Source organism: Erwinia sp. INIA01, from assembly GCF_025947915.1.
Lineage (GTDB): Bacteria > Pseudomonadota > Gammaproteobacteria > Enterobacterales > Enterobacteriaceae > Erwinia > Erwinia coffeiphila.
In genome coordinates this window covers 109,648-202,839 of the sequence record NZ_JAPDNC010000012.1, presented here as the reverse complement: position 1 = coordinate 202,839, position 93,192 = coordinate 109,648, and the positions used below count along the sequence as shown (strand labels likewise).

At 55.8% G+C, this 93,192-nt stretch carries 82 protein-coding genes and 2 pseudogenes (1 of these 84 only partly in view); 55 read left to right on the top strand and 29 right to left on the bottom strand.

All coding sequences use genetic code 11. From position 1 onward, the window contains the following. The 3 genes and pseudogenes from OMR58_RS26070 to OMR58_RS20705 form a co-directional block, all read left to right on the top strand. Positions 1–105: pseudogene (locus tag OMR58_RS26070) on the top strand (DUF2280 domain-containing protein); the annotation flags it as partial. Positions 106–574: 469 nt separating this feature from the next. Then, on the top strand, positions 575–1,705 hold the full coding sequence (locus OMR58_RS20710) for a DNA cytosine methyltransferase (RefSeq protein WP_205065451.1): 1,131 nt from the start codon (positions 575–577) through the stop codon (positions 1,703–1,705). Continuing rightward, the gene (locus OMR58_RS20705) at positions 1,662–2,645 is read left to right on the top strand and encodes an HNH endonuclease (protein WP_264546819.1); all 984 of its coding nucleotides are present in this window, start codon (positions 1,662–1,664) and stop codon (positions 2,643–2,645) included. The genes OMR58_RS20710 and OMR58_RS20705 overlap by 44 nt, the downstream gene beginning before the upstream one ends. A gap of 97 nt (positions 2,646–2,742) precedes the next feature. On the opposite strand, the gene OMR58_RS20700 is transcribed toward OMR58_RS20705, so the two are convergent. The 3 genes from OMR58_RS20700 to OMR58_RS20690 form a co-directional block, all read right to left on the bottom strand. After that, a complete protein-coding gene (locus OMR58_RS20700; protein ID WP_264546818.1) occupies positions 2,743–4,032 on the bottom strand; it encodes an MFS transporter in 1,290 nt (429 codons plus the stop codon). A 306-nt stretch (positions 4,033–4,338) separates the two neighbouring features. Continuing rightward, positions 4,339–4,884: a hypothetical protein gene (locus OMR58_RS20695; protein ID WP_264546817.1), complete on the bottom strand. Its 546-nt coding sequence runs from the start codon at positions 4,882–4,884 to the stop codon at positions 4,339–4,341. An 87-nt stretch (positions 4,885–4,971) separates the two neighbouring features. Continuing rightward, entirely contained in the window at positions 4,972–5,322 is a 351-nt protein-coding gene (locus OMR58_RS20690) for a DUF1304 domain-containing protein (protein WP_105590898.1), read from the bottom strand. 377 nt (positions 5,323–5,699) lie between these two features. Between OMR58_RS20690 and OMR58_RS20685 the strand changes: the two genes are divergently transcribed. From OMR58_RS20685 to OMR58_RS20650, 8 genes are all read left to right on the top strand, one after another. Continuing rightward, entirely contained in the window at positions 5,700–6,161 is a 462-nt protein-coding gene (locus OMR58_RS20685) for a PTS sugar transporter subunit IIA (RefSeq protein ID WP_264546816.1), read from the top strand. Continuing rightward, positions 6,158–6,481, top strand: a complete 324-nt coding sequence (locus OMR58_RS20680) for a PTS fructose transporter subunit IIB (protein WP_105590900.1) — start codon at positions 6,158–6,160, stop codon at positions 6,479–6,481. Before OMR58_RS20685 ends, OMR58_RS20680 begins: the two co-directional genes overlap by 4 nt. Before the next feature lie 13 nt (positions 6,482–6,494). Beyond that, positions 6,495–7,601: a PTS fructose transporter subunit IIC gene (locus OMR58_RS20675; RefSeq protein WP_200545473.1), complete on the top strand. Its 1,107-nt coding sequence runs from the start codon at positions 6,495–6,497 to the stop codon at positions 7,599–7,601. A 27-nt stretch (positions 7,602–7,628) separates the two neighbouring features. Next, on the top strand, positions 7,629–10,262 hold the full coding sequence (gene mngB, locus OMR58_RS20670) for a mannosylglycerate hydrolase (protein ID WP_264546815.1): 2,634 nt from the start codon (positions 7,629–7,631) through the stop codon (positions 10,260–10,262). Between the two features lie 9 nt (positions 10,263–10,271). Beyond that, positions 10,272–12,182, top strand: coding sequence for a BglG family transcription antiterminator (locus tag OMR58_RS20665; protein ID WP_264546814.1), 1,911 nt, complete (start codon positions 10,272–10,274; stop codon positions 12,180–12,182). 82 nt (positions 12,183–12,264) lie between these two features. Then, the gene (locus tag OMR58_RS20660; RefSeq protein ID WP_105590904.1) at positions 12,265–13,443 is read left to right on the top strand and encodes a carbohydrate porin; all 1,179 of its coding nucleotides are present in this window, start codon (positions 12,265–12,267) and stop codon (positions 13,441–13,443) included. A 101-nt stretch (positions 13,444–13,544) separates the two neighbouring features. After that, complete coding sequence (locus OMR58_RS20655; RefSeq protein WP_264546813.1) at positions 13,545–14,474, top strand: ROK family protein; 930 nt, start codon at positions 13,545–13,547, stop codon at positions 14,472–14,474. Between the two features lie 139 nt (positions 14,475–14,613). Then, the gene (locus OMR58_RS20650; protein ID WP_264546812.1) at positions 14,614–14,916 is read left to right on the top strand and encodes a cupin domain-containing protein; all 303 of its coding nucleotides are present in this window, start codon (positions 14,614–14,616) and stop codon (positions 14,914–14,916) included. Between the two features lie 21 nt (positions 14,917–14,937). Here the strand turns inward: OMR58_RS20650 and OMR58_RS20645 are convergent, their stop codons facing one another. Genes OMR58_RS20645 through OMR58_RS20630 form a run of 4 tightly spaced genes read right to left on the bottom strand, consistent with a single transcriptional unit; the run spans position 14,938 to position 18,881 of the window. Continuing rightward, the gene (locus tag OMR58_RS20645) at positions 14,938–15,213 is read right to left on the bottom strand and encodes a YkgJ family cysteine cluster protein (protein ID WP_200559956.1); all 276 of its coding nucleotides are present in this window, start codon (positions 15,211–15,213) and stop codon (positions 14,938–14,940) included. Further along, entirely contained in the window at positions 15,210–16,781 is a 1,572-nt protein-coding gene (locus tag OMR58_RS20640) for a cobalamin adenosyltransferase (RefSeq protein WP_264546811.1), read from the bottom strand. The genes OMR58_RS20645 and OMR58_RS20640 overlap by 4 nt, the downstream gene beginning before the upstream one ends. Positions 16,782–16,829: 48 nt before the next feature. Beyond that, a complete protein-coding gene (locus OMR58_RS20635; RefSeq protein WP_200559954.1) occupies positions 16,830–17,927 on the bottom strand; it encodes a chemotaxis protein in 1,098 nt (365 codons plus the stop codon). Between the two features lie 51 nt (positions 17,928–17,978). Then, complete coding sequence (locus tag OMR58_RS20630; RefSeq protein WP_200559953.1) at positions 17,979–18,881, bottom strand: helix-turn-helix transcriptional regulator; 903 nt, start codon at positions 18,879–18,881, stop codon at positions 17,979–17,981. A 112-nt stretch (positions 18,882–18,993) separates the two neighbouring features. Here OMR58_RS20630 and OMR58_RS20625 point away from each other — a divergent pair, with 112 nt between their 5' ends. From OMR58_RS20625 to OMR58_RS20595, 7 genes are all read left to right on the top strand, one after another. Next, entirely contained in the window at positions 18,994–19,224 is a 231-nt protein-coding gene (locus tag OMR58_RS20625) for a putative hemolysin (protein ID WP_264546810.1), read from the top strand. Between the two features lie 368 nt (positions 19,225–19,592). Next, entirely contained in the window at positions 19,593–20,282 is a 690-nt protein-coding gene (gene dgoR, locus OMR58_RS20620; RefSeq protein WP_200545478.1) for a D-galactonate utilization transcriptional regulator DgoR, read from the top strand. Further along, positions 20,279–21,157 carry a 2-dehydro-3-deoxygalactonokinase gene (locus OMR58_RS20615; protein WP_264546809.1) on the top strand — a complete coding sequence of 293 codons (879 nt, stop codon included), beginning with the start codon at positions 20,279–20,281 and terminating at the stop codon, positions 21,155–21,157. The genes dgoR and OMR58_RS20615 overlap by 4 nt, the downstream gene beginning before the upstream one ends. Beyond that, positions 21,141–21,758 carry a 2-dehydro-3-deoxy-6-phosphogalactonate aldolase gene (locus OMR58_RS20610; RefSeq protein ID WP_200559951.1) on the top strand — a complete coding sequence of 206 codons (618 nt, stop codon included), beginning with the start codon at positions 21,141–21,143 and terminating at the stop codon, positions 21,756–21,758. Before OMR58_RS20615 ends, OMR58_RS20610 begins: the two co-directional genes overlap by 17 nt. Beyond that, positions 21,755–22,903: a galactonate dehydratase gene (gene dgoD, locus OMR58_RS20605; protein ID WP_105590909.1), complete on the top strand. Its 1,149-nt coding sequence runs from the start codon at positions 21,755–21,757 to the stop codon at positions 22,901–22,903. The genes OMR58_RS20610 and dgoD overlap by 4 nt, the downstream gene beginning before the upstream one ends. Before the next feature lie 71 nt (positions 22,904–22,974). After that, on the top strand, positions 22,975–26,076 hold the full coding sequence (locus tag OMR58_RS20600) for a beta-galactosidase (RefSeq protein WP_264546808.1): 3,102 nt from the start codon (positions 22,975–22,977) through the stop codon (positions 26,074–26,076). A gap of 27 nt (positions 26,077–26,103) precedes the next feature. Beyond that, positions 26,104–27,390 (top strand): MFS transporter, encoded by a 1,287-nt coding sequence (locus tag OMR58_RS20595; protein ID WP_105590911.1) that lies wholly within the window; start codon positions 26,104–26,106, stop codon positions 27,388–27,390. Between the two features lie 76 nt (positions 27,391–27,466). Here the strand turns inward: OMR58_RS20595 and clcA are convergent, their stop codons facing one another. Both clcA and rpiB read right to left on the bottom strand, forming a co-directional pair. After that, positions 27,467–28,801, bottom strand: a complete 1,335-nt coding sequence (clcA, locus tag OMR58_RS20590) for a H(+)/Cl(-) exchange transporter ClcA (protein WP_264546827.1) — start codon at positions 28,799–28,801, stop codon at positions 27,467–27,469. Positions 28,802–28,938: 137 nt separating this feature from the next. Next, positions 28,939–29,388 (bottom strand): bifunctional allose-6-phosphate isomerase/ribose-5-phosphate isomerase RpiB, encoded by a 450-nt coding sequence (gene rpiB, locus OMR58_RS20585; RefSeq protein ID WP_200559948.1) that lies wholly within the window; start codon positions 29,386–29,388, stop codon positions 28,939–28,941. Between the two features lie 349 nt (positions 29,389–29,737). Between rpiB and OMR58_RS20580 the strand changes: the two genes are divergently transcribed. The 10 genes from OMR58_RS20580 (at position 29,738) to OMR58_RS20535 (ending at position 40,789) form a co-directional block, all read left to right on the top strand. Continuing rightward, positions 29,738–30,628 carry a MurR/RpiR family transcriptional regulator gene (locus OMR58_RS20580; RefSeq protein ID WP_105590914.1) on the top strand — a complete coding sequence of 297 codons (891 nt, stop codon included), beginning with the start codon at positions 29,738–29,740 and terminating at the stop codon, positions 30,626–30,628. A 61-nt stretch (positions 30,629–30,689) separates the two neighbouring features. Further along, on the top strand, positions 30,690–31,625 hold the full coding sequence (gene alsB, locus OMR58_RS20575; protein ID WP_264546807.1) for a D-allose transporter substrate-binding protein: 936 nt from the start codon (positions 30,690–30,692) through the stop codon (positions 31,623–31,625). Between the two features lie 26 nt (positions 31,626–31,651). Continuing rightward, complete coding sequence (gene alsA / locus OMR58_RS20570; protein WP_200545486.1) at positions 31,652–33,184, top strand: D-allose ABC transporter ATP-binding protein AlsA; 1,533 nt, start codon at positions 31,652–31,654, stop codon at positions 33,182–33,184. Further along, positions 33,163–34,143, top strand: coding sequence for a D-allose ABC transporter permease (alsC, locus tag OMR58_RS20565; protein ID WP_200545487.1), 981 nt, complete (start codon positions 33,163–33,165; stop codon positions 34,141–34,143). Before alsA ends, alsC begins: the two co-directional genes overlap by 22 nt. Positions 34,144–34,153: 10 nt before the next feature. After that, positions 34,154–34,849 carry a D-allulose 6-phosphate 3-epimerase gene (gene alsE, locus OMR58_RS20560; protein WP_264546806.1) on the top strand — a complete coding sequence of 232 codons (696 nt, stop codon included), beginning with the start codon at positions 34,154–34,156 and terminating at the stop codon, positions 34,847–34,849. Beyond that, the gene (gene alsK / locus OMR58_RS20555) at positions 34,833–35,768 is read left to right on the top strand and encodes an allose kinase (protein ID WP_264546805.1); all 936 of its coding nucleotides are present in this window, start codon (positions 34,833–34,835) and stop codon (positions 35,766–35,768) included. Before alsE ends, alsK begins: the two co-directional genes overlap by 17 nt. A gap of 158 nt (positions 35,769–35,926) precedes the next feature. Beyond that, positions 35,927–36,760 (top strand): MBL fold metallo-hydrolase, encoded by an 834-nt coding sequence (locus OMR58_RS20550; protein ID WP_264546804.1) that lies wholly within the window; start codon positions 35,927–35,929, stop codon positions 36,758–36,760. Next, the gene (locus tag OMR58_RS20545) at positions 36,761–37,996 is read left to right on the top strand and encodes an MFS transporter (protein ID WP_264546803.1); all 1,236 of its coding nucleotides are present in this window, start codon (positions 36,761–36,763) and stop codon (positions 37,994–37,996) included. Between the two features lie 924 nt (positions 37,997–38,920). Then, positions 38,921–40,318, top strand: a complete 1,398-nt coding sequence (locus OMR58_RS20540) for a sugar porter family MFS transporter (protein ID WP_200559942.1) — start codon at positions 38,921–38,923, stop codon at positions 40,316–40,318. Between the two features lie 39 nt (positions 40,319–40,357). Next, positions 40,358–40,789 (top strand): PTS sugar transporter subunit IIA, encoded by a 432-nt coding sequence (locus tag OMR58_RS20535; protein WP_264546802.1) that lies wholly within the window; start codon positions 40,358–40,360, stop codon positions 40,787–40,789. Positions 40,790–40,833: 44 nt separating this feature from the next. On the opposite strand, the gene OMR58_RS20530 is transcribed toward OMR58_RS20535, so the two are convergent. Beyond that, complete coding sequence (locus tag OMR58_RS20530) at positions 40,834–40,992, bottom strand: hypothetical protein (protein WP_172606527.1); 159 nt, start codon at positions 40,990–40,992, stop codon at positions 40,834–40,836. Positions 40,993–41,170: 178 nt separating this feature from the next. On the opposite strand from OMR58_RS20530, the gene OMR58_RS20525 reads away from it, so the two are divergent. Beyond that, a complete protein-coding gene (locus OMR58_RS20525) occupies positions 41,171–41,473 on the top strand; it encodes a hypothetical protein (protein WP_264546801.1) in 303 nt (100 codons plus the stop codon). A gap of 76 nt (positions 41,474–41,549) precedes the next feature. Here OMR58_RS20525 and OMR58_RS20520 read toward each other — a convergent pair. Next, positions 41,550–43,262 (bottom strand): annotated as a pseudogene (locus tag OMR58_RS20520) (flagellar biosynthesis protein FlhA); the annotation flags it as partial. Here OMR58_RS20520 and OMR58_RS20515 point away from each other — a divergent pair. Next, positions 43,243–44,019 (top strand): OmpA family protein, encoded by a 777-nt coding sequence (locus OMR58_RS20515; RefSeq protein ID WP_264546800.1) that lies wholly within the window; start codon positions 43,243–43,245, stop codon positions 44,017–44,019. The pseudogene OMR58_RS20520 and the gene OMR58_RS20515 overlap by 20 nt on opposite strands. Positions 44,020–44,081: 62 nt before the next feature. Here the strand turns inward: OMR58_RS20515 and OMR58_RS20510 are convergent, their stop codons facing one another. The 8 genes from OMR58_RS20510 to OMR58_RS20475 form a co-directional block, all read right to left on the bottom strand. After that, on the bottom strand, positions 44,082–45,098 hold the full coding sequence (locus OMR58_RS20510) for a GGDEF domain-containing protein (protein ID WP_200559902.1): 1,017 nt from the start codon (positions 45,096–45,098) through the stop codon (positions 44,082–44,084). Positions 45,099–45,559: 461 nt separating this feature from the next. Beyond that, a complete protein-coding gene (locus tag OMR58_RS20505) occupies positions 45,560–45,661 on the bottom strand; it encodes a YoaK family small membrane protein (RefSeq protein ID WP_172606533.1) in 102 nt (33 codons plus the stop codon). A 115-nt stretch (positions 45,662–45,776) separates the two neighbouring features. Further along, positions 45,777–46,661, bottom strand: a complete 885-nt coding sequence (locus OMR58_RS20500) for an alpha/beta hydrolase (protein WP_200559901.1) — start codon at positions 46,659–46,661, stop codon at positions 45,777–45,779. After that, the gene (locus OMR58_RS20495) at positions 46,658–47,101 is read right to left on the bottom strand and encodes a hypothetical protein (protein ID WP_200559899.1); all 444 of its coding nucleotides are present in this window, start codon (positions 47,099–47,101) and stop codon (positions 46,658–46,660) included. Before OMR58_RS20495 ends, OMR58_RS20500 begins: the two co-directional genes overlap by 4 nt. An 18-nt stretch (positions 47,102–47,119) precedes the next feature. Next, a complete protein-coding gene (locus OMR58_RS20490) occupies positions 47,120–47,377 on the bottom strand; it encodes an acyl carrier protein (RefSeq protein WP_200545495.1) in 258 nt (85 codons plus the stop codon). Continuing rightward, complete coding sequence (locus OMR58_RS20485) at positions 47,377–48,606, bottom strand: beta-ketoacyl-[acyl-carrier-protein] synthase family protein (RefSeq protein ID WP_200559897.1); 1,230 nt, start codon at positions 48,604–48,606, stop codon at positions 47,377–47,379. The genes OMR58_RS20490 and OMR58_RS20485 overlap by 1 nt, the downstream gene beginning before the upstream one ends. After that, positions 48,597–50,102: a phytoene desaturase family protein gene (locus OMR58_RS20480; protein ID WP_264546799.1), complete on the bottom strand. Its 1,506-nt coding sequence runs from the start codon at positions 50,100–50,102 to the stop codon at positions 48,597–48,599. The genes OMR58_RS20485 and OMR58_RS20480 overlap by 10 nt, the downstream gene beginning before the upstream one ends. A gap of 1 nt (position 50,103) precedes the next feature. Further along, entirely contained in the window at positions 50,104–51,321 is a 1,218-nt protein-coding gene (locus OMR58_RS20475) for a beta-ketoacyl-[acyl-carrier-protein] synthase family protein (RefSeq protein ID WP_264546798.1), read from the bottom strand. A gap of 403 nt (positions 51,322–51,724) precedes the next feature. On the opposite strand from OMR58_RS20475, the gene fabG reads away from it, so the two are divergent. Next, positions 51,725–52,483, top strand: coding sequence for a 3-oxoacyl-ACP reductase FabG (gene fabG / locus OMR58_RS20470; RefSeq protein ID WP_264546797.1), 759 nt, complete (start codon positions 51,725–51,727; stop codon positions 52,481–52,483). On the opposite strand, the gene OMR58_RS20465 is transcribed toward fabG, so the two are convergent. The 3 genes from OMR58_RS20465 to OMR58_RS20455 form a co-directional block, all read right to left on the bottom strand. Next, entirely contained in the window at positions 52,469–52,975 is a 507-nt protein-coding gene (locus OMR58_RS20465) for an acyl-CoA thioesterase (RefSeq protein WP_216364334.1), read from the bottom strand. The two genes, fabG and OMR58_RS20465, sit on opposite strands and share 15 nt — an antisense overlap. Then, positions 52,966–53,397 carry a hypothetical protein gene (locus tag OMR58_RS20460; protein ID WP_264546796.1) on the bottom strand — a complete coding sequence of 144 codons (432 nt, stop codon included), beginning with the start codon at positions 53,395–53,397 and terminating at the stop codon, positions 52,966–52,968. The genes OMR58_RS20465 and OMR58_RS20460 overlap by 10 nt, the downstream gene beginning before the upstream one ends. A 294-nt stretch (positions 53,398–53,691) precedes the next feature. Then, complete coding sequence (locus OMR58_RS20455) at positions 53,692–55,716, bottom strand: TonB-dependent siderophore receptor (protein WP_264546795.1); 2,025 nt, start codon at positions 55,714–55,716, stop codon at positions 53,692–53,694. A 125-nt stretch (positions 55,717–55,841) separates the two neighbouring features. Here OMR58_RS20455 and OMR58_RS20450 point away from each other — a divergent pair, with 125 nt between their 5' ends. The 12 genes from OMR58_RS20450 to OMR58_RS20395 all read left to right on the top strand — a co-directional run bounded on the left by OMR58_RS20450 (position 55,842) and on the right by OMR58_RS20395 (position 69,258). Beyond that, the gene (locus OMR58_RS20450; protein WP_146114107.1) at positions 55,842–56,741 is read left to right on the top strand and encodes a helix-turn-helix domain-containing protein; all 900 of its coding nucleotides are present in this window, start codon (positions 55,842–55,844) and stop codon (positions 56,739–56,741) included. Positions 56,742–56,776: 35 nt separating this feature from the next. Next, complete coding sequence (locus tag OMR58_RS20445; RefSeq protein ID WP_264546794.1) at positions 56,777–57,832, top strand: hypothetical protein; 1,056 nt, start codon at positions 56,777–56,779, stop codon at positions 57,830–57,832. Positions 57,833–57,847: 15 nt separating this feature from the next. After that, positions 57,848–58,249, top strand: coding sequence for a hypothetical protein (locus tag OMR58_RS20440; protein ID WP_200559883.1), 402 nt, complete (start codon positions 57,848–57,850; stop codon positions 58,247–58,249). An 18-nt stretch (positions 58,250–58,267) separates the two neighbouring features. Continuing rightward, the gene (locus tag OMR58_RS20435; RefSeq protein ID WP_264546793.1) at positions 58,268–60,031 is read left to right on the top strand and encodes an ABC transporter ATP-binding protein; all 1,764 of its coding nucleotides are present in this window, start codon (positions 58,268–58,270) and stop codon (positions 60,029–60,031) included. Further along, positions 60,018–61,721: an ABC transporter ATP-binding protein gene (locus OMR58_RS20430; RefSeq protein ID WP_264546792.1), complete on the top strand. Its 1,704-nt coding sequence runs from the start codon at positions 60,018–60,020 to the stop codon at positions 61,719–61,721. Before OMR58_RS20435 ends, OMR58_RS20430 begins: the two co-directional genes overlap by 14 nt. A gap of 130 nt (positions 61,722–61,851) precedes the next feature. Further along, a complete protein-coding gene (locus OMR58_RS20425) occupies positions 61,852–62,283 on the top strand; it encodes an OsmC family protein (RefSeq protein WP_264546791.1) in 432 nt (143 codons plus the stop codon). 177 nt (positions 62,284–62,460) lie between these two features. Next, complete coding sequence (locus tag OMR58_RS20420) at positions 62,461–62,919, top strand: RcnB family protein (protein WP_200559880.1); 459 nt, start codon at positions 62,461–62,463, stop codon at positions 62,917–62,919. Between the two features lie 329 nt (positions 62,920–63,248). Then, positions 63,249–64,157 (top strand): homocysteine S-methyltransferase family protein, encoded by a 909-nt coding sequence (locus OMR58_RS20415; protein WP_264546790.1) that lies wholly within the window; start codon positions 63,249–63,251, stop codon positions 64,155–64,157. Between the two features lie 58 nt (positions 64,158–64,215). Then, a complete protein-coding gene (locus tag OMR58_RS20410; RefSeq protein WP_264546789.1) occupies positions 64,216–65,760 on the top strand; it encodes an ABC transporter substrate-binding protein in 1,545 nt (514 codons plus the stop codon). A 37-nt stretch (positions 65,761–65,797) separates the two neighbouring features. Continuing rightward, complete coding sequence (locus OMR58_RS20405) at positions 65,798–66,787, top strand: ABC transporter permease (protein ID WP_264546788.1); 990 nt, start codon at positions 65,798–65,800, stop codon at positions 66,785–66,787. 74 nt (positions 66,788–66,861) lie between these two features. After that, on the top strand, positions 66,862–67,671 hold the full coding sequence (locus OMR58_RS20400) for an ABC transporter permease (protein ID WP_200559876.1): 810 nt from the start codon (positions 66,862–66,864) through the stop codon (positions 67,669–67,671). Between the two features lie 3 nt (positions 67,672–67,674). Beyond that, a complete protein-coding gene (locus tag OMR58_RS20395) occupies positions 67,675–69,258 on the top strand; it encodes an ABC transporter ATP-binding protein (RefSeq protein WP_264546787.1) in 1,584 nt (527 codons plus the stop codon). A 28-nt stretch (positions 69,259–69,286) separates the two neighbouring features. Here the strand turns inward: OMR58_RS20395 and OMR58_RS20390 are convergent, their stop codons facing one another. The 4 genes from OMR58_RS20390 to OMR58_RS20375 all read right to left on the bottom strand — a co-directional run bounded on the left by OMR58_RS20390 (position 69,287) and on the right by OMR58_RS20375 (position 72,297). Further along, positions 69,287–69,736 carry an RcnB family protein gene (locus OMR58_RS20390; RefSeq protein WP_264546786.1) on the bottom strand — a complete coding sequence of 150 codons (450 nt, stop codon included), beginning with the start codon at positions 69,734–69,736 and terminating at the stop codon, positions 69,287–69,289. A gap of 163 nt (positions 69,737–69,899) precedes the next feature. After that, entirely contained in the window at positions 69,900–70,676 is a 777-nt protein-coding gene (locus OMR58_RS20385) for an SDR family NAD(P)-dependent oxidoreductase (protein WP_264546785.1), read from the bottom strand. Positions 70,677–70,739: 63 nt separating this feature from the next. Next, the gene (locus tag OMR58_RS20380) at positions 70,740–71,879 is read right to left on the bottom strand and encodes an iron-containing alcohol dehydrogenase (protein WP_264546784.1); all 1,140 of its coding nucleotides are present in this window, start codon (positions 71,877–71,879) and stop codon (positions 70,740–70,742) included. A gap of 22 nt (positions 71,880–71,901) precedes the next feature. Further along, complete coding sequence (locus tag OMR58_RS20375) at positions 71,902–72,297, bottom strand: hypothetical protein (protein WP_234480048.1); 396 nt, start codon at positions 72,295–72,297, stop codon at positions 71,902–71,904. A gap of 523 nt (positions 72,298–72,820) precedes the next feature. Between OMR58_RS20375 and pqqU the strand changes: the two genes are divergently transcribed. Together pqqU and OMR58_RS20365 are read left to right on the top strand one after the other, a co-directional pair. Further along, positions 72,821–74,929 carry a TonB-dependent receptor PqqU gene (gene pqqU, locus OMR58_RS20370; RefSeq protein WP_347710576.1) on the top strand — a complete coding sequence of 703 codons (2,109 nt, stop codon included), beginning with the start codon at positions 72,821–72,823 and terminating at the stop codon, positions 74,927–74,929. Between the two features lie 168 nt (positions 74,930–75,097). After that, a complete protein-coding gene (locus tag OMR58_RS20365) occupies positions 75,098–77,482 on the top strand; it encodes a glucose/quinate/shikimate family membrane-bound PQQ-dependent dehydrogenase (RefSeq protein ID WP_200559872.1) in 2,385 nt (794 codons plus the stop codon). Positions 77,483–78,594: 1,112 nt separating this feature from the next. Here OMR58_RS20365 and OMR58_RS20360 read toward each other — a convergent pair. The 3 genes from OMR58_RS20360 to OMR58_RS20350 all read right to left on the bottom strand — a co-directional run bounded on the left by OMR58_RS20360 (position 78,595) and on the right by OMR58_RS20350 (position 80,843). Then, entirely contained in the window at positions 78,595–79,065 is a 471-nt protein-coding gene (locus OMR58_RS20360) for a pyridoxamine 5-phosphate oxidase (RefSeq protein ID WP_264546783.1), read from the bottom strand. A gap of 151 nt (positions 79,066–79,216) precedes the next feature. Continuing rightward, entirely contained in the window at positions 79,217–80,203 is a 987-nt protein-coding gene (locus tag OMR58_RS20355) for a LacI family DNA-binding transcriptional regulator (protein ID WP_205065631.1), read from the bottom strand. 109 nt (positions 80,204–80,312) lie between these two features. Further along, positions 80,313–80,843 carry a D-lyxose/D-mannose family sugar isomerase gene (locus OMR58_RS20350; RefSeq protein ID WP_200559869.1) on the bottom strand — a complete coding sequence of 177 codons (531 nt, stop codon included), beginning with the start codon at positions 80,841–80,843 and terminating at the stop codon, positions 80,313–80,315. Positions 80,844–81,065: 222 nt separating this feature from the next. On the opposite strand from OMR58_RS20350, the gene OMR58_RS20345 reads away from it, so the two are divergent. The 10 genes from OMR58_RS20345 to arnT all read left to right on the top strand — a co-directional run. After that, positions 81,066–82,100 carry an NAD(P)-dependent alcohol dehydrogenase gene (locus tag OMR58_RS20345; RefSeq protein WP_105590991.1) on the top strand — a complete coding sequence of 345 codons (1,035 nt, stop codon included), beginning with the start codon at positions 81,066–81,068 and terminating at the stop codon, positions 82,098–82,100. Positions 82,101–82,103: 3 nt separating this feature from the next. Then, a complete protein-coding gene (gene xylB, locus OMR58_RS20340) occupies positions 82,104–83,618 on the top strand; it encodes a xylulokinase (RefSeq protein ID WP_264546782.1) in 1,515 nt (504 codons plus the stop codon). Further along, on the top strand, positions 83,615–85,120 hold the full coding sequence (locus tag OMR58_RS20335; RefSeq protein WP_200547331.1) for a sugar ABC transporter ATP-binding protein: 1,506 nt from the start codon (positions 83,615–83,617) through the stop codon (positions 85,118–85,120). The genes xylB and OMR58_RS20335 overlap by 4 nt, the downstream gene beginning before the upstream one ends. A gap of 83 nt (positions 85,121–85,203) precedes the next feature. Continuing rightward, a complete protein-coding gene (locus tag OMR58_RS20330; protein ID WP_264546824.1) occupies positions 85,204–86,241 on the top strand; it encodes an ABC transporter permease in 1,038 nt (345 codons plus the stop codon). Between the two features lie 78 nt (positions 86,242–86,319). Further along, positions 86,320–87,309: a substrate-binding domain-containing protein gene (locus tag OMR58_RS20325; RefSeq protein ID WP_444861331.1), complete on the top strand. Its 990-nt coding sequence runs from the start codon at positions 86,320–86,322 to the stop codon at positions 87,307–87,309. Positions 87,310–87,753: 444 nt separating this feature from the next. Beyond that, positions 87,754–88,893 (top strand): UDP-4-amino-4-deoxy-L-arabinose aminotransferase, encoded by a 1,140-nt coding sequence (arnB, locus tag OMR58_RS20320; protein WP_264546780.1) that lies wholly within the window; start codon positions 87,754–87,756, stop codon positions 88,891–88,893. Position 88,894: 1 nt separating this feature from the next. After that, positions 88,895–89,869 (top strand): undecaprenyl-phosphate 4-deoxy-4-formamido-L-arabinose transferase, encoded by a 975-nt coding sequence (gene arnC / locus OMR58_RS20315; protein ID WP_200559865.1) that lies wholly within the window; start codon positions 88,895–88,897, stop codon positions 89,867–89,869. Next, a complete protein-coding gene (gene arnA, locus OMR58_RS20310) occupies positions 89,869–91,851 on the top strand; it encodes a bifunctional UDP-4-amino-4-deoxy-L-arabinose formyltransferase/UDP-glucuronic acid oxidase ArnA (RefSeq protein ID WP_264546823.1) in 1,983 nt (660 codons plus the stop codon). The genes arnC and arnA overlap by 1 nt, the downstream gene beginning before the upstream one ends. Further along, positions 91,848–92,744: a 4-deoxy-4-formamido-L-arabinose-phosphoundecaprenol deformylase gene (gene arnD, locus OMR58_RS20305; RefSeq protein ID WP_264546779.1), complete on the top strand. Its 897-nt coding sequence runs from the start codon at positions 91,848–91,850 to the stop codon at positions 92,742–92,744. The genes arnA and arnD overlap by 4 nt, the downstream gene beginning before the upstream one ends. Before the next feature lie 6 nt (positions 92,745–92,750). Next, positions 92,751–93,192, top strand: the beginning of a protein-coding gene (gene arnT, locus OMR58_RS20300) for a lipid IV(A) 4-amino-4-deoxy-L-arabinosyltransferase (RefSeq protein ID WP_264546778.1). The gene runs 1,220 nt beyond the window's last position; 442 of the gene's 1,662 nt are visible here — the first part of the coding sequence; its start codon is at positions 92,751–92,753; the stop codon falls past the right edge of the window.

Sequence of the window (93,192 nt, the reverse complement as noted above, 5' to 3'; positions counted from 1 at the left end):
AGGATGGCCGCAGATGCAGAAAGTCGGAGCAACTATGTGATGACGGCCCAGCTACTCGAACAGGCCGCCCGGGAGTGTGGTGACGCCTACGTGAATCGGAAGAAGTAAGGCAATGCGGCTGATGCTGGTATCCACCAGCGCGGTATCCATCCAGGTATCCAGCAAAACCTTGGTTTCTAGGCATGAGGTTTCCACGATGGTTTCCACCAAAAAGCAGATAGAACTGGTGACTGGTGATCTGCTAGTGGGTATACTCCTCAGCGCGATAAGGGGGCTGGAAATGTGCCACACAAAAACATTTGGGGGTATATTTGGGGGTATGTGGATAAGTTTAATGTGAAAAACATCATTATTTACAGTTGGTTGGATGCTAATGTTGAATCCTGTAGGGCCATTAAATATCAATGAGTTAAGCGATTCTCAATCCTGCCTGATTTGCTCCTTGTGTCGTTTTTATATAACCGATAGCCTCACTTCTGATTCATAGAAACGCCAAATACTGTAAATGCATACAGTTCTATTTTGTGGTAGAATAACCCGTTGATATGAAATTCAGAACCAGGAGCTATTTTTAATGAGTAAAATTAGCAAGTTGAAAGTCATCGATTTATTTTGTGGTGCCGGTGGTTTGTCCTACGGCTTCATGAAAGGTGATAATAGCGCTCATTTTGAAGGTATTCTGGCACTTGATAATGATAGTGCTGCGATCAAAACCTACAATGCTAACTATGGTGAGCATGGTGTAGTCGCAAATATTGAGGAATGGATTGCTGAAAATCCCGTACCTGAAGCAGATATCGTTATTGGTGGTCCCCCTTGCCAGGGGTTCAGCTTATTAAATAAAAACCGTGATGGTGACCATCGTCGTGCACTTTGGGAACCTTACATGGATATCATTGAGAAGTCATCGGCCTCAATTTTTGTTATGGAAAACGTTCCCGGGCTTTTATCGAGTGATGAGTTTCAGGATATCACGGCCCGTGCTGAAAGACTGGGTTTCACGCTTTTAAACCCTTCAATACTGAATACCGCTGATTATGGTGTACCTCAGACGCGTAAGCGCGCTATTGCCATTGGCATTAAGAAAGAGCGGTTTTCTCTGGATAAAGTATCAAACTTTCCGCCGTTGCCTTCGCATCAAAATCCGGATAAACCCGGTAAACTTCCTTCATGGCTAAACGTTAAAGATTTTATTAGTGATTTACCAGAACCCGTGGGAACAGAAATTCGGGACGTCCCACCTCCATTGGATCTCCACTTCGGTCGGAACCCAACTGCTCTGTCTCAGGAGCGTTATCGCGCTGTTCCGATAGGGGGTAACAGATTTGACTTGCAAAATAACAGGCCAGATATTACCCCTGATTGTTGGATTAGAAAAAAATCCGGTGGTACGGACCTCTTTGGACGCTTATGGTGGGAACGCCCTTCCGTTACCATACGTACAGAATTCTTTAAGCCTGAAAAAGGACGTTATCTCCATCCGGAAGAACATCGTCCAATAACACATCGTGAAGCTGCCCGGTTAATGAGTTTTAATGATAGCTTTGTTTTCACAGGTACTAAAACAGAAATCGCTCGCCAGATTGGTAATGCGGTTCCTCCTGTTTTTGCTGAAAAAATAGCTAGTTATGTTATTCACTTGATGGAATGCAGAATTCAAAATGGTGCGAAGATCAAAGAAGAACGAACCGGAAACGCTGCGTAAACAGCTTGCAGTATTAATTGCTGATTTTGAGAGCAGATTATTAGAAAGTTCTTTGCGGGAGCAGGTTTTGGCTCTCGTACCTGCAACTCACGTGTTACGTGATTTAGGGAGCTCTCTTATTAATGATGAAGGCTGTAATTCTGCGCGAGAGCGTATTTTGGCATATCTAATGAAATACCCAAGGGAAATTATTCATGGCGATGAATTAATGATAGTCGCTGGGATAAGCGAATATGCAAGGAGGATAAGAGAATTAAGGGTTGAATTTGGTTGGTCAGTATTAAGTGGTAATACACTTAAAGAAATGATCGAGCAACAGGAAATTTCTATAGAAGATCTCAATGTCAGTGACATTAGCTGCCTCAAAACTGATATTTATGCACTGATGTCTTCTGAACAAGATAGAGAAGCTGCGCTCCGTTGGAATGAAGTCAATGAACTTCGCCGTACTAAGGTTTCAACCAAGGAAAAAATACTGACCTATCTGAGGAAGAATGTTGGTCGCCCGGTAACGGGTGAGGAGTTGAGATATTTAGCTAACGATAGTAAGGAGTGGGCTCGTCGTACCCGCGAATTACGCACTGAGGATGGCTGGCCGATTGCAACTAAAAATTCCGGTCGCCCGGAATTGAATGTAGGTGCCTACCTGCTTGAAGAAGATCGGCAAGCGGAAGTTCATGATAGAAAAATACCCGATCCTGTCCGAGTCAAAGTGCTGGAACGAGATCGCCATGCTTGTCGAATCTGCCAATGGTCCCATACAAGAAAAATTCCCGGAGATCCAAGGACTTTTCTTGAATTACATCATATTGAACACCATGCTGACGGTGAGGAAAATGTGTTAGGAAACCTAATTACACTTTGTAATGTTTGCCATGATGATGTGCATAGAAAAAAAATCTCAAACAATTTTTTATTTGAGTTGATTCATTCTGAATGAATCTGCGTTACCTAACCAACAGTAACCTGACGAAAAATTATGATTATCGTAAGGAAAAAACGGTGCTGATACACCGTTTTTCGCAAAGCTCAAATCATCAAGCCTTAGCCCCAATCGCCGTTACCGACTTACCATCCTGCTTTGTCTGCGGACGCACCGAATACATGATTGCCACCGAAACAAACAGCGATACCGCCATCAGCACAAACGACAGGTTCGGGTTGCCGGTCAGGCCGTTCAGTAATCCCACCAGCCAGGCACCGGTAAAGGCACCCAGCGCGCCAAAGCTGTTGATCAGGCCCATTGATACACCGGCCACGCTTTTTGGCAGCAGTTCGGGGATCAGCGCAAAGAACGGACCGTAAGGTGCGTACATACAGGCGGCAGCAAGAATTAACAGCCCGTAGGAGATCCAGAATGAATCACTGCCCAGCAGCCACGAACCGGTGAAGGCCAGTCCCGCGACCAGCAGCAGCGGCCAGACAAACAGTTTGCGGTTCTGAATTTTGTCAGACAGCGTTGAGACAATCAGCATCAGCACGATCGCGGCCAGGTAAGGCACGGCGGCCAGCCAGCCAACGGAGACGATATCGCGATTGGCGCCTGCCTTAATAATCGACGGCATCCACATCATAAAACCGTACACGCCAATGCTCCAGAAGACGTGCACCAGGCACAGGCAGATCACGTTGCGTGAGGTGAAGGCTTCGCGGTAATTCTTTACCGGCTTGATGTCCTGCTGTTCGGCGGCCATCGCCTGCTCTAAATCGCGTTTCTCGCTCGCTGACAGCCACGACACCTGTGACGGCTTATCGCGCACCGCCCACCACCAGAAAAAGGCCCAGGCAACCGCCGGGATACCTTCGATGATAAACATCTCGCGCCAGCCCCAGGCCTGGATCAGATAGCCGGAGAGAATCGACATCCACAGCACGGTCACCGGATTGCCGAGTATCAGGAACGTATTGGCCCGCGAGCGTTCACCTTTAGTAAACCAGTTGCTGATAAAGATCAGCATCGCCGGCATCACCGCAGCTTCCACCACGCCGAGCGTAAAGCGGATAATCATCAGCATCGGAATATTCGCCACCAGGCCGGTGGCGGCAGCCAGTGCTCCCCACAGCAGCAGACTGACAAATACCAGTTTGCGGACGCTGCGTTTTACGGCATAAACCGCGCCGGGAACCTGAAAAAAGAAGTAACCGAGGAAGAACAGAGCACCTATCAGCGATGAAATATTCTTGGTAATCCCCAGATCTTTATCAATACCGGCCGCAGCGGCAAAACCGTAGTTGGCGCGGTCAAGATAGGCAAGACTGTAGGTAATGAATATTACCGGCATTAAATAGAGCCAACGTTTTTGCGATAGTTTGACGTTTTTACTCATTGGGCATCCTGGTATCAAATAACGTTTATTTAGCGACGATGGATTGCTACCCATAGACACATCACCTTCAGGCATTCCACGGTCTTTTTAGCGGCAGGCAGCGTTTACTGTTACCGATAACAGTAAATAACATGACACAACGGATGCGCGACAAACAGCGCAGTTGATGGATTTAAAACAGAGTTGTGATAGCGCTTAGAAAGTTTGGAACATGGATAAGTAACATGCGGAAAGTGGGATTGCAGGGAAGGGCGCATTGATGAACGCGCCCTGGGGGGCCGGGTGGGTAATTGGTGGCTAACCCCGCTAGTCCCACCCCCCCACCGGCAGCGAATACTTCAGTTCAATTTCCGGCGCGCCCGCAACATAGCGATTGGATGCCGCCATCAAATACCCGCCCATTTCCTCGGCGGAAAGACTGATATGAAGATTCGTCTCATCCTTAAACCACTCATTCGGCCAGAACATCAGATCGGAGGGGTTCGCCGTAAAGTTTTTCTCCAAAAGACGCAGTGCAAAGTCCACATCGGCTTCGCTACCTTCCGCCTGATAAATAAATGTAATGAGCTGCACCAGTTCTTCCCAGGTTAAATCCTCATAGAATTTTTCCTGATTAAAGGCGATTTTTGTGAACTGTTTTGCGCTGGTCCAGGACGAAAAATCCCTGAAATCTGAATACGCATACGGATTCGGAACCTGGCTATTCCACTCAGCAATAAACGCATTTAACGTTTCGTCATTTTCATCTGAACCGGTATCAATCATCGCGAGGATCTCGTCGGCTTTTTCGGCCAGCGCTTTAATTTTCATGCGGCTGGCTCGGACGGGTTTCATACGGGCGGGGAGTGGCATTTCAGGGTTCCTTGTTGAAATTCAAATTATCCACAGAGGCGGGAGCAGTTTTAGCGCCTACGACCGTCCAGCCAGAGGAGGAAAACATTAACCATACAGCAACGCCGCCAGCGCAATCAAAGCGGGAATCGACTGCACGTATAAGATCTTCCGGCTCGCCGTCGCAGCGCCGTAGATGCCTGCAATCATCACGCAGCTGAGGAAAAACAGCTTAAACTGGAATCCGCCCTCGCCAAGCCACAGCCCCCACAGCAGACCGGCGGCCAGAAAACCGTTGTACAGTCCCTGATTTGCCGCCAGCACGCGGGTGCTGCGGGCAAACTCCTCGCTCAGGTTAAACGCCCGGCGGCCGGTTGGGGTATCCCACAGAAACATCTCCAGGATCAGGATATAGATATGTATTGCCGCCACAAGGGCGATAAGCGTATTGGCTAGCATGGCGAGTCCCGGTCAGCACGTTGTACTAAAAGTATAGGCAATCCTTGTTCACTGCTGCACAAAGTTGCACTCCTTGGGTTTGATACGGCGATATTTTCACCGATAACCCTATTAAACTGAGTGAAATAGCCTGACTAAAATCAAAATAAATATCATCCACCTCACAAAATCCCCTTATTCATTTCCGCTAATTACCCCGTCAAAAATAAGCGTCACATCACAGTTATTCCACCTTTTGAGAAGTAAGTCTCATTTTATTATCCGCAATAACAAGCTGTTTCCCCCTGGCGGAGGAAACCGGTTCTCTTTTCGCTTTCGTTAATCCGCTTATTATGTTGCCAGGACATGCTGAAGACAAAAGTGGAGACGTCGCAATTATGTTGATTGCCAGAGAGAACATTTTTCTGAATAAGAATTTTAGTAGTAAGGGGGAGATATTTCGGTTTCTGTCGCAGCAGGCGGTTGAGCGGGGCTGGGCGGCGGATGCAGAAAAAATAGAGGCGGATTTGTGGACCCGTGAAAATCAGTATTCCACCGGCTTTGAAGGCCAGATTGCCATCCCGCATGCCAAAACGGTCAACGTGACCGAGGCGGGGGTGATCTTTATCCGCCTGCAGCAGGCGCTGGACTGGGAAAGCCTGGACGACAGCCCGATAAAAATCGTTTTCGGCCTGTTTGTGCCGGAATCCGGTGCGCAGCTGCTGCACCTGAAAATCATCAACAGCCTGGCCAGCCAGATCGTCGAGGACGACTTCCGTCAGCAACTGTTTGATGCCAAAAGCGAAGATGAACTGTTCAACTACATGCAGTCGCGTGTGGTTATTGAGGAGGACGCATGAATATTGTTGGAGTCACTTCCTGCATCGCTGGCCTGGCCCATACGCCAATGGCGGCAAAATCGCTGGAAAAAGAGGGCGCAAAGCTGGGCCACAACGTCAAAGTGGAACAGCAGGGTGCGATGGGCATGATGAACAAGCTTTCCCCGGCGGACATTAGCGCTGCCGATTTTGTGCTGATTGCCGCCGATCGATCCATAGAAGAAGAGGAGCGTTTTGAAGGGAAAGTCATAATCCGGGTAAAAATTGGACAGTGCGTCAGCCACGCCGCTGAAGTCATTAAGAAATGCGTCGCCGCCGTTGAAGAACGTAAAAATAAATAACTCTGGTGATCCTATGAAAAAAATAATGGTGGATATTAAGAACCATCTGATGACGGGTATTTCCTTTGCCCTTCCGGTGATTATTGCCGGTTCACTGATGGTGGCCGTAGCAAAAATTATCGGCATTGCCTTTGGTGCTTCCGATCTTAATCAGTTTGCCGACGTGCAGGGAATTAAAAACTGGCTGTATCAGACTCAGGAAATAGGCTTCAAAATAATCGGGCTGATGAATTATATCCTCGGTGCCTATGTGGCCTATTCCATCGCCGGGAAAAAAGGGCTGGCGGCCGGTTTTGCCGCCGGGCTGATCGCCTCCATCACCGGTTCCGGCTTCCTCGGCGCGGCAATCGGCGGCCTGCTGGCGGGCTACTCCTCCGACTGGGTGGCGCGCAAAGTGCGGATCACCGGCTCGGCGGCGACCTCGGTGCCGTTGATTATCCTGCCGTTTATCACCGTCGGCCTGCAAGTGCTGGTGATGCTGCTGCTGCTGGGAGATGCCCTGAGCTGGCTGAACAGTTCGCTGATGTCCTGGGTGCAGGAGATGACCAAAGATGGCACCAGTACTGTGGTACTGGCGGCGGTGCTCGGCGGCATGATCTGCTTTGACCTCGGCGGCCCGGTGAACAAAGCGGCGTGGGGTACGGCGAATGTGCTGTTCCTCAGCGGCGTGTATCTGCCCGCTATCCTGGTCAACGTGGCAATTATTATCCCGCCGCTGGGCTATGCCGCCGCACGTTTCCTGCGCCCGGCTAACTACAGCCAGACGCTGAAAGAGGCCGGCAACGGCTCGGTGATTATGGGAATCCTCGGCATCTCCGAAGGGGCGATCCCCTTCACGCTGAAAAACCCGGCACGCCTGATCCCACTTAACGTTTTTGCCGGTATCGCTGGTGCTATGACCGTGGCCCTGCTGAAAGCCTATCCGATTATGCCGCCGCTGGGCGGGCTGTACGGCGGGTTTACCGTCGGTAACGCCTGGGCCTACTTCGCCGGGGCGCTGGTCGGCACGCTGGTTATCGCCTTCGGCGCCAACCTGCTGGTCAACTTTAACGATGAACCGACGGGCAGCGCGCAGGCCGATGACTTTGCTGCGGACAGTATCGAAATCAAATTTGATTAATGACCCGAGTGGTTTAGGGACGATGTAATGAACAAGAAAACCGTACATGTTTATACCCACACGCACTGGGACCAGGAGTGGTACTTCACCACCTCGCGCTCGCGTATTTACCTGTTCAGCCATATTAAAAACGTGCTGCGCGTGCTGGAAAATAACCCGGATTTCCCCAGCTACCTTCTGGATGCACAAAGCTCGCTGATTGAAAGCTATCTGCAGTGGGCACCGGAAGATCGCGATCGCCTGCATCATCTGATTGCCGAACAGCGCCTGGTTACCGGCCCGTGGTACACCCAGACCGACCAGCTGGTGATCCACCAGGAGTCCGTAGTGCGCAACCTGTATTACGGTCAGCGCATTGCCGCAGAGGCCGGTCACAGCCTGCCGCTCGGCTACGTGCCGGACTGTTTCGGCCAGGGCGGCAACATGCCGCAGATTTATCGCCAGTTCGGCATCCGCCACGCGCTGTTCTGGCGCGGCATTGCCGATAACACCCTGCATGAAACCGAGTTTCTCTGGCAGGGTGATAACGGCGATAAGGTCTTTGCCGTACAGATGCCGTGGGGCTACCACTATGGCGGCCTGATCGACGAAACGCCGGCGACCATGAAGGCGTTTCTCGACGAGAAAATGGCACCGATCGAAGCCCGCAGCACGCGCCAGCATCTGCTTTATCCGCACGGCTTTGACCAGGCCCCGGTACGGGAAAACCTGCCGGAGCTGGTGCGTTCGTTCAATGAATGCGACAGTGCCCGCCACTACCAAATCAGCAGCCCGCTGGAGTTTGTGCAGGCGGTGGAAAACGAGTCAGGCGGGGAAGTGCGCGTATTGCAGGGTGAGCTGACCGAGGGCAAACACTCCCGCGTGCACAAAACCATATTCTCCTGCCGCGCCGACCTTAAGCTGCTGAATAACGAAGTGGAAGCGCTGTTGGTCAACACGCTGGAACCGGTACTGGCGATCGGTCGCGGCCTGGGGCATGACTATCCGTCGCGCATCGTGGCGGATATCTGGAAGCTGATGTTTTATAACGCCGCACACGACAGCATTGGCGGCTGCAACAGCGACGATACCAACCGCGATATCGCCTTCCGCTATAAGCAGGCGCGCGATCTGGCGACCAACCTGCTGGAGTCGGCCACCCGGCAGATTAGCATCCGCATTCCGCGCGATCACGACTACAGCTTTACCGTGTTCAACCCGCTGCCGAACCCGGTCACGCAGCAGATCACCTTCGAGGCGTGGCTGCCCGGCCTGCCGTTTATCCTGCGGGATGCCGACGGCAATGCGCTGCCGTGCGTCATTGAAGAACAGGAAGATCTGACCCAGTACGTGCTGAATCAGACCATCCGCCTGAACCCGGGAAAATCGTATCACCGCCCGGAAAAAGTGTTCCGTACCCGCCTGACGGTGGCCGCCCGCGATCTTCCGGCGCTGGGCTACACCCGCTGGCATCTGGATTTCGCCACCGATGGCATCAGCTCACGCCAGGTGGATGCCGGGACGGTGATTGAAAATGCAGCCTATCGCATTGAAGTGGAGGGCAACGGCCTGCTGGCGATTACCCACAAGGCCAGCGGCAAACGCTATCAGCGGCAGATGCTACTGGTGGAAAACGGCGACGATGGCGACTCCTACAACTATTCGCCGCCGCGTCAGGACATGTTCATCACCTCGGAAAATGCGCTGGTGCAGGCCAGCCGCCAGCAGGACGATCTGCGCCAGACGCTGCATCTTGAGTATCTGCTCTCGGTGCCTGCCAGCCTGGAAGAGCGAGCGCAGGGTATTGCCCGTTCACCGATGAAAGTGGCGGCGACCGTCACCCTGCAGGATGACGATCTGATCCGCTTCAGGGTGGATGTGGAAAATGATGTGCTGAGTCATCGCCTGTGCGTACACTTCGCCACGGATATTCTGGCCAACGTCTCCTGCGCGGATCAGCTGTTTGGCGTGGTCACCCGGCCGGTGCAGCTCAGCAACGCGCTGGCGGTGTGGGAAGAGGAAAACTGGCACGAGAAGCCGATCGCTATCGAGCCGATGCAGAGCTATGTCAACCTGCACGACGACCAGCACGGTTTCACCCTGCATACCAACGGCGTGCGCGAGTATGAAATCGTCGGTGACGGCTTTGATACCATCGCCGTGACGCTGTTCCGCACCTTCGGCTATATGGGCAAAGAAAACCTGCTGTACCGGCCAGGACGCGCCTCCGGCGAGTCGGTAATTGCCACGCCGGATGCTCAGCTGCTGGGATCGCTCTCGTTCAGCTTCGGCTGGCGCATCCACAGTGGCAGTTTCAACCAGGGACAGCACGCAAGGGTGTCGAAGCAGCTGCTGACCACCTTCCCGGTGTATCAGGACAGCGATTTCCTCAACGGGCGTCTGCGCTTCTGCCTGAACGACGAAGTACGCGACTACCCGGAAACGCTCAGTCTGCTGACGCTGCCGCACGGCGAAAACGATGCGCTGATCAGTACGGTGAAATGCGCTGAGCAGGAAGAGGGCTACATCGTCAGGCTGTACAACCCGAACCTGGAGCAGGCGGTCAGCCTGGCGGATCTGGCGAATGCTCGCCCGGTGATGCTGGATGAACGTACGCCGATGCCGGTACGCCAGCAGCTGCAACAAAACGATGTCCAGACGCTGTATATCACCAGGGATTAAGAGAGAAATATGAGACTGTTCACCAATAAACGGGTCAGAGATATTTTCGTACAGATTGCCAAAGGTCCGGCGACGCAGGCGTTTCTTGCCAAAGAGATGAACGTGTCAACGCGTACCATTCGCAGCGATCTGAAAGAGTTAAGCGATATCATCCCCCGCTACGGCATCAGTCTCTTATACGATCGCAAAACGGGGTTTGAAGTGAAATGCGACGACCCCGCCAGCTATCACGCCCTGCTGGAAGAGTCCGACAGGCCGGTCAACCAGACCCGATCCGCGGCGGATCGCAGAAAGCAGCTGATGGCGCTGCTGCTGCGTCAGCAGGGATACGTGGCGCTGGAAGAGCTGGAGTCGGACTGGTTTATCAGCATCTACAGCCTGAAAAACGACGTGGCGCTGCTGAAACGCCACTTCTCCTTCTATCAGATTGCGGTGAACGCGGTAGGGAACGAACGATTAAGGATCGCCGGGGATGAAGTGAATATCCGCCGCTGCATCTACGATCACCTGCTGCGCTCAACGGAAACCGAAAGCGACTACCGCGAGCTGTTTGCCTGCGAAAGCGCCTTCTCCGAAATCAAAAATGCGCTAAGCCAGCTGCTGGTGAATAACCAGCTGCGCTTTAGCGACGTGAATCTGCGTTCTTTTACGCTCTGCTGCGGCATTGTGCTGGAAAGAATACGCGGCGGCAACTGGCTGCTGGATTACGATTTTAACCAGTGCGACACGCTGTGGAAGCCTATTGCGCGTCAGGTTCTGCAACTGCTGCTGGCGGATCAATCCGGCAGCGTACCGCCGGGCGAAGTTAACTATATGGCGATGAACCTGTCGGCGTTCTGCTCGGTTAGCGGCGACAGCGATCTGCCGGATCGCTGCTACGATGCGGAACTGACGGTGATGAACCATTTCTTAAGCTACGTCAGTTCCGTCTGGTACTGCGACGTCAGCTACGACGAGCAGTCGAAAAAGAACCTGCTGAATCACATTAAGGCGATGCGCACCCGGGTGAATCACGGCATCACCATTATCAACCCGCTGCTGGATCAGATTAAGCGCCACTATCCGCTGATGTACGAAATGACCCTGACCGCCTTCAGCGAGCTGGATAACTTTTTCACCGGCAAGCTGAGCGACGATGAAATCGGTTATCTGGTGATGCACATTGGCGCGGTGCTGGAGGATACCCTCTATCAGCATCAGGGCAGCGCGGTCAGTGCGCTGATCGTCAGCGATCAGGGCATGGCCTCTACGCGGATCGTCAGCCAGCGGATCGTACGCATGTATCCCAATATGGCGATTGGCGAGCCGATCTCCGTTCAGCAGTATCAGGCGATGGAAAACATCGCCGAGGACGTGGTGATCAGCATGGTGCCGGTGGCGGAGAAAAACCGAAAGGTGATTAATCTGCCCGCGCTGCCGGAGCGCTGGCAGCTGGAGAACATCAAATATTACCTGACCAATCATCGCTCCCCGGCGGATACGGTGATGAACTATTTCTCCCCGGCGCATTTCTTTATTTTTGAGCAGTCCGAACATAACAAGGACTCGCTGATTGAATTTCTTGCCCGTCGGCTGGAGTCCACCGGCAAGGTGGACGCCCGCTACTTGCCGTCGGTGGTGGAGCGTGAAGCCCATGCCTCCACGCTGCTGGCGGATAAAATCGCTATTCCTCATCCGATGGGGCTGGTGGCCTCCACCACCCAGGTGACCGTGGCGGTATTCCCGCAGGGCATCGAATGGGATGCGGGGAAAGTAGTGAAATTAGTGTTCATGCTGGCAATCAGTGAAGACGCCTTTGTCGATAGTATGATTATTTACGACTATCTGACCAATATTCTCGATGATGACATTATCGATAAATTAAGCGCGTCCGGCACCTTTGCCGATTTCATGTGTTTATCCGGGAGGTATTTCATCTAATAAAGAAAGGCAGAGTCATAAATGTTGATGGCAAATTAAATAATAAAAACCCAATCCGATTAAAATAAGAAAGGAATTAATAATGAAATTTAATCATTATCTCTGTAGTCTATTCCTGTTTTCCGTTCCGGCTCTTTCTGCAATCACCGTGGATACGCCGGAAGGTAGCCTGAAGTTTTATGGCGACGTGGAGTTTAACGTGGATGCCGCGAGTAAGACCGGCCAGTTAACCTCGCTGCGTACTAATTCAGGCAATAACTGGAATGCCGGAAATACCGAACGCTGGGACGTCAATGGCCGTATTTTACTCGGCGTGGATGGCTATCGCAGCGTGGCGAATAATAAGTTTGCCGGATTCACCGTCCAGCCGCTGGCCGATCTCTCCGGTAATATGAATCTTGACGATGCCGCCTTCTTCTTCGGTCAGGAAAAAGACTGGAAGGTGAAAGTGGGGCGCTATGAAGCCTTCGATATGTTCCCGCTTAACCAGGATACGCTGATTGAGTATTCCGGTAATACGGCAAACAACCTCTACGACGACGGCTTCGGCTACATCTATATGATGAAAGAGGGCCGTGGCCGCAGCAGCGCCGGTGGCGCTATCCAGCTGAGCAAAACGAGCGGGCCGTTCTACTTTGAGCTGAACACCTTCGCCAGCGACGGCACCAAACTGTTCCAGGATCAGGCCTATCACGGCAACGCGCTGGAGAATAAAAAGAACGTTATCTATCTGCGCCCGATCGTGGCCTGGTCGATGAATGACGTCACCGCCGCCATCGCGATGGAAACCAACGTGGTCAGTAATGCCTACGGCTACAATGACGCTAACGGCAACTTTAACGACCAGTCAAAACGTAACGGCTACGGCGCCACCTTCAGCTGGAACGGACAAAAATCTAACCCGGACGACGGCGTGGTATTTAACCTGAGCACCGCTTATCTGGATGCTACCGACGAGAAGGACTTCAGCGCCGGAACTAACGCCCTGTGGCACGATTTTGAACTGGGCTATATTTACGCGAAAAACGACGTACAGAAATTTAATTTCGCCAATACCGATGTTGTTAATGCCGATGAAGTTATTCTGGGTAAATATGATATTCACACCGTGCATGCCTCATACCGCATTCGCAACGTGATGGAAATGGATAACTTCGATGTTTATTTAGGCGCCTACTGGTCCAGGCTGAGCATGGATAACGAGCAGGGTGATGATAAAGATCGCTATGGCGCTCGTGTAAGATTTAAATATCACTTCTAATTAAAATAACCGTTTTCCCGTGCGCGCTGTTCATCAGTGCAGGACGCTTGCTGCCTGAATAACGGTGGCGCACGGGAATGTATTTCACAGCAGGGGACATTATGCATTATCTCGGTCTGGATATTGGCGGCACCAAAATGGCGGCGGTGGTGATGAATCCCACGGGCGAGGAAATAGCCCGCTACCGACGCACCACGGTAAAAATCGACTATCCTGCATTTATTGATGAGCTGTGCGATTTCGTGGCGGAAATACGTACACAGAGCCAGCAGTCATTATCGATGGGTATTGCGCTACCCGGCGGTATTTCCCCCGCCAGTGGCAAAATCAAAAACTCCAATATTCTGGTGCTTAACGGCCAGGATCTGAAAACCGATCTGGAGCAGCGTCTGGATACAGCGGTGGTGATTGCCAACGATGCTAACTGCTTTGCACTGTCGGAAGCCTGCGATGGAGCAGGAAAGGGCGCAGAGGTGGTATTCGGCATCACCCTTGGCACCGGCTGCGGTGGCGGGATGTCGGTTAAGCAGCAGATATATACCGGGGCGTGGGGCAACGCGGCGGAGTGCGGTCATATCACCCTGCCGGACTACGCCGAACAGCAGGATGGCCCGCTGGCGATCTGCTACTGCGGCAGGCAGAACTGCGTGGAGTCATTTGTTTCCGGCACCGGGCTGGCGGAGCGCTACTTCCGGCTGACCGGCGAGCAGCGCTCGGCCCCGGGTATCATCCGGCTGGCGCAGCAGGGCGATCCGCAGGCGTTACAGCAGATAGCACGCTTCAAAAGTCAGCTGGCGCGGCTGCTGGCGACGATCGTTAATATCGTCGATCCGAACATCATTGTGATCGGCGGCGGGCTGTCGAATGAGCCGCTGCTGCTGGAGGGGCTGGCGGAAGCCACCGGCGAGCGGGTGTTTACCGACCGGTTCCTCACTCCGATCGTGGTGGCGCAGCACGGCGACAGCAGCGGTATGCGCGGCGCGGCCTGGCTGGCTATTCGCTCGCAGAATGACCGTTCTTTTGCTGGCTGACGGTTCTCTTGCCGGACGGTTAATGGTTCACCGGCTGGCTGCTCGCTCGCGGCGGCGGCATAGCTTAGAACAATGACGAATTTGCGTTCGGACAGAAACAGGGTAGTGATAGCGTTTTACTTAGCAAAAGGAGCACGCGGTGAGTCACGGAAACCTGGCAACGCTGGCCGCAGATTTACCCGCCGTCTGGCGGTCAACCCTCCTCGGCAGCGTCGGCAATGCCAATATCAAACTGATCAAAATGGGCGGCGAGGGGATTCCTGAAGAATCCCACGCCGAATTTGATGAACTGCTGGTGGTTATCGACGGTGAAATGCCGCTTATCGTCGGGGATAAGACCGTCTTGCTCAGCCCCGGCGACTATTATCTGATCCCGGCAGGAGCAACACATCGGGTGCCGCCGGGCAGCTATGGCACGTTGCTGCTGGTAGACAGGGAGTAATGCGAGTCAGCGAACGACAGCTTAGCCGTTATCCATATTTTCCAGAATACGGCAGGCGATCTGATTCAGCTCGATGAATTCCAGCCAGCTGTACTGCTGCTGATAATTCAGCAGAAACTGTTTTTCCACCTGACAAATGAGCGGACGCGTAGCATAAATCGCACAGCGTTTTGTTCCCATCTGATAGTGACGGCAGATGCCGTCACCCCGATCGAGAAACTGTGTTTCGCTGGCCCGGTTAACGTGGCGGCAGCAGGCACCGCACTGGTTACAGGGAAAGTCCGGCGTCAGCGTCACAGCGTGTTTAACCAGTCGCGCACCGAGGCGGTACTGCCAGCTTCGAAAGGCAGCTCAATCTTACGCCGCTCCACTTCAGCCTGCAGCAGCAGCCCACGCTCAACCTCGCCGTTGACCGCAGCCAGATGCCGGGAAAACTCCGCTAATTCAGCGGTATTAATGGCAAACTCCAGAGCCGACAGTTCCAGCAGATAACGGTCCAGTTCAGCATTCACCCGCTGATAGTATTCCAGCGCTTTCTGACTCTTATCTTTGAAGGCGTCCAGAAACGCCCACACTTTCTTCATCATCGAACTGTGTTCGAGGAAGTAGTTCATCACCAGCGTCAGCAGGCCGGTAGCCAGCGCGCTGCAAAATGCGGCCAGTTCGGGCCCGAAGGGAAACAGAAACATTTTGGTCAAAGCTTCATTCACGATGACCCCGGCGACAACTGCCAGCCCGGCAGCAAGCAGCTTACTGACCGCTTTTGCCAACTGCCCCGGCGGCAGCCCTTCGGGGTTAAATACCATGACTTTGAAGGCCTGCACCAGACTGTTCCACATCTCACGGATCAGCCGCACTATCGATCGCTGCGTGGTAAAGACGATATTCAACAGCGTGGTGGTTACGCTTGAAAGCACTCCGCCGATGGCACCGTCTTTAAAGGTGGTGAGAAAAACATGGAATTTCGCCTGTATCCGCGCCCAGACGGCACGCAGAGCGTCGCCCATATCGGAGAGTAAATTCCCGGCATTGAAGGCGTGGCGATGGGTATCAATCATCGCCGGAATGCGTTCCCGAAACTCAAACCAGATTTCGGCCAGAACCAGTCCCAGCATCTGGCGGGTACCCATGCGCAGACCATTGTTCAGCGCGGCACCGGCTACGTTTTTGGCAAATTTGCTGCTGCCGTAATAGGCCTCGTTGACGGTACTTTCGTATTTTTCCCGCGCCTGCCGGTCAGCGTCTTTCATTCGTTCAAAATCGGCAGCAGCTTTATTTTCCAGCTTGCTAAGATGTTTTTGTTCCTGCTCGCTGAGGGCGGGTTTACTGCGCAGTGCCGCAATCTCTTGCGTGGTCGCCTGATGCTGTTTTTGCAGCACCGTAACGAAATCCGCCATCGTCTTCGCTTTTTTTGACTTGTTAAGCGATTCATTGGTAAAGGTCAGGTTGCTGGCATCGTTCGCCAGATCGGCACCGTCCTGCCCGGCAAGAATCCGTCCCGCATCGTGATGGATCTCGTGAGCGGCAATAATATGGTCGAGGTTTTTGACATCCTCGGGGGCAAACTGTTTACCGGTATAGGTATCGGTTAGCGTGCCCGCTTCATGCTGGCGCTTACCTTCTCGGTTAGTGGCGATATAACTTTCGTGGCGGTGATAGTGGTGTGAATCATAATCGCCGCGTTGTTCATAACGCTGGCGCTCCGCCTCTGTCGCATAGATACCCTGGCGAGCATTGTGAATGGTGTTAACATCACCACCCTGCTGGTCGTTCAGCAACAGAAAATCAAGCCCGAATGACGTGGTCAGACTTTTCACCACCGTCTGATGCAGTTCTTCGGCCCAGTCGAATTCGGTTGTGCTCATGGCATTCAGTCCCTTATCAATCCGGGCCTTTGCGGCCCGGTCAGTAGGTTAAGCGTTAATCTGGAACTGAACGAAATCGGTACCCGATTGTTGCAGCGCGGCATCCAGCTCGTCGTTATTCAGCACGTTCATGCCATCGCTATCCACCTTGAGCTTGATTGCACCATTCTCTATCACGGCTTCCCCGTCGCTGGTTTTCATCGGTTTAAACAGCGGTGTGGTGATCACGTCGGCCATGATCGCGGCCAGCTTATAACCGTTCCCGATGGTCCGGATAATGTCTTCAGACAGGCCGTCTGCCGCTTTCGCCTGCGTTCCTTCGCTGGCAATAATTCGTTGATGCATCTCTTTGAGCGGCGCGAAATAGTGCTCGGTGAAGATGTCATGCATTTCGGAGATCAGCAGAGAAATACTCTCAGCGTATTTTCTGACTTCTACTAATTTTTTGATAATCGAGGACATTTTTTCTACAGCTTTGTCAGCTTCTTTCACGGATTTGCGGGCATTCTCGAGCGCTTTGTCAGCATGGCTGTCATAGGCCCATCCGGCAATGGCAATCAGCGGTGCCACTACAGCTCCGCCCAGCACCATCGCCCCGCCGGCCATCCCCCAGCCGCCAGCCGCCAGCGATCCGCCGCCAATCGCCGCCATGGTGGCGTTATAGGCTGCCGCCCCGGAGAGGGCGGCAATTGGCGTGCCGGTTGACGCGGCAGCAAACGCCATGACCCCGCCGTAGACCGCAAAACCTGCCGCTGCACCCGATGCACCCGCACCCAGTACGGTCGTCATATATTCGGTGGCGGAAATCGCCAGATTTTGCATCTTGCTGATACTGTGCTGCGGTATGCTCAGCTTGAGGTCTTTATGGCCCTCTTTTTGCAGGCGGGCCAGCAGCTCTTTGGCCACTCTGTTGAATTCATCAAAATCCTTACCGATAGCAAGTTCTTTCATGCCCAGCGCATTGAGTTTATCCGTACATACCCCACGGGTATATTCAAGGTGCTTTTCTCGATTTTCATATCGACTTTTAGCGCTGGCCAGCATCTTGTCGGCTTCCGACTTTTTCTGATAACCGTCATAGGCTTTTTTACCGCCAAACGCGGACGCTGCCGCAGCAACGCCAAGAATAATAAAGGGTAGGGCCATACTAACTCTCCTGTGTGTATGTCTGCGTTTACCGAAAAACTACTCCGCTGCTTAGGCAGACGGTAACGGCTCGTTCCCGGCTAAGTAGTCGTGAAGCATGTTAACAAGGGTGGTTTTCAACCATGCCGGCTCCAGTATTTCAATATTGGGAAGCCAGAACAGAATGAGCGGAATAATCTGGTTCTGATGTGCAGCCCGGCAGAGCAGCGTAATACTGTGCCGATCTTCTTCCACCAGCTGCTGCTGGGGCAGCAAATCTCGGCGCTGGAAATAAACAGCGATGTTCCGTTTCACTTTGAGGCGGACTTCAAACGTCTCCTCACTAACCCAGGGATCCTGATGCTGATTAATCAGCGCCAGCGTGGCTTTATCAACGGTGAAATGTTCTTTTCTGATATCCAGCCAGTTAAGCTGACTCAGCGCAAACGATTTAAGTTTGCCGTTTTCGGTGGCCTGTAAATACCAGATACTCTGCTGATTAGTGAGCTTATAGGGATGAATAATCCGCGTTTTATTTTTATAAACGATCTGGCAGACGCTGTTCTTGTGAATTGCTTTTTCAATTAAATGCAAATAACGCTGTAGGTCGACTTTAACGCTATGCTCCGCACTGACGGGATGAACCTGGATGTGATTTGCAGCGACGCGCATCTCCAACTTCTGCCAGAACTCGTCGGGGCGTTCCGGGAACCAGGTATCGGCGCTCATCAGATCGGCCAGCGGTTGATGCAGGCCAACGCCGATATTAAGCGGGCGCGGTGAAATCAGACGGTATTGTCCGTCAGCGCAGATCTCCACAATCGAAGAGAGTGCGTTCAGATCGCGATACACCGTACGCTCGGTAATATTAAATTTTTTCATCAAAGCATGCCGGTTTACCACACCTCGCGTATGTAGTTCCGAAAGAATATCGACTAACCGATCTGCCGAGCGGCTCCTTGATGAAGTTGTCATGGTATCCTGCCATTCACTGTGCGTAAGACGTACATTGTGCATACGCGACTGACATCATTTGTCAGTCACTTTACCAGTACACATTTTTTTGTCAGATAATTGCGGGATTATTGTGAAGAAAACATTATTGATGGTAGCCATTATTTCTCTTTCCGCCTGCGCGACGAAAAAGCCATCGCCAGATCAGGCACCGATTGGATTCGCCAACCCGGCTTCCGTTTACTGTAAAAATCTGGGGGGCAGGCTGGATATCGTAAAAGAAGAAAAAGGGGAGGTAGGCTACTGTACGCTCCCGAACGGAGAGCGTATTGAAGAGTGGGCGCTGTACCGCAGAGCCAGATAAACGTTTGTGCCGCAGCAACAGCCAAAGGCCGGATCTCAGTATCCGGCTAACAGCTCACGCCTTGCCGTTTCAGCCAGAAAGTGGCTGCGATCGCGGTAATCCCCTAATTTTCCCCATCTTTATCTCTCCCTCTACTAAAACAACGGCAAACATGCCTGGCTCCATCACGGACATATCTCCGTCAGTCGGCTGCGAGTTCCCAATAGTAATTGTTCTTTTTGTGATCCAGATTGTAGTACAACTTAAATAATTAGTACTACAATCTGGCGCATGGCAAGGCGAACACGATCACGTTTGTACTGCAATCGTGAGGGAAAAACGGGCATTCAGGGTAAAGTAACTCGGGACAACGACTCAAAGGACACACCATGACCCTGAATAAAACCGACCGCCTGATTGTGGAACTGGGCCGACAGATCGTCGGCGGAAAGTATGTGCCTGGTGCATCGCTACCGGCAGAGGCCGAGCTGTGTGAAGAGTTTGAAACCTCACGCAACATCATTCGCGAAGTGTTCCGTTCGCTGATGGCGAAACGGTTGATTGAAGTGAAGCGCTATCGCGGCGCCTACGTGGCACCGCGCAACCAGTGGAACTATCTCGATACGGATGTATTGCAGTGGGTGCTGGAACAGGACTACGACCCGCGACTGATTGGCGCGATGAGCGAAGTGCGAAACCTGGTAGAACCCTCTATTGCCCGCTGGGCGGCGGAGAGAGCCACTTCCAGCGACCTGGCTCAAATCGAACTGGCGCTCAATGAGATGATCGCCAACAACCAGGATCGGGATGCATTTAATGAAGCGGATATTCGCTATCACGAAGCGGTACTCGCCGCTGTGCATAACCCGGTACTACAGCAGCTGGGTGTGGCCATCAGTTCGCTACAGCGGGCCGTATTTGAACGCACCTGGATGGGCGATGAGGCCAATATGCCAAAAACGCTCCAGGAACATAAAACACTGTTTGATGCCATCCGCCATCAGGACAGCGATGCGGCAGAACAGGCGGCGCTGACGATGATCGCCAGCTCAACACGAAGGCTAAAGGAAATTACATGACATCTCGCTACATCGCCATTGACTGGGGTTCGACCAACCTGCGTGCCTGGCTCTGCCAGAACGGCACAGCAACACAAAGCAGGCATTCGCAACAGGGCATTACGCGCCTGAATGGTCAAACCCCGCAGGCGGTGTTAGCGGAGTTGACCCACGGTTGGTGCGACAGCGACACGCCGATAATCATGGCGGGCATGGTCGGGAGCAACGTCGGCTGGAAAGAGGCTCCCTACCTGCCTTTACCGGTGACGCTTAACGGTATCGGCGAACGGTTAACCCACGTTACCGGCCAGGTGTGGATCGTTCCTGGTCTGAGCGTCAATCGTAGCGACAACCATAACGTCATACGCGGGGAAGAAACGCAGCTTCTTGGCGCGTATCAGCTGGCCCCATCCTCTCTTTACGTCCTGCCGGGCACCCACAGTAAATGGGTGCAGGCCGACAGCGAATGTATCAACGATTTTCGTACCCAGATGACCGGTGAACTGCACGATGTTCTGCTGCGCCATACGCTGGTGGGCGCGGGCCTGCCTCCGCAGGTCATCGCCCCGCAGGCTTTTAGCGAGGGGCTGACGCATGGCCTGAACGATCCTGCCGTACTGCCGATGCTGTTTGAAGTTCGCGCTGCGTACGTGCTTGGCGCACTGCCGCGCGAGCAGGTCAGCGAGTTTTTATCCGGCGTGCTGATCGGCGCCGAAGTGGCTGCGATGGCCACTCTGTACTCCGGCCAGCAGGCCATGACGCTGGTAGCGGGAGCGAATCTGGCCGCACGCTATCGGCAGGCGCTGGACGCCATCGGACGAAACGTCACGGTGGTGGAGGGCGACACGGCATTTCAGGCAGGAATAAGGAGCATCGCTTATGCAGTGGCAATCTGAACTACCGCTTATCGCTATATTGCGCGGTATCACGCCGGAAGAAGCGCCGGAGCATGTTGGGGCGGTGATCGAAGCCGGTTTTGACATGGTTGAAATTCCGCTGAATTCCCCGCGCTGGCAGCAAAGTCTCCCCACTATCGTGGAGGAGTTTGGCAACAGAGCGCAGGTGGGTGGAGGTACCGTACTTCAGCCGGAGCAGGTCGATGTACTGGCGGCGATAGGCTGCCGCCTGATCGTCACGCCGAATACGCATCCCGGGGTGATCCGCCGTGCGGTGGAGCACGGCATGACGGTCTACCCCGGCTGTGCCACCGCCACCGAGGCTTTCACCGCGCTGGAGGCGGGCGCGCACGGGCTGAAAATTTTTCCGTCATCGGCGTTCGGTCCGGATTATATCAAGGCGCTGAAAGCGGTCCTGCCACCCGACGTGCCCGTCTTTGCCGTGGGTGGCGTTACGCCGGCAAATCTGGCGCAGTGGATCGGCGCGGGCTGCGCCGGTGCCGGGCTGGGTAGCGACCTGTATCGCGCCGGTCAGCCTGCGGCGCAGACCGCACGGCAGGCAGCGGCATTTGTTAAAGCGTATAGAGAGGCAGTGCAATGAAGATTACCAAAATCACGACCTGGCGTTTGCCCCCGCGATGGATGTTTCTGAAGATCGAAACGGATGAGGGCGTGGTGGGCTGGGGCGAACCGGTTATTGAAGGGCGTGCCCGCACGGTGGAAGCGGCCGTACACGAGTTGGGCGATTACCTGATTGGTCAGGATCCTGCACGCATTAACGATCTGTGGCAGGTGATGTACCGTGCGGGGTTTTATCGCGGCGGCCCGATCCTGATGAGTGCGATTGCCGGCATTGACCAGGCCCTGTGGGATATCAAAGGCAAAGTACTGAATGCGCCGGTCTGGCAGCTGTTGGGCGGGCAGGTGCGAGACAAAATGAAGGCCTACAGCTGGGTGGGCGGCGATCGCCCGGCGGATGTGATTGACGGCATCAACCGGCTACGTGCGATCGGTTTTGACACCTTTAAGCTGAACGGCTGTGAAGAGATGGGCATGATCGACAGCTCCCGCGCAGTGGATGCCGCGGTGAACACCGTAGCGCAAATTCGTGAAGCCTTCGGTAATCAGATTGAGTTTGGGCTGGACTTCCACGGTCGGGTCAGCGCGCCGATGGCGAAAGTGCTGATTAAAGAACTGGAGCCGTATCGCCCGTTATTTATTGAAGAACCGGTCCTGGCCGAGCAGGCAGAATATTATCCCCGGCTGGCGGCGCAGACCGCCATTCCGATTGCCGCCGGTGAACGCATGTATTCCCGCTTTGAGTTCAAGCGCGTGCTGGAAGCCGGCGGCCTGGCTATTTTGCAGCCCGACCTGTCCCACGCGGGCGGTATTACCGAATGCGTTAAAATTGCCGCAATGGCTGAAGCCTATGACGTCTCGCTGGCCCCACACTGCCCGCTGGGTCCGATTGCCCTTGCTGCCTGTTTGCACGTTGACTTTGTTTCCTATAACGCTGTCTTCCAGGAGCAAAGTATGGGCATTCACTATAACCAGGGCGCCGAGCTCCTCGACTTTGTAAAAAACAAGGAGGACTTCGCGATGCAGGGCGGATTCTTTAAACCGTTAATGAAGCCGGGACTGGGTGTGGAAATTGATGAAGCCAAAGTCATTGAAATGAGTAAAACCGCGCCGGACTGGCGAAATCCACTCTGGCGTTTACAGGATGGCGTGGTTGCTGAATGGTAATAAAAAAATAAATATCCTTCCCTTTAATTTATTTAAGCAAGATCACCGTCCGCAATAAAACGGGAATAAAAATGAGCGAATATAGCAACGCTTTTGCAGAAATAATAAAGCGTAAAGACTGGCAGAACCTGGTTATTACCCATCTTAATCGATTACCTGCACATGCGCGGATGAACAGCTGGCGCAGTGAAAGTGATGCCCGTGATAATACCCCTTCACCCAACCGCCGCTGCCTCAACGGCCAGTGGGAATTTACCCTTTATAATAGCCCGGAGCAGGTTCCGGCCCGCTGGCTGGAATACAGCGATGAAACGGTAAATAAAACGCCAGTCCCCTCTAACTGGCAGGTGCAGGGCTACGATGTTCCTATTTACACCAACGTCACTTATCCCATTAACACCACGCCGCCGCAGGTTCCGCAAAATAACCCGACGGGCTGCTATACCACTACCGTTGAAATAGACGAAAGCTGGCTGGCTGAGGGCGTCGTGAATATTATTTTTGACGGCGTGAACTCGGCGTTTCATTTATGGTGCAACGGCAACTGGGTGGGCTACTCGCAAGACAGCCGACTGCCGGCGGAGTTTTCTCTGAATCAGTGGGCGAAGCCGGGTAAAAACCGGCTCTGCGTGATGGTAATGCGCTGGAGTGTAGGTACCTGGCTTGAAGACCAGGATATGTGGCGGATGAGCGGAATTTTCCGCCCGGTTTGGTTACAGCATCGGCCCGCCGCTCATCTTGCCGATGTGATCATCAGCCCGCATCTTAACGAGGATTTCGATAGCGGCTACCTGCACATTCAGGCCACGTTGGGCGGCGATGTTAGCGATCCCGAAGCCTGGGCGGTCAAGCTGACGCTCTGGCAGGGCGAACGGGTCTGCGTGCAAAAAATCGTTCCCTTTGGCACGCAAAAAATTGATGCCCGCGGTCCGTGGCGCGAGCGGCTGGACACCCGCCTGACGCTGGACAATCCGCAGCTGTGGAGTGCGGAGCAGCCACACCTCTACCGCCTGACGGCTACGCTGCTGGACCCGCACGGCCAGGCCGTGGAGAGCGAAGCGTGGAATACCGGTTTCCGCCGCGTGGAGATTGCTGACGGTCTGCTGAAAATCAACGGTAAGCCGCTGTTGGTCCGGGGCGTTAACCGCCATGAGCATGACCCGGTGCTGGGGCAGGCGGTGGATGACGCTTCAATGCTGCAGGATATCCTGCTGCTGAAGCAGAACAACTTTAACGCCGTACGCTGCTCGCATTACCCCAACCAGTCCCGCTGGTACGAGCTCTGCGATGAATACGGCCTGTACGTGGTAGATGAAGCAAACATCGAAACCCAGGGGATGATCCCGATGCGTCGCCTGGCGGAAGATTCGGAATGGCTCCACGCCTTCTCCGCCAGGGTCACGCGGATGGTACACAGTAACCGCAACCACACCGCGATTATTATCTGGTCACTGGGTAACGAATCCGGCATCGGCAGTTCGCACGAGGCGCTCTATCACTGGGTGAAGAAAAACGATCCGACGCGGCCCGTGCAGTATGAAGGCGGCGGAGCGGCTACGTCGTCGACCGATATTATCTGTCCGATGTATGCCCGGGTCGATCAGGACCAGCCATTCCCGGCGGTGCCGAAATGGGCCATCAAGAAATGGATTGGCCTGCCCGGCGAACAGCGGCCGCTAATCCTCTGCGAATATACTCACGGCATGGGCAACAGTCTGGGCGGTATTGAAAAATACTGGCAGGCTTTCCGTCAGTATCCGCGCCTGCAGGGCGGTTTTCTCTGGGACTGGATGGATCAGGCGCTGATCCGCAAAGATGAAAGCGGCGTGCCGCATTACGCCTACGGCGGCGATTTTGGTGATACGCCGAACGACAAGCAGTTCTGCCTGAACGGGCTATTGTTCCCGGACCGCACTCCACATCCGTCACTGCATGAGGTGAAGTACCTTCAGCAATATTTCCACTGTCGCCTGCTGAGCAGCCAGCCGCTGGAAATTGAAGTGGCCAGCGAATACCAGTTCCGCACCAGCGATAACGAAACGCTGTTCTGGTCGGTTCAAAGCCGGGGCGTGGATGTGGCACAGGGAGAAATCACGCTGAATATCGCCCCGGAGGGCCACGTCCGACTGACGCTACCCTGCGATATTTCAGACTTCAGTCAGCTAGCCGAACTGAGCTTAATGCTGGAGGTCCGCCAGCCGAACGCCACGCCTTGGAGTGAAGCGGGGCACGTGGCTGCGTGGCAGCAGATCGCGCTGCCGTCCGACTGGCTGGCGCTGCCGCCGAGGATACGCGGTGATGTTCAGCTTAGCGAAGAGGGCGAGTGCTATTACGTCACCGCCGGTAGCCGCCGCTGGGCATTTAACCGCAAGCAGGGGCTACTGACGCAGTGCTGGCTGGAAGGTGAACCGCAGCTGCTGACGCCGTTCCGCGATCAGTTTGTGCGTGCGCCGCTGGATAATGACATCGGCACCAGTGAGCTGGGCCAGGAGCAGCCGGATGCCTGGGCCGTGCGCTGGCGTACGGCCGGTCTGTACGACATGGAGAGCGAGTGCATCAGCTGCTCGGCACAGCAGTTGGAGGACAGCGTGGAAATCGTCGCCGATCTGCATTGGTGGGCCAACGGCAGGCTGGCGATTGCCAGTCGCTGGCACCTGCGCTTCGACGGAGAAGGCCAGCTGCATCTGACGGTGGAAGGCAGCCGCGCTGCATCACTGCCGCCGCTGGCGCGAATTGGCATAACCGCGCAGCTCGCGGATCGCCAGGCACCGGTATCCTGGCTGGGTAACGGTCCGTGGGAAAACTATCCCGACCGCGCCGCCTCTGCACGTTATTCCCGCTGGACCTTGCCGCTGGAGGCGATGACCACGCCCTATATTTTCCCCTGCGAAAATGGCCTGCGTACCCACACTCGGGAGCTGAGTTGGGGCGAGTTTCATCTGTACGGGGAGTTTCATTTCTCCCTGCAGCGCTACAGTACCCGGCAGCTGAAGGCGGTCGATCACCGGCATTTACTGCGCGAGGAACCCGGCGTTTGGGTCAATATCGACGCCCGCCATATGGGGATCGGCGGAGATGACTCATGGACCACCAATATCGTGCCGGAAGCGGATCAATTAACCGAAAAGAACTGGCGCTATAGCGTCACTATCGCGTTCTCACAACAACAATAATTATTATCCGATCGTAAAGGTGAACCTATGAACATCGGTACTCTGAACCCTGCTGAGAAAAAGAATTTTATTTCGTTCTTCCTCTTCTTTTTCTTTTACTACTTTATTATGTCCGCCTACTTTCCGTTCTTTCCGGTCTGGCTGGCGGACGTCAATCATCTGACCAAAACCGAAACCGGCATTGTCTTCTCCTGCGTGGCGTTCTTCGGCATTCTGTTCCAGTTTCTCTTCGGCTATATCACCGACAAGCTGGGGTTACGTAAACACCTGCTGTGGGTGATTGTTGCCGGGCTGGTCTGCTTCGCGCCGTTTTTCCTGCTGGTGTTTAAACCGCTGCTGGCGGAGAGCATCTATCTGGGCGGCGTCGTGGGGGGGATTTATCTGGGGTTTGTCTTTTCCGGCGGGTCCGGTGCGGTGGACGCCTATATTGAAAAGGTCAGCCGCGCCAATAATTTCGAATACGGTAAAGTACGCACCTCCGGTTGTATTGGTTGGGCGGTGTGCGCCTCATTAACCGGTATGCTGATGGGGGTTAACCCGGATATCATTTTCTGGATCTCTTCTGGTTTTGCGCTGATCCTGGCGGTGCTGCTGGTGATTACTCGCCCCGAGCCGGAATCGAAAGAGAAAATTATTGAGGTCACCGGTAAAAAAGGCGACATCTCCATTCCGATTGCGCTCAGCCTGTTTAAGTTGCCGAGTTTCTGGGCCTTTTTAATCTACGTGCTGGGCGTGGCCAGTATCTATGATGTCTTCGACCAGCAGTTCGCTAACTTCTTTAAAAGCTTTTTTGCCGATCCGCAGCGTGGCAATCAGGTGTTTGGCTTTGTCACCACCGGTGGCGAACTGCTGAACGCCTGCATCATGTTTATCGCGCCGTTTGTTGTGTGGAAGGTGGGGGCAAAAAAGGTACTGCTGCTGGCCGGGACGATAATGACTATTCGTATTCTTGGTTCTTCCATCGCCACCACGCCGGTCGAAGTGGTGCTGTTGAAAACACTGCATATGTTTGAGATGCCATTCCTGTATATCGGCACCTTTAAATACATTAACAAAGTCTTCGATCCACGCCTTTCTGCGACTATTTATCTGGTCGGATTTAACGTGGCAAAACACGTTTCGGCGATATTTCTTTCCTCATACGTCGGGCAGATGTACGACACGATGGGCTTCCATAAGGCCTACCTGTTCCTTGGTTGCATCACCCTGAGCTTTACTGTGCTCTCTTTCTTCTTGTTGAAAGGAACCCCGCCGGAAGCGAGGACGGCAAAAGAGGAAACCGCCACCCGCGATCCGCAGCATTCTTCACCTTAACGCGAGTGCAAAATGACACCGGGGCCATTATGCCGACGGTGTCATTATTACTGCTGGTATAACAATAAATTAGCCGCTATTTCACTTCCACCTGCTGTCCACCCTGCCGCGCCAGCGTGCGAGCGAGGATCGTTGAGTAGAGCGGCTGGCCGCCGAGGAACTGCGCCACCAGCGTGGCACCGAGGCAGGTGATAATCATCGGTAGAATCAGCTGATAGTTATTGGTCATCTCCAGCACCAGCACAATCCCGGTCAGCGGCGCGCGCACCGATGCGGCGAACAGCGCGCCCATTCCGGCGATGGCGAACGTAGCGGGCTGGAGCGCATACAGTGGGAAAAACTGCGACATCGCCAGGCCGAAAGCGGTCCCCAGTACCGTTCCCAAGGCCAGCATCGGGGCGAAAATTCCGCCGGGCGCGCCGGAGGAAAAGCACAGCAGGGTGGTCAGCAGGCGCAGAACAAAAATCAGCAGCAGCATCTGTAACGAGAACGTACCCGAAGCAGCCTCGGGGATCAGCAGGTTACCGCCGCCGACGATGGCCGGAAACAGCAGCGTCATCACGCCGCAGGCACCGCCGAGGATCGCCCCGGTGACCACCACTCGCCAGATCCGGCGCTGATAAATTCGCGCGTAGAGATCCTGCATCACGAAAATCAGTTTGTTAAACAGTACTCCTACCGCGCCGAACAGCACGCCAAGCAGCAGATACAGCCACAGCGTCGGCACGGGTGCATCCGTCAGCTGGCCGACATCAATAATCGGCCGACCGCCGTTAAACAGCTGGAAGACGATGCTGGCCATAATCACGCCGATAAACACCGCCTTAATCGAAATCAGATTGTAGCGGAACTGCGGGCGCATCTCTTCCAGGATAAACAAAATCCCGGCCAGCGGTGCGTTAAACGCCGCGGATAAGCCCGCAGCGGCACCGGTGGCCAGCAGCGAGTGGCGGGCTTCGCCGCTTTTCAGCCGGAACAGGTCAAACACCATGCGGCCAATATTGCCACCCAGCTGCACGGTTGGCCCCTCACGGCCCAGCACCATTCCGGCACCCAGCGTGCCCAGCCCGCCGAAAAATTTTACCGGGATCACCCGCCACCAGCGTACCGGGCGCAGTTCTTCCAGCGCACCTTCGATCTCCGGAATACCTGAACCACCGGCTTCCGGAGCGAACCGCCGGACCAGCCAGTATCCCACCGCCGCCAGCGCTGCCGAAACGGCGAAGGCACACAGGTACAGCTGCCAGCCCGGCAGCACGTCGGCGGTCAGGTTGACGGCGCGCCAGTGCTGAATCGCCTCTACGGTTCTGGCGAAAATTACCCCCACCAGACCGACCAGCGTGCCGACCACGGCGGCGGAAATCAGCACGGCGACCGGCGTTTTATCCCGATTGAGTAAGGCCCGAAACATCCGGTAGCGGGCGGGAGGCGACTGCGGCACATTGACGACGGAAGCGGGTTCGTGGCTCATGGTATGGGCAAGGTTGCTGAAAGATGCCCGGAATTCTAGACCCACATCCCGCGCGATACAAAGGTTACGCCCGGAACTTAATCAACCCGCTGTTCCAGTGCCGCAATCGCTTCCACGCGAGTTTGATGGCGTCCCCCTTCAAACTCCGCGTCCAGCCAGGCATCAACAATCATCTTTGCCAGCTCCAGCCCGACGACCCGCGAGCCGAATGCCAGCACGTTGGTGTCGTTATGCTGGCGCGACAGTCTGGCGGAGTAAGGTTCGCTGCATACCACCGCCCGAATGCCGGGAAATTTGTTGGCGGTAATCGAAATCCCCACCCCCGTCCCGCAAATCAGCAGCCCGGCCTGCGCCTCGCCGTCAATAATCCCCTGCGCCACGGCGCTGGCAAAGTGCGGGTAGTCGGTGCGTTCTGCACCCCAGGTTCCTTTATCGATAACCTCAATGCCTCGGCTTTGCAGGTGGGCAATAATGTCTTCTTTCAGGATAAAGCCAACGTGATCGCAGCCAAAAACGATCTTTTTCATACCCTTCCTCCTTACATGTTTACTTCACGGTTTGTTTGTATTTGTGATTAATTGCGTCTTTGTGCGCAAAAGTAGAGCAATAAAATCCCGTTTCGGCTCTGTTCTACACCGACGGTTCAGCCATTTCAACAGCGATCTAGTGAGTGGTTGGCGTTAATGTTTCCGCTATCAATACGGCCTTTATCGCTAACGTTATGAATTTTATCGTTAAGATGTGATTACAAAAACGTGTTACTTCACGAAAGGTAAAACTTTATGAATTTGGAAATATTGTGAAGTTGTTAGCATATTTCAAGCCACGACTGTGGTGTTATAGTGTCGTCATCATTCATCAGGACAGAAGAGCGCGATGAGCCAGTCTGAATTTGAAAAAGAGCTTCCCCAGGGCATTGGGCTTGCCCCCTGGCTGCGGATGAAGCAGGAAGGCATGACCGACAATGAAAGCCGCATCGTTGACTGGCTGCTGCAGCCGGGAAATTTAAGCGATGCACCGGCGATCAAAGACGTGGCGGAGGCGCTAACGGTATCGGAAGCGATGATCGTCAAAGTGGCGAAGCTGCTGGGCTTTAGCGGTTTCCGCAACCTGCGCGCGGCGCTGATCGATTACTTTTCGCAATCGGAGCAGGTGCTTCCCGCCGAGCTGGCGTTTGATGAAGCGCCGCAGGACGTCGTCAACAAGGTGTTTAACATCACCCTGCGCACCATTATGGAGGGGCAGTCGATCGTCAACGTTGATGAAATCCACCGCGCTGCACGCTTCTTCTATCAGGCGAAGCAGCGTGATTTGTACGGCGTCGGCGGGTCGAACGCCATCTGTGCCGATATCCAGCACAAGTTTTTACGCATCGGCGTGCGCTGCCAGGCCTATCAGGACGCACACATTATGATGATGTCCGCCTCGCTGTTGAAAGAGGGCGACGTGGTGCTGGTGGTTTCCCATTCCGGGCGCACCAACGATTTGAAATCCGCCGTGGAGCTGGCAAAAAAGAACGGGGCGAAAATCATCTGCATTACGCACAGCTATCATTCCCCGATTGCCAAGCTGGCGGATTATATTATTTGCTCACCCGCGCCGGAAACGCCGCTATTAGGGCGCAACGCTTCCGCGCGGATATTACAGCTTACCTTACTGGATGCGTTATTTGTTTCCGTCGCGCAGCAGAATATTGAACAGGCAACACTGAATATGCAAAAGACCGGCGCAATTGTGGATTTCTTTTCCCCCGGCGCGCTGAAGTAATAATATAAGCCCGTTCCGCAAGGAAACGGGCAACCCGTACCCCTACAATGAGACTCTTTCCATGAATAAATATCTGAAATTGTTCAGCGGCTGCGCTATGGGCTTAATGTTATCCGCTAATGTATTTGCCGCCGCAGACTATGCGGTCATATTAAAAACGCTATCGAATCCTTTTTGGGTTGATATGAAAAAAGGCATTGAGGAGGAAGCAAAAACACTGGGCGTTAGCGTGGATATTTTTGCATCAGCCTCGGAAGGGGATTTTCAATCGCAGCTCCAGCTGTTTGAGGATTTAAGTAATAAAAAATATAAGGGCATTGCCTTTGCACCGCTCTCCTCGGTGAATCTGGTGATGCCCGTTGCTCGCGCCTGGCAGAAAGGGATTTATCTGGTGAATATCGACGAAAAGATCGATATGGATAACCTGAAAAAAGCGGGCGGCAATGTGGAAGGTTTTGTTACTACCGACAATACGGCGGTGGGAGCCAAAGGGGCGGCCTTTATTATTGATAAGCTCGGCGCGGAAGGCGGAGAGGTGGCCATCATTGAAGGTAAGGCGGGTAACGCCTCCGGTGAGTCGCGCCGTAGCGGAGCTACCGATGCGTTCAAAAAGGCTTCACAGATCAAGCTGGTTGCCAGCCAGCCCGCCGACTGGGACCGCATTAAGGCACTGGATGTGGCGACTAACGTATTGCAGCGCAACCCCAACCTGAAAGCGTTCTACTGCGCCAATGATACGATGGCGATGGGCGTGGCGCAGGCGGTGGCGAATGCGGGCAAAACCGGTAAGGTACTGGTGGTCGGCACTGACGGCATCCCGGAAGCACGCAAAATGGTGGAGGCCGGGTTGATGACCGCCACCGTGGCGCAAAACCCGGCGGATATTGGCGCAACCGGGCTGAAGCTGATGGTGGATGCCGCTAAATCCGGCAAAGTCATCGCACTGGATAAAACGCCCGAATTTAAGCTGGTGGATTCCATTCTGGTAACGAAATAACCGTTATTTAATAAAAGGTCAGTGCTATGGTTGCGCCATATATATCGATGGCGGGGATCGGCAAATCCTTTGGTCCGGTTCACGCATTAAAATCCGTTGACTTAACGATATATCCTCACGAAATACATGCGCTGTTAGGGGAAAACGGCGCAGGTAAATCCACGCTGATGAAAGTACTGTCGGGAATACATGCGCCGACAAAAGGCACCATTACAATTAATGAAATAGATTATGACAGGCTCGATCATAAAATGGCGGCGAAGCTGGGTATCGGTATTATTTACCAGGAGCTGAGCGTGATTGATGAATTAACCGTGCTGGAGAATCTTTATATTGGCCGCCACCTGACAAAAAAAGTGTGCGGCGTGAATATCGTCGACTGGAAAGAGATGCGCGTTCGGGCGGCGATGATGCTGCTGCGCATCGGTTTAAAAGTCGATTTAGAAGAAAAGGTGGCAAACCTGTCCATCAGCCATAAGCAGATGCTGGAAATTGCCAAAACCCTAATGCTCGATGCCAAAGTCATCATCATGGACGAACCCACCTCGTCGCTGACCAATAAAGAGGTGGATTACCTGTTCCTGATTATGAATCAGCTGCGCAAAGAGGGGACGGCGATCGTCTATATCTCCCACAAGCTGGCGGAGATCCGGCGGATTTGCGATCGCTATACGGTAATGAAAGACGGCAGCAGCGTCTGTTCGGGCCGGGTCAGCGAGGTCAGCAACGACGACATCGTGCATCTGATGGTGGGGCGCGAGCTGCAAAACCGCTTCAACCGGATGAAAGAGAGCACCGGCAACGTCGAACGGGACACGGTGTTTGAGGTGAAAAACGTCACCAGCCGCGACCGCAAGAAAGTGCGGGATATCTCATTTAACGTCAGTCGTGGCGAAATCCTCGGCTTTGCCGGGCTGGTGGGGTCCGGGCGCACCGAGCTGATGGACTGCCTGTTTGGCGTGGACAAGCGCAGCAGCGGCGAAATTCGCCTCAACGGCAGGGACATTTCGCCGCGATCGCCGCTGGACGCGGTGAAAAAGGGCATGGCCTACATCACCGAAAGCCGCCGGGATAATGGCTTTTTCCCCAACTTCTCCATCGCGCAGAACATGGCCATCAGCCACAGCCTGAAGTCCGGCGGTTTTAAGGGGGCAATGGGGCTGTTTCGCGAAGCGGAGGAGCGCACCGTGGCGGAAGCACAGCGCCAGCTGCTGGCGCTGAAGTGCCACTCGGTGGCGCAGAACATCACCGAGCTTTCCGGCGGCAATCAGCAGAAGGTGCTGATCTCCAAGTGGCTGTGCTGCAATCCGGAGGTGATCATTTTTGACGAGCCCACGCGCGGCATCGATGTCGGCGCAAAGGCAGAAATCTACAAGGTGATGCGCGGGCTGGCCGACGAAGGCAAGGTCATCCTGATGGTGTCATCCGAGCTTCCTGAAATTATCGCCGTCTGCGACCGCATCGCCGTGTTCTGCGAAGGGCGGCTGACGCAAATTCTGACCAATCGCGACAACCTGAGCGAAGAGGAGATTATGGCATGGGCATTACCACAAGAGTGAAGGGCGATCTGGCAGAGAAAAAGCCGTTCAACTTCGCGCAGTTCTGGGACAAGTACGGCACCTTCTTTATTCTGGCGATTATCGTCGCCATCTTTGGCACGCTGTCGACGGAATATTTCCTGACCGCCAACAATATCACGCAGATCTTCGTGCAAAGTTCGGTGACGGTGCTGATCGGCATGGGTGAGTTCTTCGCGATCCTGGTGGCGGGTATCGACCTCTCGGTTGGGGCGATCCTCGCGCTCTCCGGCATGGTCACCGCCAAGCTGATGCTGGCGGGCGTCGATCCGGCGCTGGCGGCGCTGATTGGCGGCGTACTGGTCGGCGGCGCACTGGGGGCGATCAACGGCTGCTTGGTTAACTGGACGGGGCTGCATCCATTTATCATCACCCTCGGCACTAACGCTATTTTCCGCGGCATTACGCTGGTGATTTCTGACGCCAACTCGGTTTACGGCTTCTCCTTCGACTTCGTTAACTTCTTCGCCGCCAGCGTGCTGGGCATTCCCGTCCCGGTGATCTTCTCGCTGATTGTTGCCGTGCTGCTGTGGTTCCTGACCACCCGTATGCGGCTGGGGCGCAATATCTATGCCCTTGGCGGTAACAAGAACTCGGCGTTCTACTCCGGCATCGACGTCAAGTTTCACATTCTGGTGGTGTTTATTATCTCCGGCGTTTGTGCGGGGCTGGCGGGTGTGGTTTCTACCGCCCGTCTGGGCGCCGCCGAACCGCTGGCCGGTATGGGGTTTGAAACTTACGCCATCGCCAGCGCCATTATCGGCGGCACCAGCTTCTTCGGCGGTAAGGGGCGCATCTTCTCCGTGGTTATCGGCGGCCTGATCATCGGCACCATCAACAACGGGCTCAATATCCTGCAGGTACAAACCTATTACCAACTGGTGGTGATGGGCGGGCTGATTATTGCCGCCGTTGCCCTCGACAGACTGATTAGCAAGTAAGGAACGAACGATGAAAATCTCTCCCTCCCTGATGTGTATGGACCTGCTGAAATTTAAAGAGCAGATCGAGTTTATTGACCAGCACGCCGACTATTTTCATATCGACATTATGGACGGCCATTTTGTGCCGAACCTGACGCTGTCGCCGTTCTTCGTTGCTCAGGTGAAAAAGCTGGCAACCCGGCCGCTGGACTGCCACCTGATGGTTACCCGTCCGCAGGACTACATCAGCCAGCTGGCGCAGGCGGGGGCGGACTTTATTACCCTGCATCCGGAAACGCTGAACGGGCAGGCGTTCCGTCTGATCGATGAAGTTCGCCGCCTTGGCATGAAGGTGGGGCTGATCCTCAACCCGGAAACGCCAGTGGAAGCGATGAAATACTATCTGCACAAGGCCGATAAAATCACCGTAATGACCGTCGACCCTGGCTTTGCCGGTCAGCCGTTTATCCCGGAAATGCTGGAGAAAATCACCGAGCTGAAAAATCTGCGCGAGCGCGAAGGGCTGCACTATGAAATTGAAATCGACGGCTCCTGTAACCAGAACACCTACAAAAAGCTGATGGCGGCGGGTGCCGACGTGTTTATCGTTGGCAGCTCCGGCCTGTTCAACCATGCCGAGAATATTGACGACGCCTGGCTCGAAATGGCCAGCCAGATCCTGGCGGCGAAAAAAGAGGTTAAGCCATATGCATATACGGCCTGATGTGGTCGCCGGTGTGGATATGGGGGCGACTCATATCCGCTTCTGCCTGATGGATGCCGACGGGGCGGTGCTGCACTGTGAAAAACGGCGCACCTCGGAAGTGATTTCCTCCGGTGTGGCCGCAGGCGTTGCCGAACTGCTTCAGCGCCAGCTCACTTTGCTGGAGGCGCGCTGCCGCGGCCTGGTGATGGGCTTTCCGGCGCTGGTGGGCAAGGACAAACGAACCATTATTTCCACGCCCAACCTGCCGCTGGCCGCCGATGAACTGCTTAATCTGGCCGAAAAGCTGGAGGTGAAGCTGGGCTGCCCGGTGGAGTTTGCCCGCGATGTGAACCTGCAGCTCTCCTTTGACGTGGCGCAAAACGGCCTGACGCAGCAGCAGGTGCTGGCGGCCTATCTCGGCACCGGCATGGGTTTTGCCATCTGGCTGAACGGCGCACCCTGCACCGGCGCGCACGGTGTAGCGGGGGAGCTGGGGCATATTCCGCAGGGGGATATGGCGCTGCGCTGCGCCTGCGGCAATCCGGGCTGCCTGGAAACCGTCTGCTCCGGCATTGCGTTGCAGCACTGGTATGAACGGCAGCCGCGCGATTATTCCATGGGTGAGATTTTTATCCGCGCCGCCGATGCCCCCTTTGTGCAGCAGCTGATTGCCCATGCGGCGCGGGCGATTGCTACCGGCATTAACCTGTTCGATCCGGATGCGGTGATCCTCGGCGGTGGGGTGATGGATATGGTCAACTTCCCCCGCGCCGCGTTGATCGGGCAGATAAAGCAGCACCTGCGCCGCCCGCTGCCGTATCAGGCTGTGCGGTTTATCTCCGCGTCGTCCTCGGACTTCAACGGTGCGCAGGGCGCTGCCACCCTGGCGTGCGGGCGTTTTGTCCAGCAGGTTCAGCACTCAACCGCTTTAAATTAGCTTATCTTGCACCAGGTCAATAATGCCTGAGGTAGCGATTGTCCCGTTTGTGTTTCGTTTTATATTACCGACGCGTTCCCAGGCTTACTGATGTTCATCTGCTTAAGGGAGAATTCCGGAACGACGAATCAGTTTTCACTGAATAAAAGGGATATAAAATGAAGATACACTTCCTGGGATCGGCCGCGTCTGAAGGCATTCCCAATCCGTTCTGCCGCTGCAATCATTGCCAGCAGGCGAGGCGCCTTAAGGGCAAAGATATCCGCACCCGTTCCTCAGCCATCATTGATGATGTCATGCTGATTGATGTGGCCCCCGAGTTCAGCCAGCAGCTGCTGCGGGACGGGCTGGATGCGAACGGCATCACCGATCTGTTGTTCACCCACACCCACCCCGACCATTTCAACGTTGGCGATCTGTTCAGCCGCATGGAGGGCTACGGATTTGAGCTGGACCATCCGCTGGCGGTGTTCGGTAACGACCGGGCGATTAACGGCTGTGCGGCGGTGCTGCCCGGCTTTACCAAACAGCGTTTTGAGTTCAACTGCCTGCCGCCGTTTGTCACCGTCGAAAGCCACGGCTATCGGTTAACCCCGCTGCTGGCAAACCATGCCAAATGGGAGCTGTGCTACGTCTGGCTGATTGAAAAAGAGGGTAAAACGCTGTTCTACGGCCACGATTCCGGCTGGTTCCCGGAACAAACCTGGCAATGGCTGGCGGGTAAGTCGCTGGATCTGGTGGTGCTGGAATGCACTTACGGCTTTAACGGCAACGACCGCAGCGATAACCATATGAGTCTGGAAACGGTGTTCGCCGCTCAGCAGAAGCTGCGCGATATGCACTGCCTGCACGACGCCAGCCAGATGGTGGTTTCCCATATTTCCCACAGCGGCGGTCTGATGCACGAGGAGCTGGTGGCCGCCTGCCGCGAAAAACACATTACCGTCGCTTACGACGGACTGATCGTCGAACTCAATCACGGAAGAGCGTAAATGGATTTAAATAAAACCCCCCGGCTGCTGATCATGATGTTTGTGCAGTACTTTATGCAGGGGGCATGGAACATGACCATGGGACTGGTTCTGAGCACTTACGGCATGGCGACGATTATCGGTTCATCGTATGCGCTGCTGGGCCTGGCGACCATCCTGTCGCCGCTGTTTATCGGCATGGTGGCAGACCGTTTTTTTGCCTCGCAGAAGGTGATGGCGATTTTGCACCTGATTAACGCCGCCGTGCTGCTGTGCGTGCCGCAGTTTATTGAGGCGCACAATACCGGTATGACCCTGCTGCTGATCTTCCTGGTAGGGTTGCTGTTTTATCCCACCACCGCGCTGGCGAACAGCATTAGCTTCAGCCATATCGATGGCGTGAAGTCCTTCCCGGTGATCCGCGTGTTCGGCACCTTCGGCTTTATGGCGGTGGGTTTTATCATCGGCCAGATGGGCTATTCCGGCGATACCACCACGTGGTACATCGCGTCGGCAACCGGGGGGCTGCTGGGGCTCTACTGCTTTACTCTGCCGGACACGCCGCCGAAGGCCAAAGGTCGTGCGCTGACTCTGCGCGATCTGCTGTGCCTGGATGCGCTGGCGCTGTTCAAGGACCGTAACTTTTCCATCCTGATGCTCAGCATCTTTGTACTGATGGTGCCGAAAACCGCCTACTCGGCTTACATTCCGGTGTTCCTCAAGGCGCTGGGCTTTGATAACGCCGCTTCAATGATGCAGGTTGGCATCGCCTGCGAAGTGATCTTTATGTTCCTGCTGTCGTATTTCCTGCTGAAGGCGGGGTTTAAGATCACATTAATGATGAGTGCGGTGTGCTGGATAGCCCGCTCGCTGTTGTTTTCCCACGCGGCGATCGACGCCAACATGATGTTTGTATTGATCGGTCTGATGCTACAGGGCTTCTGCTGGGATTTCTTCTTTACCGTCGGCGATATCTATGTGGACCGTAAAGCACCTCCCGAGATTCGCGCGCAGGCGCAGGGGCTGCGGTTTATCGTTTCCAATGGTTTTGGCCTGCTTTTCGCGTCGACCCTGTGCGGGCAGATCTTTAACAGCACGGTGACCGGGGAGGGCGCGGAAGCGCTGCCGCAGTGGGAAAGCTTCTGGATCTACCCGGCGATTGTCGCGGCGGTGGTTTCCCTGTTCTTCTTTATCTTCTTCAGGGACGATTTGTCGCAGCGGAAAACCGCAGCGCCGCTGAGCGCCGCCAATCCATAATCCTGCGTAATTCACCGGCCTGTAGAGCGTCTGACTCTGCAGGTTGGCTTCGTTTCCTGTCAGTATTCCATTCCGTGCCGGTCTGCCTGCTGCTTCTTTGACGATCCGCTGTGCCATTTCGCTGCCCTCTGGTGCGGACTTCGCATTCTGACGTCAATTCTCTGCCCGGTCCTGATTTCACGCAAATCTGCAAATTCTTGCTATAAAAGCAGACCTGGTTTGGTGGAATTTTTTTTCTAATGTCGATATTTTTTGAAATGAAATGCTTGTTAGTGATGAAAATTTATGAAGCGGTTACCCGTAACGTTTTCAATAATACCCCCATCTTTTATCGGTTTTGGTAAAAAAAATACGGTTAATCATGCAGTAATGGCGGTTTCGTGTAATGAAATGTAAAGTCGAAAAATTGAATATTAATGAAACTAAAAGGTCATTTTGTGATTTAGGTAGAATTTTGGTTTCGATTTGAATGCTATGTTATCAGCAGGTAAAAAACGGAAGAGTGATGAATCTTGCTGAGATGATGAAATGGGGTCACCAACGCGTCTGACGCGATTGAGGCAGAAAGGAACCTGAATCGTTGTTGCGGACCTTCCCTGGGGGAAGCATACAGTCGAAGACCAAAACGGTCTGGATGGCGGTATGAGCTGACGTGGGTGAAATATATTATCTCATCATGACCGTTAATAGATTGTGCGAAAAATTTAAGGTTTAAATTGAATAAGTAAAATGTATCAGGGGGAGTAACACTAAGTTTTATTATCGTGCCAGGTTGGTTATTTCGTATTTTTTAATTATTAAATAGAACCCTTTACCCTGCTTAAAAACGCCAGGAAAAATTTCATTTCCTCATAAATGAGGCGGTGAGGTATTACTTTATTAAATTTCCGGGGTTTGCGAGTCATTTAATGAAAGGATATGTATATGTCTTTATTGATGAATCTTAATACGCAACAACGAAAACGATTACATCAGATAACATTAGTAGCAACGTTCGGCGGCCTGCTGTTTGGCTATGATACCGGTGTTATTAATGGTGCCTTTTCTTCATTAAAAGAAAACATGGCTCTGACGCCGGACACCGAAGGTCTGGTGATGAGCGTCCTGCTGATTGGTGCTGCACTCGGCAGTGTCGGTGGCGGTAAGCTGGCTGACTTCTTCGGCCGCAGAAAGTACCTGATTTATCTCTCCTTTGTCTTCTTTATTGGCGCAATCTTATCTGCCGCTGCCCCGAACGTCACCAGCCTGCTTATTGCCCGATTTATCCTCGGTTTCGCCGTAGGGGGAGCCTCGGTAACCGCCCCAACCTTTATTTCGGAAGTCGCCCCAACGGAAATGCGCGGCAGGCTAACCGGGCTGAATGAAGTCGCGATTGTTATTGGCCAGCTGGCCGCCTTTGCGGTGAACGCGGTAATCGGCCTTATCTGGGGGCATTTGCCGGAGGTCTGGCGCTATATGCTGCTGGTACAGGCGCTGCCGTCCATTTTCCTGTTAATCGGTATGTGGCGTGCACCGGAAAGTCCGCGCTGGTTAATCAGTAAAAACCGCCGGGAAGAAGCGCTGGCGATTTTAAAACAGATCCGTCCTGAAGCACGCGCGGTGCAGGAGTACCAGGACATCATCACCTTAATTGAGATTGAAAAAGAGAAGAAGCTGCACTCGCAAAGCGCCACCTCGGTGATCTTCAGCACGCCGTGGATCATGAAACTGATTCTGGTGGGTATTGCCTGGGCCGCCCTGCAGCAAACCACCGGCGTTAACGTCATTATGTATTACGGCACGGAAATCCTGAAAACCGCCGGCTTCTCCGAAAAAATGTCGCTGATCTGTAACGTACTGAACGGTGTCTTCTCCGTTGGCGGTATGATCTTTGGCGTAATGTATCTGGTTGACCGCTTCAAACGTAAGACGCTGATCGTCTACGGTTTTGCGCTGATGGCAACGCTGCACCTGATTATTGCCGGTGCCGACTACTTCCTGGTCGGAGATATGAAAGCCACCGTTATCTGGCTGCTGGGGGCGATCTTCGTTGGCGTCATGCAGGGCACCATGGGCTTCCTGACCTGGGTGGTACTGGCTGAACTGTTCCCGCTGAAAGTTCGCGGCCTGTCGATGGGTATTTCAGTCTTCTTTATGTGGGTGATGAACGCGATCGTCAGCTACCTGTTCCCGGTACTGCAGGCAAAACTGGGTCTGGGTCCTGTCTTCCTGATCTTCGCCGTTATTAACTATCTGGCCATTCTGTTCGTCGTCAAGGCACTTCCTGAAACCTCCAACAAATCGCTGGAGCAGCTGGAAGAAGAACTGTCTGCCGGAAACTGATAGCGTGATAGTGTGGATTCAATAAAAAGGAGGCGGACTATGATTGATATTATTACCGTTGAAAACCTGCATCTTGGACGGCAGGCAAAAAACAAAGCCGAAGTGTTAGAGATGGTCGGCAAAGAGTTTAAGGCTAAAGGGTATGTAAGCCAGGACTGCGTGGCTTTTCTGAATGAAAGGGAGCACCAGGTTTCGACTTTCCTCGGCAACGGCATCACCCTGCCGCATTTACCGAAGTCGGAAAATCATATCATCCTGAAAACCGGCATTGAGATTTTCCAGTTCCCGGATGGCGTGATCTGGGATCGAAATAACGTCATGTTTATTGCAATTGGCGTAATAGCCAAAGAAAAAGAGCACATCGATGTCCTGCGTGATGTGGCCTCAATCTTTAGCGATGAAATTATCTCAAATGCACTGTCATTAATTTCCAGTGAAAAAGATTTCCTGAGAATTCTTAACCGGAAATAATATCCTCACCCATAGGTACGAGTGTATCTATGGGTTTTCTTCCCTCAGCTCATGCCAATACCAATTAACGTATTCACCAGCCCTGCGGTCATCAGTACCACACCGGGTACCAGGAAGTTGAGATCTTTCTTGCTGTAAAATTGCGTCATTAAACCCAGCCCGACCGCAAACATCGGCAGGGAAATGATGGAAAATGTTGACATGCTGACTCCTTTCTCTATTGAGAATAATCCTATACTGACTTTGCTGAAATGCCACCCCAGTTAAAAAATAATTATCATTTATCATGAGGTGTTTCATTTTTTATCAATGGGTTAGTGGTGAAATTTTTTTTATTATTTCCATAAAACCTTAACGCGACTGATAACCGAATCGGCCTGAATGGCGGACATCGGATCACGTGTGAAGGCATGGCGTTATTTTTGCATCGAATCCGTACTCAATCCTGATTCCACTCCAGAGAGAAACCTGTCTCCGCAGGCTGATATATACCCTGGGCTGGCCTTAACCGCTGTGAACCGCCGCAACCTTTCGGTCCATTGCCTTCAGGCAGATACAGATTCAGACGTTTCTGGGAATTTGATTCGTCAATCCACGGTGAACCGATTTGTCATCGCGTATTTTACCGCCGTGGAAATTTTCGCAGGTGGTGACCGTTTATGCAGCACGAATAATCTTAATTAAGGATGCACCGGTTTCACCCACATTGACGAATTTATGCCCCCATTCTTTTGCTGCGGGAAAGTTCCGCGCCGCTTTGTCAGCTCACCGTACCCACAATGCGCAGATCCACCTCATCCGGCACTTCGTTGTACGACAGCACGTGCAGCCCGGCGGCGAACAAGCGGCTGTAGCGGGCAATCAGCGGCCGCAGCTGCGGCGTCACCAGCAGCACGGAGGTCAGGTTCTGCGCCTTCAGCTGTTCCAGCACCACCGGCAGCGTGGTTTGCAGCTGGGTCAGAATATTGGGATCGACCGGGAAGCTGTCCAGGCTGACTTTTCCAGCCTGCTGTGCCTGGTTCAGGGACCCCAGCAGCAGATTTTCCAATGTATTGTCCAGCGTGTAGGCCGACAGCGGCTTGCTGTCAGGCGCAATCGCCGCCACCATCGCCCTGCGCAGGGCGAAGCGCACATCGGAGGCCAGCAGAATCGCATCTTTGGTGATCGCCGCACTTTCTACCAGCGTGGTGGCAATGGTGGCGATGTCCTTCAGCGAAACCTGATCCTGTAGCAGCAGTCGGTAAATCTTCAGCTGCTGGCTGTAGTTCAGCGCGGCGTTGAGATCTTCAGCCAGTCTGGGTGCCGTACCCGACAGGCGCAGATTCAACTGGGTGATATCGTCATAGTTAAACAGCTCCGGCAGATGCTCGCGGGTGACCCGGTTAATATGCGTGGCGATAACGCTGGCGCAGTCCACCACCTGATACCCGAGGTTCAGCGCCTGCGGTTTCATTTCCGGGGTGATCCAGGTGACGGCCAGGCCGTAGGCGGGATCGGTATCCAGCACGCCGTCGATCTCGCCGTACTGTTCCGCCGTTGGGATCGCCATCAGGCGATCCGGATGAACCTCGCCCACCGCCGTGCGCACGCCGTTCACCTTGATCGCATACTGCGCCGGCTTCAGGCGGAAGTCTTCGCGAATCGACATCTCCGGCAGCAGCACGCCGCTGGTTTCTGACACCACCTGGCGTACGCCGCGCACGCGCAGAGTCAGTGGATTACCCTTCGATTTATCCACCAGCGTCACCAGCTTGTAGCCGAGGTTCAGCCCCAGCGGCTCAATCAGCGGGATGCTTTCCCAGCAGACGTTTACGCTGTCGCTGTCGTCCAGCGCGCTGGTCAGCGCAGCGATATCCTGCTCGCTCTGCGCGGGCTTTTCGATAACCTTGCTTTGTCGCCAGGCGGTAAACGCCAGCAGGGCGGTAAACACCAGGAACACCAGATGCGGCATGCCGGGCACAATCGCCAGTACGAACATCACGAAGGCGGCGGTATAAATCGTGGCGGGTTTAGCCATCAGCTGGCGGTGAATATCGTCGGAAATTCCGCTGCTGTCGTCATCGCTGACGCGGGTAACGATAATCGCCGCTGCCGTTGCCAGCAGCAGGGAAGGGATCTGTGCCACCAGGCCGTCACCGATGGTCAGCAGCACGTACTGATCGAACGCCTGGCCGGCATCCAGATTGTGCTTGAAAATCCCGATCAGAATACCGCCGACCACGTTGATGATCAGAATCATAATCCCGGCAATGGCATCGCCGCGCACAAACTTCGAGGCGCCGTCCATCGCACCGTAGAAGTCGGCTTCGTTAGCGACGTCCTTGCGGCGAATGCGCGCCTGCTCCTGATTAATCAGCCCGGCGTTGAGATCGGCATCAATCGCCATCTGCTTACCGGGCAGGGCGTCGAGGGTGAAGCGTGCCGACACTTCGGAAATACGCTCGGCCCCTTTGGTGACCACCACGAAGTTGATTGTGGGCGCGGTGTCAAAAGAGGAGCGGCAGGAGATTGTCGCTAACCTGAACGGGACCTCGATTTTTGACGGCACGGTATTCAGCCCGATTAGCGATCCGACGGCGATTGCCGGTCCTGCGCCCATTATGACCAGCCTGCCTGTACAAGCCGCCGAGGCGAACGAATCCGCGGAGCAGGAAGCGTCGCAGCCGGAGTCGCTGGAAAATGTGTTGTCGCGTTCGGATCGCGAGCTCAATGAACTGGGTGAGGCGATAGCCCGTATCACGGCGGAGTTAAACGCGCAGGGTAATCTGTCGCTGGAAAAAGTCCCGCAGGGCCTGCGTATTCTGCTGCAGGACGACGACGATCGGGTGATGTTCGAACGCGGGAGTGCGCAGATGACCCCTTTCTTTACTCGGCTGCTTAGCGAGCTGGCCCCGGTATTTAACCGTATTGATAACAAAGTGATCATCAACGGCCATACCGACGCGGCTAACTACCGTGATAACGCCGGATACAACAACTGGAATCTGTCCGGCGATCGCGCGCTGGCGGCCAGAACGGTGCTGGAAAAAGGAGGGCTGGAGGCGAAGCGAGTACTACAGGTGAACGCGATGGCGGATCGCATGCTGCTGGACCCGAAGAACCCGCTGTCGGCCCGTAACCGCCGTATCGAAATCATGGTGCTGACCCAGTCGGCATCGGACACGCTGTATCAATTTTACGGGCGTAACGGCGTCAAGGTAGTTAAACCGATTGCCGAACGCCTGCAGTGATTCTGTCAGTGCCTTGAGTCAGAAAGCTGGGCTCAGCCGGCGGCAATTTGCCGCCGGTTTTTTTAATGCTGTACGTGTCTGCGGCGTATTTTATCCTGATACATGCTGCTGTCCGCATCGTGGACCGCCAGGTCCGGCGTACAGGCCAGCGGATTTGCCGCGATGACCCCCAGACTGGCCCCGCCGTAATCAATCAGATTGCCGCGAAGCTCATACCTTCCTGTTATTTTCTCAGCCAGCTGTGCTTTAAACGTCTGCACGTGATCGTCGCTGACGGCGTCGATCTGCGGCCCCAGACTGGCGATGATAAATTCATCCCCGCCCAGGCGACCAATGATATCTTCCGGCCCGGCAAACTGGCGTAGCCGCTGGGCAATAGACTGCAGGAACCGATCGCCGCTTTCATGGCCGTAGCTGTCGTTAATGGCTTTAAAACCGTCGAGATCGACAAAGGCCACCAGTACCGATCGTTCCTCAATGGCCGCTGCGGCAAACAGTTTTGGCAGATGGTTGAAGACCGAGCGACGATTGGGTAGCCCGGTCAGTTCATCGGTCATACTGACGGCGGTCAGCGCATCGTTGGCTTCGCGCAGCTCCTGCAGCAGCTGCTCTTTACGAATGTACTGGCCGATCAGTTCGGCAAACAGGTGGATAATCTGTTCCGCACGATCGGACAGGGGGTGGCTTTGCGCACTGGCGGCGCAGAGCGTGCCGTATAACAAGCCGTCGCCCAGCATGACTGGCGTACTGAGGTAGGTGGTGATACCCAGCGCTTTGGCGGCTTCAGAATCGGGCCAAACGCCGGGTACATCGTTGGTGAAGCTGCGGCCATCTTCCATCGCGCGTTTGCACAACGTATCCTGCCACGGCACCGACAGACCTTCGGGGATCTGCATTTTCTGCGTGTTACGGGCATACAGGATATGCTGAAGCCCTTCGGCATCATCAATATGCGTCAGGTAGGTTGATTCCATATCGGTAACCAGTTCGAGCATTTCCAGCAGCTGGCGCACAAAACCTTCCAGCGTTCTTTCCGATCCCAGCGCCGTTGAAATACGTTCAATCAAGTTTTCGGACATAGATCTTTTTCCTGGTAGTGAGGTCAAGCATGCCCCTGAAAGCAGAGGCTAAATTTACAAATAGAAAACGTGCTGCCTTCTCGCTATATATATGAATATGCGGAAGCGTATAACGTTATTAAATTCACTAAATTCAGTAGGTTTTGTTATAAAACGGCAAATAATGACAGGCGTAATTATAACGACCCGTAAGCGCCTGCTGTCCTGATAGCGGGGCAATCTGCACGTGATAAACATCAGTGTTATGATTTTCCAGCTCAACTGCCGGAGCAAATCGACTTTATTTGGTAAAAAAAGCGTAAACGCATTCAGAAATGCATAATTACAGATGAAAAAAATTATGCAATTTATACACGCAATGATCAATACGTACAGGTATCAACGCAGATATATTGTGTTAATTAATGGCGTTATCAGATTTGTGCCATTCAATATTGGTCCAACCAGCTTGCCGATCCTGCTTACTGACTGCCGGGCATTGCCGCGCCGGAAGCGATAAACCATACCAAAAACGCCATTGCGGCAATAAAGATAACGGTAGGGGCTATCGCTCTTTTATTCACGGCTGCATACCTTTGAAGGGGCTGAAAGAGAGTTGCACCGTTCGTGAAACGGCGCGCTGGCGGCGATGATAGCACAGGCGCCGCTGCTGACGATCGTTGAAAACAGCCTGACCGCTTACTTTTTCAGATTACCCCCCGGTTCCGGCTGCGATTCGATACCCGGGATTTTCTTGCGTGCGGACGCGGCAAGCTGCTGGCGTTCATGCTCGTCCAACTGCTGATAAAAGAAGCGCGCGGTGGCCTCTGCTACCTGCTGACGCTCCTGATCGATGGTCACCAGATGATAACTTTCCTCCAGTTGGATAAATTCGGTTTTACCACCGTAGTGCCGTTCAACGTAACGGGAATTGGAAATATCTGTCACGTCGTCCTCACGTGCGTGGATTAACAGGGCCGGTACTCGGGTTGTCGGCATCACTTTTTTTGCCTCACCGGCAAGGCGCAACACCTCGCGCAGCATCACTCCGGGTGTGTTGGTGTGGCCGGCGGCCGAACTGTCCCCGCTTTGCAGTTTCAGAACGATACGCTCGCGCAGCTGTTCGTTTTTGATGCCATACGGCGGTGCTTCCTGAAAGTGATAGTTGTTGCGGAACAGCGGGATTTTAAGTAACAGCGGCAGCATAAATGAGAATTTTGATACCGCCCAGCCGTTACATTTCAGCGTGATGGCGTAGAGCGCCAGCCCGCGCATATCAGGAAAGTGATGGGCAAGAATAATCCCCATCGATGCTCCGGCAGACAGGCCACCGGCGAAAACCTGGTAGCCTTCGCCAGTCAGCCGCTTATATTCAGCGGCGATTTCCCGTAGCCAGTCCAGCCGGGTCGTTTTTAACAACGCGTTCATATCCGAGCAGTGGCCCGGCAGCACGGGAATAGAAACGGTAAATCCATAGCGATGCAGGCGCATCGCGATGGAGTCCATTTCTTTTGGCGTACCGGTAAGACCGTGAATTAACAGCACGGCGATACGGCTTCCCCGGTGAAAAATAGCAGTGGTCATTGTGCAGTGATACTCCGTTCATTATCTGCCTGATAAAACACTTTTAATTCTCCACGGGCCAGTAAACGTTGCCCGCAGGCAACGTTGAATTCCAGCATGGACAGGTCAGCAAGTTCAGTCGTAATGGCGACAGAAATCAGCAGCGTTTCTCCTGTTCCTGCATCGTCAAAGAGCTGAAAATTATTGACCGAGGCCAGCAGTGCAGTTGCAGACTCCCGGCCTTTGGCGGCGTCGACACCCTTTAACGCACAGGCTGCCTGAGCCGCAAGTTCAATGTAACCGCAGCGGTCGAGCGTACCGTTTTCATCTAACAACAGATGATCGGCGTGCAGTTTTACGGATGCCTGTACTCGCGGCCCCTCGATACTGAGAATACTGTCGATACAACACATTCCTTCGCGATGAGGGATCAGGCTCTGCGCCGATAAGGGGAATATCATCCGTGCTCCTCGTAATAATCAGACTGCCTGAGCCATTGAAGTTTTTAAGATAAACTCCTGAAGTTCACCGAGCGTTTTAATGCTAACCAGCTCGGTATTCTTACCAATATTGATAGCAAACGCTTTTTCGAAGGCGACGACCATATCCACAGCGTCCAGGCTGTCCAGTCCCAGATCTTCGTACAGCTTTGCTTCCGGATGCAGATCGCTCAGCTCCAGTTCAAATTCCTCAGCCAGGATCTGATTAACTTTTTCCTTCAGTGCGTTCTTATCCATCATATTTTCCTTAATATCAGGGTTGAAATAATGCCCCCAAGGGCAAAACTGTTTTTCAGTACGTGTTGCACCGGCGTAGTGGTGAGCCCGTTGACGTGTCGAATGCTGTCGCATTGATCATCGGGATTATCAAGATTGAGAGTAGGGATCAGTACCCCCTGCTGAAGCATGCCGATGCAGGCGATAAGCTCCAGTGCGCCACTGGCCGCCATGGTGTGCCCCAGATGCCCCTTCAGGCTGGACACCGGGACCAGTTTTCCGCACAGCCCGGCAATCGCCTCGCTTTCGGCGATATCGCCTAACCGTGTGCCGGTGGCGTGGGCGTTAATGTAGCTCAAGGCATCTACCGGGATCTGGGCGTTGTTCAGTGCCTGCTGCATGCAGCGGCGAAGCGGGAACGGGTCAGGATTAGCAATACTCGACACATCGCTGGCGGAGGCAAATCCGGTAATTTCTGCCAGAATCGTCGCGCCTCGCGCCAGGGCCCTTGAGCGGGATTCCAGCAGCAGTATCCCGGCGCCTTCTGCACAGACCACGCCGTCACGCTGTTGATCAAACGGACGTGGCGTGGCGTGAGGATGCTCGTTGAAGCCTCTTGAAGCGGCAGCCATATGATCGAATGTTGCAATCGTCAGCGGATGGAATTCATCGGCTCCGCCGCACAGCATCGCATCCTGCAGGCCGCAGGCAATCGCCTCATAGGCCATACCGATCGACTGGGCGCTGGAGGCGCAGGCTGATGTTACTGCCATCACCCGGCCGGTAATATCCAGTGCCTGCGCCAGATTTGACGCGACGGAATGGCCCATAATGCGGAAGAAGTCGCGCGCTTTAACGGCGGCAAACTGACGGGCAACCAGGTAGTTTTCAAAAATAGAACGCCAGGTATCAATGCTGCCCATTGTTGAACCCACGATAACGCCAAAGCGCGGATCGGACAGTCGTTCGCGAGGAAAGGCAGCCTGTGCCAACGCTTCCTCTGCGGCCAGCAGGCTCCAGCAGGACATCGGGGACATCGTGCGACGATGACGGCGTGGAATACTGGTTGTGTCCAGGCGCGGGACGCGCCCGGCAACTTGCGGCACGTCCTGTGTATCGCTGTAATCGTGCTGCGGCAGGCGGCCGATCCCCGATTCACCACGGGTTAAGGCGGCCATCATTTTCTCAGCACCGGCGCCAAAAGGAGATACGGCACCCACGCCGGTGATAACGACTCTTCTTAACGGCATGTTCTGACTCCGTTCAGTAGATTCTGGTGATCCAGCAAATAGCCACAGGCGAGAAACGCTGAAATCGTCGCGCCCATCACCCCCGGGCCGGTCACCGCCTGGCCAGCCACGAACAGGCCGGCAACGCGAGTCACCGGCAGCGGATTAAACTGCGTAATATCGTGTGCTACGCCGTACATTCCCGCGCCTGGCGAATAGAGATACTTTTGTAATGTTGCGGGAGTGGCACCGTCTACCAGCCTCAATCCCTCGATTTCTGGGACAGTCCGACACAATGAGGCGTAAAGCTCTTTGAGACGCTGCTTTTTCTGCGCCCGGTAGGCGGAAGGGCGCTTGCCGCTGCCGGTACCATAAAACGCGCGGTATTCCGCTGCGTCGCAGGGGATCGCCGCGACAAAATCAACGGAATCAAATTGTCCACTCTCGCGGTTAAGCACTGACGGACCCGGCATAATATAAAAAGGCCCTGCAGTACCCCGATGGAGAGGTTTAAAAGCCTCGGTAAATGACCGGGCGTGCTGACAGTAAAGGAAATTCTTTTTGTCGAGCAGCAGCGGCGGCTCGGTTCCACCGGAAAGATACAGCAGGTGTGCCGACATCCCATCGTAGAGCTGATGCATGCGATTCACTGCCGTCGGGCGCAGCGCTTTTTCTGGCAGCATCTGCGGCAGAAAACCGGGGTGCCCGGTGTAAATAACGACAGAGCAGCCCAGACGCTCACCATTATCCAGTTCGACCTCGCTCAGCGTACCGTCGGATTTGCAGTGGATCTGCACGACACTATGGTTACAGTGCAGCACTACGCCTTCTTCAGCCAGGCGCTGTTCGAACGCCTTAACCAGCGACAGCCCACCCTGTGTAAAGGTACGAACGCCGCTAAAATGCGTCCCCGCCACGCGGGCGTGCTGCAGGAAGGAGACGTTCTCAGGAGAAACGCCATGGTAGAGACAGGGCGTCGCCAGCAGGGCCTGTAGCCAGGGATCGCGGATATAACTGGCAATATAGTCCTGCAGCGGAATATGCCATCGAGGATCGGTTTCATCCCTGATGGGGGATCCCTGTAGCGTGTGAAATGCAGAGGAATAATAGGCGGCCTTAACGTCGGCCATATAGCGATGAATTCCCTCTTTTTCTGCCGGGAAATCGGCACAGAGTCCGGCCAGCATTTTGTCGTAATCGGCAGCCAGCGAAAAGTCACCGCGATCGGAAAACCGCACGGTTTCAAAGCAGTGACGATCGAACTCTACGCTGGGCAGATCGCGTATGCCCAGGTAGCGCAGATAGGCGGTTAATACGCCGTGTAGTGACAGTTCACCGACAAAGTGAACGCCGCTGTCAAAATAGACGCGACTTTTCAGAAAGCCGCGCATAGTGACACCCGGTTCTTTCGCTCGCTCGACGATTGACACGCGATAGCCATGCATGGCGAGTAGCAGCGCAGACACCATTCCTGAAGCACCCGCCCCGATAATCACGGCTGAAGGTTTGGTGGCCATATTAAAAACCTATTACCAGGCTGGAGTTGGTGCCGCCAAAGCCTGCCGAATTACACAGCGCTGAAGTCAACGGCTGCTGGCGGGTTTCAGTGATTATGTCGAGATGCGAGGTCGCTTCATCGCCGCCATCAAAGTTAATGTTGGCGGTCATAAAATCATTCCTTGCCATCAGACAGCTGTACACCACCTGTGCGGCCCCGCTCATCCATAATTCGTGCCCGGTCATGGATTTGGTTGAAGAAACCGGCACGCCGCGCTCGCCGAAAATATCAAGAATATTGCCGGCTTCCATCGCATCACCCAGCGGGGTCGATGTGGCGTGCGCGCAAAGATAGGAAATATCCTGCGGCATCAGTTCGGCATTTTTCAGCGCCATACGCATCGCGCGGCCCAGCCCGGTGCGGCTCGGCGCGACGATATTTTCTCCATCGGAGGAGAAGCCGTAACCGAGAATCTCTCCCCAGATCGGAGCCCTGCGTGCAACGGCAAGATCGTAGCGTTCCAGTACCAAAACGGCGGCACCGCCGCCGGGTACAAGCCCGTCGCGGCTTTTGGCAAACGGCCGACTGGCTGACTGCGGGTTATCAACGCGGGTTGAAAACGCACCCAGTCCATCAAAGCTACAGGTGGCCTGCCAGTTGATTTCCTGCGCTCCGCCGCAAATGATGCGATCCTGGCGGCCAAGCATAATCAGGTCAGCGGCCTGACCCACCGCGTGCCCGCTACTGGCACAGGCACCGCTGATTGACCAACTTGCTCCCTGCGTACCCAGAATGGCATTGAGGTTTATGGTGGTGGTGGAGGTCATCGACTGAAATACCAGGCCACTGCCCAGTCGCGACGTATCACGCAGCTCTTCCAGGCGGTTGGCCTGTTCAATACCGGCCAGGACGCTGGAGTCACAGCCAAAAATTAATCCACTTCGGTCGTTGCGAATGTCATCAGATGACAGGCCGGAATCATCCAGAGCGCAAAATGCGGCTTCAGCAGCCCATTCAACGAACTGTGGCGTAGTTTTACGCTGTTTACGGTTTAGCGGAAAACGGGGGGAGAAGTTTTTTATTGCACCGGCCAACGGTGAATTAAAACCTAAATCCTGTCGTACAGGATCGATGACGATGCCAGAACGGCCGTGATATAACGCATCAGTGACTTCACTGACCGAGGTTCCAATACTGGAAACAATCCCTAATCCTGTAATAGCAACACGGTGTAACATATCCACTCCCTGTTCGAATGATGGAATGTTAATACGATGCGCAAGGCATCATTCTATTCACAATAGAACCCCCGCAATCCTGCGTGGGGATATGCTTACGTCTGCAAGTAATCCGTTCTGGCAATATGCTCTTGAGTGCCAGGTGTAAAAAGGCTCTATTTCGTTATCGTTTAAAGTGCTTTATCATTAATAGATGTTGTTTTGGCATCTTACCGTTTTATGCCGTTTTTCATTTTAATTATTAATGCTGCGGTTATTAAAAATAATTTCTTATGTTTCTGTGGTGTCTAATTAATGAATATTATTATTCTAATGTAATAATTTTTTAATTTTAAATAGAGTTAAAATCATTATCGAGTAGTTTATAGGCCCTGTTATATAGACAAAAAAGGAGATAATTAACATGGATACAGCGGCAACACGACAGAGGCCAGGGAGCCACGTTGCGCTGGTGACCGGGGCGAGCAGGGGAATTGGCGCTGCTGTTGCGCGCAGGCTGGCCGGAGAGGGTTTTTCACTCTGGTTAAACTATCGCCGTGAGCACACTGCCGCCGAAGCGCTACGTGATGAAATCGTCGCAGCCGGGGGGGAGTGTCGGTTACTGCCTTTTGACGTCTCTGACGCGGTACAATGCCGTGAGGTGCTGGAGCCGCTGATCGAGCAGTACGGCGCGCCTGCAGTGCTGGTGAATAATGCCGGTTTCGCCTGTGATAACGTCCTGGCGATGATGACGCGTGAGGAGTGGGACCGTGTGTTACAGGTGCACCTGGGAGGTTTTTATAATGTGACCTCGACCGTATTGCCGGCAATGCAGCGCAGGCGGGGGGGCCGCATTATCAATATCGCCTCCACCGCCGGGCAAACCGGCGTTGCGGGCCAGGTCAACTATTCGGCTGCGAAGGCCGGGCTGATTGGCGCGACCCGTTCACTGGCGGTTGAGCTGGCGCGCCGCAATATACTGGTTAACGCCGTGGCTCCGGGATTTATCAGCACGGATATGACATCGGCGCTGCCGCTGGAAAGCATTAGCAGTACGATCCCACTGCGCCGCGTTGGCGAACCCGAGGAGGTGGCATCCGTTGTCAGCTTTTTCGCTTCTGAAGGGGCCAGCTATATTACTGGCCAGGTGATTGGCGTTAACGGTGGATTATTTACCGGCTGATAGCAAGGGAGGGATCTGGCCCAGCTTCCAGCGCTGACAAAATTCGGCATAGAAGTCGGGCTGCTGGGTCAGATACTCTCCCGATTTTAATGTAAACATCTGCACGCTAAAGCCCGTTGCGACCGTCTCGCCCTGTGTGTTAATAATTTTATAAGACATGTTCATCCGTGCCGCTTCACTCCAGTGCAGGCGAGCGACTATCCGGCAGCGTTCAGCAAACGCCAGCGGGCGATGATAGTTAACAAAAAGTTGTTTGATCGGCGCAGGAACCTGCTCCCGATAAAGCGTGGAATAACCAATACCTAAATGTTCCCCCAGCGCGACGCGCGCATCTTCGAAGTAGCTGGCGTAGTGCCCGTGCCAGACAATTTCCAGCGAGTCCACTTCGTCAAAACGCACAATACGTTTCACGCTGTATTCAATCGGTTCTGGTGCCGCACTGCCGTCAAGGCAGTGCGATGAAGCAAAATAGGGATATCGCGTCATTGCCATGCCTCGGTATGCTCCAGTTCGAAAACGAGGCTTGTGCAATCTATCTCATTACTGGAAATCACTGCCTGGTATTCGCCAGTATGGCGGCCTGGTTTAACGGCAACGGATACCGTTTCCCCCGGTTTTATGGGATGTAAAAACTTGCAGCGTTTAACACCGGCCAGCTGCGCACTTTTTCCTGCGGCAGCGGTGTAGCGGGCCAGCATAATTTGTACGATCCCTGGCAGTAGCGGGTTATCGGGAAAGTGGCCGCGAAAGCCGGAAAAATCAGTCGTTAAAATAAAACTACAGTACATTTTATCCGGCTCACCTTCCCGGCAAATTAATTGCGGCGGTGAAACGACAAAGCGGGATAATTCTTCGGATAATCCGGGCATCTTCTTCTCCCTTTGGGTGCAGACAGTCTTGTCAATGATACTCATCAGATAATCTGTTTTTTGTCGTGAAATGGCGTCGGATATCTATATTAGGCTATTGCAATATGTCATGTGGTGAGATTTCATTATTTTGTAATGGTGGGATATTTTCTTTGGAAACTAAGTGTTAATCATTCTTTAGGGAATAGTGTGATTATTGGTGGTGTTTGATATTTAATACGTAATTTAAATCGTAAATAAATGATAATAACGATTAGCGTTCAGATCGAAATTAATGATGACACAATCCCGGTTGCAGATAATACGGGGTGGACACATCACCACCCCGTGAGTTATCAATCAGAACAGATCGACCCGGACGTCCAGACCCGCAGTACGTCCATTGTTTACCTGGGCGTAGGCCGCACCGTTCTGCACGATGCCGTAAGTGCGGTAGCGGCGATCCATCAGGTTGTCGATATACGCGGTAATATTCACCCGCTCGGTTGCCTGCCAGCCGAGGCGAATATCAGTGGTGGCATAGCTGCCCTGGCGCAGGGTGTTATCACCGTCAAAATAGTGCTCGCCGACGAGATTCAGCGCCAGGCGCGGTGTCAGCGCGCCCCACGGCGTATCAACAATACCGTTCAGGCTGGTTCCGGCGCTGAAGCGCGGCACGAACGGCACGCGGTTATCGGCATACAGTTCGCTGTCGCCGGTAAACTCGGAACGTACCCAGTTGCCGTTAACATCCCAGGACCATCCCGGTGTGAACGTCCAGCTCGCGCTCAGTTCAGCCCCCGTCGCATCGGCGGCACCGGCGTTGCTCAGGCTCTGATAGCCCACCGGGCCGGAATAGAGCTGTAGATTTTTGGTGTGGGTGTAGAACAGCGCGCCCTGAACTCGCAGAGCGTCGCCTTCGTAGCGGGAGCCGATTTCATAGTTAATCGACTTCTCCGCATCGTACGGCGTGGCGCTGACTAACGGCGTCGGCTGAATGCTGAACCCGGCCGGTTTATAGCCCTGGGCCACGCGCACATAGCCACGCAGTTCCGGGGTAAACTGCCAGCCTGCCGATACCTGGCCGAGCAGATTGTCGTCGCGGGTTTTGCCTTTGTCGCCCCAGCCGTAGCCCATGCTGCTGCCGTTATAATCCGTTTTGGATTTATCGTGGGAGTAGCGCAGACCGCCGCCGAGGTCGAAGCGGTCGGTCAGGTGCCAGGTCAGATCGCTATAGGCGGCCAGCGTTTCGTTGGCGGTCCAGCCACGGGTGCTGCTGATTGGAACGCCGCTGTACGTGTAGGCGGAGTCCACCGTTTCCCGGCTGTTCTGGCGGTAAAGGCCAAACACCATATCCACCGGCGTGTTGCCGCCGAAGGTGGCCGCGCGCAGCTCCTGGGTGTCCTGATTCCAGCGTTCCGGCAGGCTGGCGTTATAGGCCGAATAGGGGAATTCACGCTGATAGTTTTGCTGCTGCCAGGCACCGATCAGACTGAACAGCCAGCCGTCGGTACGGTACTGGGTGCTCAGCGACTGGCTGTGCGTGCAGCGGCGCAGATGGGGATCGCCGCTGCCGTCGCTGATTTCCAGCGTGCGGCTCTTTTCATTATCGTACGGCAGATAGGTGTCCTGGGTGGCGTGGGTGCACTCTTCGCTAACCGCCACGCTGGCTTCCCACGGCTGGTCTTCCGGTGCCAGGCGCAGACGGAAATCGCCCAGATTGGTACGCGAGCCGCCCAGATTATCACTGCCGGTCGCCGGGTTGGTCATCGATCCGTTATCCACCTGGCGCAGCAGAGTGGCGCTGCCGTAGAGCAGGCCGGTGGCGAGCGGGCCGCTCAGATTCACTTTGGTGTGATAGCCGTCCCGGCTGGCGATCCCGCCTTCCACATAGCCGCGCGGCGTGTCATCCGGTTTCCGGGTGACGATGTTGATAATCCCGCCCTGCGCGCTTTTGCCGTACAGCGTTCCCTGCGGGCCGCGCAGCATCTCCACGCTTTCCACATCGCCCAGCGCCTGCATGGCATAGGTCGACAGCTGCGGGACGCCGTCCACGTAAATGCTGACCGCCGGATTATAGAAGTCCTGCGCCGACGAGATGCCGCGCAGCGACACCGACTGGAAAATCAGGCTGCCGCTGTTGCCCATCGTCAGGCCCGGCAGCACTTTGGGTAGCTCGTCGGTGCGCGTCACGTTGGCCTGCGCCAGCTCTTCCGCACTGACCTTCACCGAGGAAACGTTCTTTGCGGAAGCCGAGTCCGGTGACTGTTTACTGGCGTTGACCAGCATCGTATCTGACGGTGAGTCGTTGGCACCTGCGGCCAGCGCGAGGGGGCTGAGCAGCAGGCTGCTGATGACCAAAGGAGTAAGGCGCAAGACAAGCATAGAGGCATCCCGGTGAGTAAAGAAAAAATCGAGCTTACGTGAGCGCTGCCGAAAAACGGTTGCACAGTACGGACGAACATTGCACGATAAAGCTAAATAAAAATCATTATCACTCGGAGGGCCTTGTGTCTGATTCACAGCTGGCTAAACTGCCAACGTCGGGAATGCGGCGCTGGCAGCTGACGCCGAAGATCCGTTTAACCTCGGTGCAGGCCACGCTGGCCGACGATTTGGAACTGCGCGGGGAGGGCGATGCTCACCTGTCGCTGGTGATGATGTGCGAGGGGGCCGGATGGTTCCGCCTTAACCGGCAGGCGATTCAGCACTACTGCGCGGACAGCTTCTGGCTCTCCTGCGCCAGCGGCCGCTGCCAGGGCTATGATTTTTTCCCTCGGCATCACTTTTACCATTTGCTGATCGTCGACTTCTCGCCGGAGCTGCTGTCGCTGGTGGAAGAGTGCGGCCTGCGGGTACCCGGTGATGAGCCGAAGGTGTTTAGTGCGGCGCTAACCGAACCGCTGAAGGCGACGATGATGGCGATTCAGCAGGGATGGAATGAAGCTTCGCCGCTGGCTGCACTGCATCTTGAAAGCCTGGCGCTGAACGCGCTGTGGCTGGCGTTAGGGCAGCTGCAAACGCAGCAGGAAGCGCGTCCGCTACCGACGGCATCCCGGCTGCCCAGCCGCGAGCGTAAGCGGCTGATTGCCGCCCGCGATGTCATCCGCCAGCAGGCCAGCGAACCGTTGTCGATTGAAGAAATGGCGCGTACCGCCGGGCTGAGCCTGATGGCGTTTAAACGCGGCTTCCGCGCCATGTTTGGCATCACGCCATGGAACTACGTGATTGAGTGTCGGCTAAAGCTGGCGCAAAACCTGCTGGAAGAGAGCGCGCTGCCGCTGAGCGATATCGCCCTGCGCTGCGGTTTCGCCCACGCCAGCCATCTGACGCGATTTTTCCAGCGTCAGTATGGTCAGCCGCCGGGGCGCTATCGCAGCAGCTGTCAGCAGGTTCGCATGGCGGGCTGAGCCGCCACGACACATTTAGCCGCACGGGAGTAGAGATGAACAGCCAGATCAATCAACCGCAGCCCGCGTGGTTGCGTGCCGGGAGCAACGCTGCCGGGCAACTGCCTGACGATCGCCGCCGCGCCGCGCTGGCGGCGTTTCTCGCCGAAAGCGAAAGCCTGGCTCCGCTGCTGATGCTGCACAGTCTGATGCGGCTGGAATTTTGTGCAGAAGATCGATGGCAGATTGCCGATCGCCGTCAACAGCTGCGGATTGCCCCCTGCTTCGACGAACTGCTACAGCGCTGGCATCTGCACTTACTTGATGAGGGGCTGCTGGACAGCCACGACGATGACATCTGGACGCTGTCACCGTGTGCGCCCGCAGAGCACCAACTGGAACAGCGCATTGATGATGCACGGCATCGCCTGCGGCAGCTAATGAGCTGGTTGGATGATGCAACACCGCTGGCGGATGCGCTCTTCAGCCGTTCACAGCAGATGGAAGACTGGCTTCGTGCACCGTCGCTGGCGAAGGATTGGCGGCCGGATCTGAATCTGCATCAGCTGCTGCATCTGCCGGGAATTATCAGCGACTATTTTGCCGGAATCGCCGTCAGCGTGCTGCCCCTGCTGCTGGACGAGAGTCGCAGCGACGTTCCCAGCCTGCTGGCTCTGGGCCATACGCCGCCGCGCCTGCAGGACTGCTTTACCCGCGTCGCTGCCTCGGTGGTGCCGCTGGATAGCGAACGCTCACTGGCAGACCAGCTGCCCGGCGACAGCCTGCATGATGCGGTGGTGCTGAGCGACCTGCTCAATCAGCCTTCTCCTGATCATCTGCTGGCCGAGCTGAGGTCCTGGCTGGCTCCGGGTGCGGTGCTGATGCTGCTACAGAATACCGCAGAGCGGCCGCTGCACTGGGTGACACCTGCGGCGGTCCAGGCTCACGCACGTGTCGGACAGCTGGAAGCGCACTGTGAGCATCGCTGTCAGCAGATGCTGAGCCAGGCGGGCTTTGCGCTGCTGCAAAGCTGGCCGCAGACGGATTCACCGATGGCGTTCACCGGTCAGCGGCTGTTTGTCGCTCGTTACGATCCTTCTTCTTTTCGTTAGCTGCAGAGGTCTGAGATGTCTGAACCTGTTATTGATACGCACGCCTGGCCGCTGGTGCACTATGTGATGCCCGAGCGCGTGGCGGATGAGGATGCACCGCAGCATATCGCGGCGCTGCAGGCGGTGCTCGATCGTCAGCAGCCGTTCGTGCTGATTTTCAGCGGCGTGGAGCTGCCGAAAGATTCCGCCCACTTCTTTCGCCTATATAAGAAATGGGGCAGCGAAACGCGCGCTGCCCAGCAGCGCTACTGCCGGGGCGCGGTTCGGGTCGAACCGGATGAGGCTAAGCGCCGTTCGCTGTGGCGTAAAGCGCTGCGCTATCTGACCACCCGCACCATACCTTACCCCTACGAAGTTGTTGCCAGCGGGCAGCAGGCGGAACAGCAGGCGCAACGCTGGCTGCAGGATCTTAATTAACCCCACTTCGGACAGACTATGACGGTTGAAACGGTATCACCGCTGCTGACGCTGCGGCGGCTTCTTGCTGCTGAAAAATCAACGCTGCTGCTGGCGTTAACGATCTCTGCCAGCAGCGTATTGCTGGAGCTACTGCCCTGGTATCTGCTGTGGCGGGCGGTGGGCGTGGTGGAGCAGGGCGGTTCGCTGCTGCATCTGGGAGGCTGGCTGGCGCTGGCGCTGGTGTGTAAATATCTGCTGGCTTCGCTGGCGGGCTATTTTAGCCATCTGGCCGCCTTCCGCGTGCTGCATCACACCCGCCTGCGCATTGCCCGCGCCCTGACCCGGCTGCCGCTGATGCAGTTGGCCCCCTTCAGCGCAGGCAGCCTGCGCAAAATCATCATGAACGACGTGCAGCGGCTGGAGGACTTTATTGCCCACCACACCGTCGATCTGATCTCTGCGTTATTCAGTCCGCTGATTGCCGCACTTTTTCTGTTCTGGCTGGACTGGAAAATGGCGCTGGCGGCGCTGCTGACCGTGCCGCTGGCAATTGTCGCCCAGCGTCTGTGCCTGCGCGGTATGGCCGAGCGTACCCGGGAGTATCACCTGGCGACTGAGCGCCTGAATTCGGCGATTGTGGAGTATGTGCGTGGTATTCCGGTGATGAAGGCATTTAGCCAGGATACGCGTTCTTTCCGCCTGCTGGACGACAGCCTGCGAGACTATCACCAGCTGGTGGTACGTTTCACCCGCCGAGCGGTTCCTGCCTGGTCGCTGTTTGTGGTGCTGCTGAATGCCAGCATCTTTATTTTGCTGCCGCTGGGATTGTGGCGCGTGAGCCAGGGAACACTGTCGGTTTCTGCGCTGTTGCTGATCCTGATGCTCGGCAGCGGGCTGCTGAAGCCGCTGCTGCGCGTGACCTTTTTTGGTTCGCTGATCCGTGAACTGTTCGCCGGTCTGAGCCGGATGGCACCGTTTCTTGATGATGCCTCAGAGGGACATTCCGCCGCCACGGTGACTTCGCCGAGCGGTATTACGCTAATCGCCCGCGATTTGAGCTTCAGCTACGAGCAGCGCACGGCGATTGATACGCTGAATATGACGCTGCAACCCGGCGGTTTCTATGCGCTGGTGGGGCCATCCGGCGCAGGAAAATCGACGCTTGCAGGGCTGCTCTCGGGGATGCTGCCGCCAACGAGCGGGACGGTCACGCTGGGTGGCATGGCGCTGGCCGAGATGGATGATGCCACCCGCGCCTCGCTGCTGGCGGTGGTCAGCCAGCAGGTGTTTCTGTTCAAAGGTTCGCTGGCCGACAACCTGCGTCTGGCTCAGCCGCAGGCCAGCGATGAACAGCTGTGGCAGGCGCTGGAGATTGCTCAGGGGCGTGCCTTTGTCGAGGCATTACCGCAGGGGCTGGCGACAACAATCGGCGAGGGCGGGGCGCGGCTTTCCGGCGGTGAACGCCAGCGTATCGCCATCGCGCGCGCTCTGCTGGCGGAGACGCCGCTGCTGATCCTTGATGAGGCCACCGCTTTTGCCGATCTGCTCACCGAGGCTGCCTTCTATCGGGCACTCCGCCAGCAGCGCCCGACGGTTACCGTACTGACCATCGCTCACCGGCTATTCGCCGTTCAGCAGGCCGACTGCCTGCTGGTGATGGAAGCGGGGCGGTTAACCGGATGCGGAACGCATCAGCAACTGCTTAATGAGCACCGGCTTTATCAACAGATGTGGCACAGCCAGTCTCAGCTGGCACAGTGGCAAATCCGCCGAGAGGAAGATACCCATGTCAATGCTTAGTCCGCTTCAGCACAGTGCGGAAGGCCGCCGCCAGGTGCTGACCGGGATGCTGCTGAGGCTGATAGCCCAGCTGTGTACGGTTGCGCCACTGTTTATTGCCTGGCTGGCGATCGGCGACATCACGCCGGGGGCCGGAAGCTGGTCGCATTGGCCGCAGCTGCTGACGGCACTGCTGGCCTGCCTGCTGGTTCAGCTGTTGTGTTCCCACTTTGGTCAGCTCTGGTGCTTTGTGGGCAGCTACGAGGTGATGCAGCGCTACCGTGAAGCGGCGGCGGAACAGCTGCGTCGGCTGCCGCTGGGCTATTTTCAGCGCCACCGGCTCGGGGCCACCACCCAGCTACTGACCGACCATATGATGCGGGTCGAGCAGATTTTTTCTCATCTGCTGCCGGAAGTGGTGACCGGGATCGGCACCGCGCTGATTTTTATCTTGATCCTGCTGGCGATCAACGTGCCGCTAACGCTGGCGCTGATTGCCCCGCTGCCGCTGGCAGTGCTGTTGCTGTGGGGGGGATCTCACTTTTTACTGCGCGGCACCCATCGACAGAGCGAGCGGCTGCTGCGGGTGTCCGGGCTGCTGATCGAGTTTATCGGCGGAATTAAAACGCTGCGACTGTTCCACCGTCATCAGGACATGCTGGCGAAGCTCGACGACGCGTTCGGTGAGATCCGCCGCGCCAGCATGGGGCTGGAAGCCTGGGGAGCCGGGGCGGTGCAGCTGTTCCGCCTGTTTACCGAACTGGGACTGGTGGTGCTGTTTATCGTGGCGGGAGGACTGCTGCAACAGCAGGCGCTCGATCCCCTGACCTGGCTGCTGTTTATTCTGGTGTCGATCAAAGTGCTGGAGCCGCTGCTGGATGCTGCCGCTTACTTCACCTTAATGAGCGTGATGCGGCAGTCGCAGCAGCGGCTGGACGCGCTGATGGACGAACCGGTGCTGAATGAAGAGAACTGCGAGCCGCTGCCGGAAAACAATGCGATCCATTTTACCGATGTGCATTTTAGTTACGACCGACAGCCGACAATTCAGGGTGTTTCATTTGCTGTGCCTGAAGGCAGCGTCACCGCGCTGGTTGGTCCGTCTGGCAGCGGTAAAAGCACGCTGTTGCATCTGCTGGGGCGCTTCTATGAACCTCAAAGGGGGGCAATTTCGCTCGGCGGCGTGCCGCTGGCGCACATCGGCACCCGGGCACTGTATCAGCGTATCGGCTACGTCTTCCAGGATGTGCAGCTGTTCGACGGCTCGGTGCTGGATAACGTCCGTCTTGGCAGGCCGGATGCCAGCGAAGCCGACGTGATGGCCGCCTGCCGTGAGGCGTGCTGCGACGGATTTATCCAACAGCTGCCGCAGGGATATCACACGCGTTTGGGAGAAGGGGCACAGCGTTTGTCGGGTGGTGAGCGGCAGCGTCTTTCGATTGCCCGCATGATGCTGAAAGACCCGCCGGTGATCCTGCTGGATGAAGTGACGGCGCTGCTCGACCCGCTTTCGCAGGCGGATATTCAGCAGGCGCTGACCCGTCTGGCACGCGGCCGCACGGTGTTGATCATCGCGCATCGCCTGCGCACCGTGGAGTACGCCAGCCAGATTCTGGTCATGGAACATGGGCAGATTGTCGAACGCGGTAGCCATCAGCAACTGTTGGCACAGGGGGGGATCTATCGGCGCATGTGGCAGGAGCAGGAGTAAACCGGCTCGTTAGCGTGCGGGAAAATCAGGTGATTTTCCACACCAGAATGTTCTGTAAGCGGATCGATTCTCGGCGGGTGCTGAGTCAGTGACTATACTGGTAGCTGTGAAAACCAACCGGAGGATAACGATGACCATTCATAAGAAAGGACAGGCGCACTGGGAAGGCGATATCAAGCGCGGTAAAGGTACTATCTCAACGGAGAGTGGGGCGCTGGATAATCAGCCCTATGGTTTTAATACCCGTTTCGAAGGCAAACCCGGCACCAACCCCGAAGAGCTAATCGGGGCCGCGCACTCGGCATGCTTCTCAATGGCGCTGTCGCTGATGCTGGGCGAGGCCGGGTTTACGCCTGAGAGTATTGATACCGTGGCCGACGTTTCACTGGATAAAGTCGATGGCGGATTTGGCATTACCAAAGTGGTGCTGCAAAGCAAGGTGAAGTTGCCGGGTATCGCGAAAGATGAATTTGATAAAATCATTCAGCAGGCCAAAGCGGGCTGCCCGATTTCCAAACTGCTGAGTACCGAAATCACCCTCGATTATCAGTTGGAAAACTAGTCTGGATACGGGGCTTATCCATAATTTGCCCACAGTGTTAAGAATGCGTAAGCCCCGAGAAAAAGATCCGCTAATCCGGCGGAATTAGGAGTTCGGGAGATAGGGAAGTGTTGACGGATGCCCGATATTGCTGGGTAACGACAGTATGCAGGTCGTGAGCAAATTGAGGGCATCAAGATGAAAAAAACAACACTGGCACTGGTTCTTAGCGTATTAACCGCAAGCAGCTTCTTTTCCACCTTCTCGCACGCTGACGGCCCGGGAAATGGTCCGGAACGTCAGTGGCATCAGCAGGGTGGGGGCCAGCCTGACCGGGGCGATCGTCACGATCGCAGCGATCGCGGCGGCCCGGATCGTCATGACAATCGTGGACCCGATCGCGATAATCATGAGCGTTTCCGCCCGGCAGAGCGCGATCGTTTTGCCTGGAACGGCCACGACTTCCGTCGCGGACAGCCGCTGCCGCCACATTTCCGCGGTAACGACTACCGGGTGGATGACTGGCATCGCCGCGGTTTGTATGAGCCGCCGCGCGGCGCGTACTGGGGCTACATTGACGGCAACTATGTGCTGATTGCCGCCGCTACCGGCGTGATCACCTCGATCATTCTGGGCAGTGCCCTGGGCCATTACTAAGCTGATTCTGACCGGCGGCCGCTGCCGCCGGTTTTTTACTTTCCGGGGCATCATTTCTGTGACAAAAGACGCTTTGCGTTATCCCCAACCTTCACCGTTCGCTGGCAATGCAAACTAAGTGGGTTGTTGCCTCGCAGATGGGCGTACTTGGTTTAGGATTGGGGCTGGCGAAACTCCTTTTTAACAAGCGTAGTGGGTACGCTCTGAGAACCGCTTTGAGCGCATTTAATACTTAACTTTCCCGGACTTCAGCGTATAGACGTCTGGACATGTAGCCATCAACTTATGTAGCATGCTGTCATTCGAAATTTGCTAACGGGAACAACCGAATGTCGCAGCGGGTAAAAATTCTGGACGGGGGCATGGGGCGTGAACTGGCGCGCATCGGTGCACCTTTCCGCCAGCCGGAATGGTCTGCACTGGCGCTGTATGAAGCGCCGGAGCGCGTCCGTGATGTCCACAACAGCTATATCGCGGCCGGGGCTGAAACGATCACCACTAACAGCTACGCGGTTGTACCCTTCCATATTGGTGAAGAGCGCTTTGCAAATGATGGCGCTCGCCTGGCTGCACTTGCCGGCCAGCTGGCCCGTGAGGCTGCTGATTCTGCCGATATCATTACCCCGGTGCGTGTTGCCGGAAGCCTCCCCCCTGCGCTGGGTTCTTATCGTCCCGATCTGTTTAATGAGCAGCAGGCACAGGCGATCCATCGTGTACTGGTCGCCGCTCAGACACCTTACGTTGATCTCTGGCTGGGTGAAACGATTAGCTCGATTGCGGAAGCAGAATCCATCCATGCCGTGCTTGCCGGTCAGCCCCAGCCGCTGTGGCTTTCATTTACCCTGCAGGATGAGCCTGAGCTGTACGATGCCGTCAGCACCTTACGCTCCGGTGAGAGCGTGGGCGCGGCGGTGAGCAGGGCGATTGAACTGGGCGTAGAAAATGTGCTGTTCAACTGCAGCCACCCTGAGGTGATGTCTTCTGCGGTGAAGCAGGCGGCAGCCGTGCGTGAGCAGCTGGGTGCGGATATCGGCATTGGCGTTTACGCTAACGCATTTGATCACGGCAGCAACAGCGGCGGCGCTAATGAAGGGCTGAGCGCACTGCGCAAGGATACGCACCCTGAAGGCTACCTGAACTGGGCGCAGGAGTGGGTGGCGGCTGGCGCGACGCTGGTCGGTGGCTGCTGCGGTATCGGTCCCGAGCATATCGGTCGACTGGCCGCGGCACTGAAGTAATCTCTACGGCAACGACAGATAAAACCAATAAAAACAAATTAAAACCAGGAAACACAATATGAATCGTCGCGACTTTATTAAAACCACCGGTGCGCTGTCGGTGGCTGCGGCCTGCACCAGCTGGCCATTTACTGCTGCAACGGCGGCTGAAGCGCCGTCCACCACGCCGAAAAAAGGCGGCCATCTGATTGTGGGTATGGATAACGCCTCCAGCACCGACCGCCTCGATCCGGCGTTCTGGTTCGAATCCTATATGTATTTCGTCGGTTCCCAGCTGTTTAACTGCCTGGCGGAAGTCGATGAAAACGGCAAGATTATTCCCTCGCTGGCGGAGAGCTGGGAAACCAGTGACGGCAGCAAAACCTGGGTGTTGAACATTCGTCAGGGCGTGCAGTTCCACGATGGCCGCACGCTAACGGCGAAAGATGTGATTTATTCACTGAACCACCATCGCGATGAAAAATCCAGCTCGTCGGTGAAGGGCTATCTCGACCCGGTTGTATCGCTGGAAGCCACCAGCCCAAATCAGGTGACGATCAAGCTGAAAGAGCCGAACGTGGAATTTATTGCGCTACTCAGCGACGTTCACTTCGCCATTACCGCAGAAAACGAGAATTTTGATAAAGGCATCGGGACCGGTGCTTTTATTCTGGAAAGCTTCAAGCCGGGCGTGCGTACGCTGGTGAAGCGTAATCCGAACCACTGGAACCCGGCTCGTGGCCACGTGGATTCCGTGGAAACGCTGGCGATGAATGATTCCACCGCGCGCGTTGCGGCGCTGGCCAGCGGCTCGGCGCATATTATCAACCGCGTTAACCCACGTATTGTTGACCGCCTGAAGAATATGCCGAACATCCAGCTGCAGCGCTCGCGCGACAGCCAGATCTTCACTTTCCCGGGGCTGGCAACGGCGGCACCGTTTAATACCCTTGACGGGCGTCTGGCACTGAAATACGCCATCGACCGCGAGCAGATTATCAAAACCGTGCTGGGCGGCTACGGCACCGTGGCTAACGATAACCCGATCTTCCCGTCCAGCCAGTACTTTGCGAAAGACATTCCCCAGCGTCCTTACGATCCGGAAAAAGCCAAATTCCACTGGCAGAAAACCGGTTTCTCCGGCCCGCTGGTGCTGTCCGTCGCCGAGTCCGGCTTCCCGGGGGCGGTAGATGCCGGCCAGCTGTACCAAAACTCGGCCACTCGTGCCGGTATTCCTCTGAAGGTTGAGCGCGTGCCGGATGATGCCTTCTGGGATAACGTCTGGATGAAGAAACCGTTTGTTTCCTCAAACTGGTCGCTGCGCCCGACGGCGGATGCGCTGCTGTCGCTGGTGTTTACCAGTAATGCACCGTGGAATGAGTCGCAGTGGAAAGAGCCTAAGTTTGACCAGCTGGTTAACGCTGCCCGTGGCGAGCAGGACGAGCAGAAGCGCCGTCAGATTTACCACGACATCCAGCTGATGCTGGTGGAGCAGGGCAGCGAAATCATTCCGCTGTATGCCGACTCGCTGGACGCCAGCAGTAAAAAAATCAACGGGTTTGTCGCGATTCCGGGCTTCACTATGAGCGGCAACCGCGCGGCGGAAAAAGTGTGGTTCGCCTAACGGTTTCCCGGTTCAGCTTCAGGTTGCAGGATATCTTTTGAGTAATTTGCGTGAGACAAAGGGGAAGGGGCACCTTCCCCTGTTAAAACTAATCGGGCTGCGGCTGTTGGCCGGTGTGGTGATGCTGCTGGTGGTATCGGCGCTGATCTTTATCGGCATCCAGCTGCTGCCCGGCAACGCGGCAACGGCTATTCTAGGCCAGACTGCAACGCCACAGGCGGTGGCGGCGCTGAATGAGCAGTTGGGCCTCGACCAGCCCGCGCTGGGCCGCTATCTGGGCTGGCTGGGCGGCGTGCTGCACGGTGATTTTGGCCACAGCTTTACCAGCCGGGAGGCAATTGCTCCGGTGCTGCTGGATCGGCTGGGTAACACGCTGTCGCTGGCCTTTTTCACCGCCATCGTCGCCGTACCGCTGGCGCTGGTGATCGGCTTTCTGTCCGCCCGTTACCAGGGCAGCTGGCTGGACCGGCTGCTAAGCCTGTTTACCCGCGCTGCCGTATCGCTGCCGGAGTTTTTCTCCGGCTATCTGCTGATTCTGATATTTTCCATCACGCTGTTCTGGCTGCCCAGCAACAGCAGCATTTCCGACGATATGCCGCTTGGCGACCGACTGCTGGCCATCGCTCTGCCGTGCATGACGCTGATTCTGGCGATCCTTGGCCATATGAGCAATATGACCCGGGCCGCGCTGGTTAGTGCGCAGAATGCAGCCTGGGTAGATACGGCGCTGATGAAGGGGCTGTCGCCTTCAGCGATCCTGTTCCGACACGTGCTGCCAAACGCTTGGGGGCCGATAATTAACGTTATCGTGTTAAACCTTGCCTGGCTGATGGTCGGCGTAGTGATTGTTGAAAACGTGTTTGTTTACCCTGGCCTGGGGCAGTATATGGTCGACAGTATCAGCAAGCGTGATATCCCGGTGATTCAGGACTGTGCCCTGCTACTGGCGGGGATCTATATTTTGCTGAATCTGCTGGCCGATGTCGTCGCGCTGCTGGCTAACCCGCGCCTGCGCCACAGCCGCTAAGCGGCAGGTATGATTTTTACCCTCGGTGGTGCAGCAAGGTGCACACTGCCGGGACTAACCAGGAATTGATGTGGATGTTTAGGCTGAAATTTGCGGTGCTGCCCGGCGTGATCGGGCTGGGCCTGTTTATTCTGGTGGCGATTTTCGCCCCCTGGCTGTCGCCGTATGCGCCAGATCAGGTAGTGGGCAGCGCATGGAGCGGGGTCACGGCGGAAAACTGGCTGGGGACCGATAACCTGGGGCGCGATCTGCTTTCCCGACTGATCTGGGGTACCCGAACCTCGCTGAGCGTCAGCGCCGTAGCAACGCTGCTGGCCTTTGCCATCGGGACGTTTCTCGGCTTTCTGGCCGGTTTCTGCCGTGGCTGGGTTGACCAGCTTATCTCCAGGCTGAACGATATTCTGATGGCGATCCCCACGCTTATTCTTGCACTGGTGGTGCTGGCGATGCTGCCGAAAACCATTCCGGTGATCGTGCTGGTGCTGGGTTTCCTTGAATCCACCCGGGTGCTGCGTGTGGCGCGTTCGCTGGCGGTGGATATTGCTGCGCAGGAGTTTATTGAAGTTGCCCGGCTGCGCGGTGAGCGCCTGAGCTGGGTGCTGTGGCGTGAGATCCTGCCAAATGCGCTTACCACGCTGATCGCGGAGTTTGCCCTGCGCTTTATCTTTATCCTGCTGTTCCTTTCTGCGCTGTCGTTCCTGGGCATGGGTATTCAGCCGCCGACCGCCGACTGGGGCGGGCTGGCACGGGATAATAAAGACGGCATTCTGTTTGGCGTCTGGGCCGCGCTGATCCCCGGTGCGGCCATCGCGCTGCTGGCGATCGCGCTGAACAGCGTTGCCGACTGGCTGTTAAGCCACCACACCCGCAGCTGGCAGGAGTAAATCATGAGCCAACAACCACTTTTACGCGTTGAGCAGCTGCGGGTCACCGCCGGGAATGCCGTGCTGGTACAGGATATCTCCTTCACCCTGAAAAAGGGCGAGGTGCTGGGGCTGATCGGAGAGTCGGGCGCGGGGAAATCCACCATCGGTCAGGCGATCCTCGGCCATTTCCGTTTTGGCATGAAGCTCGGCGGCGGCAAAATCCATTTTGCCGGGCGCGAGCTGACCGGGCTTTCCGAACGCCAGCTACGCGGCGTGCGCGGCGCGAAAATTGCCTACGTGGCGCAGTCGGCCAGCGCGGCGTTTAACCCGGCGAAAAAGATCGGCGAGCAGGTGATCGAAGCGGCTATTCGCCATCGGATACTGAATCGTCAGCAGGCGATAGTGCGGGCGATTGAGATTTTCAGTCAGCTACAGTTGCCGCAGCCGCAGGACTTTTTCCACCGCTATCCGCATCAGGTGTCGGGCGGGCAGCTGCAGCGTGCGATGATCGCAATGGCGATCTGCGCTGGTCCTGAGTTGATTATCTTTGATGAACCGACCACCGCGCTGGATGTGACCACCCAGCTGGAAGTGCTGAAGGCGATCCGCGAAGTGATCCGCCTGACCGGAGTCGCTGCGCTGTATATCAGCCACGATTTGGCGGTGGTGGCGCAAATCAGCCAGCGCATTATGGTGCTGCGCCACGGGCGTGAGGTGGAGTGCGGCAACACCGCCGAGCTGCTGGCCGCGCCTGAGCAGGCCTATACCCGCGATCTGCTGCACAGCCACGGCGAACCGCATCAACCGCGCAGTACCACGCTGCCGCTGCTGACCGCCGAGCAGATTTCCGTTGATTATCAGGCCAACCGCGTGCTGGACGACGTCTCGCTGACCATCGGGCGGGGCCGGACTCTGGCGCTGATTGGCGAGTCGGGTGCCGGAAAATCGACGCTGGGCAGGTTGATTTGCGGGCTGGTTGCCCCCGCGCACGGTAGCGTGCGCTTTAACGGCCAGCTGCTGCCTGCTGCACTGCGCCAGCGTTGCCGCCAGCAGCTTCAGTCGGTACAGATGATCCATCAGCATCCGGACACCGCGCTGAATCCGCGGCTAACCATCGGTGTGCAGATTGCGCGCTCGATGGTTTGTCTGACCACGCTGACGCCGCTGCAGCGGCAGGCGCGAGTCAGCGAACTGCTGGAAAAGGTCGGCCTGCCGCCGCAGCTGGCGGATCGCTATCCGCACGCGCTGTCCGGTGGTCAGAAGCAGCGCGTCTGTATCGCCCGCGCGCTGGCGGTCGATCCGGCACTGATTGTCTGCGATGAACCGACTTCCGCACTCGATCCGCTGGTCGGTCGCGAAGTGCTGGCCCTGCTGAAATCGCTACAGGAAGAAACCGGCGTGTCGATGCTGTTTATCACCCACGATCTGCACGTGGTCCAGGCGGTGGCCGATGAGGTGATGGTACTGCGCCACGGCAAAGTGGTGCGCCAGGGGCGGCTGGATCAGGTGTTTACCGCGCCGCTGGACGAGTACACCGCCCGGCTGCTGCGGGCGGTGCCTGAAATGCGCGTGGGCTGGCTGGAAGAGGCTGGTGCGGTGGCATAGCTCCGCTGTCCGGCGCAGCCTATGGTCGTTACTGGTGGGCAATCACCGAAGCAATCACGCCAGTAGCGATAGCAATCAGCACGTAGTTGCCGTTCACGTTCATCCAGCGATGACCTGACGGTGGTGCTTTCAGACCGTGTTTTTTCCAGTCGTTAACCTGATAGCCTGCACCGCGATACTGCTGCGGCAGAGGGCGTCCCTTACGGAAGTCAGGCTGCTGGCGCTCCGGTTTATTGCCGTGTGCCTGCTGGTGCGACGCCTGCTGCGGGCGCGCGTTGTTTTCGCGCTGAGGTTGGCCGCCGTTGGCGTGCTGATTCTGCTGCGGCTGCCCGCCATTGCCCTGCTGTTGTTTCTGCTGCTGGTGCTTTATTGGTTGCTGCTGTGCGTCGCGGCCGTTGTCCGGGCCCTGGGCAAAGGCACTCAGGCTGCTGCTGGCAATCATCATTACGGATAAAGCCATAATCAGGGTCTTTTTCATCTTGTTATTCCTTTCGGTTGAATCAGTGTTCAGACAAAAGGAATGTGGCCTTCGGGCGGGTCGCTAACAAGGGTAAAAATCTGAAGAGTGTGGGTTTAACGGTTTTTTTAATTCGTCTTTACGCAAAACTGCAACGCCACCACCGGCAGCGTTGCAAGAGGGGTTAAAACGGTGTTTCGACCACGCCGCCATCCACCCGTAATGCGGCACCGGACGTGGCGGAGGAGAGCGGTGAGCAGACGTAAGTCACCATGTTACTCACCTCTTCCACGCTGGCGGCTCGCTGGATAACTGACGTTGGACGATTGGCCTTCACAAACTCTACGCCCAGATCTTCCAGCTTCGCGCCGTTGGCCACTTCCTGCTTAAACATTTCGGCGAAACCATCGGACAGGGTTGGCCCGGGCAGCACCGCATTGACTGTCACACCCGTGCCTGCGGCGGCTTTTGCCAGACCGCGAGACAGCGCAAGCAAAGCGGTTTTGCTAACGCCATAGTGGATCATATCTGCCGGAATATTGATGGCGGATTCAGAGGAGAGGAACACCACGCGGCCCCAGCCGGATTTGATCATCTGCGGCATATAGGCCCGGCTCAGGCGCACCGCCGACATGACGTTGATATCCCAGATGTTCTGCCATAGCGCATCGTCAGTTTCAAAGAAGTCGCCACCGGGGAAAATGCCGACGTTATTGACCAGAATATCGCACTGCGGTTCGGCGTTGAGCAGCGCGCTGCATCCGTCGGCGGTACCCAGATCCAGAGCATGGCCTCGTGCCCCATTGCCCAGTTCTTTGACCAGCTCATCCACCTGCTGCTGATGACGCCCGGTGATCACCACCCGTGCTCCGGCTTTTGCCAGCCCCTGAGCAATACCTTTACCGATACCTTTCGTTGAACCGGTGACGATGGCGGTTTTGCCGCTTAAATCAATCTTCATCACAATCTCCTGTGCGGTTAGGTCAGGAGAATAAGTGTAGACACGATTCAGCGACTCTGTGAATTACCCGATGCGATAAGCCTGTTCCAGCATCCAATGCTGCTGTTCGCGGCTGTAGCTGACCAGGGAATTCTTACTGTTCGAACGCGAAAGAATCCAGTCAACCTCATCCATGGAGAGGGGCTGAAGATCCTGCCAGAAGGCCAGGCCGGCGTTAGCTATTAGCCACTGCTTTAGCTGCTCTGCGGGTTGTTCGCTGGTCTGCTGGAATAGCGCGAAGTTAAGCTCCTGCATCAACACCGCCTGCTGCGGATGCGGGCTTTCGTCCAGCAGAGTCAGGAACGGCAGCAGCAGACGGCCGCAGACCTCGCCGTGGTGATAATCTTTGATGGCACCCAGCTCCCCGGCAATACCGTGGATCACCCCCAGCCCCGCCATGCTCAGGCTCTTGCCGCCAAGCCAGGAGGCCAGCATCATTTGCTCACGTGCTCTATCGCCCTGAGAACCGCTTTCGGTCAGCTGCGGCCAGCCGCGCACGAAGGCCTGCATGCCGCTGATGGCGGTCTGACGGGTAAACGCATTACCCTTTGATGACAGATACGCCTCGAACAGGTGGGTGAAAGCATCCACCGCGCAGCAGACCAGCACGTTATCCGGTGCGCCGCGCAGCAGGTCGGGATCGAGAATGGCCACCTGCGGAACAAATTCAGGATGGCGCAGCGAGGCTTTTACTTTGATCTCTGCTTTATCCGTAATCACCGCATTTTGCGTCACTTCGCTGCCGGTTCCTGCCGTGGTCGGTACGGCGATCAGCGGCAGGGTTGCGCCACTGACCGTCGTGTCGCCGACTTTCTCCAGATAGCGCAGCGTATTTAGCGGATGCTGGCTCAACGCCGCCACCGCTTTCGCCGCATCCAGCACGCTGCCGCCACCAATTGCGACGACACGCTGGATTTTGCCGCGCCAGCGCGTCACCCAGCTGTCGATCTCACCGGGTGATGCTTCGTGCGGCACAATTTCAATCCCGACCAGCAGCGGTTGTACCTGATGCTCCAGGTTTTTCCAGGCATCGCTGCGCAAGAAAGAACTGCCGCAGAACAGCAGGGTAGGTAAAGGTGTTTCAGTCAGCAGGCGCGGTAGCTGTTGCAGGCTGCCGCTGCCGAAGAAAGTCTGACGATTGGCGATCAGTTGGCTGGTATTCATAAACGGACTGGGGCCTTTAGGGTTACAGCTGCCCGGGTGCCGGGCAGTTGAAGGTGATCATCTGATTTTGCGGTGAATTGATAATACTGAATTGCCGATCGGAAATACGCTGCGCCAGCCAGCCGTCGCGGGTGACGGCAGAGGGAATATACAGCTCGCGATTAGTGGATTGCAGCGTGCCGCTGTCCAGCGTTAAATCGGGCAGGGTAACGGAAAAAGAGTTGAAGCGGTCAACGACTAATCCCTGCACATTACCCAGCGGCTGGCCTTCAAGGCTCTGGCGCTGGCCGTTACATTCCACCCCTTTATAGTCAGAAGAGCAGGCGGCAAGCAGCAGAACCAGTACGGCAGGCAGCGGCCGTAAAAACGGGACAGCGAAAAGGCGCGGTGGCATCAGCCTGAGACATGAGTACGGCATTACGCATCCTGTCGGTTGGGGGGTCCTTAGTATAGCGCGGCAGTTGTACCGGGCGAAAGCCATTGCGCACGACGGTAAATTTACACTTTCCGCTGAATAACCCTTCACTGTGTAACAATATGCGGAATCGATTCTGTGATTTTGTTAACAATAGTTCGCAAACGAATTAATGAGTGCTACAATCCTTGCGATTTTTGTGACGGATATCACATTGGTGGCGATGTAATCCCCTCTTACTGTCACATATCCCTCCGGACGGAGGGCAGGAAAGCAGCACGGCACTGTATGCGGGCAAATTGCGCAAGGAGTTATATACTTTTTGGCGAGTCTGCCCTGTGGTGGCTGTGCATCAGCGCGTCAGGGAAGGCAGGTGCTTATTCCGGGAATACCGGGCTGATCTCATTGGCCGCATTCGATTTGCGGCGTGGGGATTCTGGTATGGGATTGAGCGTTTTTTGGTGCTTGTTAACTCCGAATCTTTCCAGTGAATAAAAATAAAACCTCTGTATTGCTGCTGACGCCGATGTTGATCATCGCTCCTACAGCCGTCAGCTTTGCGCAAACCTCTGCAACCGCCGCTCAGGGACAGGATTCCACCCTGATGGTCATCAAACACCGTAATGGTCTGTCCGAACTGGACACCCCTGCCGCCGTCAGCGTGGTGGAAGGCGACGATCTGCGCCACAGCACGGCGCAGGTGAACCTGTCTGAAAGCCTGGGCAGCGTGCCGGGCCTGCAAATTCAGAACCGCCAGAACTACGCGCAGGATCTGCAACTGTCGGTGCGTGGCTTCGGCAGCCGCTCCATGTACGGCGTACGCGGCGTACGCATCTACGTTGATGGCATTCCTGCTACCATGCCGGACGGCCAGGGCCAGACCTCGAATATCGATATCAATTCCATTGGCAAAGTGGAAGTGCTGCGCGGCCCGTATTCGGCGCTCTACGGCAACGCCTCCGGCGGCGTGGTGAACATTGACACCACCTCCGGCAGCCAGCCCACCACTCTGGAAGCAGGCACTTACTTCGGCAGCTACGGCACCTGGCGCAACAGCGTTAAGGCCAGCGGTGCAACCGGAGACGGTACTCAGGCCGGTGACGTCAACTACACCATTTCCGGTTCCCGTTTTACCACCCATGGCTTCCGCGACCATAGCGGTACGCAGAAAAGCCTCGGTAACGGCAAACTCGGCGTGCGGCTGGACGATGTCAGCACCCTGACGCTGATGTTTAACAGCGTATCGGTTGATGCTAACGATCCCGGCGGACTGAGCGAGGCCGAATACAAAGCCAATCCGAAGCAGTCGCCTCGCGGCGATCAGTACAACACGCGTAAGAGCCTTGACCAGACTCAGATTGGCCTGCGCTACCAGCGCCAGATGAGCGATAACGACGAGCTGACGTTGACCACGTGGCACGGCGAACGCCACACCACGCAGTATCAGTCCATTCCTTACGCGACGCAGCAGAATGCGGCTTATCCGGGCGGCGTGATCGTGCTGGAACGTAAATACCAGGGGATTGATACCCGCTGGAAGCATGACGACCAGCTGGGATCGATGCCGGTTTCGCTGATTGCCGGCCTGGATTATGAAACCATGACCGAGCGCCGTCAGGGCTTCCAGAACTACAACCTGGTGAACAACGTGCCGCAGTTCGGTGAGAAAGGGGATCAGCGCCGCAACGAGAAAAACACCATGTGGAATCTCGACCCCTATCTGCAAACCAGCTGGCAGCTCTCTTCCGCCTGGACGCTGGATGCCGGTCTGCGTTACAGCACGGTCAGTTTTGATTCTACCGACTACTATATTACTCAGGGCAACGGTGACGACAGCGGCAGCGCGCGCTATCACAAGCTGCTGCCGATGGGTTCGATCAACTATGCGGTGACCGATGCGTGGAATCTTTATGCTTCCGCCGGTCGTGGTTTTGAAACGCCGACCATCAATGAGCTTTCCTATCGCTCAACGTCCGGTAGCGAAACCGGCCTGAACCTTGGGCTGAAACCGGCCACCAGCGATACCTTTGAAATCGGCAGCAAAACCCGCATCGGTTACGGCCTGCTGACCGCCGCCATCTTCCAGACCAACACTGACAACGAGCTGGTGGTGGATAAGAGCCAGTACGGTCGTGCGGTGTATAAAAACGCCGGGGAAACTCGTCGCCGTGGCCTGGAGCTGGGCTTCGATCAGCAGTTCGCCCAGGACTGGCGTTTGAAAATGGCGTGGACGCTGCTGGATGCCACCTACCGCAACGAAACCTGTTCTGCCAGCGGCAGCTGCACCCCGGCGGGTAATCGCTTACCGGGTATCGCCCGCAATATGGGCTACGCCTCGCTGGAATATGCACCGGAAAGCGGCTGGCACGCCGGCGCGGATATTCGCTATTTAAGCAGTATTCAGGCCGATGACGCCAACGATGCTCAGGCACCGTCCTATGCGGTAACCAGCCTGAACACCGGCTATCGCTTTAACTGGAGCCGCTGGTCGCTGGATCTGTTCGGCCGCGTGGATAACCTGTTCGATCGCCAGTACGTCGGGTCGGTGATTGTTAACGAAGGCAACGGTCGTTACTTCGAACCGGCCCCCGGACGCAACTGGGGCGGTGGCGCGACGCTGGCTTATCAGTTCTGATAATTTAACGCCGGAAGTTTAACGGCAACGGATCCAAAACGGCCCGCTAATGCCACCGGCAGCGGCGGGTCAGAACACACCGGATGGATGGCTAAACAATAACCGGGTGTTTTTAAAGATTAGGCTTACGCTTAATCGACGACTTTAAATATTGGTAAGGTTCAAATTATGCAAAGTAAAGCATCAAGGATCCTGATCCTGTTGACGACGATATTTGCCGTACTCAGCGGCCTGTATCTGTTAATTGGCGGTATCTGGTTAGCTAAACTGGGCGGTTCGCTCTACTACATTATTGCCGGTGTGATTCAGCTGATCACCGCCTTTTTGCTGTTCCGCCGCCGTGGCGCAGCGTTACTGTTGTACGCACTGTTCCTGCTCGGCACCACCATTTGGTCGCTGTGGGAAGTGGGATCGGATTTCTGGGCGCTGACTCCGCGTCTGGATGTGACCTTCTTCTTCGGCCTGTGGTTGGTTCTGCCGTTTATCTGGCGTGGCCTGAGCAGCGAAGGCGCCTTCCCGCGCACGGCGCTGGCTGGCGTGCTGGTGTTTGTGGTTATCGTGCTGGCCTACTCGGTATTTAACGATCCGCAGGAAGTGAACGGAACCCTGAGCGCTGACCAGGTTGAACAACCTGCGCCTTCCGCTGACGGCGTTGCTGCCGGTGACTGGCCTGCCTATGGCCGCACCCAGGGCGGTACCCGTTACTCTCCGCTGAAGCAGATCACCGATAAGAACGTCGGCGAGCTGCAGCAGGCGTGGGACTTCCAGACCGGCGATTTGAAAACCGCAACCGATCCGGGTGAAATCACTAACGAAGCAACGCCGATCAAAATCGGTGATGCCCTTTACCTGTGTACTGCGCACCAGAAGCTGTTTGCGCTGGATGCCGCGACCGGTAAAGAGAAGTGGCGTTTCGATCCGAAAATGAAGACTGACCCGACGTTCCAGCACGTGACCTGTCGCGGTGTGTCTTACTACCAGACCCCGGAAGCCGCCGCGCTGCCAGCGGGTGCCAAGCCTGCGCTGTGCGCACGCCGCATCCTGCTGCCGGTGAACGACGGTAACCTGTACGCGCTGGATGCCGAAACCGGTGAACTGTGTGCGGAATTTGGTGACAACGGCAAGCTGAACCTGCAGAGCAATATGCCGTTCAACAAAGTGGGCGGCTATGAGCCAACCTCACCACCGATTGTGACACCAACCACCATCGTGATGGCCGGTGCAGTGACCGATAACTACTCCACCAAAGAACCGTCCGGCGTTGTCCGTGGTTTTGACGTGAAGACCGGTAAGCTGCTGTGGGCCTTCGATACCGGTGCTAAAGATCCAAACCTGCTGCCGGAAGCGGATCAGCACTACACGCCGAACTCGCCAAACTCCTGGGCACCGGCGGCGTATGATGCCTCGCTGGACCTGGTGTATCTGCCGATTGGCGTGTCTACCCCGGATATCTGGGGCGGTAACCGTACCCCGGAAATGGAACGTTTTGCTACCGGTCTGCTGGCGCTGAATGCGACTACCGGCAAGCTGGCCTGGTTCTACCAGACCGTGCATCACGATCTGTGGGATATGGACGTTCCGGCTCAGCCAACGCTGGCGGACATTGATGATAAGAACGGCAACAAAGTTCCGGTTATCTATGTGCCGACTAAAACCGGTGACCTGTTCGTACTGGATCGCCGTAACGGTAAGCCGGTAGTTCCTGCTCCTGAGATGAAAGTGCCGGGTGGCCCGGCGAAGGGCGATCGCCTTTCTCCAACCCAGCCTTACTCTGAGCTGAGCTTCCGTCCGAAAGAGCATCTGGCCGGTAAAGATATGTGGGGTGCCACTATCTACGATCAGCTGATCTGCCGCGTGATGTTCCATCAGCTGCGTTATGAAGGCCCGTTCACCCCGCCATCCGAGCAGGGTACGCTGGTGTTCCCGGGTAACCTGGGGATGTTCGAGTGGGGCGGTATTTCCGTTGACACCGACCGTCAGGTTGCCGTGGCAAACCCAATGGCGCTGCCGTTCGTTTCCCGTCTGGTACCGCGCGGTCCGGGTAATCCGATGGAGCCGGACGAGAACGATAAAGGCGGCACCGGCAGCGAGTCCGGTATTCAGCCACAGTACGGTGTACCGTACGGCGTGACGCTGAATCCGTTCCTGTCTCCGCTGGGCTTCCCGTGCAAGCAGCCTTCATGGGGCTACATTTCAGCGATTGACCTGAAGACTAACGATATCGTGTGGAAAAAACGTATCGGTACGGTGCGCGATAGTTCACCGATTCCGCTGCCGTTTAAAATGGGTATGCCAATGCTGGGCGGCCCGGTTTCTACTGCCGGTAACGTGTTCTTCATTGCGGCGACTGCCGATAACTATCTGCGTGCGTTTAACGTGTCTAACGGCGAGCAGCTGTGGCAGGCGCGTCTGCCAGCGGGCGGCCAGGCTACACCGATGACGTATGAAGTGAACGGTAAGCAGTACGTGGTGATTGTGGCCGGTGGTCACGGTTCGTTTGGTACGAAGATGGGCGATCATGTGATTGCTTATGCTTTGCCGGACAGTAAGTAAGCGTGTTATTCGGGGCGGGCCTGAGGGTTCGCTTCTGAGATAGCGTTGAGGGCGGCCGTTTTTACGGTCGCCTTTTTTTATCTGTAGTTTGGAGGGTGGGGCGGTGACTGCTGTGACTACGCTGGCTGGTTGTGCCCCCGGCCTGGCGGTCCTCGCGCCGCGTTGCGGTTCCTTCACTTCGTTCGTCAGCCTGCCGGACCGGCACAGACGCGCGTCCTGCGCGGCTGTGCCTTTCGCCCACGTCCATGTGTGCGAATCCTGGCTTTCCTCTCTGCGTTCAGCGCTGCGGATTGCCCGCTCGGGGCACAACCAGCCTGCTTGCTGACTTCCGAGTTGCCTTAGGGATGAATCCAAGTTTTTCTCTACGTTCGGCGTTGCGGTTGAGCGCCAAGGGAAACTGGCAGTCAGCCTGTTATCGTTGTGACTGCGCTGGCGGGTTGCTGCCACGAAGGGCTGGTCCTCGCGCCGCTGTGCGGTGCCTTCATTTCGTTCGCAAGCCGGTCGGATCGGCTCAGACGTCACATCCATGTGCCGACCGAGCCTTTCGCCTGCGTCCTTGCAGGCGAATCCTGGCTTCCTCTCTGCATTCAGCGCTGCGGATTGCCCGTCGTGGCAGCAACCCGTCCGTGCCGTAACTCAGGTATTGCTTTCAGATTAGAAAACATCTGTTTTGTGAATTGATGTGTTCATACGGAAATCGGCGATGCGACAGGCGGTGCGGTTATTCTGTTGTCCTCTTTTCTTTCAGCGCTGCAGCTTCTCGGCACAATGTCTTTGCGAGAACTCTGTTTTATTCTTTTGCAGGATTTTCGCTGAGCCAGCATGCTAAACATCGCAGCCTGAACCGTTTACCTGGCAGCGATAACAATGAAATGAAGGTGCACAGCCTCTGCCGGGGATGCCGGGCAATCCGTAGCGCTGAGGTGGAAGCAGATGGCCAGGAGACGCCAACATGGACGTTGGCGTCAGGCGAAGTCGGGTCATGGATGACACGTCTTCGCCGGTCCGACCGGCCAGATGCTGTAACCGAAGGCATCACGCAGCGCGTGACGCGAGGACGACCGGAAGCCCCGGCAGAGGCTGGGAACCCGGCACGGATTTATCAGCGACAATCAATCACCCGGCAGCGCCTTCAACTGCACAATCTGCTGCCGCCAGCGCGCTACCGCAGCCGCCTCATCCTTCAGACTGAATGTCACCCCGCCGGTTACCGTCGCATAGGGCGCACGGTGAATCACCACCTGCTGTACGGCGGCATCAAACACCGCCAGCTGAAGATCGGTAATCGTTTCCTCACGCTTATGCGCCAGCGCCTGAATCTCAATCACCGCGCCGTCATCGACCAGCGCCAGGGTCATTTTTCCGTCGCGGGCCAGATTGGCGGTGGTGGTAGAACCGGGCCAGATGGCGAAACGTAGCTGCTGCGGAGAAACAGCGATGATCTCTCCCACGCTCAGCTGCGCCGCATACGGCCAGCCGTTGCTGCCAACGCTGGAAAGACGAATCGCCTGATGCAGATGGCTGTCCGGCAGTGAGCCATCCAGCAGGGTCAGCAGCGTTTCAGGTAAAAAGGTGTCACTCATCAAAAACTCCATGTGAAAATTCAGCATCAGCATCAGCATCAGCATCAGCATCAGCATCAGCACCAGGACTCGTATTCTTTACACCCAGCGGCCAAAGCCAGCGATGAACCATGACTCTCACGTTGCAGACGACAAGAACCCGATATCGTCCTTACCCGGCCAGCATCTTGCCGCGAACAATCACCTTGCCGGGCTTGATATCGCTCTCGGTCGCGCGGCGAATTGCCAGATTAATCACCTGCCAGGCCATCTCGTGCAGATCGTGGGAAATGCAGGGGAAATTAAAGCCGTAGATCGCCGCATGGGAAACTTCATCAATGCTGAACAGCGACACATCTTTCATCGGCTGAAGCCGGTGGTCGATGCAGGATTTAATAATCCCCAGTGAGATCTGGTTGTTACAGCCAACGAAGAAGTCTGGCGGTGGGTTGTTTTGCAGATAATCACTGGTGATGCTGGCGGCGATATCCATATAAAAATCAGCGTACAGCACTTCGAAACTGGCGACTTTACCCGCCAGCGCGGCGCTCAGCCCGGTCACGCGTTCGCGCGCCACGTTGGAATCTTCCGGGCCGGAAACCACCACCACCCGCTGCGCTTTTCGATCCAGTAAATAACGCCCCGCCTGCAGGCCGCAGTCCAGATTATCGATATACACCCCGCTGCACGAACTGATATCCAGTTCGCGATCCACCAGGATCACCGGGATATTTAACGCTTCCAGCTGCGCCATATAGGCAGGTTGATAGTTGCGATCCGAAGAGATCACCGACAGCACAATCGCATCAACGTTATAGCCAATCAGCTTGTCAATGATGCGATTTTCATGCTCTTGCGACTCACGGGAATCGAAAATCAGCGTATCGTAGCCCGCTTTTTCCGCTTCCAGCGTCATCATCCGGGTCAGCCCGCCAAAGAACGGATTGCCCATATCCGGGTTAACGATGCCAATGGTTTTACTGTCCCGCGCACGCAGGTTACGCGCGGCGGTGTTGACCACGTACCCCATCTCTGAAGCGGTTTCCAGTACCCGCTTCAACGTTTCAGGATGCACCTTGTCCGGATGAGAGAACGCACGCGACACGGTAATTTTACTGACGTTTGATTGTGCGGCAACGCTCGACAGCGTGGCCTTCATTTTCCGGCCTGGCGGCAATTTGTGCTCCTGATTCTTCGAATATCATTTTGTACCATTACCGTATCATGACAGATCGCCAGACCTGAAGCGAGTCAATCCTTGCAGGCGTTTATCCCAGGCGGTTTACCCGGGGATCGGTAAAGACATCCAGATCGTCGCGGCTTTCCGAAGAGAATTCAGATACCACCGCGCCGCGCTCACCCGCCTGGAACCAGTGACGGGTATTAGGTGCAATAGTGTACTGCTCACCCGGTCGCAGCAAAATGTAATTTCCTGCTGTATACCACTGTTCCGCACCTTCCGGCGGCTGGCCGATGCCTGCCGAAGAAGGCAGGCTGTCGTCGTCAACAAACAGCCAGACCTCGCCCCAGCGGCAGCGGAAGGTTTCCTGTTTGCCCGGCGTGCCGTCAAACGGCGGATGCAGATGTTCAGGGCAGGTCTGGCGTGGGAACAGCACCAGCTCCTTGGCGCAGTAGCGCGGCGTATTAATGTAGGTCAGCAATTGCAGGCCGGATATCGGGTAGTCCGGCAGTCCGAAGGTGGCAATTTCAATCTGCTGCTGCTCGGCCTCGGTAAGCTGAATGCTGGCCTGTTGCAGATAATCGCGGGTCTGTTCAATGGCCTGTTGACGCGTATTCATGATCTTCCTCCGGAGATAAAAACTGGTATCGGTAACATCGTAAAAACGATCCCTGGATCGTTTTTATTGCCTCTCATGCGCCATTATCCGCCTCGAAACGATGTTTCAGTAATGAAAAAGCCAAAAATTTAACCGGAGTCACACATTTTTAACCCCGAATCCGATATTGTCGCTGTCATATTAATGTTATCGATACCATTTAGATATCACCGGGAGCCGAATATGAAAGCGTTAGTTCTTGCAGAAGCAGGCAAAATTGCCATTGAAGATCGTCAGTTTGATGAGCAGCTGGGCGACACCGATGTTGAGATCAAGATCCATTCTGTCGGGATCTGCGGCAGTGATGTGCACTACTACCAGCACGGACGTATCGGGCCATTCGTGGTGGAAGCGCCGATGGTGCTGGGCCATGAAGCCTCCGGTGTGGTGCTGGCGGTCGGCAAAGGCGTGAAGCATTTACAGCCTGGCGATCGCGTGTGCATGGAACCGGGCATTCCGGATATGCAGTCGGCGCAGTCGCGGGCCGGGATCTATAACCTCGACCCGGCGGTACGCTTCTGGGCTACGCCACCGATCCACGGCTGCCTGCGTGAAACGGTGATCCACCCTGCGGCATTTACCTTTAAGCTGCCGGACAACGTCAGCTTTGCCGAGGGTGCGATGGTCGAACCGCTGGCAATCGGTATGCATGCCGCCACTAAAGCGGCGATCAAGCCGGGCGATATCGCCCTGGTGATCGGTGCCGGTCCTATTGGCGTGGTGACCGCGCTGGCGGCGCTGGCGGGCGGCTGTTCCGACGTGATTATCTGCGACCTGTTTGATGAAAAACTCCAGGTGGCGGCGAACTACGAAGGCCTGCACGCGGTAAATATCAAAAGCGGTCAGCTGGCTGCCACCGTGGCGCGCCTGACCAGCGGCAACGGTGTTGACGTGGTGTTTGAGTGCAGCGGCGCGAAGCCTGCGATTGCCGGGATCAGCGAACATATTGCACCGGGCGGCACCGCAGTGCTGGTTGGCATGCCTATTGACGCTGCGCCGATGGATATCGTGGCAGCCCAGGCTAAAGAAGTGACCTTCAAGACGATTTTCCGCTACGCCAATATGTATCCACGCACCCTGCGCCTGCTCAGTTCCGGCAAGCTGCGCGTTCAGCCGTTGATTTCACAAACCTATAAGTTTGTCGACAGCGTGGCGGCGTTTGAACGGGCGGCGGCGGGTAACCCTGACGACATCAAAATCATGCTGGAAATGGAGTAAGTCATGGCGCTGTATGCGGGCATTGACTGCGGTACCCAGGGTACCAAAGTGGTGATTGTTGATGACCAGAGCGGGACTCTCCTCGGTAGCGGTAGCGCGTCACATCAGCTGATCAGTGATTCATCCGGGCGGCGCGAGCAGCAGGCTGAATGGTGGACTGACGCACTGATCGCTGCCTTTAAGCAGGCAACGGTGGCAGCGGGCGTGGACCCGCAGCAGATTGCTGCGCTGTCAGTTTCTGGCCAGCAGCACGGCTTCGTGGCGCTGGATGATGCCGGAGAGGTGCTGCACGCGGTCAAACTGTGGTGCGACACCAGTACCGCCGATGAAAACGCCTGGCTGCTGGAACAGCTGGGTGGAGAACAGGGTTCGCTGGAGCAGCTAGGCCTGACGGTTGCCACCGGCTATACCGCCTCAAAGATCGTCTGGTTCAAACAGCAGCATCCTGAACTGTGGCAGCGGCTGACAACGGTGCTGCTGCCGCACGATTATCTGAACTTCTGGCTGACCGATGTGCGCTGCGCCGAGTACGGCGATGCTTCCGGCAGCGGACTGTTTGATATCCGCCAGCGCTGCTGGGATCGCCGCACGGTGGAACTGATCGACGACAGCGGCCGCCTGTGGAACGCGCTGCCGCCGCTGATTTCAGCCGAACGGCCGGTGGGCACAGTGTGTGAACGGGCGATGGCTGCACTGGGCCTGCGCCCGGGTACGCTGGTGGCCAGTGGCGGCGGTGACAATATGATGGCGGCTATCGGTACGGGCAATATCCAGCCCGGGATACTGACCATGAGCCTTGGCACATCCGGTACGCTGTTCGCCTGTTCTGACAGCCCCGTGGTGGCAGATTCCGCGATGATCGCCGGATTCTGCTCCAGTACCAATGGCTGGCTGCCGCTGATTTGTACCATGAATGTGACCTCGGCGACGACCACCGTACAGCATCTGCTGAATCAGGACCTGGCGTCGTTTAATCAGGCGCTGGAACAGGCGGAGCCGGGCGCGGGCGGGATGCTGCTGCTGCCGTTCTTCAACGGCGAGCGGGTTCCGGAACTGCCGGCGGCGAAGGCCAGTCTGCACAATCTGGACAGCGATAATCTGACCCCGGCGAACCTCTGCCTGGCGGTGGTGGAAGGGGCGACCTACGGCCTGCGCTTCGGGCTGGATCTGTTCCGCCAGCAGGGTGTAGCGGTCGGCGAGATCCGTCTGACCGGCGGCGGGGCTAACAGCCCGCGCTGGCGGCAGATTGTCGCCGACGTGATGGACTGCCCGGTGGTGTGCCTGCATGAAAAAGAGAGTGCGGCGCTGGGCGCAGCGATCCAGGCCATCTGGTGCCATCGGCTGCACGGTGGCAGCGAGTGCTCCCCGGCCGCGCTGCTTGCCGAACTGAGCCAGCAGTTTGTGCGGCTGGACGAAAGCAGCCGCGCGCAGCCGGACGCCGACCGCACGCGCCGCTATGCCGATCTCTATCAGCGCTACCTGCATTTACTGCACAAAGAGTACGAGGTGAGTTTATGAGTCAGTCAGCCGGAGGAGAGCAGTCCGCTTATCTGCTGGAGGTCAGCGGCGTGAAGAAGAGCTTCGGGCCGGTGGTGGCGCTGAAGAATGCCGAATTCTGCCTGCGGCGGGGATCGATCCACGCCCTGTGCGGCGGCAACGGCGCGGGGAAATCGACGTTTCTCAGCATTCTGATGGGGTTTGTTCAGCCCGACAGCGGCGATATCTTTATTAACGGCAAGCGCTGTGAGTTCTCTCATCCGAAAGAGGCGCTGGCGGCCGGCATTGCTATCGTCCAGCAGGAGCTCAGTACCATCGCGGATCTGACGGTGGCCGAAAATATCTGGCTGGGGCGCGAGCCGCGCCGCTTTGGCTTTGTGGATTTCCGCCGGATGAATCAGCAGACCGCCGATCTGCTGGCGGATCTGCACTTTACCCTGTCGCCGACCGAGAAGATGCGCAATCTCAGCGTGGCGGAGCAGCAGCTGGTGGAGATCGCCAAGGCGCTGTCGCACGCCAACGCCGACATCATCATTATGGATGAACCAACCTCGGCGATTGGCGAGGAGGACGTGCAGAAGATTTTCCAGGTAATCACCCGGCTGGCACAGAAGGGTAAGGGGATTATCTATGTCTCGCACCGCCTGGCGGAGATCTTCCAGATTGCGGACAGCTACACCATCTTCCGCGACGGCAGCTATATCCACGAAGGTCTGCTGAGCGATATCACCCGCGAACAGCTGATTGAACATATTATCGGCGGCGAGTTTGAAAACGAGTTCGCCAAGTTCAATCGCCCCGGTGATGAAGTGATGATGCAGGTGAATAACCTGAGCTGGGGAAGGAAGGTGCGGGATATCAGCCTGACGCTGAAGCGCGGAGAAATTCTCGGTATTTATGGCCTGGTGGGTTCAGGGCGCAGTGAGTTTCTCGATCTGATATTTGGCATTCGCCACGCCGACAGCGGAACGGTGCAGCTGGGCGGGAAAACCCTGGCGCGGCATTCGCCGAAGGAGTCGATTGCCAGCGGCATTGCCTATGTGACGGAAGATCGCAAAGAGACCGGGTTAGTGCTGTGCCGGTCGGTGAATGAAAACATCAATATTGCCTCGTTCCAGGATATCAGCCGGGGAGGATTTATCAGCGATCGCCGCGAGCAGCAGCGTACCCGCGAGATGATCCAGCGTTTTAACGTCAAAACTCCGGACGGCGATCAGCTGGTGGGCAACCTGAGCGGTGGTAATCAGCAGAAAGTGGTGCTGGGGCGCTGGGCGCTGGTCGATCCGCAGGTGATGCTGCTGGATGAACCGACGCGCGGCATTGATGTCGGCGCGAAAAAAGAGATTTACCGCTTTATGTCAGAATTCGCCCTGAAGGATCGCGGAATTATTATGGTTTCCTCCGAGCTGTCGGAAATTATTGGCATGAGCGATCGCATCCTTGTCTTTAAAGATGGTGCGCTGGCCGGGGAATTATCGGCTGACAATGTTACCCAGGCAGAATTAATGAAGCTGGCGGTGTAAATCCGCTTTAACTATCTGGCGGGAATCAATGGTCGTTAATTATCCGGCTTCTGAATTCTGACCGGCTTAAAAGAGAAAAAATGATGAACTCGACTCATTCACTGACACCTGGGGTGTCTTTATTCGCCCGAAATAAGCGTCACCTGCATAAATATGGAATTATTATCGCATTCTTCGTTCTGTGCCTGGTGGTAACGGCAATTGGTGAAGTTCAGGTTGCCAAAGGCGCCTGGAGCAGTAATTACTTCCTCAGTAATGAAAATATGCTGATTGTTCTGCGCCAGATTTCAATTAACGGCATTCTGGCCATCGGCATGACCTTTGTAATTATTACTGCCGGGGTGGACCTGTCGGTAGGGTCGGTGCTGGCGCTGAGCGGTATCGTGGCCGCGCGCTTTGCCACCACCAATACCGGGCTGGCGATTGGCGATACCGCTCATGCGGTGCTGATGCCGCTGATTATCGCGCTGGGCATCGGCATTGTCTGCGGTCTGCTAAACGGCACGATTCTGGCTCGCTACCGCCTGCAGCCGTTTATCGTCACCATGGGCATGCTCTCTGCGGCGCGCGGGCTGGCGCTGCTGACCACCGACGGTAACCCGGTCTCGCAGCTCAACTCAGACTTCCGCTGGTTAGGCAATGGCTACGTGTTGGGCATTCCGGTGCCGGTGATCCTGTTTGTGGTGCTGTTCGCTCTGGCCTGGGTATTGCTGAATAAAACCCTGTTTGGCCGCTACGTTTACGCGGTGGGCGGTAACCAGAAAAGCGCCCGCACTTCAGGCATCAGCGTGGTGAAAATTAAGGTGCTGGTGTACACCCTGTGTGGCGCACTGGCCGGGATTGCCGGGCTGATCCTCACCGCTCGCACCGGTTCTGCACAGACCAACGCCGGGGCAGCCTACGAGCTGGATGCCATCGCCGCCGTGGTGATTGGCGGTACCAGCATGGCCGGAGGTGTGGGAACGCTGGTCGGTACGCTGTTCGGTATTTTAATTATCGGTGTAATGAATAACGGCCTGGATCTGCTCGGCGTGCAGTCTTATTACCAGCAGATTATTAAAGGCGCATTAATTGTGGTTGCCGTACTGCTCGATCCGTCGCGTAAACAACAGCGCGATTAATACTGTGTTCGAGGAATAAATAAATAGCCTGTTTAACAGGTGAGTATCCTACAAAAACCAGGAGTTAAAATGCACAAGATGACAAAAATAGCCCTGCTGACCTCCGGCCTGTTAATTGGCAGCATGGCCGCTCACGCCGCACCGGTTAAAATTGCCGTGCTGATGTACGGAATGAAAGCGGAATTTGTCCAACTGATGGAAAAAGCCGGTAAAGAACATCCGGCGGTAAAAAGCGGCGACGTACAGTTAACCGTTTACGACGGACGATACGATCCGATGGTACAGAATAATCAGGCGGAAACGGCCATTCAGACCCACGCCGACGCGATTATTATTAACCCAATGGACTACGAAGCAAATATCGACGTGGTGACCATGGCCAACGAAGCGAAAATTCCTGTCGTGGTGACTAACGCGCGCCTGAATACCGACAAGATGACCTCCGAAGTGGTGTCCGATGATGTGCTCGGTGGCTATCTGGAAGCCAAAGCGGTACTGAAGAAAATGAACTGCAAAGGCAATGTGGTGATTATTGAAGGACCGAAGGGCGGCAGCGGTGAGATCCAGCGCGGCCAGGGCAACGATAAAGCCATCGCCGAATGCGGTGCCGGTAACGTGAAGGTGCTGGAGCGTAAAACGGCCAACTGGTCACGCGCCGAAGCGCTGCCGCTGATGGAAAACTGGTTACAAAAACACCGTGGACAGATTAACGGCGTGATCGCTCAGAACGATGAAATGGCGCTGGGCGCGATTGAAGCGATCAAGGGTGCCAATCTGAATGTGAAAGACTTTGCGATCGCCGGTGTGGACGGCGTTTCCGATGCGATCCGTGCGGTGCAGGCGGGTGAGATGGTCTCCATTCTGCAGGATGCACACGCGCAGATGCAGGGTTCGATCGACGTGGCGCTGCGTGCGGTGAAGGGCGACAGCTATCAGCCGCAGTCGACCATCTGGAAACAGTACGAAGGTAAAATGGCCTGGGACGACGGCAAATCAAAACGCTACTCCGTGCCGTGGACCGAAGTGACGCCGGAAAACGCTACCCAGCTGCTGGACGCGCGTAAGTAATCTCCCGCCGGGCCACCTTGAGTTAGCGGGTGGCCCTGTTTTTGCGTGTGTCTCTGCCGCAATATTCACAAATGTTTTGTGACAAAAACATGAAGTTTATTTTATAGTTCAGCTTTATCCTGGTAGATTGTTTTTTGTTCTGCCATCTTTAGATAAACGGCACGACAACCAACCTGATTTAATCTCTCGCCGACAGATGTTCTTAATCTTCCCCTAAGAAAATTCATTTATGCTCTGTGTATAGTCGCGAGGCTAAGATAACTCGCCTATTGTTAGTGAGTTACTGTCTCGGTCTGTTTTCGTGGCTAACGGCGATGTTTTTACCGTTGGCGTTTTCACGGGGCTATCCCAACTATCATCCACTTTTCCCGAGGTGCGGTTTTGCACGCCCCACGGTTAATTTCTGCCAGCTTATTGGTGATAACTGTTTAGTGAGATTAATCAATGTTGGATTTTTTACCTTTTTCCCGCCCGGCGATGGGCAGTGAAGAACTTGACGCGCTGGCAGAGGTTTTGCGCTCCGGTTGGATCACCACCGGACCTAAAAATCAGCAGCTTGAGCAGGAATTTTGCCAGTTAACCGGTAACAGTCATGCCATTGCCGTCAGTTCAGCGACCGCCGGGATGCACGTCACGCTGATGGCGCTGGGTATTCAGGCGGGCGACGAAGTCATTACGCCGTCGATGACCTGGGTTTCCACGCTGAATATGATTGCGCTGCTGGGTGCCACACCGGTGATGATCGACGTCGACCGCGATACGCTGATGGTGACCCCTGAATTGATTGAAGCGGCGATCACCCCGCGAACCAAAGCCATTATTCCCGTGCACTATGCCGGTGTGCCGGCGGATATCGACGCGATTCACGCACTGGGTAAACGCTACGGCATTGCCGTGATTGATGATGCTGCTCATGCTGCCGGCACCTTCTATCAGGGCCGCCACGTGGGGGCGGCGGGAACGGCGATTTTCTCTTTCCACGCCATTAAAAATATGAGCTGCGCCGAAGGTGGCCTGGTGGTCACCGACGATGCGGCTCTGGCTGACCGCGTGCGCAGTCTGAAATTTCACGGGCTGGGGGTTGATGCCTACGATCGCCAGACTCACGGCCGTGCGCCGCAGGCGGAAGTGATCGCGCCTGGGTACAAATACAACCTGGCCGATCTGAACGCCGCTATTGCCCTGGTGCAGCTGAAAAAACTGGCGCAGCATAATGCCCGCCGCGAGCAGATTGCTCGCCGCTATCTGCTTGAACTTGCCGATACGCCGTTCCTGCCGCTGAAGCAGCCCGACTGGCCGCACCAGCATGCCTGGCATCTGTTTATTCTGCGCATCGATCCGCAAACCTGCGGCCTCAGCCGCGATGAGCTGATGCAGCGCCTGAAGGAACAGGGCATCGGCAGCGGGCTGCATTTCCGTGCGGCCCACACGCAAAAATATTACCGCGAACGCTTCCCTGACTTAACGCTCCCCAATACGGAGTGGAATTCCGCGCGCATTTGTTCCATCCCGCTGTTCCCGACGATGACCGATGAAGATACCGATCGCGTTATTGCCGCACTGCGACAGATTGCAGGTAAATAAGATGACAGACCAGGATATTAAAAAGGTCTCGGTGGTAATCCCGGTTTACAACGAACAGGAAAGCCTGAACGAGTTAATCCGCCGGACGCAGGCCGCCTGCGACACGCTGACGGTGGATTACGAAATTCTGCTGGTGGATGACGGCAGCAGCGACAGCTCGGCGGAGATGCTGACCGCCGCCGCCGAACTGCCGGGGAGTAAGGTGGTGGCGGTGTTGCTGAACCGTAACTACGGCCAGCACTCGGCGATTATGGCCGGATTCAGCCACGTGTCGGGCGATCTGATTATTACCCTGGACGCGGATTTACAGAACCCGCCGGAGGAAATTCCCCGGCTGGTCGCTGTGGCCATGGAAGGCTATGACGTGGTCGGCACCGTACGCCAGAACCGCCAGGACAGCTGGTTCCGCAAATTTGCCTCGCAGATGATTAACCGCCTGATCCAGCGGACCACCGGCAAGGCAATGGGTGATTATGGCTGCATGCTGCGTGCCTATCGACGCCATATTATCGATGCGATGCTGCACTGCCACGAACGCAGCACTTTTATCCCGATTCTTGCCAACACCTTTGCCCGCCGGGCGACGGAAATTCCGGTAATGCACGCCGAGCGGGAATTTGGTGATTCCAAGTACAGCTTTATGCGGCTGATTAACCTGATGTACGACCTGATTACCTGCCTGACCACCACGCCACTGCGTCTGCTGAGCGTGTTCGGCAGCATCATCGCGCTGTCGGGATTTGCCATTGCGGTACTGCTGGTAGTGATGCGGCTGTTCCTCGGCCCGGAGTGGTCGGCGGAAGGGGTGTTTATGCTGTTTGCCGTGCTGTTTATTTTTGTCGGCGCGCAGTTTGTAGGTATGGGCCTGCTTGGTGAGTATATCGGACGCATTTACAACGATGTCCGCGCTCGCCCTCGCTATTTTATTCAGCGCGTTGTCAGTAACAACGCCGACTCCACACAGGATAAGCAATGATGAAAGCCGTGGTTTTTGCCTACCATGATATTGGCTGCGCGGGTATTCGCGCGCTGCATACCGCAGGGTTCGAGATCGAAGCCATTTTCACCCATGCGGATAATGCCGCTGAAAATCAGTTTTACGCCTCGGTGGCCCGCACGGCGGCAGAGCTGGGCGTGCCGGTCTATGCCCCGGAGGATGTGAACCACCCGCTGTGGGTTGAGCGCATTAAAGCGATGGCGCCGCAGGTGATTTTCTCCTTCCACTATCGCCAGATGCTAAGTGACGCGATCCTCAACAGCGCCAGTGAAGGAGCATTTAATCTGCACGCTTCTTTACTGCCTCGCTATCGCGGCCGCGCGCCGCTGAACTGGGTGCTGGTCAACGGCGAAGATGAAACCGGCGTGACCCTGCACCGCATGGTGAAGCGGGCTGATGCCGGGGCGATTGTCGCCCAGCAGCGGGTGGCTATCGATCCGCAGGACAATGCGCTTACTCTGCACCGCAAGCAGTGCCTCAGCAGTGCCGAGCTGCTGGCTGCCAGCTTGCCCGGTATTTTACGCGGTGATTTTACCGAGCGGGAACAGGATGAGAGCCAGGCGAGCTACGTTGGGCATCGTACGCCGGAAGACGGGCGTATCGACTGGACTCTGCCCGCCCATCGTATTCACAATCTGGTGCGTGCGGTGACCGATCCGTGGCCGGGTGCATTCAGCTTCGTTGGCTCCGGCAAATTTATCGTCTGGCAGTCGGCGGTCAGGCATGATTTCCCGGCGGCAAAGCCGGGCACCGTGCTGTCGGTGAACCCGCTGGTGGTAGCTACCGGCGAGGGCGCACTGGAGATCGTTACCGGCCAGGGCGACAGCGGTGTTTATATGCAGGGCCGGCAGCTGGCGCAAACGCTGGGGCTGGTCAGCGGGGCGATCCTGCACAATCAGCCGGTTTCGGCGATTAAGCGCCTGACCCGCGTGCTGATCCTCGGCGTAAACGGTTTTATCGGCAATCATCTGACCGAGCGCCTGCTGCAGGATGATAATTTTGAAATTTACGGCCTGGATATTGGTTCAGACGCCATCAGCCGCTTTGTGGGTCACCCGCGCTTCCACTTTGTCGAGGGGGATATCAGCATCCACTCGGAGTGGATTGAGTACCATATTAAGAAATGTGATGTGGTGCTGCCGCTGGTCGCCATTGCCACACCGATTGAATATACCCGTAATCCGCTGCGCGTCTTCGAGCTGGATTTTGAAGAGAACCTGAAGATTATTCGTGACTGCGTGAAGTACCAGAAGCGCATTATCTTCCCGTCTACCTCCGAAGTGTACGGTATGTGTACCGATGACACCTTCGACGAAGGCCATTCGAATCTGGTTGTCGGGCCGATTAACAAACAGCGCTGGATTTACTCCGTCTCTAAGCAGCTGCTCGATCGGGTTATCTGGGCTTACGGCGAGAAAGAAGGGCTGCGCTTCACCCTGTTCCGGCCGTTTAACTGGATGGGGCCGCGGCTGGATAACCTCAACGCCGCCCGTATCGGCAGTTCGCGGGCGATTACTCAGCTGATCCTCAATCTGGTGGAAGGTTCACCGATTAAGCTGATCGACGGTGGGCGGCAGAAGCGCTGCTTTACCGATATTCGTGACGGGATTGAAGCGCTGTTTTTGATTATTGAAAACAAGCAGCAGAACTGTGACGGGCAGATTATTAATATCGGTAACCCGGAAAATGAAGCCAGCATCAAGCAGCTGGCGGAGCAGCTGTTGGAGAGCTTTGATCGCCATCCGCTGCGCGATCGCTTCCCGCCGTTCGCCGGATTCCGCGAGGTGGAAAGCAGCAGCTATTACGGTAAGGGCTATCAGGACGTTGAGCACCGCAAGCCGTCGATTCGCAATGCGAAACGGCTGCTCGGCTGGCAGCCAGAAGTGCAGATGAACCGCACCATCGACGCTACGCTGGATTTCTTCCTCAATTCGGTGGATGGCGGAGAGTCAGCTGAATGATTAATGTTGGTCTGCGTATTGATGTGGATACCTGGCGCGGTACTCGTGACGGGGTGCCGCGCCTGCTGGAAATTTTGCAGCAGCAGCAGACTCAGGCGAGCTTTTTCTTCAGCGTTGGCCCGGACAATATGGGCCGCCACCTGTGGCGGCTGCTGAAGCCGCGTTTCCTGTGGAAGATGCTGCGATCCAACGCGGCATCGCTTTACGGCTGGGATATTTTGCTGGCGGGAACCGCGTGGCCGGGGCGTAATATTGGCCGGGGCCATGCGGATCTGATCCGCACAGCGGCGGAGCAGCATGAAATCGGGCTGCATGCCTGGGACCATTTCGCCTGGCAAACCTGGGCAGGCGTCTGGCCGAAGGAGAAGCTGCATGCGGAGATTGAACGCGGCGCCAGTGAGCTGGCGGAAATCCTCGGCAGGCCGGTTAACTGTTCTGCCGTGGCGGGCTGGCGTGCTGACGGGCGGGTCGTGGCGGCTAAACAGCATTTCGGCTTTGCCTGGAACAGCGACTGCCGGGGGACGCATCCGTTCCGGCCACGTCTGCCTGACGGTAAGCCCGGCACGGTGCAGATTCCGGTAACGTTACCTACCTGGGATGAAGTGGCAGGGACTTCGGTGAGCCGCCAGGCGTTCAATGATTTTATTCTCGACCGCATCATTGAGCAGAAGGATGGCGTGCCGGTGTATACCATTCATGCTGAAGTCGAAGGCATCGCGCTGAGCGGGATGTTTGACGATCTTCTGGTTCAGGCGCGGGAGCGGGGTATTCGCTTCTGCCCGCTGGGTGAGCTGCTGCCCGATGATGTTACACAGCTGCCGATGGGCAGCATTGTCCGGGGTAGCTTCCCCGGCCGCGAAGGCTGGTTGGGATGCCAGCAATTTATTGAGTGAGACTGGATGAAGAGCTGGCGCATTACCCTCTCCCTGATCCTGATGTATGCCCTGTACTATCTGATCCCGCTTGAATACCGCGCCCTGTGGCAGCCGGATGAGGTTCGCTATGCGGAAATCAGTCGCGAAATGTTGGCCAGCGGCAACTGGGTTTCCCCGCATTTTCTCGGCCTGCGCTATTTTGAGAAGCCGGTAGCGGGATACTGGATTAATAACCTCAGCCAGCTGCTGTTTGGCGGCAACAACTTCTCTGTGCGATTCGGTTCGGTGTTCTCGATTACCCTGAGTGCCATGCTGGTCTGGTGGCTGGCAATGCAGATTGTCCGGCAGCAGCGTACGGCTTGGCTGGCGGCGATCGTTTTCCTCACCAGCCTGCTGGTTTACGGTATTGGCACCTATGCGGTGCTCGACCCGATGATTACTCTGTGGCTGGTGGCGGCGATGTGCT

Coding starts and splice junctions, on each gene's coding strand:
- OMR58_RS20595 (WP_105590911.1), top strand. CDS start 26,104: ATGAACATCGGTACTCTGAACCCTGCTGAGAAAAAGAATTTTATTTCG.
- OMR58_RS20335 (WP_200547331.1), top strand. CDS start 83,615: ATGAGTCAGTCAGCCGGAGGAGAGCAGTCCGCTTATCTGCTGGAGGTC.
- OMR58_RS20445 (WP_264546794.1), top strand. CDS start 56,777: ATGAACAGCCAGATCAATCAACCGCAGCCCGCGTGGTTGCGTGCCGGG.
- OMR58_RS20455 (WP_264546795.1), bottom strand. CDS start 55,716: ATGCTTGTCTTGCGCCTTACTCCTTTGGTCATCAGCAGCCTGCTGCTC.
- arnA (WP_264546823.1), top strand. CDS start 89,869: ATGAAAGCCGTGGTTTTTGCCTACCATGATATTGGCTGCGCGGGTATT.
- OMR58_RS20360 (WP_264546783.1), bottom strand. CDS start 79,065: ATGAGTGACACCTTTTTACCTGAAACGCTGCTGACCCTGCTGGATGGC.
- OMR58_RS20330 (WP_264546824.1), top strand. CDS start 85,204: ATGAACTCGACTCATTCACTGACACCTGGGGTGTCTTTATTCGCCCGA.
- OMR58_RS20665 (WP_264546814.1), top strand. CDS start 10,272: ATGAGACTGTTCACCAATAAACGGGTCAGAGATATTTTCGTACAGATT.
- OMR58_RS20510 (WP_200559902.1), bottom strand. CDS start 45,098: ATGTCCGAAAACTTGATTGAACGTATTTCAACGGCGCTGGGATCGGAA.
- OMR58_RS20325 (WP_444861331.1), top strand. CDS start 86,320: ATGACAAAAATAGCCCTGCTGACCTCCGGCCTGTTAATTGGCAGCATG.
- OMR58_RS20655 (WP_264546813.1), top strand. CDS start 13,545: ATGCATTATCTCGGTCTGGATATTGGCGGCACCAAAATGGCGGCGGTG.
- pqqU (WP_347710576.1), top strand. CDS start 72,821: ATGTTGATCATCGCTCCTACAGCCGTCAGCTTTGCGCAAACCTCTGCA.
- OMR58_RS20710 (WP_205065451.1), top strand. CDS start 575: ATGAGTAAAATTAGCAAGTTGAAAGTCATCGATTTATTTTGTGGTGCC.
- alsC (WP_200545487.1), top strand. CDS start 33,163: ATGGGCATTACCACAAGAGTGAAGGGCGATCTGGCAGAGAAAAAGCCG.
- OMR58_RS20465 (WP_216364334.1), bottom strand. CDS start 52,975: ATGGCAATGACGCGATATCCCTATTTTGCTTCATCGCACTGCCTTGAC.
- OMR58_RS20550 (WP_264546804.1), top strand. CDS start 35,927: ATGAAGATACACTTCCTGGGATCGGCCGCGTCTGAAGGCATTCCCAAT.
- OMR58_RS20700 (WP_264546818.1), bottom strand. CDS start 4,032: ATGAGTAAAAACGTCAAACTATCGCAAAAACGTTGGCTCTATTTAATG.
- OMR58_RS20705 (WP_264546819.1), top strand. CDS start 1,662: ATGGTGCGAAGATCAAAGAAGAACGAACCGGAAACGCTGCGTAAACAG.
- dgoR (WP_200545478.1), top strand. CDS start 19,593: ATGACCCTGAATAAAACCGACCGCCTGATTGTGGAACTGGGCCGACAG.
- OMR58_RS20480 (WP_264546799.1), bottom strand. CDS start 50,102: ATGGCCACCAAACCTTCAGCCGTGATTATCGGGGCGGGTGCTTCAGGA.
- OMR58_RS20420 (WP_200559880.1), top strand. CDS start 62,461: ATGAAAAAAACAACACTGGCACTGGTTCTTAGCGTATTAACCGCAAGC.
- arnD (WP_264546779.1), top strand. CDS start 91,848: ATGATTAATGTTGGTCTGCGTATTGATGTGGATACCTGGCGCGGTACT.
- OMR58_RS20540 (WP_200559942.1), top strand. CDS start 38,921: ATGTCTTTATTGATGAATCTTAATACGCAACAACGAAAACGATTACAT.
- OMR58_RS20485 (WP_200559897.1), bottom strand. CDS start 48,606: ATGCCGTTAAGAAGAGTCGTTATCACCGGCGTGGGTGCCGTATCTCCT.
- OMR58_RS20430 (WP_264546792.1), top strand. CDS start 60,018: ATGTCAATGCTTAGTCCGCTTCAGCACAGTGCGGAAGGCCGCCGCCAG.
- OMR58_RS20690 (WP_105590898.1), bottom strand. CDS start 5,322: ATGCTAGCCAATACGCTTATCGCCCTTGTGGCGGCAATACATATCTAT.
- fabG (WP_264546797.1), top strand. CDS start 51,725: ATGGATACAGCGGCAACACGACAGAGGCCAGGGAGCCACGTTGCGCTG.
- OMR58_RS20365 (WP_200559872.1), top strand. CDS start 75,098: ATGCAAAGTAAAGCATCAAGGATCCTGATCCTGTTGACGACGATATTT.
- OMR58_RS20500 (WP_200559901.1), bottom strand. CDS start 46,661: ATGACCACTGCTATTTTTCACCGGGGAAGCCGTATCGCCGTGCTGTTA.
- OMR58_RS20380 (WP_264546784.1), bottom strand. CDS start 71,879: ATGAATACCAGCCAACTGATCGCCAATCGTCAGACTTTCTTCGGCAGC.
- OMR58_RS20675 (WP_200545473.1), top strand. CDS start 6,495: ATGAAAAAAATAATGGTGGATATTAAGAACCATCTGATGACGGGTATT.
- arnB (WP_264546780.1), top strand. CDS start 87,754: ATGTTGGATTTTTTACCTTTTTCCCGCCCGGCGATGGGCAGTGAAGAA.
- OMR58_RS20635 (WP_200559954.1), bottom strand. CDS start 17,927: ATGGCCCTACCCTTTATTATTCTTGGCGTTGCTGCGGCAGCGTCCGCG.
- OMR58_RS20490 (WP_200545495.1), bottom strand. CDS start 47,377: ATGGATAAGAACGCACTGAAGGAAAAAGTTAATCAGATCCTGGCTGAG.
- alsB (WP_264546807.1), top strand. CDS start 30,690: ATGAATAAATATCTGAAATTGTTCAGCGGCTGCGCTATGGGCTTAATG.
- OMR58_RS20610 (WP_200559951.1), top strand. CDS start 21,141: ATGCAGTGGCAATCTGAACTACCGCTTATCGCTATATTGCGCGGTATC.
- OMR58_RS20375 (WP_234480048.1), bottom strand. CDS start 72,297: ATGCCGTACTCATGTCTCAGGCTGATGCCACCGCGCCTTTTCGCTGTC.
- OMR58_RS20385 (WP_264546785.1), bottom strand. CDS start 70,676: ATGAAGATTGATTTAAGCGGCAAAACCGCCATCGTCACCGGTTCAACG.
- OMR58_RS20395 (WP_264546787.1), top strand. CDS start 67,675: ATGAGCCAACAACCACTTTTACGCGTTGAGCAGCTGCGGGTCACCGCC.
- OMR58_RS20345 (WP_105590991.1), top strand. CDS start 81,066: ATGAAAGCGTTAGTTCTTGCAGAAGCAGGCAAAATTGCCATTGAAGAT.
- OMR58_RS20530 (WP_172606527.1), bottom strand. CDS start 40,992: ATGTCAACATTTTCCATCATTTCCCTGCCGATGTTTGCGGTCGGGCTG.
- alsA (WP_200545486.1), top strand. CDS start 31,652: ATGGTTGCGCCATATATATCGATGGCGGGGATCGGCAAATCCTTTGGT.
- mngB (WP_264546815.1), top strand. CDS start 7,629: ATGAACAAGAAAACCGTACATGTTTATACCCACACGCACTGGGACCAG.
- OMR58_RS20390 (WP_264546786.1), bottom strand. CDS start 69,736: ATGAAAAAGACCCTGATTATGGCTTTATCCGTAATGATGATTGCCAGC.
- rpiB (WP_200559948.1), bottom strand. CDS start 29,388: ATGAAAAAGATCGTTTTTGGCTGCGATCACGTTGGCTTTATCCTGAAA.
- OMR58_RS20475 (WP_264546798.1), bottom strand. CDS start 51,321: ATGTTACACCGTGTTGCTATTACAGGATTAGGGATTGTTTCCAGTATT.
- alsE (WP_264546806.1), top strand. CDS start 34,154: ATGAAAATCTCTCCCTCCCTGATGTGTATGGACCTGCTGAAATTTAAA.
- OMR58_RS20355 (WP_205065631.1), bottom strand. CDS start 80,203: ATGAAGGCCACGCTGTCGAGCGTTGCCGCACAATCAAACGTCAGTAAA.
- OMR58_RS20680 (WP_105590900.1), top strand. CDS start 6,158: ATGAATATTGTTGGAGTCACTTCCTGCATCGCTGGCCTGGCCCATACG.
- OMR58_RS20600 (WP_264546808.1), top strand. CDS start 22,975: ATGAGCGAATATAGCAACGCTTTTGCAGAAATAATAAAGCGTAAAGAC.
- OMR58_RS20460 (WP_264546796.1), bottom strand. CDS start 53,397: ATGAGTATCATTGACAAGACTGTCTGCACCCAAAGGGAGAAGAAGATG.
- OMR58_RS20580 (WP_105590914.1), top strand. CDS start 29,738: ATGAGCCAGTCTGAATTTGAAAAAGAGCTTCCCCAGGGCATTGGGCTT.
- OMR58_RS20435 (WP_264546793.1), top strand. CDS start 58,268: ATGACGGTTGAAACGGTATCACCGCTGCTGACGCTGCGGCGGCTTCTT.
- OMR58_RS20640 (WP_264546811.1), bottom strand. CDS start 16,781: ATGAGCACAACCGAATTCGACTGGGCCGAAGAACTGCATCAGACGGTG.
- OMR58_RS20425 (WP_264546791.1), top strand. CDS start 61,852: ATGACCATTCATAAGAAAGGACAGGCGCACTGGGAAGGCGATATCAAG.
- OMR58_RS20525 (WP_264546801.1), top strand. CDS start 41,171: ATGGCGGACATCGGATCACGTGTGAAGGCATGGCGTTATTTTTGCATC.
- OMR58_RS20350 (WP_200559869.1), bottom strand. CDS start 80,843: ATGAATACGCGTCAACAGGCCATTGAACAGACCCGCGATTATCTGCAA.
- OMR58_RS20685 (WP_264546816.1), top strand. CDS start 5,700: ATGTTGATTGCCAGAGAGAACATTTTTCTGAATAAGAATTTTAGTAGT.
- arnC (WP_200559865.1), top strand. CDS start 88,895: ATGACAGACCAGGATATTAAAAAGGTCTCGGTGGTAATCCCGGTTTAC.
- OMR58_RS20440 (WP_200559883.1), top strand. CDS start 57,848: ATGTCTGAACCTGTTATTGATACGCACGCCTGGCCGCTGGTGCACTAT.
- OMR58_RS20695 (WP_264546817.1), bottom strand. CDS start 4,884: ATGCCACTCCCCGCCCGTATGAAACCCGTCCGAGCCAGCCGCATGAAA.
- OMR58_RS20660 (WP_105590904.1), top strand. CDS start 12,265: ATGAAATTTAATCATTATCTCTGTAGTCTATTCCTGTTTTCCGTTCCG.
- clcA (WP_264546827.1), bottom strand. CDS start 28,801: ATGTTTCGGGCCTTACTCAATCGGGATAAAACGCCGGTCGCCGTGCTG.
- OMR58_RS20630 (WP_200559953.1), bottom strand. CDS start 18,881: ATGACAACTTCATCAAGGAGCCGCTCGGCAGATCGGTTAGTCGATATT.
- OMR58_RS20495 (WP_200559899.1), bottom strand. CDS start 47,101: ATGATATTCCCCTTATCGGCGCAGAGCCTGATCCCTCATCGCGAAGGA.
- OMR58_RS20545 (WP_264546803.1), top strand. CDS start 36,761: ATGGATTTAAATAAAACCCCCCGGCTGCTGATCATGATGTTTGTGCAG.
- OMR58_RS20615 (WP_264546809.1), top strand. CDS start 20,279: ATGACATCTCGCTACATCGCCATTGACTGGGGTTCGACCAACCTGCGT.
- OMR58_RS20535 (WP_264546802.1), top strand. CDS start 40,358: ATGATTGATATTATTACCGTTGAAAACCTGCATCTTGGACGGCAGGCA.
- OMR58_RS20415 (WP_264546790.1), top strand. CDS start 63,249: ATGTCGCAGCGGGTAAAAATTCTGGACGGGGGCATGGGGCGTGAACTG.
- OMR58_RS20410 (WP_264546789.1), top strand. CDS start 64,216: ATGAATCGTCGCGACTTTATTAAAACCACCGGTGCGCTGTCGGTGGCT.
- OMR58_RS20400 (WP_200559876.1), top strand. CDS start 66,862: ATGTTTAGGCTGAAATTTGCGGTGCTGCCCGGCGTGATCGGGCTGGGC.
- dgoD (WP_105590909.1), top strand. CDS start 21,755: ATGAAGATTACCAAAATCACGACCTGGCGTTTGCCCCCGCGATGGATG.
- alsK (WP_264546805.1), top strand. CDS start 34,833: ATGCATATACGGCCTGATGTGGTCGCCGGTGTGGATATGGGGGCGACT.
- xylB (WP_264546782.1), top strand. CDS start 82,104: ATGGCGCTGTATGCGGGCATTGACTGCGGTACCCAGGGTACCAAAGTG.